This window comes from Caproiciproducens galactitolivorans, from assembly GCF_026672255.1.
GTDB lineage: Bacteria > Bacillota > Clostridia > Oscillospirales > Acutalibacteraceae > Caproiciproducens > Caproiciproducens galactitolivorans_A.
In genome coordinates this window covers 115,343-207,613 of record NZ_JAPOHA010000005.1, presented here as the reverse complement: position 1 = coordinate 207,613, position 92,271 = coordinate 115,343, and the positions used below count along the sequence as shown (strand labels likewise).

The 92,271-nt window shown below is 50.7% G+C and carries 100 protein-coding genes, 1 other RNA gene and 2 pseudogenes (1 of these 103 running past the window's edge); 22 read left to right on the top strand and 81 right to left on the bottom strand.

What is annotated here, in order from left to right; translation table 11 throughout:
- The first annotated feature begins 412 nt into the window (after positions 1-412).
- Positions 413-1,018, top strand: coding sequence for a hypothetical protein (locus OUY18_RS06820; RefSeq protein WP_268058006.1), 606 nt, complete (start codon positions 413-415; stop codon positions 1,016-1,018).
- 23 nt (positions 1,019-1,041) lie between these two features.
- On the top strand, positions 1,042-1,839 hold the full coding sequence (locus OUY18_RS06815) for a hypothetical protein (RefSeq protein ID WP_268058005.1): 798 nt from the start codon (positions 1,042-1,044) through the stop codon (positions 1,837-1,839).
- 190 nt (positions 1,840-2,029) lie between these two features.
- Here the strand turns inward: OUY18_RS06815 and OUY18_RS06810 are convergent, their stop codons facing one another.
- The gene (locus OUY18_RS06810) at positions 2,030-2,215 is read right to left on the bottom strand and encodes a hypothetical protein (RefSeq protein WP_268058004.1); all 186 of its coding nucleotides are present in this window, start codon (positions 2,213-2,215) and stop codon (positions 2,030-2,032) included.
- A gap of 69 nt (positions 2,216-2,284) precedes the next feature.
- On the opposite strand from OUY18_RS06810, the gene OUY18_RS06805 reads away from it, so the two are divergent.
- Positions 2,285-3,865, top strand: a complete 1,581-nt coding sequence (locus OUY18_RS06805) for a recombinase family protein (RefSeq protein ID WP_268058003.1) — start codon at positions 2,285-2,287, stop codon at positions 3,863-3,865.
- A gap of 21 nt (positions 3,866-3,886) precedes the next feature.
- Positions 3,887-4,099: pseudogene (locus tag OUY18_RS06800) on the top strand (manganese catalase family protein); the annotation flags it as partial.
- 181 nt (positions 4,100-4,280) lie between these two features.
- On the opposite strand, the gene OUY18_RS06795 reads toward OUY18_RS06800, so the two are convergent.
- The 10 genes from OUY18_RS06795 to OUY18_RS06750 form a co-directional block, all read right to left on the bottom strand.
- Positions 4,281-5,768 (bottom strand): L-fucose/L-arabinose isomerase family protein, encoded by a 1,488-nt coding sequence (locus tag OUY18_RS06795; protein WP_419196123.1) that lies wholly within the window; start codon positions 5,766-5,768, stop codon positions 4,281-4,283.
- A gap of 24 nt (positions 5,769-5,792) precedes the next feature.
- Positions 5,793-7,310: a xylulokinase gene (gene xylB / locus OUY18_RS06790; protein ID WP_268058002.1), complete on the bottom strand. Its 1,518-nt coding sequence runs from the start codon at positions 7,308-7,310 to the stop codon at positions 5,793-5,795.
- A gap of 18 nt (positions 7,311-7,328) precedes the next feature.
- Positions 7,329-7,961, bottom strand: coding sequence for a DUF4867 family protein (locus OUY18_RS06785; protein ID WP_419196125.1), 633 nt, complete (start codon positions 7,959-7,961; stop codon positions 7,329-7,331).
- A gap of 111 nt (positions 7,962-8,072) precedes the next feature.
- Positions 8,073-9,251 (bottom strand): multiple monosaccharide ABC transporter permease, encoded by a 1,179-nt coding sequence (gene mmsB / locus OUY18_RS06780; protein WP_268058000.1) that lies wholly within the window; start codon positions 9,249-9,251, stop codon positions 8,073-8,075.
- A gap of 4 nt (positions 9,252-9,255) precedes the next feature.
- Positions 9,256-10,794: a multiple monosaccharide ABC transporter ATP-binding protein gene (gene mmsA, locus OUY18_RS06775; RefSeq protein WP_268057999.1), complete on the bottom strand. Its 1,539-nt coding sequence runs from the start codon at positions 10,792-10,794 to the stop codon at positions 9,256-9,258.
- A gap of 122 nt (positions 10,795-10,916) precedes the next feature.
- Positions 10,917-12,029, bottom strand: coding sequence for a multiple monosaccharide ABC transporter substrate-binding protein (gene chvE / locus OUY18_RS06770; RefSeq protein WP_268057998.1), 1,113 nt, complete (start codon positions 12,027-12,029; stop codon positions 10,917-10,919).
- A gap of 62 nt (positions 12,030-12,091) precedes the next feature.
- Positions 12,092-13,117, bottom strand: coding sequence for a LacI family DNA-binding transcriptional regulator (locus tag OUY18_RS06765; RefSeq protein WP_268057997.1), 1,026 nt, complete (start codon positions 13,115-13,117; stop codon positions 12,092-12,094).
- A gap of 213 nt (positions 13,118-13,330) precedes the next feature.
- On the bottom strand, positions 13,331-14,884 hold the full coding sequence (locus tag OUY18_RS06760) for a recombinase family protein (RefSeq protein ID WP_268057996.1): 1,554 nt from the start codon (positions 14,882-14,884) through the stop codon (positions 13,331-13,333).
- A 512-nt stretch (positions 14,885-15,396) separates the two neighbouring features.
- Positions 15,397-18,717: a DUF5107 domain-containing protein gene (locus OUY18_RS06755; protein WP_268057995.1), complete on the bottom strand. Its 3,321-nt coding sequence runs from the start codon at positions 18,715-18,717 to the stop codon at positions 15,397-15,399.
- Positions 18,718-18,923: 206 nt separating this feature from the next.
- On the bottom strand, positions 18,924-19,982 hold the full coding sequence (locus OUY18_RS06750; RefSeq protein WP_268057994.1) for an aldose epimerase family protein: 1,059 nt from the start codon (positions 19,980-19,982) through the stop codon (positions 18,924-18,926).
- Positions 19,983-20,155: 173 nt separating this feature from the next.
- Here OUY18_RS06750 and OUY18_RS06745 point away from each other — a divergent pair, with 173 nt between their 5' ends.
- The 3 genes from OUY18_RS06745 (at position 20,156) to OUY18_RS06735 (ending at position 23,824) form a co-directional block, all read left to right on the top strand.
- Entirely contained in the window at positions 20,156-21,709 is a 1,554-nt protein-coding gene (locus OUY18_RS06745) for a sugar ABC transporter ATP-binding protein (RefSeq protein ID WP_268057993.1), read from the top strand.
- A complete protein-coding gene (locus OUY18_RS06740) occupies positions 21,702-22,718 on the top strand; it encodes an ABC transporter permease (RefSeq protein ID WP_268057992.1) in 1,017 nt (338 codons plus the stop codon). Before OUY18_RS06745 ends, OUY18_RS06740 begins: the two co-directional genes overlap by 8 nt.
- Positions 22,719-22,792: 74 nt before the next feature.
- Positions 22,793-23,824, top strand: a complete 1,032-nt coding sequence (locus tag OUY18_RS06735) for a substrate-binding domain-containing protein (RefSeq protein ID WP_268057991.1) — start codon at positions 22,793-22,795, stop codon at positions 23,822-23,824.
- A gap of 176 nt (positions 23,825-24,000) precedes the next feature.
- On the opposite strand, the gene OUY18_RS06730 is transcribed toward OUY18_RS06735, so the two are convergent.
- Positions 24,001-24,843 carry an AraC family transcriptional regulator gene (locus OUY18_RS06730; RefSeq protein ID WP_268057990.1) on the bottom strand — a complete coding sequence of 281 codons (843 nt, stop codon included), beginning with the start codon at positions 24,841-24,843 and terminating at the stop codon, positions 24,001-24,003.
- Between the two features lie 181 nt (positions 24,844-25,024).
- Here OUY18_RS06730 and OUY18_RS06725 point away from each other — a divergent pair.
- A pseudogene (locus OUY18_RS06725) lies at positions 25,025-25,228 on the top strand (manganese catalase family protein); the annotation flags it as partial.
- A gap of 82 nt (positions 25,229-25,310) precedes the next feature.
- Here the strand turns inward: OUY18_RS06725 and OUY18_RS06720 are convergent.
- The 6 genes from OUY18_RS06720 to OUY18_RS06695 all read right to left on the bottom strand — a co-directional run bounded on the left by OUY18_RS06720 (position 25,311) and on the right by OUY18_RS06695 (position 33,283).
- Positions 25,311-26,342 (bottom strand): LacI family DNA-binding transcriptional regulator, encoded by a 1,032-nt coding sequence (locus OUY18_RS06720; RefSeq protein ID WP_268057989.1) that lies wholly within the window; start codon positions 26,340-26,342, stop codon positions 25,311-25,313.
- 99 nt (positions 26,343-26,441) lie between these two features.
- Positions 26,442-27,923 carry a 4-alpha-glucanotransferase gene (gene malQ, locus OUY18_RS06715; protein WP_268057988.1) on the bottom strand — a complete coding sequence of 494 codons (1,482 nt, stop codon included), beginning with the start codon at positions 27,921-27,923 and terminating at the stop codon, positions 26,442-26,444.
- A gap of 60 nt (positions 27,924-27,983) precedes the next feature.
- Positions 27,984-28,820: a carbohydrate ABC transporter permease gene (locus OUY18_RS06710; RefSeq protein ID WP_268057987.1), complete on the bottom strand. Its 837-nt coding sequence runs from the start codon at positions 28,818-28,820 to the stop codon at positions 27,984-27,986.
- Positions 28,820-29,665 (bottom strand): carbohydrate ABC transporter permease, encoded by an 846-nt coding sequence (locus tag OUY18_RS06705; protein WP_268057986.1) that lies wholly within the window; start codon positions 29,663-29,665, stop codon positions 28,820-28,822. The genes OUY18_RS06710 and OUY18_RS06705 overlap by 1 nt, the downstream gene beginning before the upstream one ends.
- A gap of 117 nt (positions 29,666-29,782) precedes the next feature.
- Positions 29,783-31,165: an ABC transporter substrate-binding protein gene (locus OUY18_RS06700; RefSeq protein WP_268057985.1), complete on the bottom strand. Its 1,383-nt coding sequence runs from the start codon at positions 31,163-31,165 to the stop codon at positions 29,783-29,785.
- A 723-nt stretch (positions 31,166-31,888) separates the two neighbouring features.
- On the bottom strand, positions 31,889-33,283 hold the full coding sequence (locus OUY18_RS06695; protein WP_268057984.1) for an MATE family efflux transporter: 1,395 nt from the start codon (positions 33,281-33,283) through the stop codon (positions 31,889-31,891).
- 948 nt (positions 33,284-34,231) lie between these two features.
- Here OUY18_RS06695 and OUY18_RS06690 point away from each other — a divergent pair.
- The 3 genes from OUY18_RS06690 to OUY18_RS06680 all read left to right on the top strand — a co-directional run bounded on the left by OUY18_RS06690 (position 34,232) and on the right by OUY18_RS06680 (position 35,849).
- Positions 34,232-34,537: a DUF1292 domain-containing protein gene (locus OUY18_RS06690; RefSeq protein ID WP_268057983.1), complete on the top strand. Its 306-nt coding sequence runs from the start codon at positions 34,232-34,234 to the stop codon at positions 34,535-34,537.
- A gap of 12 nt (positions 34,538-34,549) precedes the next feature.
- A non-coding RNA gene (gene ssrS, locus OUY18_RS06685) (6S RNA) lies at positions 34,550-34,740 on the top strand.
- A 233-nt stretch (positions 34,741-34,973) separates the two neighbouring features.
- Positions 34,974-35,849, top strand: a complete 876-nt coding sequence (locus OUY18_RS06680; RefSeq protein WP_268057982.1) for a DegV family protein — start codon at positions 34,974-34,976, stop codon at positions 35,847-35,849.
- Positions 35,850-35,894: 45 nt separating this feature from the next.
- Here OUY18_RS06680 and ruvX read toward each other — a convergent pair whose 3' ends face one another.
- From ruvX to OUY18_RS06595, 17 genes are all read right to left on the bottom strand, one after another.
- Positions 35,895-36,320, bottom strand: a complete 426-nt coding sequence (gene ruvX, locus OUY18_RS06675) for a Holliday junction resolvase RuvX (RefSeq protein ID WP_268057981.1) — start codon at positions 36,318-36,320, stop codon at positions 35,895-35,897.
- Positions 36,317-37,006, bottom strand: coding sequence for a histidine phosphatase family protein (locus OUY18_RS06670; RefSeq protein ID WP_268057980.1), 690 nt, complete (start codon positions 37,004-37,006; stop codon positions 36,317-36,319). The genes ruvX and OUY18_RS06670 overlap by 4 nt, the downstream gene beginning before the upstream one ends.
- A 178-nt stretch (positions 37,007-37,184) precedes the next feature.
- The gene (locus tag OUY18_RS06665; protein ID WP_268057978.1) at positions 37,185-38,096 is read right to left on the bottom strand and encodes a dihydroorotate dehydrogenase; all 912 of its coding nucleotides are present in this window, start codon (positions 38,094-38,096) and stop codon (positions 37,185-37,187) included.
- A 2-nt stretch (positions 38,097-38,098) separates the two neighbouring features.
- Entirely contained in the window at positions 38,099-38,863 is a 765-nt protein-coding gene (locus tag OUY18_RS06660) for a dihydroorotate dehydrogenase electron transfer subunit (RefSeq protein ID WP_268057977.1), read from the bottom strand.
- A gap of 46 nt (positions 38,864-38,909) precedes the next feature.
- The gene (gene pyrF / locus OUY18_RS06655) at positions 38,910-39,845 is read right to left on the bottom strand and encodes an orotidine-5'-phosphate decarboxylase (protein WP_268057976.1); all 936 of its coding nucleotides are present in this window, start codon (positions 39,843-39,845) and stop codon (positions 38,910-38,912) included.
- 40 nt (positions 39,846-39,885) lie between these two features.
- Positions 39,886-41,157, bottom strand: a complete 1,272-nt coding sequence (locus OUY18_RS06650) for a dihydroorotase (protein ID WP_268057974.1) — start codon at positions 41,155-41,157, stop codon at positions 39,886-39,888.
- 282 nt (positions 41,158-41,439) lie between these two features.
- Positions 41,440-42,204, bottom strand: coding sequence for a YdcF family protein (locus OUY18_RS06645; protein WP_268057973.1), 765 nt, complete (start codon positions 42,202-42,204; stop codon positions 41,440-41,442).
- 91 nt (positions 42,205-42,295) lie between these two features.
- Positions 42,296-44,044, bottom strand: a complete 1,749-nt coding sequence (locus tag OUY18_RS06640) for an NADH-dependent [FeFe] hydrogenase, group A6 (RefSeq protein WP_268057972.1) — start codon at positions 44,042-44,044, stop codon at positions 42,296-42,298.
- 15 nt (positions 44,045-44,059) lie between these two features.
- A complete protein-coding gene (nuoF, locus tag OUY18_RS06635; protein WP_268057971.1) occupies positions 44,060-45,850 on the bottom strand; it encodes an NADH-quinone oxidoreductase subunit NuoF in 1,791 nt (596 codons plus the stop codon).
- Positions 45,851-45,866: 16 nt separating this feature from the next.
- Positions 45,867-46,235 carry a (2Fe-2S) ferredoxin domain-containing protein gene (locus OUY18_RS06630; RefSeq protein WP_268057970.1) on the bottom strand — a complete coding sequence of 123 codons (369 nt, stop codon included), beginning with the start codon at positions 46,233-46,235 and terminating at the stop codon, positions 45,867-45,869.
- On the bottom strand, positions 46,198-46,788 hold the full coding sequence (locus OUY18_RS06625; protein ID WP_268057969.1) for an ATP-binding protein: 591 nt from the start codon (positions 46,786-46,788) through the stop codon (positions 46,198-46,200). The genes OUY18_RS06630 and OUY18_RS06625 overlap by 38 nt, the downstream gene beginning before the upstream one ends.
- A gap of 2 nt (positions 46,789-46,790) precedes the next feature.
- On the bottom strand, positions 46,791-47,285 hold the full coding sequence (gene nuoE / locus OUY18_RS06620; protein WP_268057968.1) for a complex I 24 kDa subunit family protein: 495 nt from the start codon (positions 47,283-47,285) through the stop codon (positions 46,791-46,793).
- A gap of 186 nt (positions 47,286-47,471) precedes the next feature.
- Positions 47,472-48,206: a PHP domain-containing protein gene (locus OUY18_RS06615; protein WP_268057967.1), complete on the bottom strand. Its 735-nt coding sequence runs from the start codon at positions 48,204-48,206 to the stop codon at positions 47,472-47,474.
- Complete coding sequence (locus OUY18_RS06610; protein WP_268057966.1) at positions 48,206-48,541, bottom strand: DRTGG domain-containing protein; 336 nt, start codon at positions 48,539-48,541, stop codon at positions 48,206-48,208. The genes OUY18_RS06615 and OUY18_RS06610 overlap by 1 nt, the downstream gene beginning before the upstream one ends.
- Positions 48,538-49,845 (bottom strand): [Fe-Fe] hydrogenase large subunit C-terminal domain-containing protein, encoded by a 1,308-nt coding sequence (locus tag OUY18_RS06605; RefSeq protein WP_268057965.1) that lies wholly within the window; start codon positions 49,843-49,845, stop codon positions 48,538-48,540. Before OUY18_RS06605 ends, OUY18_RS06610 begins: the two co-directional genes overlap by 4 nt.
- Positions 49,846-49,849: 4 nt before the next feature.
- Positions 49,850-50,278 (bottom strand): ATP-binding protein, encoded by a 429-nt coding sequence (locus OUY18_RS06600; protein WP_268057964.1) that lies wholly within the window; start codon positions 50,276-50,278, stop codon positions 49,850-49,852.
- Entirely contained in the window at positions 50,275-50,622 is a 348-nt protein-coding gene (locus tag OUY18_RS06595; RefSeq protein ID WP_268057963.1) for a DRTGG domain-containing protein, read from the bottom strand. The genes OUY18_RS06600 and OUY18_RS06595 overlap by 4 nt, the downstream gene beginning before the upstream one ends.
- Before the next feature lie 241 nt (positions 50,623-50,863).
- On the opposite strand from OUY18_RS06595, the gene serC reads away from it, so the two are divergent.
- Together serC and OUY18_RS06585 are read left to right on the top strand one after the other, a co-directional pair.
- A complete protein-coding gene (serC, locus tag OUY18_RS06590) occupies positions 50,864-51,949 on the top strand; it encodes a 3-phosphoserine/phosphohydroxythreonine transaminase (RefSeq protein WP_268057961.1) in 1,086 nt (361 codons plus the stop codon).
- A gap of 39 nt (positions 51,950-51,988) precedes the next feature.
- Entirely contained in the window at positions 51,989-53,152 is a 1,164-nt protein-coding gene (locus tag OUY18_RS06585) for a phosphoglycerate dehydrogenase (RefSeq protein WP_268057960.1), read from the top strand.
- Positions 53,153-53,227: 75 nt separating this feature from the next.
- Here the strand turns inward: OUY18_RS06585 and nagA are convergent, their stop codons facing one another.
- From nagA to acpP, 42 genes are all read right to left on the bottom strand, one after another.
- Positions 53,228-54,376 (bottom strand): N-acetylglucosamine-6-phosphate deacetylase, encoded by a 1,149-nt coding sequence (gene nagA, locus OUY18_RS06580; protein ID WP_268057959.1) that lies wholly within the window; start codon positions 54,374-54,376, stop codon positions 53,228-53,230.
- A 127-nt stretch (positions 54,377-54,503) separates the two neighbouring features.
- Complete coding sequence (locus tag OUY18_RS06575) at positions 54,504-56,759, bottom strand: hypothetical protein (RefSeq protein WP_268057958.1); 2,256 nt, start codon at positions 56,757-56,759, stop codon at positions 54,504-54,506.
- Between the two features lie 217 nt (positions 56,760-56,976).
- Positions 56,977-57,426 carry a DUF523 domain-containing protein gene (locus OUY18_RS06570; protein WP_268057957.1) on the bottom strand — a complete coding sequence of 150 codons (450 nt, stop codon included), beginning with the start codon at positions 57,424-57,426 and terminating at the stop codon, positions 56,977-56,979.
- A gap of 80 nt (positions 57,427-57,506) precedes the next feature.
- A complete protein-coding gene (rplQ, locus tag OUY18_RS06565) occupies positions 57,507-57,848 on the bottom strand; it encodes a 50S ribosomal protein L17 (RefSeq protein ID WP_268057956.1) in 342 nt (113 codons plus the stop codon).
- Positions 57,849-57,886: 38 nt separating this feature from the next.
- Positions 57,887-58,840: a DNA-directed RNA polymerase subunit alpha gene (locus OUY18_RS06560; protein ID WP_268057955.1), complete on the bottom strand. Its 954-nt coding sequence runs from the start codon at positions 58,838-58,840 to the stop codon at positions 57,887-57,889.
- Positions 58,841-58,913: 73 nt separating this feature from the next.
- The gene (rpsD, locus tag OUY18_RS06555; RefSeq protein WP_268057954.1) at positions 58,914-59,540 is read right to left on the bottom strand and encodes a 30S ribosomal protein S4; all 627 of its coding nucleotides are present in this window, start codon (positions 59,538-59,540) and stop codon (positions 58,914-58,916) included.
- Between the two features lie 33 nt (positions 59,541-59,573).
- Positions 59,574-59,984, bottom strand: a complete 411-nt coding sequence (rpsK, locus tag OUY18_RS06550) for a 30S ribosomal protein S11 (RefSeq protein ID WP_268057953.1) — start codon at positions 59,982-59,984, stop codon at positions 59,574-59,576.
- Between the two features lie 18 nt (positions 59,985-60,002).
- The gene (gene rpsM / locus OUY18_RS06545) at positions 60,003-60,371 is read right to left on the bottom strand and encodes a 30S ribosomal protein S13 (RefSeq protein WP_268057952.1); all 369 of its coding nucleotides are present in this window, start codon (positions 60,369-60,371) and stop codon (positions 60,003-60,005) included.
- Between the two features lie 38 nt (positions 60,372-60,409).
- Positions 60,410-60,523, bottom strand: coding sequence for a 50S ribosomal protein L36 (gene rpmJ / locus OUY18_RS06540; protein ID WP_054324039.1), 114 nt, complete (start codon positions 60,521-60,523; stop codon positions 60,410-60,412).
- A 30-nt stretch (positions 60,524-60,553) separates the two neighbouring features.
- Positions 60,554-60,772, bottom strand: coding sequence for a translation initiation factor IF-1 (infA, locus tag OUY18_RS06535; protein ID WP_219964955.1), 219 nt, complete (start codon positions 60,770-60,772; stop codon positions 60,554-60,556).
- Between the two features lie 3 nt (positions 60,773-60,775).
- Complete coding sequence (locus OUY18_RS06530) at positions 60,776-61,042, bottom strand: KOW domain-containing RNA-binding protein (protein WP_268057950.1); 267 nt, start codon at positions 61,040-61,042, stop codon at positions 60,776-60,778.
- A gap of 11 nt (positions 61,043-61,053) precedes the next feature.
- Complete coding sequence (map, locus tag OUY18_RS06525) at positions 61,054-61,806, bottom strand: type I methionyl aminopeptidase (protein ID WP_268057949.1); 753 nt, start codon at positions 61,804-61,806, stop codon at positions 61,054-61,056.
- Positions 61,807-61,808: 2 nt separating this feature from the next.
- Positions 61,809-62,441 carry an adenylate kinase gene (locus OUY18_RS06520; protein WP_268057948.1) on the bottom strand — a complete coding sequence of 211 codons (633 nt, stop codon included), beginning with the start codon at positions 62,439-62,441 and terminating at the stop codon, positions 61,809-61,811.
- Between the two features lie 16 nt (positions 62,442-62,457).
- Positions 62,458-63,792 carry a preprotein translocase subunit SecY gene (secY, locus tag OUY18_RS06515; protein ID WP_268057947.1) on the bottom strand — a complete coding sequence of 445 codons (1,335 nt, stop codon included), beginning with the start codon at positions 63,790-63,792 and terminating at the stop codon, positions 62,458-62,460.
- 1 nt (position 63,793) lies between these two features.
- Entirely contained in the window at positions 63,794-64,234 is a 441-nt protein-coding gene (gene rplO / locus OUY18_RS06510) for a 50S ribosomal protein L15 (protein ID WP_268057946.1), read from the bottom strand.
- Between the two features lie 14 nt (positions 64,235-64,248).
- The gene (gene rpmD, locus OUY18_RS06505; protein ID WP_268057945.1) at positions 64,249-64,428 is read right to left on the bottom strand and encodes a 50S ribosomal protein L30; all 180 of its coding nucleotides are present in this window, start codon (positions 64,426-64,428) and stop codon (positions 64,249-64,251) included.
- A 15-nt stretch (positions 64,429-64,443) separates the two neighbouring features.
- Positions 64,444-64,941 carry a 30S ribosomal protein S5 gene (rpsE, locus tag OUY18_RS06500; protein ID WP_326492983.1) on the bottom strand — a complete coding sequence of 166 codons (498 nt, stop codon included), beginning with the start codon at positions 64,939-64,941 and terminating at the stop codon, positions 64,444-64,446.
- 15 nt (positions 64,942-64,956) lie between these two features.
- Positions 64,957-65,316, bottom strand: coding sequence for a 50S ribosomal protein L18 (gene rplR / locus OUY18_RS06495; protein ID WP_268057944.1), 360 nt, complete (start codon positions 65,314-65,316; stop codon positions 64,957-64,959).
- A gap of 18 nt (positions 65,317-65,334) precedes the next feature.
- Entirely contained in the window at positions 65,335-65,883 is a 549-nt protein-coding gene (rplF, locus tag OUY18_RS06490; RefSeq protein ID WP_268057943.1) for a 50S ribosomal protein L6, read from the bottom strand.
- A 15-nt stretch (positions 65,884-65,898) separates the two neighbouring features.
- Positions 65,899-66,297, bottom strand: a complete 399-nt coding sequence (rpsH, locus tag OUY18_RS06485) for a 30S ribosomal protein S8 (protein ID WP_268057942.1) — start codon at positions 66,295-66,297, stop codon at positions 65,899-65,901.
- A gap of 23 nt (positions 66,298-66,320) precedes the next feature.
- Complete coding sequence (locus OUY18_RS06480; protein ID WP_268057941.1) at positions 66,321-66,506, bottom strand: type Z 30S ribosomal protein S14; 186 nt, start codon at positions 66,504-66,506, stop codon at positions 66,321-66,323.
- A gap of 12 nt (positions 66,507-66,518) precedes the next feature.
- Entirely contained in the window at positions 66,519-67,058 is a 540-nt protein-coding gene (gene rplE / locus OUY18_RS06475; protein WP_268057940.1) for a 50S ribosomal protein L5, read from the bottom strand.
- 16 nt (positions 67,059-67,074) lie between these two features.
- On the bottom strand, positions 67,075-67,395 hold the full coding sequence (gene rplX / locus OUY18_RS06470) for a 50S ribosomal protein L24 (protein ID WP_268057939.1): 321 nt from the start codon (positions 67,393-67,395) through the stop codon (positions 67,075-67,077).
- Between the two features lie 16 nt (positions 67,396-67,411).
- On the bottom strand, positions 67,412-67,780 hold the full coding sequence (rplN, locus tag OUY18_RS06465; protein WP_038325924.1) for a 50S ribosomal protein L14: 369 nt from the start codon (positions 67,778-67,780) through the stop codon (positions 67,412-67,414).
- 30 nt (positions 67,781-67,810) lie between these two features.
- A complete protein-coding gene (gene rpsQ, locus OUY18_RS06460; protein ID WP_268057938.1) occupies positions 67,811-68,068 on the bottom strand; it encodes a 30S ribosomal protein S17 in 258 nt (85 codons plus the stop codon).
- A gap of 19 nt (positions 68,069-68,087) precedes the next feature.
- Entirely contained in the window at positions 68,088-68,294 is a 207-nt protein-coding gene (rpmC, locus tag OUY18_RS06455; RefSeq protein ID WP_268057937.1) for a 50S ribosomal protein L29, read from the bottom strand.
- Positions 68,294-68,719 carry a 50S ribosomal protein L16 gene (gene rplP, locus OUY18_RS06450; RefSeq protein ID WP_268057936.1) on the bottom strand — a complete coding sequence of 142 codons (426 nt, stop codon included), beginning with the start codon at positions 68,717-68,719 and terminating at the stop codon, positions 68,294-68,296. Before rplP ends, rpmC begins: the two co-directional genes overlap by 1 nt.
- Positions 68,719-69,384, bottom strand: coding sequence for a 30S ribosomal protein S3 (rpsC, locus tag OUY18_RS06445; protein ID WP_268057935.1), 666 nt, complete (start codon positions 69,382-69,384; stop codon positions 68,719-68,721). Before rpsC ends, rplP begins: the two co-directional genes overlap by 1 nt.
- Before the next feature lie 20 nt (positions 69,385-69,404).
- Complete coding sequence (gene rplV, locus OUY18_RS06440; protein WP_268057934.1) at positions 69,405-69,740, bottom strand: 50S ribosomal protein L22; 336 nt, start codon at positions 69,738-69,740, stop codon at positions 69,405-69,407.
- A gap of 21 nt (positions 69,741-69,761) precedes the next feature.
- Entirely contained in the window at positions 69,762-70,043 is a 282-nt protein-coding gene (gene rpsS, locus OUY18_RS06435) for a 30S ribosomal protein S19 (RefSeq protein ID WP_268057933.1), read from the bottom strand.
- Between the two features lie 26 nt (positions 70,044-70,069).
- Positions 70,070-70,903: a 50S ribosomal protein L2 gene (rplB, locus tag OUY18_RS06430; protein WP_268057932.1), complete on the bottom strand. Its 834-nt coding sequence runs from the start codon at positions 70,901-70,903 to the stop codon at positions 70,070-70,072.
- Between the two features lie 80 nt (positions 70,904-70,983).
- Positions 70,984-71,274 carry a 50S ribosomal protein L23 gene (gene rplW, locus OUY18_RS06425; protein ID WP_268057931.1) on the bottom strand — a complete coding sequence of 97 codons (291 nt, stop codon included), beginning with the start codon at positions 71,272-71,274 and terminating at the stop codon, positions 70,984-70,986.
- A complete protein-coding gene (gene rplD / locus OUY18_RS06420; protein ID WP_268057930.1) occupies positions 71,274-71,897 on the bottom strand; it encodes a 50S ribosomal protein L4 in 624 nt (207 codons plus the stop codon). The genes rplW and rplD overlap by 1 nt, the downstream gene beginning before the upstream one ends.
- Positions 71,898-71,914: 17 nt before the next feature.
- Positions 71,915-72,547 carry a 50S ribosomal protein L3 gene (gene rplC / locus OUY18_RS06415; protein WP_268057929.1) on the bottom strand — a complete coding sequence of 211 codons (633 nt, stop codon included), beginning with the start codon at positions 72,545-72,547 and terminating at the stop codon, positions 71,915-71,917.
- 68 nt (positions 72,548-72,615) lie between these two features.
- Positions 72,616-72,927, bottom strand: a complete 312-nt coding sequence (gene rpsJ, locus OUY18_RS06410) for a 30S ribosomal protein S10 (protein WP_268057928.1) — start codon at positions 72,925-72,927, stop codon at positions 72,616-72,618.
- Positions 72,928-73,323: 396 nt separating this feature from the next.
- Positions 73,324-73,605, bottom strand: coding sequence for a hypothetical protein (locus OUY18_RS06405; RefSeq protein ID WP_268057927.1), 282 nt, complete (start codon positions 73,603-73,605; stop codon positions 73,324-73,326).
- Between the two features lie 49 nt (positions 73,606-73,654).
- Positions 73,655-73,903, bottom strand: coding sequence for a hypothetical protein (locus tag OUY18_RS06400; protein ID WP_268057926.1), 249 nt, complete (start codon positions 73,901-73,903; stop codon positions 73,655-73,657).
- A 75-nt stretch (positions 73,904-73,978) separates the two neighbouring features.
- A complete protein-coding gene (locus OUY18_RS06395; RefSeq protein ID WP_268057925.1) occupies positions 73,979-74,863 on the bottom strand; it encodes a hypothetical protein in 885 nt (294 codons plus the stop codon).
- Between the two features lie 473 nt (positions 74,864-75,336).
- Positions 75,337-76,773, bottom strand: a complete 1,437-nt coding sequence (gene proS / locus OUY18_RS06390; protein ID WP_268057924.1) for a proline--tRNA ligase — start codon at positions 76,771-76,773, stop codon at positions 75,337-75,339.
- A 63-nt stretch (positions 76,774-76,836) separates the two neighbouring features.
- A complete protein-coding gene (locus OUY18_RS06385) occupies positions 76,837-77,025 on the bottom strand; it encodes a hypothetical protein (RefSeq protein WP_268057923.1) in 189 nt (62 codons plus the stop codon).
- Entirely contained in the window at positions 77,026-78,108 is a 1,083-nt protein-coding gene (locus OUY18_RS06380; protein WP_326492984.1) for a sodium ion-translocating decarboxylase subunit beta, read from the bottom strand.
- 216 nt (positions 78,109-78,324) lie between these two features.
- Positions 78,325-78,552, bottom strand: coding sequence for an acyl carrier protein (gene acpP / locus OUY18_RS06375; protein WP_268057922.1), 228 nt, complete (start codon positions 78,550-78,552; stop codon positions 78,325-78,327).
- A 220-nt stretch (positions 78,553-78,772) separates the two neighbouring features.
- Here acpP and aroE point away from each other — a divergent pair, with 220 nt between their 5' ends.
- The gene (gene aroE / locus OUY18_RS06370) at positions 78,773-80,131 is read left to right on the top strand and encodes a shikimate dehydrogenase (RefSeq protein WP_268057921.1); all 1,359 of its coding nucleotides are present in this window, start codon (positions 78,773-78,775) and stop codon (positions 80,129-80,131) included.
- Between the two features lie 16 nt (positions 80,132-80,147).
- Here aroE and OUY18_RS06365 read toward each other — a convergent pair whose 3' ends face one another.
- Positions 80,148-81,488 (bottom strand): sensor domain-containing diguanylate cyclase, encoded by a 1,341-nt coding sequence (locus OUY18_RS06365; RefSeq protein ID WP_268057920.1) that lies wholly within the window; start codon positions 81,486-81,488, stop codon positions 80,148-80,150.
- Positions 81,489-81,925: 437 nt separating this feature from the next.
- Here OUY18_RS06365 and aroF point away from each other — a divergent pair, with 437 nt between their 5' ends.
- From aroF to OUY18_RS06335, 6 genes are read left to right on the top strand one after another with little or no spacing between them, the layout of a single operon-like run.
- Positions 81,926-82,978: a 3-deoxy-7-phosphoheptulonate synthase gene (gene aroF / locus OUY18_RS06360; protein ID WP_268057919.1), complete on the top strand. Its 1,053-nt coding sequence runs from the start codon at positions 81,926-81,928 to the stop codon at positions 82,976-82,978.
- Positions 82,979-83,003: 25 nt separating this feature from the next.
- Positions 83,004-83,840, top strand: a complete 837-nt coding sequence (locus OUY18_RS06355) for a prephenate dehydrogenase (protein WP_268057918.1) — start codon at positions 83,004-83,006, stop codon at positions 83,838-83,840.
- The gene (aroB, locus tag OUY18_RS06350; RefSeq protein WP_268057917.1) at positions 83,837-84,895 is read left to right on the top strand and encodes a 3-dehydroquinate synthase; all 1,059 of its coding nucleotides are present in this window, start codon (positions 83,837-83,839) and stop codon (positions 84,893-84,895) included. The genes OUY18_RS06355 and aroB overlap by 4 nt, the downstream gene beginning before the upstream one ends.
- The gene (gene aroA, locus OUY18_RS06345; protein ID WP_268057916.1) at positions 84,892-86,121 is read left to right on the top strand and encodes a 3-phosphoshikimate 1-carboxyvinyltransferase; all 1,230 of its coding nucleotides are present in this window, start codon (positions 84,892-84,894) and stop codon (positions 86,119-86,121) included. The genes aroB and aroA overlap by 4 nt, the downstream gene beginning before the upstream one ends.
- Entirely contained in the window at positions 86,102-87,178 is a 1,077-nt protein-coding gene (gene aroC, locus OUY18_RS06340) for a chorismate synthase (protein ID WP_268057915.1), read from the top strand. The genes aroA and aroC overlap by 20 nt, the downstream gene beginning before the upstream one ends.
- Before the next feature lie 15 nt (positions 87,179-87,193).
- Complete coding sequence (locus tag OUY18_RS06335; RefSeq protein ID WP_268057914.1) at positions 87,194-88,318, top strand: chorismate mutase; 1,125 nt, start codon at positions 87,194-87,196, stop codon at positions 88,316-88,318.
- A gap of 122 nt (positions 88,319-88,440) precedes the next feature.
- On the opposite strand, the gene OUY18_RS06330 is transcribed toward OUY18_RS06335, so the two are convergent.
- The 3 genes from OUY18_RS06330 to prmA are packed head-to-tail and all read right to left on the bottom strand — an operon-like array spanning position 88,441 to position 89,825.
- Positions 88,441-88,617, bottom strand: coding sequence for a hypothetical protein (locus OUY18_RS06330; protein ID WP_268057913.1), 177 nt, complete (start codon positions 88,615-88,617; stop codon positions 88,441-88,443).
- A gap of 19 nt (positions 88,618-88,636) precedes the next feature.
- A complete protein-coding gene (locus tag OUY18_RS06325; protein ID WP_268057912.1) occupies positions 88,637-88,846 on the bottom strand; it encodes a helix-turn-helix domain-containing protein in 210 nt (69 codons plus the stop codon).
- 58 nt (positions 88,847-88,904) lie between these two features.
- A complete protein-coding gene (prmA, locus tag OUY18_RS06320; RefSeq protein ID WP_268057911.1) occupies positions 88,905-89,825 on the bottom strand; it encodes a 50S ribosomal protein L11 methyltransferase in 921 nt (306 codons plus the stop codon).
- A gap of 202 nt (positions 89,826-90,027) precedes the next feature.
- Between prmA and OUY18_RS06315 the strand changes: the two genes are divergently transcribed.
- Both OUY18_RS06315 and OUY18_RS06310 read left to right on the top strand, forming a co-directional pair.
- On the top strand, positions 90,028-91,401 hold the full coding sequence (locus OUY18_RS06315; RefSeq protein WP_268057910.1) for an oligosaccharide flippase family protein: 1,374 nt from the start codon (positions 90,028-90,030) through the stop codon (positions 91,399-91,401).
- Positions 91,402-91,464: 63 nt separating this feature from the next.
- Positions 91,465-92,271 carry the 5' portion of a putative ABC transporter permease gene (locus tag OUY18_RS06310; protein WP_268057909.1) on the top strand. 15 nt of this gene lie beyond the right edge of the window, so only the first 807 of its 822 coding nucleotides appear in the window; it begins with the start codon at positions 91,465-91,467; the stop codon falls past the right edge of the window.

The following is a 92,271-nucleotide window of genomic DNA, read 5'->3' as shown; positions in this document are numbered from 1 at the left end:
GAAATTCTTTTTTAAATAAGTTGAGCGCCTGTGATTCATTCGGCAGACCGGGACCATGGATTTTTCCATGGTCCCTTTTTGTTTTTAGAACAGATATCCGCTGTCTTTCAAAAATAAATTTACATTTTAGGAAAATAATGTGTTGCAAAATCGGTTTGAAGTTGTCTATACAGTATGAGATCGAAAAATGATTTCAATTTATGGAAAGAGGGTGGTTCCGATGGGCATATAAGCATAGTAAGTATTTATTTACAGGTACACAAATGATCTTAAAATAAAGAGGTGAATCAAATAGGCTTTTGCGGCCAAAGCCACTGATTCACAAACCAAGGATTCCGGTTCGTATATCATAAAAGATTCCGGAGTTGAGCAACCTATAATCGAGGCTCAATCATCCTATAATGAGCGTTATATGGCGATAACCCCATTGGGGACTTCGGACACAGCAATATTTAATTATGTGCAGAATATAGTTACCAAAATGGGATATTCGGCACAATCCTTTCCGCTAAAACGCGCGATTGATATTTATAATAATTTGCCTTATAATCATTTTACAATTATTCACGGCCATGGCAGAGCAGGTATGGTGCACTGTGACCATACCCAGAGTGGAGCATGGTCAGGTTTATATGCTTATCCTGCCACTTTATCAAACAGTGATGATGCCAGTCTAGCAAATTATAGAAGTAACACGCTAAGCAGGCATAAACTGATCGTTTTTATTACTTGCAACAGCGCAGAGCCTAAAAATGGCTATAGTATGGCCGAACAATGTGTAGATAAAGGAGCGGCCTGTAGTATCGGTTTTTACAATGAGGTATCTATGGGGGGCGAGTGGTTAAAGGAATTTGTAGGGCAATTACATAATAGATATACTGTAGATAAGTCAATCGATATGGCCAACGATTTCTTTGATAAAAAATACCCATCCATGAAATACGATGAATCTTCTCCAACTCAGGACGGCAATCTACGTTCATTTGGTGATACCGGTACCATTGTACGTGTTAACTGATTTTTTTGAAAGGATGACTGATTATGAACAAAAAATTACTATGTGCTGTAGCTTCAACTATTTGCATTACTATAACAATAGCAAGTTTCTCCGCTTCAGCGGTACAAAATCCTAAAAACCAGTTGTTACAACAAGCAAGAAATCACAATTATATTACTATGCAAAGTAAGGTTCCTGTAACTAAGGTAGATAAAACTACAGTTGCATCGGATTTTGGTATCAGCACCGATGATTTAGGAGAAAAAACAGAAAATTACTACCGAGATTCCAGCAAAAACGTCTATATGATCGACGACCAAAACCGCCTTACAACATTTTGGGAAAATTGGAAAGATGAGGAATCAAATCAGGGCAGAAAAATCTCTACCTTAGAGAAAATCGATTCGTTAACGATCCTAAAAAAAGCCATTAAAGATACGGTTCCTAACAGTAATGATTTTATAGTCGATAAAAATTCTTTTATCCGTGGGTGCTATCATATTCTCATGGGGAGAAAAGTTGATCAGGATGTCTCCGATAGTATTACGGCGCGAATCAATCCCGACGGAAGCATCGCCAGTATCAATGTGAATTATTGTAACGTTGATGCAGACCATCCAATTACTCAAGCACATAAACAACAATTAGACGCTCAGGTACAGAAATATATTGAGCAGAAGAAAAAATTGGATACCAACATTTCCGAAGACAAAATTTTATTCCGCAGTTACAATCGAGATGGAAATCAAATTGTAGCCACCTATACGATTCGTTATACTTATCCAAGCGGGGATCAGGAGGCTTACGATGCAGAAACTAAATTTTTTAAAATATCTGCATAGCATATTAATTTTGCTGAATTTTTCGACAATCTAAATGGCTGACAGTCACCGCAACAAACTTACCAGTATGGCCAAAAGACTTTTGATTCTGCATCTTCCTCCTGATATCAACCATACTGAGTGGCAAATTTAATCGGCGCCTGCTGATTCATTCGGCAGGCGCTTTTTCCATATACATAAAACGGTTTCCTTATTCCCTGTTTTGATTCTTCAAAAAGATGTTTAACGAAGCCTGCGCCGCCTGATTTAAAATCCGGCGGTCATCCTCCGGGGTATTGTCCGCGCAGGCCGCGCTGCTGAAAAGAACCCGCGTTTCGGAAATGGAATATTCTTTTACAATTTCCCCTTCAACCGGAATTTCCGCAAGCATCATCATCACCACGCTGCATATGTATTCGTTCCGGGAATTGTCCTATGACACCATTCTCTTTTGGAGGCGAAAAAAATGCCCTATTGTCTTTATTTACGCAAATCCCGCGCGGATTTGGACGCAGAAGCCCGCGGCGAGGGCGAAACGCTTGCCCGCCACGAAAAAACGCTGCTGGAACTTTCCAGGCGGCAAGCATTCGAGATACGCGAAATTTACCGGGAAATCGTATCCGGTGAAACCATCGCGGCAAGGCCGGTCATGCAGCGGCTCCTTTCCGAAGTGGAACACGGAATCTGGGACGGCGTGCTGGTTATGGAAGTGGAGCGTCTCGCCCGCGGCGACACAATTGATCAGGGGATTGTCGCCCAGACGTTTAAATTCAGCGGTACCAAAATCATTACGCCGATGAAAATCTACGATCCGAACAACGAATACGACGAGGAGTATTTTGAATTCGGCCTGTTTATGAGCCGGCGTGAGTACAAAACCATCAACCGGCGATTGCAGCGGGGCCGCGTCGCGTCGGTGATGGAGGGAAAATACAACGGAAGCAGGCCGCCGTACGGCTACCGGCGCGTCAAAATTGAAAACGACCGGGGATATACCCTTCAGCCCGATGAAGAGCAGGCTCCCATTGTCGAGCTCATTTTCAGCCTGTATGCATTCGGGGAAAAAACAATCGACGGCGGCACGGAGGAAACCGGCATCTCCAAAATAGCCCGAAAACTCAACAACCTGAAAATCCCGTCTGCCAAGGGCGGGGACTGGACGGTTGCCTCCCTCCAGACAATGCTTCGAAATCCGGTTTATATCGGCAAAATCCGGTGGAACGCCCGCCCGGTTCAGAAGAAAATGGAGGACGGCCAAATGGTGAAAACCCGCCCGCGTGCAAAACCGGAGGATTGGATTTTAAAAGACGGACTGCATCCGGCGCTGATTGATGAAAAGACATGGGAAGCGGTGCAGCTGCGGCTCCGGGAAAACCCGTCCCGCCCGTGCCCCCGAAAATATGAAACACAAAATCCCCTTGCAGGACTGGTGGTCTGCGGAATCTGCGGGCGAAAAATGGTGCGGCGCCCCCAGAAAGGAAAGAATTCCGCCACGCTGATGTGCCCCGCGCCCACCTGCCGGAACATCAGCTGCCGCTTGGACTGCGCCGAGGAGAAAATCCTGCTTGCGCTTTGCGGCTGGCTTTCCGATTATCGGCTTACATATGAAACCAAAACCTCCCATGCTCCGCAATCCGGGTTCAAGAAAAAGGCCCTCGCGAAAATGATCTGCAAGCGAAAAGAACTGGAAAAACAGCAGGAGCGGATTTATGAGTTCTTCGAACAAGGGGTCTATACGGCCTCGATCTTTCAGGAACGGCTGAAAAAAATTCAGGAGCAAATGGACTGTACGGAAAAAGGAATTTCACAAATCCAAATCGAAATGGAAGGAGCAAAATCGCAAAGCAGCAAGGCGGAACTGCCCCGGGCGGAACCCGTGCTCGCGCGGTATCAAAGCGGAACACCGGCTGAAAAAAACGTGCTTCTCAAGTCTGTTTTAAAAAAGGTCGTTTATACGAAAACCGTTCGGGCACGGCGAAACGGCACGCCGGACGGTTTCGAATTGATTCTTTTTCCCCGGCTGCCGCAGAACCGCACGGATGACTGATAACCTTACGGAACAGAAGAACTGGGCCATTTGGAAATGGTCGGTACGATTGTACACCAGTTAACCCGGAATTTAACAGAAGAGCAAATCAAAGCCGGCGGATTTGACGCTTACTTTGTCGACCATACGGCCGGAGTTTATCCCTCGGACGCATCCGGCATGCCGTTTACCGCCGCATATTTACAGGTAAAAGGCGACCCGATTACGGACATTCACGAAGACTTAGCAGCCGACGGGGCGACTTTATAAGAACAACATGATTAAAAAATCTGTTAAGCCATTTTTATGATGAACAAGCCTTCTCATCATGCTGCGTTCGGATAAGGACAAGCCGAAAACCGCCCTGTCCGAATAAACGGACAGGGCGGTTTTTTATCAGGGGATATTAATGAAAAAATGACAAATGTAAAATTAATTAATCAAACGGGTTCTCCGTTTTATAAAGCATGGCTTGGGGCTGGTTAAAGGAAATATCCTCCAATCCTAAATAACGGAAAAGGGTGTAAAGGGATTTTCCGACATGGCCGAACGCCACCGCACCGTGATGCGGGAAATGCTTCTCAATCAGTACATAACGGTAAAACCTTCCCATTTCCCGAATTGCAAAGATACCAATGCCGCCGAAAGAACGTGTCGCCACCGGCAGGATTTCACCCTGTGCAATATACGACGTCAGCTTTGCGTCGGAGGTACTTTGCAGACGGAAGAATGTAATTTGTCCCGGGGCAATATCTCCCTCAAGCGTACCGCGGGTAAAATCCGGTTCCTGACCGTTTTCCAACAGCCTGTTCTGTATCAATTGATACTTTACCGCACCGTTGGAAAGCTTGCAGAAAGGAGTATTGCCACAATGGAAGCCCATAAAGGTTTCTTCCTGCCTATAGCTGTATTTCCCCTTGATATCTTCCTCATACAGATCCTTCGGAACACTGTTGTTAATATCCAGCAGCGTTACCGCGTCCCCTGTAACACAGGCGCCGATATATTCGCTTACCGCACCGTAAATATCCACTTCACAGGCAACCGGAATTCCTCTCCCCGCCAGACGGCTGTTTACATAGCATGGTTCAAAACCGAATTCCTTTGGAAAAGCCGGCCAGCATTTGTCGGCAAAAACAACATAGTCGCGGGAACCCCTGTTCTGTTCCGCCCAGTCGAGAAGGGTCAGTTCAAACTGCGCCATGCGGGGAAGCAGATCGGGATACTGGTTGCCTTTTACCCCAAGCTCTTTCGTCATGTCGGCAGCGACTTCCTGTATCCTTTTATCTCCCGCATGCGCTTTATAGGAAACCAACAGATCAAGTTCGGAGTTTTCCTGAACTTCAATGCCAAGATCGTAAAGCGGCTGAATCGGCGCGTTGCAGGCAAAAAAGTCCTGCGGGCGCGGGCCGAAGGTAATGACTTTCAGAGATCGCAGGCCAATCACAGCGCGGGCGACCGGAACAAAATCCTGAATCATCTTAGCGATATCGTCTGCGGTACCCACCGGATATTCCGGTATCACAGCCGGAATATGGCGCATGCCAAGGTTGTAGGAACAGTTCAACATGCCGCAGTATGCGTCGCCCCTTCCGTTAATCAAGTCTTTTCCGGTTTCTTCCGCAGCCGCAGCAAACATCACCGGGCCGCCGAACCGCTGGGCAATCTGAGTTTCCGGCGTCTCCGGCCCAAAGTTTCCCAGAAACACCACAAGGGCGTTGCATCCGGCATTCTTGACTTCTTCCACCGCTTTGAGCATATCCTGCTCGTTTTCCACTGTTGTCTTTGCTTCATAGATTTTACCGCCCTTGGCGGTATAGCTGTCCGCAATCGCTTTTCTGCGTTTCTCTGATAAAGAGATGAGAAAGCAGTCGCGGCTTACGGCAATCATGCCCAGCTTAACTTCCGGTATATTTTTTATCATTAGATAGAGGCCTCCTTAGTCGAATCATGAAAAGCTCCATTTCAAAGCTCCGTAAAACTGTATGTATTTTTGATACTGTTCCTGATAGAGCGGTACATTCTGCGGGATGGGAAGCGTTTTGCTTTCCTGCTTAATCAGCGGAACGGTTTCCTCAAGATTTTTCCAGATACCCGCCGTGACCCCGGCTGCCAGAGCCGCGCCGAACGAACCTCCCTCCGCGCTGCCGTAAACGGTACGCACCGGCAGATTAAACACGTCGGCAAAAATCTGGCGCCAGAGAGGGCTGTTCGCACCGCCGCCCGCCAGAACGATTTCATCCGATATAATATCCATGTTTCCGCTCATCATTAAATCGTAAACCTGCTTTAATGAGAAAGCCACGCCCTCCAGCACGGCACGGGCAAAATGACCTTTGCTGTGTCTTGCGGTTAATCCCAGAAAAGCGCCTTTGGCATTTGGATCGTTTATCGGCGCGCGTTCCCCGGTCAAATACGGCAGAAAAATTAAGCCGTCCGAGCCGGGAGGAACCGCAGCCGCTTCCTCATCCAGCAGACGGAATGCACTTTTTCCGGACTGTTTCGCCTTCTCCATTTCATAATCGCCAAGGGCATTGCGGAACCACTGATACGCTCCCGCGGCGGAAAGGGTAACGCCCATCGCGCTGTAGGAACCCGGCGCGTTCCCGCAGAAAACCTGAAGCATCCCGTTCGGATTCGGAAGAAAAGCCGAAAGCCCCATGGCCGCAACGCCCGAAGTTCCAAGCGTGATACCGATACGGCCGGGCTTAATCAGTCCCAGCCCGGTTGTGGAAATAACGGCGTCCCCGCCGCCCCCCGCGACAACCGTTCCCTCCGGGATTCCGGTTAACGCCGCGGCTTCCCTGGAAACATTACCCGCCGCGTCTGTGGATTCCACAACCTTCGGGAAAATATCCGGGTTTAATCCGATTTTGCGAATCAATTCCGTTGCCCATCGGCGCTCTTTCACATTAAAAAGGCCGGTGCCGGAAGCATCCGAAACATCCGTGGCGATTGCGCCGGAAAGTTTAAAGCGTATATAATCCTTTGGGTTCATAATCACTTTCGTTTTCGAATAGTTCTCCGGCTCATTTTCCTTCATCCAAAGGATTTTTCCGCCGGTATACCCCGTAAGCATCCGGTTATTTGTGACGGAAAGCAGCCCATCTATCCCGCCGGCCATTTCCGTGATTTCATCGCATTGTTTGCCCGTGCGCTGATCATTCCACAAAATCGCCCGCCGAACCACTTGTAAGTGCTCATCCAGCGCGACCATACCATGCATCTGACCGGAAAAGCCCACTGCGGAAATCGTTTTTCCGCCAAGCATCGGTATCATCTTTTTAAGTCCCGCCTGCACACCGTTCCACCAGTCTTCCGGATTCTGCTCGGACCACCCTTCCCGAGGTGTAAAACAGGGATATTCCTCCACGACAGACTGTAATATTTCTCCCGTATCGCTGAACGCGAGAATTTTACAGCCGGACGTGCCGATATCCAAACCCAATACGCATTGATTTCCCATAACGAAACCTCCGTTCAGTTATTCACCTAACGTGATGTTTTGCCCCGTTAATCCAATATACGCGCCGTCTTTATCCAAACCGGATTCCGGATGTGCAATCAGCCATTTATTTTTTGCAAATAAAAGTTTATCTTCAAATTCTTTGATAATAGAATGCTCAAGCGGCCGGTTTGTTCCGCGCGGAAGAACAACAACGTCGCGAAATCCGCTGTTATCCGCATTGCACGGCGCGTAATGCAGCGTTGTCGCATACAGTTCCACAACACAGCCGGCCGGTACCAAAAATGCTTCTATCCGGGAAGTATCGTAAGTAAAGTCCGGAAGCTTCAGATCGTGCTGGGAACCGACCAGCAGGATAAGGTCCGAAACGGCGATATTTATTTCTGAACTGCGGTGGTACTCCACCGCGTCAAGTTTCCCATTGAAGCCGTTGCAGTAACCCAATTGAAGCGGCATACCGCCAAATCCGCGGTTTTGCAGTTCGCTGAAAATTTTCAGTTTTTCCATTTCCGGGTCGGAAGGTATGTAAATCGTATGATCTTTCGGCAGCGGCGTCTCCTCCATTTTCCGCAGAAGATCATTACAGTCATACCCTTTTAAAACCCGGCCATATTGTAAAAAACGATCGCATTGAATAGGATAAATCGTCAACATACATGTCCTTTCCGTATTTTTTAATTTATAAACGAGGCCCAACTCCGGGTTCAGAAAAAGTACCGAAGAGACCTGCACTTTCCCTGAAACCAAAATTTTCCTCTTAACTTAGGCTTGTTCCGCCTTTTTCTTTGAAACAACATCAAATATTACGGCAGCTAAAAGCACAAGGCCCTTGATTGTTTGGGTAATATCACTGCCAACGCCCATAATGGACAATCCGTTATTCAGTACTCCCATTACAAGCGCACCAATCACTGCGCCGACAATCGTACCGCTGCCGCCCATTGCGGAAGCGCCGCCGATGTAGCACGCCGCGATGGCATCCATTTCAAAGCCCTGGCCGGCCGTGGGAGTCGCGGCCTGCAGACGGGAAGTAAATACGATTCCGCCCAGAGCAGCCAGAACACCCATGTTTACAAACGTATAGAACAAAGCTTTTTTGGTGTTGATACCGGACAGAACAGCCGCTTTTTCATTGCCGCCCATTGCATAAAGATGCCTGCCGGGTACCGTCTTGCTTGTATAAAAGGAGTAAACGACCACAAGAATCAGCAGAATAACAAGCAGAATCGGAATGCCTTTATAAAAGGCAAGCCAAATGGTAAACAGGGCGATTGCTGCCGCGACAAGTACAATTTTACCCCAGAACGCGCCGGCGGAAGGAAGGCTGAAACCGCGCTTCTTTTTACTTTGCAGTTTTTTGATTTCCGACAGGATATAAATCACGATACAGGCCGCTCCCAAAAGAAAGGCTGTCAGATTCAGTTCACCGCCGCCAATATTGGGCAGGAAGCCGGAAGTAATTGCCAAAAATTCTTTTGGAAAAGGCGTAAGGGTCATCCCCTGCAGTACATACTGCGTCAGTCCGCGGAAGATCATCATACCGGCCAAGGTCACAATAAATGCCGGTATTCTCACATATGCAATCCAAAATCCCTGCCAAACGCCTATGAGCGCGCCAACAAGCAGGGCGATTACAATGGCAAGCCAAACGTTCATTCCGTGCTGTACGATCATTACGCCGAGAAGGGCTCCGATAAAGGCGACAACCGATCCAACGGAAAGATCGATCGCCCCGCTGCTGACGATGCACAGGAGCATGCCTACGGCCAAAACGATAACATAACTGTTTTGCAGGATAAGATTCGTTACATTCTGCGGCTTCAGCAGGATACCGTTTGTTAAGACCTGAAACAGCGCCATAATTACAACGAGTGCAACCAGCATACTGTATTGCCTGATATTCAAAGAAGACTTTTTGCTTTTTTCTGTTAAATTCGCCATACAACTACGCTCCCATACTCTTATTTGCCATGATGCACTGCATTACTGTTTCGGCTTTTGCTTCCTCACGTGACAGTTCACCGACGACTTTGCCTTCGTTCATTACATACACACGGTCGCTCATACCCAAAACCTCCGGCAATTCCGAAGAGATTAAGATGATACATCTTCCCTCGGATGCAAGCTGGTTAATAATGGTATAGATTTCATATTTTGCACCCACATCAATTCCTCTTGTGGGTTCATCCAGAATCAGAACATCCGGATCCGTCATGATCCATTTGCTGAGGACAACTTTCTGCTGATTCCCGCCGGAGAGATTGCCGACCCGCTGATGGATGCTGTGCGATTTAATGTTCAGTTTCGCGCGGTACTTTTCCGCCGTCTGGCTTTCCACATCCATGTCGATTACATGATTCTTACTGATCTTTTGCAAACTGGAAAGGGTAATGTTCATGCAAATATCATCCATTAAAATCAAACCGGCGTTTTTCCGGTCTTCGGTTACATACGCAACTTTATTCCTGATGGCGTTTTCGACGGTATGCGTATCAATCTCCCGGCCGTCTTTCAGGATTCGGCCATGAATGTTGTTTCCGTACAGCCTGCCGAAAAGGCTCAAAGCCAGTTCGGTGCGCCCGGCGCCCATTAAGCCTGCAATACCGACTACCTCGCCCTTATGTACTTTCATGTTGACGTTATCAAGCAGCTTCTTGCCGGCCGTCAGCGGATCATCCGCGCTCCAGTTTTGAATCTCGAAAGCAACTTCACCGATTTCGCAGTCTCTTTGCGGGAACATTTCCGTCATTTCCCGGCCAACCATTCCCTTTATGATCTGATCTTCCGTAATTTCGTCCTTGCCTTTTACCATCGTTTCAATTGTGGAACCGTCGCGAAGGATCGTGATCGCATCGGAAACCTCTGTGATTTCATTTAATTTATGGGATATCAGGATACAGGTGACCCCGTTTTTTTTCAGTTCCAAGAGTAAATCGAGCAAATGCCGGGAATCCGTTTCCGTCAAAGCCGCGGTCGGTTCATCCAAAATCAACAGCCGGGCGTCTTTTCCCAGCGCTTTTGCGATTTCCACCAGCTGCTGTTTTCCTACGCTGATATCTTTGATTAAGGTGTTCGGGTCTTCCTTTAACCCTACCTTTGCCATTAATTTTTTTGCATTGTCATACGTTAAATCCCAGTCGATTTGATTGTTTTTCGCGCACTCATTGCCAAGGAACAAATTTTCCCCAATCGACAGATACGGTATTAATGCCAATTCCTGATGGATAATCGCAATACCGGTTTTTTCACTGTCTTTGATATTTTTAAATTCACACACCCTGCCGTCGAATACAATATCTCCGGTATAAGTTCCATGCGGATATACACCGCCCAAAACATTCATTAACGTTGATTTCCCTGCCCCGTTTTCTCCTACCAGAGCATGAATGGAACCTTTTTCAACCGAAAAGTTTACATTTTTTAAAACCCGGACTCCTGGAAATTCCTTGACAATATCGCGCATTTCCAGAATACATTCCGCCATAACGAAACCTCCCTCTTTGGTCTATAAAACAAACCAAGGACCGCAGAAATGCTTTTTGATTTTGCCCGGTACGGGAGCCGTTTCCGGACCGCACCGGGCAGGAAGCATTTTACTATAATAATTTATAAACCAAGATCCGTCTTCGTGTAGTAACCGGATTCAACTAAAACTTTATCATAATTCTCCTTGGTTACCGCTACAGGGTCGCAGAGATAGGAAGGAACTACCTTCGCACCGTTGTTGTAGGTTTTCTGATCGTTCACTTCTGCTTCTTTGCCCTGCATCAGAGCGTCTACCATCGAGGCAACCTTATTCGCAAGCGTTCTGGTATCCTTAAATACACTCATGGACTGCTCGCCCTTTGCGATAGAAGCAACATTTGATTTTTCACAATCCTGGCCGGTAATGACCGGATACGGCTTATCTGCCGAACCGTAGCCGATATTTTTTAATGCTGCCATTGCGCCGCGCGCGATTGCGTCATTCGGGGCAAGAACCGCATCGAGCTTTGTACCGCCCGCGTAGTTTGCGGAAAGGAGGTTATCCATTCTGGACTGTGCGGTTTCCGCTTTCCAGCCCTGAATGGCACATTTTGCAAATTCAACCTGATTGCTCTTCACAACCAGTTTCTGGCTTGTGATGTAGGGACGCAGCACGTCCATAGCGCCGTTATAGAAAAACTTAGCGTTGTTATCATCCGGTGAACCGGAGAAGATTTCAATGTTGAACGGGCCTTTGCCTTCCCTAAGGCCAAGCTTGTTTTCTATGTACTGACCCTGCAGCTGGCCGACTTTATAGTTGTCGAAGGTGGCGTAATAATCAACATTTGGGGAATTCATGATCAAGCGGTCATAAGCGATTACTTTGACGCCGCTGTCCGAAGCCTGCTTCAAAGCATCGGTAAGGGCCGAACCGTCTATGGAAGCAATGACGAGCACCTTTACGCCGCTTGTGATCATGTTTTCAATTTGCGAAACCTGCGTATTCACGTCGTTGTTCGCATACTGAATTTCAACCTTATAACCCTTCTCTTCAAGAACCTTCTTCATGTTGTCGCCATCCTGAACCCACCGCTGCAGGTACTTTTCCGGCATGCATACGCCTACAAATTTTTCTGCGCTGCCGCTCCCTTGTTTGGAAGCTTCTTTTGTGTCCTGTTTGGATGCCTGGCCGGAACAACCCACCATGGAGAGCACCAGCACTGCTGAAAGGATTAACGATAAGATTTTTTTCATAACAATACATCCTCCTACTATAAAATTATATCCACTGCAATATGCATTGCAGAAAATAACATTTATATATTCTCCTTGATTTTAATAACCGTATCCGTAAAGTAATGGGTCTTTTTTGGCGCCGCGCCGTTTACGAAATAATCGTACAGAATTTTAATGGATTCATACCCCTGTTTAAAAGGCTCCTGGCAAATGGTCGCCGCAATTACATTTTTAAGAACCAGTTCCCGTGTAGCGGGCACATCGTCAAATGTTAAAATGGTCATTTGATCCTGCAGGTTCTGTTCCTCTACCGCTCTGCAGGCGCCGGCGACACCGGCCGCGGTAATATACAGGCAGTTTACCCGATCATACTTTTTTAAAGCACAAAGCGTACGGGTATAGGCTGTGTGGTCATCATCCATGGACTCGATCACTTCGGCGATGTGATGCTTTATCCCCTTATCCTGCAAGGTTTTAATAAACCCGTTTATGCGCTGGTTATGGCCCTGCATATTCAGCGATCCGGTAATAATCAGAACTTCCAGCGGTTCCTTTCGAATCAGATTTAAAATACCTGCGGCTGTTTTGCCGCTTTCAGCATAATTACAGCCTACATAGCAAAGACGGTTCGTATGGCTTAAATCGGAATTGATGGATATCACCGGAATTCCCTTTTGAATGATCGCGTTCAGCACATTCTGAACAGCAGGTACGTCCACCGTAGATACGCAGAGCGCGGATACGTTTTTCGCTATCAGCTCCTTGATCGCGCGGATATGATCGTTTGGATCAAATCCTTTTACCTGTGCTATCTCAATCGATACCCCAAAATCGCTTAACTCCCGTTCAGACTGCTTTAAACCTAAAATAACATCGTAAAAAAAAGGATTATCGATACTAGGCAGCATACAGCCGATTTTCATCGGTTTTTTAAGTCCTGCCAAAACCTTTCCGGCACGGTTGGGAGTGTAATTCATATCTACAATAAGTTTTTTGATCTTTTGCTCTATCTCCGGACTTACACCGCCGCGTCCATTAATAACACGGTCAACCGTCCCCCTTGAAACACCGGCTGCAGTGGCAATTGCTTTGATGGTAGCTGCCATATTCCGCCCCTCCTTCCGTGCACGAGCACGGAAATCTTAAAAATAAAAGTGCTCGAGCACAACTCATATTATAAGCACGTTCATTAAAATTGTCAATAATTATTTGCTTATTTTTTAATTTTTTTTATTAAAGTATGTTAAGAAACATTGCCGCCCCTAAAAAGGGCGGCTTAAACGAGCCTGAAAAGCAGCCTTTGCACGAATGCATTTGTATTAAAAGTTCCAATGGATTTCAATCGGGACATTCTTTGTACCGGGAATTCGTTTGCCTATGGATATGTAATCAATCAATGTTTCAACAATTTCCCTGTTGAGATGCTCAAGGTTGGTGTACCGCTCAATGAACTGCCGGCGGTTATCACCCGTTTCCATTTTTTGATCCATTTCAGACACCTGCCTTCGACTGTCAGCCACCATGTGCTCCAGTCTCTCTTTTTCGTCGGTGAAACTCTTGGAATACTCCACGAAATCATTTTCCGAAAGAATCCCCCTCACCTTGTCCATGTACAGATCACGAATTCCTTTTGTATACTCTGCAATCTTTTTTTCGTAGACTGCAATAGCGGCAGAGATGCGGGATCTTTGCTCCTGCAAATCATCGCACAGCTCTATGTTTCGCTCCAATTCGTCCTTATCAAGGTATTCCGCCGCCAAACGATTCAGTTCCGCAAGAATTGTTTGTTCCAACTTGTCAACGGAGATAAAGGAACCGATACAGGCGTCTTTTGCCACATGGCGGTTTGGGCATTGCAGGTAGTGCTTCCCGCGGTTTTTAGAGGAACGCATCATATAACCGCAGTTCGCGCAGCGGGCTTTTCGCGCAAACAGTCCGATGGTGCCTACCTCAAACGGCTTCGCTCTTTGTGCGATCATAGACTGCACTTTATTCCAGAGTTCCATGTCGATAACCGGCTCATGTGTCCCCTCAACCTTATACCACTCTTCCTTCGGCCGCGGCCTGTTCTGCTTCGTTTTGTAGGACACGCTGCCGTATTTTCCCTGTATCATATTGCCGATATACATTTCGTTTGTCAGCATATCCGCGATCGCAAAGTATTTCCAAAGAGTACTGTTTTTCCTTTTTGGCTGCTGATAACGCAGCCCATGCAACCGTTTATATTCCGTTGGATTTGGTATGCCCCTGTCGTTGAGCATGCGGGCTATGGCGGTTTTACCATACCCTTGCGAGAAAAGGACAAAGACTTCCCGCACGACGGCAGCGGCTTCCTCGTCAATGAGGAGGTGCCCTTTCTGCTCCGGATCTTTTTTATACCCATAGAGAGAAAACGCACCAATGTGAAATCCGTTTTTTCGTCTGTTGACCAAAACACTGCGGATGTTCTCAGACATATCCTCTAAATACCACTCATTTACAAGCCCGTTGATTTGCCGGGATTTTTTATTTCCCTTATTCGCGGTATCCGCATTATCAACGATACTTACAAACCGAATACCCCAAACAGGGAACAACCCATGAATATATTTTTCAACCAACTCCAACTCCCGGGTAAATCGCGATTGCGTTTTACAGAGGATAATATCAAATTTGCGGCGCTGCGCGTCCTCCAATAAATGATTAAACTCAGGGCGTTTCCGATCCGCACCTGTGTAATCGTCGTCGCTGTAAATATGATAGATATCCCACCCTTGCTCCATCGCATATGCAATCAGCATTGATTTCTGATTTTGGATACTTCCGCTGTCGTCGGTTTCCGTTTGCTTATTTCTGTCTTCTTCGGATAAGCGGCAATAAATAGCTACTGTCATACAGTATGATCTCCATAGAAATCGGACAAGCCATTTCCTATATTAGGATGCCATAAGAAATGACTTGCACATTACCGCTTGCCGGCAGTGATCCTTTTATTTTTTTCAATCTGATTAATAAGTTCAATCCACTTTTGGGTGAACCGACTTTTTAATGCCGTGTTTTCGCCGCTTTTGAAAACACTTGTGCAAGTTGTCTGCACCGCTTTCTTCTCCATTTTATCACCGTACCTTTCCATACAGCTTATGTCCCTTCGCTTGCCAATATGCTACGGTAACAGTCTCCAGTTAAACGGTCTCTGACCCCTTTTCGGCCTTGTTCACGGTTGCCGGGCATTCGGCTGCAATTTCTTAACCCCCGGATTCCGGTTGTGCGGGAATTTAGTAAGGATTATGAAAAAAAGATCGGGCGCAAGGGTAAGCTTGTCGCTTTGCCCTTACACCCGATAAACAGATAGTTAAGAAATAAGTATTGAAAGAAAAAGTCTTTGCGGTGGAGTGCATCCTGCTTTTTATAGTCCCGTATTTTCATTTTCCAGGCCGTTCAGCAAAAGCCTGCAGCGCAGGTGCATCGGGTCGAGTGAAAGCGTCTTTTCAAAGGCTTCCTTCGCCTTCTGCACATTGCCGAGCCCCAGATTGCCAAGGCCAATGACATAATAACAGTGCGCCCTGTTTTTCTTTGAAAAATCTTCATTGAAAATCATGAAATCAGGGAAGGAGACCGCAAAATAATCAATTTTCATTTCGTCCCGAAGGTGCTGCTCGCCGAAATCGATCAGTTTGTAGAGCCTTGCGTTGCCTTCCGCCTTAAAGCCGAGTTTATATTTCGACAGCCCCTGATAGAAGATCATATCCGCAGGCTGATCGTTATAATACATCATGCCCGCCACTTCATCGGAACCGGTGGATGCCATCGTAAAATTCCGGTCGGCTTCTTCCGCGTTTCCCAGCGCTTCGTTTACCAAGCCCAAATAGTAGTGAATGTCATTATCCTTGCTGCCTTCCAGCTTGCCTTCTCCCAGATTCTCCGGGTATACCAGAGCCTTTTCCAGAAGCTTTTTCGCCTCTGTAAACCGTTTGCCGTCCATCTCTTTTTTCGCCAGCCCACTCAGCGCGATCACATACTGAGCCGCCGCCTTGCCTTCCCCGCCTTCCCAGGGATGGAAGTTCCGCGCCGTGAGCAGCCGATATGCTTCCTGATGATCGCCCGTAAAGTTTTTCAGCGTCACATACTCGATGTATGAATCGTCTCTTTCAAGCGCGGTTTCCTTATATTTTTCGTAACAGGCCAGACGCTCCGCCGGCGTGTAGCCGAGTTTTTTGTGAAGCTGGTCCATCTCCAGAAAGACTCTGCTGTCCGCGGGGTCCAGGGAGAATGCCCTTGCAATGGCTTCCTTCGCTTTCTGCGGCTGATCCAGATGATTGTAATAGGCAAGCGAGAGGTTTCTCCACACCGTCGGGAAACCGGGGTGGTTTTTCGCGCTGGATTCCCAGAAAGACGCAGCGGTTTCGTACTGTTTCTTGTCATAAAAAAGATTTCCCAGGTAGTAAGGAGCATAGGACGCGTCCGGAAGCAGGCCGATGCAGTCCTTCAGGACGGCAATATCCTCCAGCTTATTCGGGAAACAGCAATAGGAGTCCGCCTTTTCCGCCTCCCGGTAAAGAGTCTTTACCTCTTCTTCGTTCCGGCCGGCCTGCCCTTCGTAATAGGCCAGATAATATTTGACCATGGCCCCCGGATCAGCGCAGTCGTTCAGCGCGGCGCAGGCTTCCTCATAAAATCCGCCTTCTGCATAATCCCTCGCCAGCTGCAGGTAATTCTCCCCATAATCCCGCATGACTGCTTTCCGCTTCCGGGAAACCTTTTCTTTTTCAGCCCCTTTCAGGAAGGACAGCCTTTCTGTTGCCGAAAGAAAATCAAAGGGATCTGTTTTCAGGTTTTCAGCGGTCCATTCTTCGGCTTCTTCGCTCCTGCCCAGCTTTCGCAACAGAATCGCTTTCAGTCCCCGGGCCTTCACGTTATGTCCGTTTTTCACAAGGCTCTTTTCCACAAAGGAAAGGGCATCGCCGTAATTTTTTTGGATGCACGCGATGGCCGCCAGATAGTAGAAACCGCTCTCCTGCTGTTCGCTGGACCAGGTTGCCTTATAAAAAGCGTCATAGGCCTCCGCATACCGTTTCTGGTAATACAGGCCCAGTCCCAGCTTATAATACGCTTCGCTGTCATAGGGATTCGGGTTTTTCCACGTAAGCCGCCGGATTGCCGTGCGAAAATACTGTTCGCTCTGCCGGAAGAGTCCTCGGGAGAGCAGCAGCGAACCGTAGGCTGTGTTGATCCGGCTGTCGCCGGGGTCGCGCCGAAGCCCTTCCAGATAATAGGGATCCGGAAGATAGGTGGCATGGCGGTACTGCTCAATATGGATTCCCGTCAGATAAAGCTCTTCATTGGTCATGATTTTCTCCGGCTCTTCCGCCGGTTTCGCCGGCTCGGGAAGCTTAGGAATCTCTTCCTTCAGCGGTGTAAACGATACGAGTTCCCTGCCCTTTTCGTCCAGAAGCCGAACCGTATACTCGGTTTTTTCGCCGCTCTCCAGCGGGACGGTCGTTTCGTAAGCCTTTCTGGGGCTGACTGCAACAGCTCTTTCAAAAATTACCCTTCCCTTTTGGAGCACCTGTAAGTTCGCGGCCTTATGCTCCGCTGTGGTGTAAACGATAATTTCTCCTTTGCCATCCGTGATTTCAAAATTAACAGCCGCGTCAATGGTGGCGTTTTTAACAGAACCGACCGATTTGTAGGGCATAAAATACTGCTTGAAGGTTTTTTCTTCGAACGGCTTCAGCCAGGTAAAGTCCGGCTGATTGTCTGTGTAGACACCGGTCATCAGTTCAACATACGGGCCGTCTTCGTCCGTCAGGTTTTTATCCCACGCCTTGCCGAAGTCCCCGCAGCCCCAGGTCCACTGCTTTTTGCCCGGCGAGATATGGTGATCCGCCACGTGGAGCACGCCCGCCCCCACGCTGTAGTCGTAGCCGCCCACAAAATCGAAGTTGGATTTTTCCGCCATATAGGACGTCGGCACCGGGATATTCTTGTAGCGGGAAATGTCCACGCCGGTGCTGTAGTCATGTTTGTAGTAAACCCCCGTGGCAATCGGGAACCGGGACACATCCCGTTTCCCGTGGTCCATAACGGCGTGAACATCGGGCGGGAAGATGGACTGCGTGCTATTGTTGACCGCTACCGCCGGATTCGCCCACCAAAGGAACGTCTGCGGCATATTGGTGCGGTTGTAAAGCTGCCCGGTGATTTCGATGTAAGCCTTGTCGGGATAAAGCGTAAACTTTACAAGCCCCTTTGTCCCGTACATCTGGTCAACGTCGTTGCAGAGCACGGATTTTGACCCATCCTCGTTTTCCTGAAGCAGATGGTCCACCGGCATAAACGTTGTCGGACGGTGGTGCTGCGGCCAGTTGAATTCGATGCCACCGCTGATCCACGGCCCTAACAATCCGACCAGCATCGGCTTGATAACATGGTTGTAGTATACAAAATCATAACCGTTGATTTTGTCGTAAGCCCGCTGGATACGGCCGCCCAGCTCCGGAAGAATCATGACCTTCAGATATTGGTTTTCCAGGAAGACCGCTTTGTATGGGAGGTCTTCCTTTTCATCATAGATTTTTTCAATGATAGGGTAAGGATATACCTTTCCGCTGCTGCCCTGGTACACCCGCTTTTCCAGAAACATCGGGTTTTGGTTGGGTTTACCAATTTTGTATGTAGGAATCTTTACGGTCTCTTCCCATACTGTTACGTCTGTTTTTGTATCCATAATCTACCTCCATATACAAGATTTCAAGTCTGTTTTGACGGCGCCCGTCTTGTACTTATCTTACCATCTTTCATAAAAAAAGCATTACCTTGCCTTGCTCTGTTATTTTGAAAAATTGCTCAAATGCAAACAGAAAACCCCCTGTTTATAAGGGTATCCGCTATTTCGGATTCTGGATTCTTGACATTCCCCCGTTCTGTTCCCGCTTAGCTGAAGCAAAAGGAAACGGTCTTCCGGTATACCTCCCCCGGCCTTAAAAACGGAGCCCTGCTGCCCAGCAGATGGGGAGCGTCCGGCAGAAATTGTGCTTCCAGCGCGTATGCGCCGGAAGCGCTTATTTTTTGTTCGTCCAGCGTGTACCCGGTTCCGCCAAGGTATCCGCCGGAATAAAAAACAAGGCTGGGGTAATCCGTGGAAACCGTCATACGCCGCCCGCTCGCGGGGTCGGACAGCACTGCGGCGGGTTTTCCGTCTTCGCGCAGCAGATAGGCGTTGTTGTAACCCGAAGCGTTGCGCAGCTGGGCATGAAGGGGGCCGCTTTGCAGGGCGTCCGCAACCGGTCGGGGCGAAGTGAAATCAAACGGAGTGCCCTTCGTGCTTTCGCAGGAAACGGGAAGGTGCGCGCCGTCGTTGTAATACACCCGGTCCGCGTTGATCTGTAAAATCTGTTGATACGCAGGCCTTGAAAAATCCCCCGTCAGGTTCCAGTAGGTGTGATTGGTAAGGTTCAGCCAGGTGGTCCGATCGGTTGTGGCCGTATACTGTATGGTCAGCGTATTGTCGCGGGAAAGCGCATAGCGCACGGAAATATCGCGTTCTCCCGGAAAACCGTTCCGGCCGTCACGCAGATGCTGCGCGAAAACGACGCCCGCCTCGCTCGTGTTACAGAAGGTGTCCGCCGTCCTCCAGACGGTGTGCCCTAAATTGTCCGGACCGCCGTGCAGCGTGTTTTCCCCATCGTTTTTCGGCAGCGTGTATACCCTTCCGAGCACGGGAAGAAGCCCGCCGCGAATCCGCCCCGCCGCGGGACCGACCGTTGCCCCGGCGTAGGTTCCGCCTTCCGCATAATCGCGGTAATTTCGCAATGAAAGTGCAATATTTTTAACTTTTCCACAACGGTCGGGGACACGGACAAAGACGACGCAGGCGCCCAGCGCCATCAGTCCCACTTCTACCTTATTCTCATTTTTTATACAATATATAGGTATATTCTTATATTTATTAGAAAATAAATGGAGAATATTTGTTAATTCCAAATAAATCACCTTTTGTTTTACATCTTAGATTTTTGTATTTTCAGTGTATAGTATTTTACAAAATCCAACAATACGCTTTTTCAAAAAGAGCAATTTTTAAAAATAGATACGCAATTTAAAAAAACAAAAGGGAAAAGGATTGTGTTATCATACAAATATAGACAAAAAGAAGTTCCGCATCTATGGAATTTAGCAAAAGTGAACCGGCAAAGGAGGATGAACAATTGGGAAGCACATTGGAATTTAAGAATATTTCAAAATATTTCCCCGGCGTTGTCGCACTGGACGACATCTGCTTTCAGGCGCACAGCGGGGAAGTTCTGGCGTTCCTCGGCGAAAACGGCGCGGGCAAATCGACCCTGCTGAAAGTCCTGAACGGCGACTACCAGCCCGACAAGGGCCAATACCTGCTGGACGGCGTTGAGAAGCATTTCCGCACGCCCCATGAGGCGATTGAAGAGGGAATCAGCGTCATCTACCAGGAACGCCAGATCCTGATGGAGCTGAGCGTTGCGGAAAATATTTATCTGGGGAGGATGCCCGCAAACAAAATGGGGGTTATCAACATACGGCAGGCCAACAAAATGGCGCAGAAAATCATCAGCGACTTTGGCCTTCCCATTTCGCCGCAGACCAAGGTAAAGGATCTGAGCATCGCCTATCAGCAGATGGTGGAAATCATGAAGGCTTACAGCCGGGAAAACCTGAAGGTAATCTGCTTCGATGAGCCAACCGCCAGCCTGAGCGATTCGGAAATTCAGTGCCTGTTCGACATTATCCGGAAATTGAAGCGGGAAGACAAAATCATTATTTACGTTTCGCACCGTATGGATGAGCTGAGGGAAATCACCGACAAGACTGCCGTTTTCAAAGACGGCCGGTATGTTACGACGGTGGCAAACGGAGAGGTTTCGGAAAAAGAGCTGATCAAAATGATGGTCGGCCGCGACCTGGGCGATGTTTATAAAAATCTGGACAGAGACAAGACCATCGGCGACGTTCTTCTGGAAGTCAAAAATGTCTCTTCCGACTATGTGAAAGAAAATTCTTTCCAGCTCCGCCGCGGCGAGGTCCTGGGGTTCAGCGGCCTGGTGGGCGCGGGGCGGACCGAACTGATGCGCGCCATTATCGGTGCGGACCACATGCGCACGGGCGAGGTTTTTCTGGAAGGCAAAAAAATTCTTAACCGCTCCCCGAAGGATGCAATGGACAACGGCATTGTGCTGGTGCCGGAGGACCGGAAGATGCAGGGGATTCTGGCAAACCTGAGCGTAAAGGGCAATATCAATATTTCCATGCTGGATCAAAATTCCAATCAATTCGGCATTATGGACCCCGGGAAGGAAGAGAAAACAGCGGCGCAGGGAATTCAGGAATTTCGCATCAAAACCCCTTCCCCGGATAAAAAAATTCTGGAACTTTCCGGCGGCAACCAGCAGAAATGCATTGTGGCGCGCTGGATTGCGACCAATCCGAAGGTTCTGATTCTGGATGAGCCGACAAAGGGAATCGACGTCGGTGCGAAATCGGAATTTTACAGTATGATCTGCGCCTTCGCAAAGCAGGGCCTCGGCGTGATTCTGATCTCGTCCGAGCTGCCGGAGGTCATCGGCCTTTCCGACCGGATTATCATTATGAAATCGCTTAAGATTGTCGGCGAGGTTTCGCACGCGGAGGCTACGGAAGACCGGATCCTGAGTATGAGTATGATAGGAGGAGACAACATTCATGAATGAAGCAACAAAAGAGAAGGAAGGAAAATCATTTCTACATAGTATGGTTCGTGCCGTCGGCGGAGAAAAACTGGTGCTGATGGGTGCCATTGTTGTGGTTTTCATTCTTTTTTCATCCATCAACAAAAACTTTTTCTCATTGACAAATATTATCAACCTGCTGGTGGCGGCCTCTCTGGTCGGCCTGGTGGCAATCGGCCATACTTACCTGATTATTGCGGCGCAGAACGATTTGTCGCCCGGTTCCCTGGCCGCCTTTTCCGGCACGCTGTGCGCGCTGCTGGTAAGCCTGCACATCCCGTTCCTTCCGTCCATCCTGATCACTCTCGCCGCTGCGGCGATGGTCGGACTGTTCAATGCGGCGATGGTCAACAAGATCAAACTCGATCCCTTTATCGCCACCCTGGTGACGCAGGCGATTCTTCGCGGCTTCGCTTATATTATCTGCGACGGGAAGCCGGTGCCCATCAGCGACCCCGCGTTCCTCTATCTGGGGAAGGCGCGCTTTCTGCAAATCCCGGTTTCCGTCTGGATTATGATTATCGCCTTTGTCGTATTCGGCTTTATTCTGGCAAAAACCAAATTCGGCCGCAGCATTTATGCCATCGGCGGAAACAAGGACGCGGCGCGTCTTGCCGGACTGAATCCACAGAAGATCATCACCATCTGCTTTGTTATGATGGGCCTGTTCTGCGGCATCGGCGGAATTGTGTTCGCGGCCAGAATGAACAGCGGGCAGCCTGCTGCGAACATCAATTTGGAATTTGATGCGATCACCGCCGTCATTCTGGGAGGCGTCTCCTTCACCGGCGGAGTCGGTACTATGGGCGGCACCGTACTCGGCATCATTTTGATTCAGGCCTTCAACACCGGTCTGATCATGGTGAACGTCCCCTCGTTCTGGCAGTATGTTGCCCGCGGCGCATTGCTGCTGTTCGCCCTGACGTCGGATTATCTGCGCAAGGAAAAACGCAGGAAGAACCTGCTGGCCGCCAGCATGAAAAACGCATGATAAAATCAAGCGATCGGTTATGCATGCACTGTGCATGTAAAAATAAGAAATAAAATTTAGGAGGAAAACAAGTTATGAAAAGAGTGTTATCGATTCTTCTGGCGCTTACCATGGCCGTTGCCAGCCTCGCCGGCTGCAGCACCGATGCGCCGTCCGGCGCGGCTGCGGGTTCCGCCGCGCCCGCAGCGGCCTCCAAAAGCGGAAAAATGACGGTTTACGGCATTTATAAGGCCGGCGACCAAAGCTGGTTTATCGACGAAGGCGCCGCGGCGAAGAAGGCTGTGGAAGCGGCGGGCGGTGAATTTATCTACGTCGACGCGAAAATGAGTCCGGAGGAATACCTGAAAGCCATTGACAACGCCATTGCAAACAACGCTTCCGGCGTTGTAACCTGCATCCCCGACCAGACGATGTCGCAATCGGTAGTTGACAAGCTCAGCGCAGCGAATATCCCCGTAATTGCTGCTGACGACGCCTTACAGGACGGCAGCGGCAAAAAGCTGGTACCGTGGGTCGGCATTGACGCCTATGCGATCGGTGACACAAACGGGAAGTGGCTGGCGGACTATGCCAAGAAAAATGATCTTGTCTCCAAGCCGGACACGGGCCTGCTGATCCTGACCATGGACACGGTTTCCAGCTGCGTGCCGCGCGCGAAAGGCGAATATGACGCGTTTACCAAGGCGCTGCCCGCGTTCAACTCCGGCAAAATCTTTAAGGCCGACTACGACGGCACTACCGATAAAGGAAACACCGCTGCCGCAGCCGTGTTTACCGCGCACCCTGAGATCAAGACCTGGCTTGTAACCGGCGCGAACGAAGAGGGCACCATCGGTGCCTGCCGCGCCCTGGAAAGCGCCGGTTTAGACAAGCATGCCTGCGTGGTTGGCCTTGGCGCTTACCTTGCGAAGGATGAATTTAAAAAGCCGGGCGGTTCGCCGATGAAGGCGGCTACTTACTTCTCGTCCGATTCCATCGGCGCGGGTTCCATACAGGTGCTGCTGGACAAAATTGCAGGAAAGACCGTAAAGGAAGAAACCGCTGTCAGCGCGGAGATCGTTACTCCCGAAAACTACAAGAAGGTTATGGGCGCCGCCGCGAACTAAGCGGGACGCCTTCCTCCCGAAACGCCGGTATCCTTTTCATCGGAGAACGGCACACTCGATTAATTTCCAAAAGCAAACTGCCCTGCCGAAATCGGCAGGGCAGTTTGTGATTTTGCATATCTTTTATACGGTTATCCCATGAAAAAGGTGAATCCGGTTTGCGCGGGAGAACCGTATTACTCCCGGCTCTCCCGAAATTCAAGAGGGGTTGTGCCGGTGGCTTTTTTAAAACAAGTGCAGAAGTTGGATTCGTTGTTGAACCCGCTGCGGAAGGCCACCTCTTTAATCCGGGCGTTCGTCGTTTTCAGAAGGAATTTGGCAAGCTCCAGACGGACGTGGATGATGTATTCATGGGGGGTAAACCCGGTTTCCTTCTTAAACACACGCGTAAAATAAAAAGGGCTGAGCGAGGCCCGTTTCGCCAGATGTTCCAATGTCAGAGATTTATCCGCATTCTCTGAAATATAGGAAAGGGTTTCATCGATAATATTCGACTGACCTTCCGGCGTGACGACCTGGTTTGCGCACAAAATCAGTTCGGTCAGCAGATCCGTGATATATTTTGACATCACCGCTTCGCTGACTTTTTTTTCTCCGTGGTAGCGGTCATAAATTTTGCCGATGATATGCTCCATATTATACGAATTCTGCGGATTCAGCACAATTCCGTTCCGCGTGGCAGCCTCGAAATATGGCCGCGCAAGAACTCCGTCAAAATGTACCCAGTAAATTTCCCATCCGCTCTTTGCGTAATACAAATGCGGCCGGTAGCAGTCGACAAACGCAACCGCTCCCTTGTCCAGCGGGAGGCGGCGGCCGTTCTGTTCCACAAATCCGGTTCCCCGGCACACATAAATGAGCAGGAAACTGTCGTAGCTTTGCCGATCGACCACATAGGTTTCGTCACAAAAATAATGGCCGGTACAAAGTGGGTAAAAGTACATATTTTTCGCCTGTGAACTGTGCGTATGAAAATACAGGTTGGAATCGGGCAAAATTCCCCGGTCATGTATTTTCATTCCCTATCGCTCCCTCCCAGCAAAACATTTATTATTTTCTAAAATCATCAATTCATTATAAATACACCGGATAAATTTGTCAAATGGAGATTCCCTTTTCCCAGCCGTATAGGGCAAAATCAACCGGCCTGCGGCAAAGGACTTACCCTATTATTCATTTTTTGTAAGTTGTTCTTTTGCAGTCGCAGCAGAGCAAAAAGCGCGCAGCACCTACGACAACATCCTGCGCTTTGCAGACGACCCGGATGTACGCGACCCGATCAAATTCCTTCGTGAGCGGGAAATCGTGCACTACCAGCGTTTTGGGGAAGGACTGCGGATTATCACCGATCAGCTCGATTCGAAAAACTTCTATGCGTTTAATCCCGCGTTTGATAAAAAATAATCATCGTCGGCAGTACCCCGTAATCCAATGGAAAAAGGCAAGGTATCCGAATCCGGATACCTTGCCTTCCTGTTTTTACTTCTTATTTAAGAGGTTTCGTGGAATCCCTTGCCATGAGCTGCGCCGCGAATATTCGGTGCTCCGACGCGGTCTTTTTATGAATTAAATCGAAGAGGATCCGAATGGTTTCTTTTGCGATCTTTTCAGCCGGCTGCCGAATCGTTGTAATGGAAGGATTGTAATAAAAGGAAATGTCCAGCCCGTCGAATCCGGCTACGGAATAATCCTCCGGCACGCTTTTCCCCGCTTCAAAAATCGCTTTGCACGCGCCGACCGCAAGGCTGTCGGAAATGGCGTAAAGCGCGGTAAACTCCTCGCCGGACTGAAGCAGTTCCCTGGTTACCGCATAGCCGTTTTCCATGGAATAGCTTTCAATATCGTCCTTCATGCAGCGCACCAGATTCGGATTGAATTTGATGCCATGATGCTCCAGCGCCTTCCGGTACCCTTCATACCGCAGTTTTCCGATACTCTCGTCGTCCATACCGGCCGAGATGATCGCTATCTTTTTGTGGCCAAGCCCGCACAGATAGTCCGTCATTTTATAGCTTTCCTGAAAGTCGTCCACGGATACCCAGGAATAAACATCCTGATCAACCTCCTGCGTCAGGCCGATGGTACTGAGCACAAACGGAATCGTGAGCTGATCCAGTTTTTCCTTGGAATGGGAGAAATAGCCGCCCAGAAATACGATTCCCTTTAACCGCTTCTCTTTTTCCAGCTCGATTGCAACGTCGATTTCATCCTGATTTTCGTCCACGCGCTGTAAAATACAGGAATATTTCTTCTTTTGGGTTTCCTGCTCAAAAACCTGCAGCATCCGGTTAAAGAACGGATTCGTAATGCCTTTGATTAAAACCGCAATGGTTTTTGAAGCAGAACGTTTTAAATTCCGCGCGCTGTTGTTGGGGACGTAATGGTTTTCTTTAATAACCTGCAAAATCATCTGCTTCGTGTCTTCGCTGATATCCGGGTGGTTATTAATCGCTCTGGAAACGGTCGTTACACCGACCCCGCATAAATTCGCAATATCTTTGATCGTTATCGTATCCATTCAAATTCTTCCTTATTTCGCATTTCTTCCGCAGATTCGACCTTTACATTAAATATAGCAATGATGGACGCAAGATGCAATGACGAAACATACAAATTCTTATTTTCTTCCGTACAGTTCCGTTAACTGCCTGATTTTCCGGAGCAGGGCATCGGAAAGTTCCCCTTCCTGCAAGCGCCATTTCCAATTCTCTCCGATTGTGGAAGGTTGGTTGATTCTCGCTTCCGACCCAAGGCCGAGATAGTCCTGAATCGGGATGATGGCAAGCCGCGCCACGCTGCCGAGGGCAAGGCGGATAAAATCCCAGTGGATTTCGTCCAGCCCGGTTTTTTCATTTCCCAGATAATCGACTGCCGTCCGCCTGTCCTGCGGGGAGATATTCCGATACCATCCCTTGATGGTATCGTTGTCGTGGGTGCCCGTATACACAACACAGTTCCGCTCGTAGTTAAACGGCAGGTAATCGCTTTTTTCCCGCGAATCAAACGCAAACTCCAGGATTTTCATGCCCGGGTAGCCTGTATTGCTTACCAGCTCGCGCACGCTGTCCGTAACGTATCCCAAATCCTCCGCAATGATGTTGAGGGAACCCAATTTTTCGCTCAGATGGCGGAACAAATCCATTCCGGGGCCTTTTTCCCAATGCCCGCATTCCGCCGTGGTGTTGCCGAACGGAATGGAATAGTACTCGTCAAAGCCGCGGAAGTGATCGACACGCACCACGTCGTAAAGCTGAAAGCAGTAGGCGATACGCTGAATCCACCACGCGTAGGAAGTTTTTTTATGGTATTCCCAGTCGTAAAGCGGATTCCCCCAGAGCTGACCCGTTTTCGAGAATCCGTCCGGGGGGCAGCCCGCAACCGCGGCCGGGTTTCCGTTTTGGTCGAACCGGTACAGCTCGGGGTGGGACCAGCTGTCCGCGCTGTCGAAAGCCACATAAATGGGGATGTCTCCGATAATCTGGATCCCGTTCTGATTGGCATAGCTTTTCAGCCGTTTCCACTGCGCGGCAAATGTATACTGTAAGAATTTATAAAATGTAATTTCGTCTTTGAGTTCTTCTTTATATTTTTCCAGTGCATCCGTTTTCCGCAGGCGGATATCCTCGTCCCATTGGTCCCAGCTTACCTCGCCGAAGGAATGCTTCACCGACATGAAAAGGGCGTAATCCTCCAGCCACATCCGGTTTTGCCCTTCAAAGGCCTGAAAGGACGCATCCTCCTCTATTCTGCTTCTTTCGTATGCTTTTTTTAAAAGTTTAAAACGGTTCCGGTAAATCTTTTCATAATCGATATACCGGTCGTTGTTTCCAAAATCACAGGCTTCGCACTCCTCTGTGCGGAGCAGCCCTTCCTGTACCAGATCTTCCAGTGAAATAAAATACGGGTTTCCCGCAAAGGTGGAAAAGGACTGATAGGGGGAATCCCCATACCCCGTAGGGCCCAGCGGAAGGATCTGCCAGTAGGTTTGACCGCATTGTTTCAGATCGTCAATGAAACGATACGCTTCCTTGGAAAAACATCCGATTCCATATTTCGATGGAAGGCTGAAAATCGGCATTAAAACACCGCTGGCTCTCATTCCTTACCACTTCTTTCACGCAAATTCAAAAAAACACACCATACTATTTTCATACATCGATTATCCCTTGACCGCTCCGGCAACCACGCCCTTGACAATATATTTCTGGCAGGCCATGTAAAAAACAACGACCGGAACAATCGCCAGAATCAGCATAGCCATCATGGCGCCCATGTCGCGGCTTCCGTATCCGCCCTGCAAATATTGTATCGCGATGGGAATGGTTTTGTATTTGTTCCCAATTACAAGCAGGGGCAGCAGATAGTCGTTCCAAATCCACATTGCATTCAGAATGGCAACCGTAATGGCAACCGGTTTCAGAATGGGAAACACCACGAGGAAAAACGTCTGGATCGGGTTGCAGCCGTCGATGGTGGCCGCTTCTTCAATTTCCAGCGGTATCCCTTTGATAAAGCCGCTGAACATAAAGGTCGACAGACCCGCGCCGAATCCAAGATAGATTACCAAAAGCCCGGCCGGCGAATCGAGTTTTAAAACATTCGCCATTTTAGCCATGGTATACATCACCATTTGGAACGGTACGATCATGGAGAAAACCAGAAGGTAATAAATGATAGACGTGTACCGGGATTTTACCCGGGTGATATACCACGCCGTCATGGAGGTAAACAGCACGATTACCGCAACGGAACCGACTGTAATAAACAGGGAATAACCGAAGGCCTGAAGAAATCCGGTCTTAGCAAGCCCGATCGTATAGTTTTTAAGGCCAACAAAGGTCTGGCTGTTCGGCAAAGCGAACGGCGCTTCGGAGATAAAGAACCTGCCTTTAAAGGAGTTCATTAAAACGATAAAAATTGGTGCAAGAAAGGCAACCGATAAAATAAACAATACTACGAAAACGACGTTATTTGCTATTTTGCGTTTCGCTTCCATCAGTTTTCAACCTCCTTGCTTCTGGTAAGGCGCAGATGCAGGTATGCGATCAGCGCTACGATGATAAAGAACACGACCGCTTTCGCCTGGCCGACGCCTTCATACCCCTGCCGGCCATAGAATGTATTGAAAATATCCATTGCGAGCATTGCGGATTCCTTTCCCGGCGCACCGGCGGTAAGTGCAAGGTTCTGGTCGAAAAGTTTAAAGGAATTCGTCAGGGTCAGGAAAGTGCAAATGGTAATGGACGGCATAACCATCGGAACGGTCACGCTTTTCAGTACCTGCCAGGAGTTTGCGCCGTCAATCTCCGCCGCTTCGATTAATTCGGGGGGAATATTCTGAATACCGGCGATATAGATAATCATCATATAGCCGATCAGCTGCCAGTTCATTAAAATCATCAGGCCCCAGTAGCCGTAGGTCGCGCTGAATGTAATATCCACGTTAAAAGCAGCCAGAAAACCGTTGATGATCAGCTGCCAGATATAACCCAGTACAATTCCGCCGATTAAGTCCGGCATGAAAAAGACTGTGCGGAAAACGTTCGTTCCGCGGATTTTCCGGGTGAGCAGAAGAGCCAGCATGAACGCAAACACGTTGATGAGAACCACCGAAACGATGGCAAACTTTACGGTAAAAAACAAAGCGTTCAGAAAGTCCCGGTCTTCGGTAAAAGCGCGGATATAATTGCTGAACCCCACCCACTGCGCGTCGTTTACCGTGTTGAACTTGGTAAATGACAGATAAACACCGAACACAAACGGAATCAGGAACACGGTAATGAACGCCAAAACCGTCGGAAGGGTAAAGAATGCGAAATATTTTTTTAATGTTTTTTGCATAGCCGCTCCTCGTTTCGAATGAAAAAAATGAGTGAGTCCTTATTAACACACTCACGATTTTTTAATCCCCCCGCGCCGTACCGCACAGCGCGGGGGATTTCTTCTAACAGGGTAAAATTATTTACCGCTCTCCGATTTCCACTGTTCAACAAACTGCTTCGTAACGTCGTTCCACTGCTTGGTGCCCTGCGCATACTGGAGCAGTGCCGCGCCGAAATTATCCTTAAAGGTCTGGCTCGGGAACACGGTAAAGTTCCACGGCACATTCGTCAGCTTGGTATCGCTCATATAGCGGATAACTTCCTTGGCAAGCGGATCGGTCGGTTTTTCATTATCCTTAAAGGTATCGAAAGGTGCAATGAATTTCAGGTCGTTCGTTACAAAGGCCTTGCCTTTATCGCTCGTATACAGCCAGTTGATGAAGTCGGCTGCGAGCTTCTGCTGGTCTGCGGGCGCCTTTTTGTTAATCGCGAAGAAGTTTTCGGTGCCGATGCAGATGGACTGCTTTTCTTCGTCCTTCATACCGGTGTAAATCGGCAGGAATTTGATATCGCTTTCTTTTACAACGTTTCCGTCAACGCCAGAAATCTGGCTCCACGCCCAGTTGCCGTTTTGAACCATTGCGGACTGCCCCAATGCAAATTCCGCCATGGAATCGTCGACGCTCTTGCTTCCCAACATTTTGGGAACGGTAACGGAGTTTTTCAGATAAAGATCAAAGATATTCTTGAAATTGTCCGCATACTGGAACTTAACTTCCTTGGTTGCGTCGCTCTTCAGATCGATTTTATTGTCCTTGAATTCATAGTAAACCGGAAGATTGGCAAGGTGCGTCTGCCAGCGCCAGTCTTCGCCGTGCTTCAGAGAAGTGGAGGAGAACACGCCCTTGATGCCGAGCTGGCCCTTCTTTGCGGTCATATCCTCAGCAACTTCCTTTAATTTAGCGAAATTGTTGATTTCGTCCATGGACTTTGCTTTTGCGCCGCTGAGGGCAAAGTATTTCTGCATAATGGCATTGTTATAAATAATGCCGTAGCCCTCTACAACATACGGAATACCGTAAACGCCGTCGCCGTCGGTAACAGCCATGGTTTTGTCGGTGAGATGCTTATACAATTCCGTATCCTTCAGATCCGCGCAGTAATCTTTCCAGTTTATATAGCCTTTCGGCCCGTTAATCTGGAAAAGAACCGGGGCGTCGGCTTTCGCCATTGCCGATTTCAAGGTTTGCTCGTATGTGCCGGCTGCTGCGGTTTCCACCTTTAAAGTTACGCCGGTCTCCTGCTTGTAGGCGTCGCTTATTTTCTGGTAGACATCCGCAATTTCGGGCTTGAAATTCAAATAATAAATTTCGCCGGAAGAAGCCTTTCCCGTAGATGCCGCCGGTGCCTTCGATGCAGACGCCGTCGAAGATGTTCCTGACTGGCTGCATCCAACTGCAACGCTGGATAAAGAAGCCAGTGCGAGTGTCAGCGCGATTAATTTTTTAAACCCTTTCATGCCGTCTCCTTCTTTCAATTGATTCTGAAATACGTTCCTGTACTACAAATACTAACCGGCACCGTTTTCGGTAACCTTATCGGTAACGTTTCCATATCTGTATATTAGCATAAGTCATTCGAAATATCAATAGATTACTTTATAATATTTAAATATTTTTGTCATAATCTTATAAACCAATTATGACTGTATATCCTATAAAATATACCCCTATTTCGGAACCCGTCCTGCCAAGGCTTGCCGGGACAGAATTCTTGGATTCGGGAATTTCCCCTTGTAACCGGCAGCACCCTTGAGGCAGAATTGCGCCCCTAACCGAACCCGAACTCCTTATCACTCCCCCGGTGCGAAACGAATCGGATAGAGGAATTTCATGATTCGTTTCGGGATGCATCGGCCGCAGAAGGGTTTAAATCAAAAAAGCCGCGGTAAACACCGCGGCCTCAGAGTGTTAATAAAGTATATGCGATTTGGCAAACAGCGCAGGATCTTCTTCGGGGAATCCCCTGCGAGGGTTTCCCCGTACGGGAACAGCCCGCCGGATTGTTCTCGTTCTCCCCTTCCTGTGCTTTTTGAAAGCAAAGGCAACGCTTGGGGCACCCCAAATCCTGCAAACTTTTGAAAAAGTTTAATCAAAACTTTCAATTCACATGGTTTTCGTAAAGTCACATTTTCGAGAGACTGAGGGGGCGGTAAAACACCGCGCCCTTTCTATAGAGAAGATTAATTATCGATCAGATGATGCTGGTACCATTTATCGCCCCGGAACCGTACAATAAAAATCGCACCGCGCACGCCCCATTCGCAGATCATGGCGACCCAAACGCCGACAATCCCGAACGGAAGCATAATGCCTAAAACATACCCCAGCACCACGCGGAACAGCCACATGGAAAGCATGGAGGAAATGGAAGTAAATTTCGAATCACCCGCGGCACGGAGGGCGGCAGGGGTTAAAAAGCTGATGGACCATACTGGTATATTCGCCAGCGTAGTAATCCACATGATCTGAACGATCGTGGGAACAACGGCCTCCGGCGGATGGAACAGGCCCAGAAGGGGCCGTATAAACGGCATAATCAGCAGCATGGTAACCGCAAAGGAAATCGACGACAGCCAAAGGAACGACCGGATAAACTTTCGCGCGTCCTGAACATCCCGCCGGCCCATACACTGGCCGACCACCGTAACCATCGTCAGAAGCAGGGCGTTGGCCGGAATCTGGAAAAGACCGGCAAGGGAGTTGCAGATCGCGTTGATGTCCATGGCATAAACGCCGAGCTGAACGATAAAGGTCTGCGTCAGGATTTTTCCACCGTTAAAAAACATCTGCTCGGCGGCAAACGGGATACCGATGAAGAAAATGCGTTTCAGCATGGATACGCTGACATGCAGGGCATCTTTCACTTTAAAATGCAGGGTGGTGTCGCCCCTCAGCAGGTAATAAATCGAGTAGCCGGCGCCTACGTAACGGGCGATATTCAGGGAAATGACCATCCCCAAAACACCCATATGCAAAACGGTAATAAATACGAAGTTCAGAATCACATAGCAAAGATTCATGGTAAGGGAAAGCCGAAGCGAGGATTTTGTTTCGCCCACCCCGCGAAGAGCGCCGCAGACCGCTTCCTCCGTCGCGATGCCGCAGTACGACAGGCAGCTTCCGAGCAGATAAATTTTGGCATTATCGAAAACTTCGGCGTCCGCTTTCCCGAACAGAAGGTTTAACGTCGGGATATGTAAAACCGCAACCAGCGCACTGATGAAAAACGCCAGAAGAAAAACGGAAGACAGCGAATTGGCCGCCGCCTTCGACACCATGGCGTCGTTGCCGTTTCCCCGGTACTGCGCAACCACAACGGTTCCACCTGTCGCAACGGCAATAAAAACATTGATCAGGAATATATTTAAAGAATCCACCATGTTTACCGCGCTGACCGCCGCCACGCCGGAGGAACTGATCATTGCGGTATTGAGCAGGCTCAGGCAAATAATAAATGCCTGATCGACTAATATGGGAAGGATAATTGAAATTACTTTATGATAACTGATCGATTCTCCCGAAAAATATTTGTCGAGAAATCGGTCTGTTTTTGTTAGAAACTCGGTTTTTGTCACATTATCACATCTTTTATCGCATTTCCTTTATCTTAACATAGTTATCCGGCCTTTAACAGACTTATCCCGTAAAATTAGTCAACAAATTCCCAGCCGCTTTTTTAGGGGAAATTAGCGATCCGGAATAAAACGAAAAAATTTCATTCGATATGAACAAATTCATGCGGGAAAACATATACTGGGGGTATAAAAACTGCTTTTTAACACCACATTAGTTGTATGCCGATTCAAATATAAAAAAGGCTCCGGCAAACCTGCCGGAGCCCGAATCAATTATTCTTTAAAGAAACATCGGAACCACCAATTTCATTTTTTGTTAGAGCTGCGTTCTTAATTGTATTTTGGACTCACCCCTTAAATGTTCGAATCGAACTGCTTTTAAGAAAGCAAAACATGGGTTGCAAAATCGTGTCGCCAAGACCCTAACGTATGTATTGCATTTTGAACGCCGAATGATTTTCCCTTTTTCATGATGAAACAGTTCCCAAAAATAACCTGTTCTTTGGACTCATTCCTTTTCACGTTTTTTGTTACTCTATTTCGATATTTCTCAATGATCCCAGGACATTATGCTTTACATTTGCGCTGTGCAGGAAATTATCGTTGCGCCCAACGAACTGGAAGCTGCGTTTCCGATGACGGTTCATCGCCCATTGGACCCACCCCTTTCAATCTGATTGATTTTTCCGGCGCTCCTTCCTCTGCTTTTCCATGGCATCATTTTTGTGATGCCACCTTAATTTGCAGTTTCTTTTGCGCCGTCTATGAAAATCATCCCTGTCTTGATCCTGATTACATTATAGCCTATTTGTAGTAAAAGTCAATAGTTTTTTAAAATAAATCTATAATTTTTTATTTATTCTTTTGTATCTTAATTTTCCTGTTGACTTCGACAAGCCGGCAAGGTAGAATAGCTATAGACAAATTAATCATGAGGAGATGACCCCTGTGAACGACGAATACGGTGCGGATTTAATTACCCTGGTTGACGACGAGGGCGAAGAGCACGAGTTTGAAGTCTTGGACGTAATCGATAACGACGACGGCTGTTTCTATGCGTTATTGCCGACATTTGAGGATCCGCAGGATAAAGTTGACGCGGAGGGCACCTACTATATCTTTGAAGCGATCGACGAGAACGGCGAGCAGCAGCTTGCCGAAGTCGAAGACGAAGAACTGCTTGATAAGCTGGCTGAACTTTTTGAAAGCCGCTTCGAGGAGCTCTACGATTCCGAAGAAACCGACGACGAATAAATAGTGGACGCTTTCACCCTGCCTGGTGCGCGGACCGTTGCAAAATAACCCTACAATATTTAAATCGGGAGCATACGCTCCGGTGGCGGACTTCAGACCTCCCGGCTTTTGCCGGATGAAGGGAGTATGAAACCATTGGGCTGGCACCCACCTGCTTAACGGTAGCAGGTTATTTCAGCACATTACGGCCAGGCGGGATTAATAAAAAACAGTAAAGCTTCTGATTTTCAGAAGCTTTTTCTTTGCCTAAGGAATTGCGGATGGAATGACGATGCGGAAGGCCGACATGATTTTTCGTTCGGTACTGGCAAAAAGCAAGCCGTCCGATCCCTGTTTCGAAGAAAATCAGCGGTTTCCTAAGACAGTCCCGGAATTTTGTCGCTATACACTTGTGAGCGATTACGATATAATTTTCCATTAGAAGGGAGAAGATAAAATGAATGAATATGAAATTATAACGGATTCTACAGCGGATCTTTCCCCAAAACTCATAGAAGAACTGGATGTTCAGGTAATTCCGATGACTTTTACCATTGGGGACGTATCCTACATCAATTACCCGGACGAACGTGAACTGTCCTCCCACGACTTTTACGAGCGCCTGCGCGGCGGGGAAACTTCCACCACAAACCAAATCACCCCCGCAACCTTCACCGAATATTTCGAACCGGTTTTACAGTCGGGGCGGGATGTAATATACATCGGATTTTCCTCCGGGCTGAGCGGTACTTTCAACAACGCACGTCTGACTGCGGAGGAGCTTTCGGAAAAATATCCCGACCGGAAGGTCTTCGCCGTCGACTCGCTGGCCGCTTCCATGGGCGAGGGACTTTTGGTGTATCACGCGGCACAAATGCGCAAAAAAGGCGCTTCCATTGTGGAAGTACGCGACTGGCTGACGGAAAACAGAGGCCGCTTGGCGCACTGGTTCACGGTTGACGACCTGAACCATTTAAAACGCGGCGGGCGGGTTTCCGGCGCGGCGGCATTGGTCGGCACAATGCTCGGGATTAAGCCCGTGCTGCACGTTGACAGCGAAGGACACCTGATTCCGGTTGAAAAGATTCGAGGCCGCCGGCAGTCGCTGGACGCGCTGATTCATCATATGGAGCTTGCGGCGGAAGAACCCGAAAAGCAGATGATCTTCGTCAGCCACGGCGATTCTCCGGAGGACGCGGAATACATAGCGAAACAGGTTCGGAAAATCTTCCATGTGAAATCGATTGAAATCAACCCGATCGGCCCCGTCATCGGAACGCATTCCGGCCCGGGTACCATTGCCCTGTTCTATCTTGGGAAGAACCGCGATTAAATTTTATAACCCGATCAAAAAGGCGCCGGAGGAATCCGGCGCCTTTTAATCGTTTTTTCGATTTTTACGGAAATTCAGGTAATCCTGCAAAATAATGGTCGCGGCAACCGCGTCCACGACCGCTTTGCGCTTTTTCCCACGCGTATCGGTGTCGTTCAGAAGACCATGTGCCGTAATCGTGGTACCGCGCTCGTCGCGCATTTCCACCGGAACGGAAACCTGCGTTTTCAGCAGTTCCGCAAAGGCGCGCGCATTTTGGGCGCTCTCCCCCTCGCTGCCGTCCATATTGCGGGGCAGACCGACCACAATGCACTTCACCGCCTCTTCTTTTGCGCGCGCGGCGATCGCCTGTGCAAGGCGCTCCCGGTTCCGCTCGCTGATCACGCCCGCGGGAGAAGCCAGGATTTCGCTTTCATCACAGACGGCAAGGCCCGTACGGGCAAGGCCCAAATCAACGGCCAGTATTTTCATGAATCCCTCCGCACCGCACATTTCTGCGGATTGCTCCTCTTCCACCATGTGCCCTTTCCGTTTTGAACCATTTCCGGCGGCAAATGGGACACGTCGTTCATCAGTATTACATTGCTGTGCAGTTCCTCATCAAAATCGATAATGCTGACCGCCGTATTATACGAACCGGGAACTTCCCCCATTTCTTCAATGGGTTTGTTCAGGGCGCGGCACAGAAAATTGCGGATTGCACAGCCGTGCGAAACGACACAAACCGTTTTGCCCCTGTTCTTCTTTACGATGCCGGTAACAGCCTTCCACATCCGGTCGTACACCATACGGGCGGATTCGCCGTTCAGCGGACAGAAATCACCCGGATTTCGATACCACCGATCGGTTTCCTCGGGGTAAAGCTCCATAAGCTCGCGCCAGGGCTTGCCTTCGAAATCACCGCCGTTTATTTCACGGAGCATCGGCTCGATCTGGAGCGGCAGGTTGTGGTAACGGTTAATGGCTTCCGCCGTGATGCGGGCGCGTTTCAGATTGCTTGCGTAGATTGCGTCAATCGGCGTATTGCGGAAACGAAGGCCCAAAAGTTCAAGCTGCTCTTTGCCGTGTCCGCTGATGTCGCTGTCCGTGCTTCCCTGAAATAGCCCAAGGGTATTTCCCTGCGCCTCACAATGGCGAACCATAATAATTCGTGTCATTTTGTTAACCTCCGTTCGTTCTGTATTTATTAATTATTTTATTATAACATATTTAAGAGTATTGAAAAACTTGTCAAGCATCGAGAATCGTGCCAAAGCCTTCATGAAGCCGTTTGGAAGAGCAGAAAGCGCTCTATAACCATTTCGCGGGGGAAACGGCGAAAGACGCTGCCCGAATTTACCATAATTGAACCTGTCCGGTCAAATCCGAAACCTTGGCAATCCGATTCCGGTCAAGGTACTCGTTCAGCCCGCTGGCAATTTTTACCGGCGCGTACGGGTCCGAGAAAAGCACCGTTCCGATTTGCAGCGCCGAAGCGCCCGCCAGAAGCATTTCCACGGCGTCCTGCCATTTGGAAATGCCGCCCATGCCGACAATCGGAATTTTCACCCGGCGGTACACTTGATTCACCATGCGAACCGCGACCGGCAAAAGCGCCGAGCCGGAAAGGCCGCCGGTATTGTTCCGGATAATCGGGCGGCGCGTTTGAATATCGATTCGCATCCCTGTCAGGGTGTTAATCATGGAAATCGCATCCGCGCCCGCGCTCTCGGCAGCCGCCGCGATTTCCGAAATATCGCTGACATTCGGCGACAGCTTCACCATCAGCGGCTTTTGGCAGTGCTTGCGCACCGCGGCGGTAATGCTTTCCACTCCGGTACAGCTCGTGCCGAACTGCACGCCGCCCTGCTTTACATTCGGGCAGGAGATGTTCATCTCGATCATATCTATAGAGGTATCGGACAGCTTTTCCGCCATCTCGCAATATTCTTCGGGCGTATTTCCCGCAATATTCGCAATGACCGCTGTGCCCTGCTCTCTCAGCCAGGGCAGGTCTTTTTTAATAAAATGATCGACCCCGGGGTTTTGCAGCCCCACGGCGTTCAGCATCCCGCCGGGTGTTTCCGCAATGCGCGGCGGCGGATTCCCGGGGCGTTCCTTTAACGTGATGCCTTTGCAGGAGATTCCGCCAAGGGTACGGAGAGGATAAAATTCAGCAAATTCCCGCCCGAAGCCAAAAGTTCCGGACGCGGCGATCAGCGGGTTCTGCAACTCCACGCCGGCAACGGTCACTTTTAAATCCGCCATGTTTATCCCTCCCACACTACATTTTCAGAAGCAAAGACCGGGCCGTCCTTACAGACATGGCCATAGTATTCCCGCCCGTCTTTCCGAAGCCTGCACGCGCACCCAAGGCATGCGCCGATTCCGCAGGCCATGCGTTCTTCCAAAGAAATCTGGCAGGGCACTTTCCGTTCGGCGGCCAATTTGCAAACCGCTTTCAGCATCGGCGTGGGGCCGCACGCAAAGATAATATCGAAGTCCAAATCCTTCAGCAGGTCGGTCACAAGGCCGTGATGCCCACAGGAACCGTCGTCGGTGGCAATCTGCACGCGGTTCCCGTTCTTTTCGAAGTCCTCTTTCAGAATAACGTTCCCCTTATCGCGGAATCCCAGCACCGCTGTGGCATTTTCGCCAAAAGGCTTCGCGGCTTCGAGCAGAGGAGGTACGCCGATTCCGCCGCCGACAAAAACCGCTTTGCGGCGGGTATCGCCAAGGTCGTAACCGGTTCCGAGCGGAGCGAGAATGTCCAAAGAATCGCCGGTTTTCGTTTCCGCCAGCCAGGCGGTGCCCTCCCCGCGAATCTGAAAGACAAAGCGCAGGGTTTTGGTGGTGCGGTCAATGCCGCAGATGGAAATCGGACGGCGCAGGGTCTTCCCCGGCACATAAATCTGCGCAAACTGCCCCGGCCGCGCCGCCTCGGCGAGCGGGCCCGCTTCAACCGTCAGATCGAATACGTCCCCCGTAAGCTGCTTTTTCTCTGTGATTTTACAAAGCATCACGTCATATTTCATCTGTTAACTCCTGTTCCTTCCTGCTATCCGTAATTTACGGCTTCGGTTAAGGACGGGTAATCCCGCCGATTTCTCCAACGATTTCATCGCGCATGCGAATGGCTTCCTTCGCGGCTTCTTTCGCGTAATCCTGTTCCGGCGCACCGTTTTTCTTCCACGCGGTCATAATGGAACGGGAAGCGTTGATCACTCCGCCAAGGCCGTTTTTATCGAACGCCGGGGCGACGTCCCTCGCGCCGCCGCCCTGCGCGCCGTAGCCCGGAACCAGGAAAAAGGTATGGGGCAGGTCGCGGCGAAGTTCGCGCAGCTGCTCGGGGTAAGTCGCGCCGACCACCGCTCCGACGCCGCTGTAGCCGTATTTTCCCGGAAGGGCTTCGCCCCATTTTTCACAGAGGTCGCCAACAGCTCCGTAAAGCGTTTCGCCGCCCTCAAAAATCTGGTTCTGAAGCTCGCCGGAAGAAGGGTTCGAGGTTTTCACCAATATGAAAATTCCCTTATCCTGCGTTTTGCAACCGTCCAGAAGGGGGATTACGCCGTCGGAACCGAGGTACGGGTTAACGGTGAGCGCGTCGCCGCCAAAGGGTTCCAGCGTTTGGGAGCCAACCGCAACGGAGCCGAGATGCGCCTGGGCGTACGCCTGCATGGTCGTGCCGATATCATTGCGCTTGCCGTCGGTAATGACGAACATGCCCTTTTCCTTCGCATAAGCGATGGTATCGTGCAGGGCTTTTACTCCCTGCCATCCGTATAATTCGTAATACGCGCACTGCGGTTTCACAGCCGGAACAATCCCGCAAAGCGCGTCGATCAGACCCTTGTTAAAGTCCAGAATCGCGGCGGCCGCGCCCTCCAGCGTTTCGCCGTACTGGGCAAACGCCTTCTCCTTTATAAAAGCGGGAACATAGTCGAGCTTGGGGTCAAGCCCTGCGACGGTCGGATTTTTCAGCTTCAGAATACTTTCGATTAATCTGTCCAGTGCCATTGCGGTTCCTCCAATTTCTTTCTGTCTGGTGCCATTGCGGTTATTCCTTATAAACGATCTTTCCGCGGCAGACGGTCATTTTTACTTTCCCGATTAATTCCCTGCCTTTAAAAACCGCGTTCTGGCTTTTGCCGTGCAGGCGATTTTCATCCACCGTCCAGCGTTCCTCCGGGGCAAACAGAACCAGATCGGCAGGCGCACCCACCTGTAAGGTTCCGGCGTTCAGCCCCAGCAGCTCCGCCGGAGCGGTACTCATTAATCGGAAAAGCTCCGTCATTGTGATCATGCCGGTATGGACAAGATACGTAATGCCCGCGGCAAGGCTGGTTTCCATCCCGATACTCCCGTTCGGCGCGGCGAGAAAATCCGCCTTTTCCTGCGGGGTATGGGGCGCATGATCGGTGGCAATCGCGTCAATCGTACCGTCCCGGATTCCCTCGATCACCGCGAGCCGGTCCTCCTCCGTGCGCAGCGGGGGGCTCATCCGGTAATCCGCGTCCCGCCGGAGCAGTTCTTCTTCCGTAAGCGCAAAATAATGCGGCGCGGTTTCCGCCGTTACTTGTACGCCGCGCCGCTTCGCGTCCCGGATAAGCGCGACGGACGTTTTGGTGCTGACGTGGCAGATATGAACCGGAACGCCGTAAGCCGCCGCCAGCGCAATTTCCCGCGCGGTGCCGCAGTCCTCCGCCGCGGCGGGAATGCCCGGCACACCGAGCTTTTGGGATACCGCGCCCTCGTTCAGCTTTCCGCCCGCGGAAAGGAACAAATCTTCACAGTGGGAAACGACTTTCAAATGCAGGGATGGCGCAAGGCGCATGGCCTGTCCCATCAGGCGGGAATTCACCACCGGACACCCGTCATCGCTCAGCGCAATGGCTCCCGCATCCCGCAGCGCCCGAAGATCATTGATCTCCTCGCTTTTCAGCCCCTTGGTAATCGCCGCGGCAACATAAACGCGCGCATCGGCGTTTTCCGCTTTTTCCCGGATATACCGTACCGTTTCCGGGGTATCCACCGCCGGATTGGTATTCGGCATACACAAAAGGCTGGTTACCCCGCCCGCCGCCGCCGCGCGGCAGCCGGATAAGATATCCTCCTTATTCGTAAACCCCGGGTCGCGCAGATGGACATGCATGTCCACCAGCCCCGGCGCGGCAATCAGCCCGGAAGCGTCCACCACTTCCGCGTCCGCACAGCGGATTTCACCGCCCACGGCCGAAAGCACCCCGTCGGCGATCAGGATATCCCCCGTCCCATCCCTTCCGTTCGACGGGTCCAGAATTTCCGCATTTTTTATTAGAATCCGGTTCATTTTCCACCAACTTTTTTCAGGCTTTGTTTGTAAAATTCAATTTATGAAATTTTCGGGGTAAAATCATATTCCGGCGCAGACAAACGCAATTTCAACCGAAACGTGCTTTTACAAACACGGCCTAACCATTTCTTGTTATTATACTATACTTTCCCCGGTTCGTAAATCAGACCCGGTTTCATAAAAAATCCTGTTGTTCAGGAAAAAATTGTGCCATTTTGGCAAACCGGGCATTTTTAACAGGGACAACGCAAAATTGGCAGGCAACTACGAACTTCAAACTCAGGGGAGCAGAAGGAAATTCGTCAGCGCCAGAAGCTCGCGCATATAGCAGGCGGATAAAATATACCAAGGCGTAACGGCGTTTACCGGGCCGTGGGAAACGCCAAGACTTTCCGCAATCCGGCCCGCGCGGTACTGGTGATAATCGTCGGTCACAATCGCCAGATTCCGGCTCATGCCGTTTTTCTCGATGATGGCAAGGGAATTCCGGAGGTTCTCCTTCGTTGTTTTGGAGGTATCCTCGAGAAAAATCCGCGAAGGCTCAATCCCGTCCTTTAAAAGCGCGGCCTGCATAACGGAGGCCTCCGTTACCAGTTCCCCCGCGCCTTTTCCTCCGCTGACAATGCATTTTGCCTGCGGATTCGCTTTCAGATACGCCGAAGCCGCTTCAATCCGCACCCGCAAATCCGCGCTGGGCTGCTTGCCGTTCACCTTGCTGCCCAGAACCACAACCGTTGCGCCGGGCTGCGGCTTTATTCCCGCCGAACCGTACACCATCAGGCCTGTCAGAAAAATGGCCCAGCAGACGCAGATAAGAAATACGGCAAGGATGACGCGGCAGACAATGCGGAACGGCTTGCTTTTCTTGCAGGCCGCGCCGATTTTGCCGGAAAACAGCGCCGTAAGGAATACGAGCACACAAAGAAGAATTCCTGTTTCGTTTCCGATATTGAGCACAGTCCAGTGAACGGGAATCAAAAACCAGATCAGACCGCATGCCGATAAAATAAGAATGAAAATTTTCAGTATCCGTTTCAGGATCATCACCTGCTTCCGTTATTTTCAATAGTTCCAATTCTGATTATACCATTTTTTGCAGAAAAAAGCCCCCGAACATTTCGTCCGGAGGCAATTGTTAATATTTTTCTCTTGCCACGTAGGTCGTGTGCAGGATTTCGTGGGCCTTATGGCTGCCCGGTTTTTCAAGATATTCCTCGTAAAGGGTCTTGATAATCGGACTTTCATGGCTCTTGCGAAGGGGCAGGTTTTTATCCTCTTCATAAAGTGCTTTCGCTCTGTCGGCTTTCAGGTCGGTAAAGCTGCGAACACTCGCAGGCTGAATCGGCTGACCGCCGCCGTTGACGCAGCCGCCCGGGCAGCACATGATTTCAATAAAGTGATAGCCGCCCTCGCCGTTTTTCACCTTGTTGAGAATTTCGTTGGCATTGTTCAGACCGCTGACTGCGGCAACTTTTACATCCATGCCGCCGACATGATAAACGGCTTCCTTGATTCCTTCGGTTCCGCGGACTTCTTTATATTCGATGGAATCCAGGCTCCTGCCTTCCAGCGCATCCGCCGCCGTCCGGAGCGCGGCCTCCATTACGCCGCCCGTTGTGCCGAAAATTACGGCGGCGCCGGTGGTAATTCCCAGAGCGGGGTCAAATTCTTCATTCGGGAGACGGTCGAAATTGATGTTTGCCATCTTAATCAGACGTGCAAGTTCACGGGTGGTAATCGCGATATCGGTGTCGGGGATGCCCGCGCCGGCCGCGTCCTGATCGTCGCGCTTCGCTTCGAATTTCTTCGCTGTGCAGGGCATGACGCTCACGACAACAATCTTCTTCGGGTCGATGTTGTTCTTCTCCGCATAGTACGTTTTAATAATCGCACCGGTCATCTGCTGCGGCGATTTGCAGGAAGACACGTTCGGCAGCAGTTCCGGATAATAATATTCGCAGAATTTCACCCATCCCGGCGAGCAGGAGGTAATCAGCGGCAGCGGGCCGCCGTTCTTTACACGGTCGAGCAGCTCGTTGGCTTCTTCCATAATCGTAAGGTCGGCGCCGAAATCGGTGTCGAACACCTTGTCGAAGCCAAGACGGCGCAGCGCGGCAACCATCTTGCCCTTTACGTTCGTTCCAACCGGCAGGCCGAAGCATTCGCCGAGGGTCGCGCGGATGGCCGGGGCGGTCTGAACCACTACGAACTTCTCCGGATCGTTGATGGCAGCCATTACTTCGCCGCACTGGTCGCGCTCGGTTAAAGCGCCGGTCGGGCAGCTTACGATGCACTGGCCGCAGGATACGCAGGGAACCTCACTGAGCGGCTTTTCAAATGCACAGGCAATGTGCGTATCGAAACCGCGGCAGTTCGGGCCGAGAACGCCGACGTGCTGATCGGCGCAGGCTCCGACACAGCGGCGGCAGAGAATGCACTTGGAGTTATCGCGGATCAGATGCATCGAGGATTCATCCCTCGACACGTCGGGCTTTACGCCGTCGAAGCGGTTTGTCTGCTCCACGCCCAGCTCGTTGCACAGGGTTTGAAGCTCGCAGCTTCCGTTGCGTTTGCAGGCAAGGCAGTCGCGGTTATGCACCGACAGGAGCATTTCCAGCGTCATTTTTCTGGATTTCTGAATCGCAGGGGTATTGGTCAGAACCTCCATGCCCTCATTCACCGGATAAACGCAGGAGGCAACGAAGGAACGCGCTCCCTTTACCTCGACCACGCACATGCGGCAAGCGCCGATTTCATTGATTCCCTTCAGGTAGCAAAGGGTGGGAATATCAATTCCGGCCTCCCTTGCGGCCTCTAAAATGGTGTAGTTGCTCGGCACTGAGAGGGGCATGCCGTTTATTTTTATATTTACCATATTTTCCATAATGGCACACTCCTTTTATTTCTTAATAATAGCGTTGAACTTGCATTTTTCCATGCAGGCGCCGCACTTAATGCATTTCTTTGTGTCTATCACATGCGGTACCTTTACGCTGCCGGTAATCGCACCGACCGGACAGTTGCGCGCGCAGAGCGTACAGCCGCGGCACTTGTCCTCAAGGATATGATAGTTCGTCAAAGCCTTGCAGACGCCGGCCGGGCAGCGATGCTCGGTAACGTGCGCGATATATTCGTCGCGGAAATATTTCAGGGTGGAAAGCACCGGGTTCGGAGCCGTCTGGCCAAGAGCGCACAGGGAGTTTTCTTTCAGGTAATAGCAAAGCTCCTCGAGGCGGTCAATGTCGTCCAGCGTGCCGTTGCCGCTTGTAATCTTTTCAAGCACTTCCAGCAGGCGCCTTGTGCCGATACGGCAGGGCGTACATTTTCCGCAGGATTCGTCAACGGTGAATTCCAGGAAGAATTTCGCAATGTCGACCATGCAGTTCGTGTCGTCCATGACAATCAGGCCGCCGGAGCCCATCATGGCGCCGATGGAAAGCAGATTGTCGTAGTCGATCGGAATGTCAAGCTGGGAAGCCGGGATGCATCCGCCGGAAGGACCGCCGGTCTGCGCCGCCTTGAACTTGTGGCCGCCCGGAACGCCGCCGCCGATTTCCTCGACGATTTCGCGCAGGGTGGTGCCCATCGGCACTTCTACAAGGCCGGTGTGCTCGATTTTGCCGCCGAGAGCGAATACTTTCGTACCCTTGGATTTTTCGGTGCCCATGGAAGCAAACCATTCCGGCCCGTTCAAAATGATCTGGGTGATATTCGCGTAGGTTTCCACGTTATTTAAAATGGTCGGCTTCTGGAACAGACCCTTCAAAGCCGGGAACGGCGGACGCGGACGCGGCTCGCCGCGCTTGCCTTCGATGGAGGTCATCAGAGCGGTTTCCTCGCCGCAGACAAACGCGCCGGCGCCCAGGCGCAGGTCGATGTCGAAGTCAAAACCGGTATTGAAGATATTTTTCCCTAAAAGTCCGTATTCTCTCGCCTGATTGATCGCAATCTGCAAACGTTTTACCGCGATGGGATATTCGGCGCGGACATAGATATAACCCTGCGTCGAACCGATTGCGTAACCGGCGATCGCCATGGCTTCCAGCACGCAGTGCGGGTCGCCTTCCAGCACGGAACGGTCCATAAACGCGCCCGGGTCGCCTTCGTCGGCGTTGCAGCAGACATATTTCTGGTCCGCCTGGTTCTTTGCCGCGAAGCTCCATTTCAGGCCGGTCGGGAAGCCCGCGCCGCCTCTGCCGCGCAGCCCGGAGGCCTTTACGATATCGATAACCTGCTCCGGGGTCATTTCGGTAAGAACCTTGCCGAGAGCGGAATAACCGTCCACCGCTATGTATTCATCAATGCTTTCCGGATTGATAACGCCGCAGTTGCGAAGCGCAACACGGTGCTGTTTCGCGTAGAACGGTGTTTGATTCAGGGACTTAATGGTATTGTCGTCTACGATGGTTTCCTTATAAAGCAGGCGCTTTACGATTCTGCCCTTTAAGAGATGTTCCTCCACGATTTCGGGAACATCCTCCGGGGTAACCCTGCTATAGAAAGAGCCTTCCGGATAGACGATCATAATCGGGCCCAGCGCGCAAAGGCCGAAGCAGCCGGTGCGGATAACATTAACCTCTTTGTCGAGGCCTCTAAGCGTAATTTCCTCTTTGAGCTTTGAAATGATCAGCTCGCTGTTTGAGGAGGTACAACCGGTACCGCCGCAAACCAGTACATTGGAACGATACATGAATTCTGCCTCCTTTTTATGAATTGGCTCCAATGGTAAACTCCGTTACCACGTTGCCGTTTACCAGGTGGTCGTTCACCACACGAACCGCCTTTTCAGGCGTCATTTTTACATAAGTAACCTTTTCCTGCCCGGGGGCTACAATTTCCACGACGGGCTCGAACTGGCAGATTCCGATGCAGCCGGTCTGCGTTACGGTAACATTCTGAAGGCCGCGTTTCGCAACCTCTTCCACCAATGCGTTCAGAACGGGACGCGCTCCGGCGGCAATCCCGCAAGTAGCCATGCCGACCAGAACGCGGACTGCATTGTCACTATTTTCACGAAGGATAACCTGACTGCGTGCTTTATCCCTTATCGCCCGAAGTTCCTCTAAAGACTTCATCTGATGATTCCTCCTTAATTCTTTGGGTTTGTTCCGTAAGGTAGCCTTTGATCCACTCGGTCACTTCCGGGGAACTCAGCTTTACCTCATCGCCCAGCACAGCGCGCAACTCGCGTGTGTCCAGGGTAAATTCGTGCAAATCCATACGTCGATGGAAAACAAAATCCCTGTCCTCGTTGCAGGTGATCAGAAGCAGCACCGTGGAATTGATATCCCCGAGCGGAATCATATCCACATGCGAGGGAACAAATTTCGCCTTTACCGTGGTTCCTACGCCTTTTTCAGATGTTATTTCAAGACCGCCGCCCGTCATTTCGGCTTCCATCTTGAAAAGCGGTACGCCCAGGCCCACCCGGCGCGTTTTCCGCGTTGTAAAAAAAGGGTCTGCCGCTAAGGCGGTCTGCTCGGCCGTCATGCCGGCGCCGTTGTCCGCAACGGTAATCGTCAGGCTGTCGGCATCTGAATTCTCACATAGATCGATCACGATAAGCTTCGCACCCGCAGAAATCGAATTTTGCGCAATGTCCATCACGTTTAATGAAAGTTCACGCATGGTTATTCATATTTCGCCAATACCTGATCAACCTCTTCCGGCGTCATCCGTCCGTAAACGTCGCCGTTCACCGTAAGTACAGGTGCCAAACCGCAGGCTCCCACGCAGCGGCAGGCGGTAAGCGAAAACTTGCCGTCGGGCGTGCATTCTTCCGGCTGGATTCCCAAAACAGCCGAAACCCTGTCCAGCACCGCAGCGGCCCCTTTTACGTAGCAGGCCGTGCCCAAACAAATTGACACGTTGTATTTCCCCTTCGGTGTCAAAGAAAACTGAGAATAGAATGTAGAAACACCGTAAACCTCTTCCAGCGGCACGCCGAGGCCTTCCGCGATGATGCTCTGAACTTCGGCCGGAAGATAGCCGTAAATATCCTGCGCCTCCTGCAGAACAGGTAAAATAGCGCCTTTTTCCTGTTTATGTTTTTTTATGACTTCATCCAGTTTTTGCTTTTGCTCGGGGGTTCCCTTAAAGGGCAGATTGCTGATTCGTTTTTGCATTCTTGTTCCTCCTTCGGTAATCCATGAAGAAAAAAATCGCCCGACGGTGACAACTCTTTTCCGCTGGGTCCATTGTTATAATTATATCATAGCGAATAGGATTAAATCTATGATTTTATTTGAAAATAATACAAAATTTCAGCTTGAAATTTATGGTTTTTATCTAGTTTTGAACGCGGAATTCCTTCAGTGAAACCATATTGCGTCAGTTTTTTCCTCCAATGCCGCAATCAGGCACTGCGGCGACTTCTCCGGCAGAACGACCAACGCGTTCCGGTCGGGCATACCCTCCAAAGTATGCGCGTCGGAGTTAAAAAGCAGGGTCATCTCCGCAAGCTCCCTGTGCTGTTTCAGCAGCGCCGGAACGTTTCCCTTCGCGCTGATTTCCGCGGCGGTAAAGCCTGCCTCAGGAGGTATACCTCCCAAATTAGCAAGCACACTGTAAGCGCTCCGGTCAACATGGGCCGGAAAAGCAGTTCCGCCGAAGCGGCGAACCGTTTCCCGAACGCTGTTCACTCCGATGGCGGCCGCGTTGAGCAGCAGGATATCTTCCCTGCCGGTCACATTGTCGTTTTCATCCATAACCGTTTGCTTTCCGAAAATTTCCGGCCGGTTTTTCACCGGGGGCATCCGCTCCGAAACGAACCGGTCGAACCCGAGCGCCGCCTCCACCGTGGGAAACAGGCAGATCACATGCGCTTCTTCCGCGGTGCACAGCTCCATTCCCGGCACAACGGTCAGCCCGTTCGCTTCGCCCGCCCGCACGGCGGCGGGGATATTGCGGCACGAATTATGATCCGTCACGGCAATCATGTCGTACCCCAGCAGAAGCGCCATATTGACAATATTGTTGGGCGTCATGCCGTCGTCGGCGCAGGGAGACAGGCAGGAATGCAGGTGCAGATCGTAATAAACGCGCATTACCGCAAAAGCCCGTCCATTCGGGCGCCGAGAGTAAAGCTGTCCTGCTCCGACAGAAGAACCGGAAAGGACAGCTCCTGTGCTTTTTCGAGCGCGGCGTCGTCAAGCGGGGCCGAATCGGTCAGGACGATACAGGCGGCATCCTTTAAGGACGCCACGGCAATCGCGTTGATGTTTCCCATTACAGTCAGCCACGCGGCGTCGGCGGGAAGCCGCGCCATCACCCAGCTGAGCAGGTCGCCGGTATATCCTCCCGAAACCGGGCGGTCAAGGCTGGCTTCCCCGGCCAGAATTTTCAGTTCCAAACGTTCGGCAAGCTCTTTCACAGTCATCATTTTTTCTCCTCCTCATCGGTCTGCGCAGGGAACGTCCCCATCGACGAAAGGGCGTCCGCGACATGCTTGATTTCCTCCCGCAGAATAAAGATGCACTGGTTCTTCTTTGCAAAGCCGCGCACAATATCTTCCGCGAGCGCCCGGCAGGTCGGCGCGCCGCAGGAGCCGCAGTCGAGCCCGGGAAGCTCCTCCCGTATCCGGTCGATATCGGCCATCATGCGCAGCGCCTCGTTCATATCGTCGGAAAGCTTTAAAACGGGAGCAAACAAAAGGTTCTTCTGCCACTGCATGCCGGCGGGGATTTTCCCGTCGATATGATTCTGGGAAACCGGCAGATAGCGGCGCAGCCGCTGGAGCCTTGCTTTTGCCACATAAGCGTTTTCCACACAGAGCACGCCGCCCACACAGCCGCCGGAACACGCGTTCAATTCGATGAAATCCAGCTCGCGGATTTTTTCATCTTCCAGTCCCTCCAGGACGCGGATCACGTTTTCAATTCCGTCCGCCGCAAGGTACTTGTCATTTAAAAGCGCTGAGGATTCCCCGCCGCTCGAAGCCCAGCCGACGCCGATAATGCCGGAATGCGAAAGGGGTTCAACGGTCTCTGCGTTTTCCATTGCGGCCGTGAGTTTGGGGTAGATTTCGCTGATGGCGACCGCGCCGTCCACTTCGGATTTCTTGCAGCTGATGGGCATTTTAATCGCCGTAACCTTCGCGGGACAGGGCGTTATAAAAAAAGCGCCGATCCGTCCGCGGGGCAGTCCCGTTTTTTTCGCGGCTTCGCGCTTCGCAATCCGTGCGGCGGTTTCCATTGGGGAATTCAATTGCAGGACATGGGAGCAAAGGTCGGGGAAACGCACCCGGATGAGCCGGACTACGGCGGGGCAGGCCGAACTGATGACCGGCTTTTTCAGTTTTCCCTGCTGCATCAGCTTGCGGGTGGCTTCGGAAACCAGTTCCGCACTGCGGGAAACCTCGAATACCTCGTCGAAGCCGATCCCTTTCAGGCCGGTCAGCACGATATCGATATCGTCCAGATTATTAAACTGGCCGTAAAGGGCGGGCGCGGGCAGCGCAATTTTATAATCAAAGTTCCGAATCATGTCGAGGCTGTCGGACTTTGCTTTTTTCGCATGGTGCGGGCAGACGCGGATGCATTCGCCGCAGTCGATACACCGTTCCGAAATAATTTTCGCCTTGCCCGCGCGTACGCGGATTGCCTCCGTCGGACAGTGTTTAATGCAGTTCGTACATCCCATGCATTTGTCCTTGTCCAGCGTAACGGAGTGAAAAAACTGGTTCACGTTATCACCTCTTTGCGTACACCGTCATATGAAGGGTTGTGCCCGTTCCTATTGCGGTGTCGATTTCCATGGCGTCGGTGGATTTTTTCATATTCGGCAGGCCCATCCCCGCGCCAAAGCCCAGCGCGCGCACGTTGTCGGGCGCGGTGGAATATCCCTCCCGCATGGCGAGGGCGACGTCCTTAATCCCCGGGCCGTTGTCGGCAAGGGTCATCTCGATTTTTTCCGGGCTGATTTCCACATGCGCTTTCCCGCCCCCCGCGTGGATAACCATGTTGATTTCCCCTTCGTACATGGCAATCGCAACCCGGCGGATGGCGTCCGAGTCGTATCCGATCTGCTTCAGCTTATGCTTTACGTCGCTGGACGCTTCCCCCGCCCGGGTAAAGTCGTCGCCCGGCACTATGTAGTCGAAGGATAAGGTATTGCTCAAATCTTGTCGCCCCCGCTCAATCCATTACTGTACAGAAGCCCGCAAGCGGTGAACAGCCGGTGCTCCGTCTTCAGAATTGTAATGCCTTTTTGCCTGGCAAGCGCGAGCACATCTTCGGTCGGCTCTTTGCCGCGCACGAAAATAATACAGCGCATATCCATCATTTCCGCCGTGCGAACAACCTGCGGGTTGTTCAGGCCGGTAAGAAGGACGGACTGGTCCTTTACAAAAGCAAGTACATCGCTCATCATGTCGCTGCCGCAGGCGGTTTTTACCTCGGCATTTAAATCTCCCGCCGAAAGAATCTGCGCGTTCAATATGGATGCCACATCATTGACCGTCATGAAAATCACCCCAAAATTCAAATATATACAATATTTTTTGATCTCTTCCGCAAAATTCTATCTACATTATAGCATAAAATATCCTCTTAGCAATAAGGGAATATTTAGACCGAAAATTCCGCGGCAGCGCTGATTATTTTATGAAAATTGCCGCATTGACTTTAATTAGTTAAAGCAATATAATATTTAATTATATTCATGATTATGGGAAACCATAAAATAAATTGGAGGTTGCGCTTTAATGAAACGTGTTTACAACTTTTCCGCAGGCCCCTCAATGATGCCTGAACCAGTGCTGCAGCGGGCGGCGGCCGAAATGCTCGATTACCAGGGCAGCGGCCAGTCCGTAATGGAAATGTCCCATCGATCGAAAATTTACGAGGGAATTATCCATTCAGCCGAGAGTTTGCTTCGCGAAGTGATGAACATACCGGAAAATTACAAAGTATTATTTTTACAGGGCGGCGCTTCCTCCCAATTCGCGATGGTGCCGATGAACCTGATGACCAAAAACAACAAAGCGGATTTTGTCCTGACCGGCCAGTGGGCTACAAAGGCTTATAAGGAAGCCGCCCGCTACGGTACGGCAAACGTGGTTGCCTCTTCCAAGGACAAAACGTTCAGCTACATTCCGGATCTGAACCCGGAAACTTTTTCCAAAGACGCGGATTATTTTCATATCTGCATGAACAATACGATTTACGGTACAAAATATCATACCCTGCCCGAAACGGGGAACGTTCCGCTGGTTGCGGATATTTCCTCCTGCGTTCTGAGCGAGCCGATTGACGTCAGCAAATTCGCGCTGCTTTATGCCGGCGCGCAGAAAAACATGGCTCCGGCCGGTTTAACCGTCGTCATCATCCGCGAAGATATGATCGGCCATGCAATGGAAATCACCCCAACCATGTTTAATTACAAAACCCACGCGGACAATGATTCCATGTTCAACACCCCGCCCTGCTATTCCATTTACATGTGCATGCTTGTACTGGACTGGCTGAAAAATACGATCGGCGGGCTTGAGGAAATGAAGAAAATCAACGAGAAAAAAGCCGGTATCCTTTACAATTTCCTCGACAATTCCAAGCTCTTCAGGGGTACGGTGGTACCGAAGGACCGTTCGCTGATGAATATTCCGTTTGTTACCGGCAACGAGGAACTTGACGCGAAATTTGTCAAGGAAGCGGGAGAGCGCGACTTTGTGAATATTAAAGGCCACCGTTCGGTCGGCGGCATGCGTGCTTCCATTTACAATGCAATGCCCGTCGAGGGTGTTGAAAAGCTCGTTGACTTCATGGCCGAGTTTGAAAAGAAGAACGGCTGAACGCCGAACCCATAGATTATAGTATGAAGGTGAATTGATTTGTTTCATATCAAATATTTGAATAAGATTTCGGCGGTTGGAACCGACCGTTTCGATGAGAACTATGAATGCGGCGAAACGGTGGAAAACCCGGACGCGATTCTGGTTCGTTCGGCTTCCATGCACGAAATGGAAATGCCGGAAACGCTGCTCGCCATTGCCAGAGCGGGCGCGGGCGTCAATAATATTCCGCTCGACAAATGCAGCGAGCGGGGCATTGTTGTGTTCAACACCCCCGGCGCAAACGCAAACGCTGTAAAGGAACTGGTACTGGCCGGATTACTGCTTACTTCCCGCAAAATCGTCCCGGCGATTGAGTGGACTAAAACCTTAAAGGGCAAGGGCGACGAAGTCGGCAAGCTGGTGGAAAAGGGCAAATCCGCGTTCGTAGGGCCGGAAATCAGCGGCAAAAAGTTCGGCGTGATCGGCCTCGGCGCAATCGGCATTCTGGTCGCCAACGCGGCAAAGAGCCTCGGCATGGACGTTTACGGCTACGACCCGTACCTTTCCGTCGACGCGGCGTGGGGGCTTTCCCGCTCCATTCGGCACGCGCGTACCCTCGACGAAATTTTCACTGCCTGTGATTATATTACGGTTCATGTTCCGCTTACCCCCGACACAAAGGGCATGATCAACGAACAGTCCCTTGCAAAAATGAAGGACGGCGTGCGCATCCTGAACTTTGCGCGCGGCGATCTGGTCAATTCCGCGGATATCATTGCTGCTTTGCAGTCCGGCAAGGTATCGGCCTACGCGACGGACTTCCCGAGCGACGACCTGATCGGGCTGGACGGCGTTATTGCGATTCCCCACCTCGGCGCATCCACGCCGGAGTCGGAGGATAACTGCGCGCGTATGGCGGCAAATGAGCTGATCGAGTATCTGCAAAACGGCAATATCCGCAACTCGGTCAATATGCCCGCGGTTTCCATGCCGCGTGACAGCTCCATCCGCATCTGCATCCTGCACCGCAACGTTCCGAACACCATCAGCCGGCTTTCCGGCGCGCTTGCCGAAAGCGGCATCAACATCGAAAACATGCAGAGCAAGTCCAAAAAGGATTACGCCTACACGATTCTTGATGTTACCGGCGACGTAAAAGACACGACGGCGGAGCATATTGCAGCACTTCCGGAAATTATCCGGGTACGCATTATCCGGTAAGATATTTTCAATAGCAGAGGGCCGCCGGGATACAATCCCGGCGGCCCTCTGCTTTATAAGCCTGCACTGGTGCTTTTATTCTTTATTATCCACTGCAATTTTTCCGCGCGCAACCACCATACGGATATTCAGATCGGAATCAAGCGCGACCAGATCGGCAAACTTTCCGACCTTAATGCTGCCGATTCTTTCGTCTTCCTGAATTTCCCGCGCCGGATTGAGTGTGGCGGCCTGCACGGCGGTAAGGAACGGAACCCCCCAGCCGACCAGATTCTTAACCTCCTGGTGCAGGTTTGTGGTGGAACCCGCAATCGTACCGTCTTTCAGCCTTGCCTGCCCGTTTTTCACATACACGGTCTGTCCGCCGAGTTCGGAAATGCCGTCCGGTTCCCCTGCGGAACGCATGGAATCGCTCACGATCACCGCGCGGTCCTTTCCTAAAGCGTCGAAGGAAACGCGGAGCACAGCGGGATGAATATGAAATCCGTCGCAAATCAGTTCCGCACGCACACGCGGGTCGTCAAATACCGCGCCGACCACGCCGGGTTCGCGGTGCTTCAAACCCGGCATCGCGTTGTATAAATGGGTCGCATGCGCAACGCCCAATTCAAACGCATGCTTGGCGCAATCGTAATCGGCCAGTGTATGCGCAATGGAAACTTTGCAGAGCTTGGAAGCCTGCCGGATAAACTCCGGTGCACCGGGGCATTCGGGCGCAATATCCACCAATTTGATAATTCCGCCGCAGGCATCGTAAAGCTCCTTAAATTCCTTGAAATCCGGGTCTTTTACAAACTCGCCCTTCTGCGCGCCTTTATTTTTCAGGGATATGTACGGCCCCTCCATATTAACTCCGGCAATCGCCGCGCCCTTCGGAGGATGATCCATACAGTATTTTACCGTTTTCAATGCGTTCAATATTTCCTCATGGGACACCGTCATGGTCGTGGGGCAAAACGTGGTAACCCCTTTGGTAACGAGGTGGGCGCACATTTTGGCAAGACCGTCCGGGTCCGCGTCACAGGTATCGGTTCCAACGCAGGCATGGATATGGACATCCACAAAACCCGGAACAAGAACGCATCCGGTTAAATCGATTTCTTCCCCGCCCGTCAGGCCCGGGGCGATTTCCGAAATTTTATCACCTTCCACCGCAATGTCGGCGTCGGCAAAGCGGAAACTGTCGTCTACTATTTTTGCATTTTTCAGTATCAACGAATACACCCCTATCCAAATAATCAGAAAAATATTTTATTCTTTTTTTCATTATAAACCGAAAATTTATTTTATTCAAGATCAAAAAGAAAAAGGGCCGCCGAAATTGGCGGTCCTTTCGTTTTGGGGTTCAATTTTATTTAACGGTAACAACGCAGAGTTTTTTGGCCGCCTGGCCGGGAACGGAAGCGTAGATACCCGATTGCTGACCGGTTTTGCCGATCGCCGTAATTTTGTAGAAGAAATTGTCGCCCGTATGGCGAAGGAAGGTAATCTGGAATACGCCGCCGGTGCCGCTTGTGAAAGAAACGGAAGAAGCGCCGGGCGCTGTAATTTGGAACTGGTAGGAAGCACCTTTCGCCAGACTAAAATCCGAATTGGTATCGGACCGAATGGTTACGGGGTCCGGCGCGCCCACGGTAACCGCGCAGACCTTCTGCGTCGGATAGCCCGGCGCGCTCATGTAAAAGCCCGCCGACTGTCCCGGAGCGCCGATTGCCGTGATCTTATAGTTCGTATCGCTTTTGGTGGTACTGATTTTCTCGATTTTGAAAACGCCGGAAGAACCCGCGTGGAAATCGGCTGCATTGCTGATTCTGAATGTATAGCTTGCGCCCTGCTTTAAGGTGAAATCAGAGGTTGTATCGGATTTCGGGGCAGGGGCGGAAGCGGGAGCGCCCACGGTAACCGCGCAGACCTTCTGCGTCGGATAGCCCGGTGCGGCCATATAAAAGCCCGCCGATTGCCCCGGAGCGCCGATCGCCGTGATTTTATAGTTCGTATCGCTGTCGGAGGTACCGACCTTCTCTATTTTGAAAACGCCGGAAGAACCCGCGTGGAAATCGGTTGCATTGCTGATTTTGAAGGTATAGCTTGCGCCCTGCTTTAAGGTGAAATCCGAATTTGTATCGGATTTCGGGGCGGGAGCGCCCACGGTGACCACACAAACCTTCTGTGCGGGATAGCCCGGCGCGCTCATATAAAAGCCCGCGGATTGCCCCGGAGTTCCGACCGCCGTGATTTTATATTTTGTTTCGCTTCCGGAGGTACTGACTTTCTCGATTTTGAAGACACCGGAAGAACCCGCGTGGAAGTCGGTCGCGTTGCTGACTGTAAAGGTATAGCTTTCGCCCTTCTTCAGCGTAAAGTTATCATTGGTATCCGACTTCGGCGCCGGCGTACCGCCATCCTTAACCGTTATGCTGCCAAGATCGACACGGTAATCATCATACGTGCTCTGGGGGAACATGACGCTCAGATTGGTTTGGCTGGACGGCTGTCCGACCGCGGTAACATGGAAGTAATAATCGGTTCCGTCTTTTTTCTCAAGTTCTACGGTTACCACGCCATCCGTATCCGGCACAATGGTCGGAACGCCGCCGCCCATCGCGGTTACCTTGTAGGTGTAGGAATCTCCCTGTGAAAGGCTGACCGCGCTTGGCGTAATCGGATTAACAATCGGAAAATCGTCTTCCTGGTTAACGGTAACCGGGAAGGAAGCCGTTTCCCCGTTCAAAGTCGCGGTAATCAGGGATGTACCCGGGTGCATAGCTTCCACTTCATATTCATAACCGCCGTATACCGTTGTTACAAAAGTAACGGAAACATTTTTGTTGTCTACATTGATTTCCGGATTGATGCCTGAATCGGTATAGGCAATAAAATGATATTTGTCACCGGTATTGCAGATATATTCGGATGTGGTATCCAAATGAAGGTCTTTATTCTGAATGATGGATACCGTACACAGTTTATTCGGAATAAACCCGAATGCCCCGATGTACAAATCGTCATTCTGGCCCACATTGCCAACCGCGTCTAAACGGTAATAATAGTCGTTGTTGTCCATATCAATATCAATCAATGTGGATTTTATCGTATCTTGCGTTTGGGCGCTTATAATCGGAAAAGAATATGTATCCACATCCTTATTTTCAAAATGGATTTTAACGATTTTACTGCTGCCCTTGTTAAGCGAGAAATCGCCTGTTACATCTGAGGTCATTGTGTAAGTCGGCTCGCCCGTACCTTCTACCGTAATCGTTTTCGTTGCGGATACGCCGTCGGAAGTGGTAAAGGTTAGCGTAGCCTCGCCGTTTTTGCGTGCCGCAAGGTCAAAATAAAAGTTACCGGAACCGCTTGTCTCCTTCTCCTCCTGAATATCTACGATAGACGGATCACTCGAAACAGCCGTAAGGGTTACGTCCGGATTACTGACATCCACCTCCAGACCATAATACATTGCGTTTAACTGCATGGACTGAAACGCGTTCGTTTCTTCCGGAAAAGTAATTTTCGTCGCGGCCGCGGCGAAGGCCGCCGTATTTCCGAACACAGAAACGATAAGCGACAGTACCAGAACCATGCTTAATGCCTGAATTCTCCTCTTCATTGCTCATTTCCTTTCATTTGTAAATGAATTTTCCCATTGCTGGAACAGACTTCATTTTATAGGAAAATAAGCTGGAAATAATCGAATTCAAGAATAATTCTTTATTGTAATTATTGGCAATCTTTTTGCCGGATATAGTCTTATTTATGCCCCAAGGTATGTCTGATAAATTTTCTGTATTTTACAATTATGGAATAAAATACATGAAGATCGCCGCTTAAGGGAAGGCCTTTTGCTTATCTGCCTCATTTTCCGTCAGCACTTCTATTCCATTTTCTAGGAAAAGCTCCGCAGTTATTCCGTTCCCTGCGATTGTTTTGCCCGAAAACGTTCCGTCATAGATGCACCCGCACCCGCACGATGGACTTTTGGACTTTAGGATCGCTTTTGTGATTCCTTTCTCTTTCGCGATTCGAAGGGCCTTTTGCGCACCGTCCACAAATTCTTTTGTAAGGTCTTTTCCGTCTGCGTTCATCACTCTTTTCTTCCCGCTTTGCTCGGCGAGAATCTCGCAGCATGGCCGCGGGGCAGGCAAACCGGCCAATTGCTCCGGACAAACCGGAACGGCCTTCCCCTGCTTCACCAATTCAACGACAACCTTGTTCGCGCAGCTTTTTCCGTCATATCTGCAAGGAATTCCCGCTAAACAGGAACTGACTACATACATACTACCTCATCCTTATCTTGTTTAATAAATGACAGCAAAAAAGGCCGCCGTAACCCGGCAGCCTTTCAAAAATGCTTATCTTAAATGAGTTCGATAATTCCCATCTCGGCGGCGTCACCGCGGCGGGGGCCAAGCTTGCTGATGCGCGTATAACCGCCGTTGCGATCGGCATACTTCGGAGCAATCTCATTAAACAGCTTATTCGCTACGTCTTCCTTTGTAACGAAAGCCATTACAAGGCGCTTGTTGTGAAGGTTGTTTTCCTTCGCAATCGTTATCATTTTCTCGGTCATGGAGCGGACCTCCTTGGCGCGAGTCACTGTGGTTTCGATTTTGCCGTTCTCTAAAAGAAAGGTAACCATCGCCCTCAGCATGGCGGTTCTGTGGTCAGTGTCTCTTCCGAGCTTTCTGGTTCCGGGCATCGAAATATCACTCCTTTACCTTAGGTTTGCACAAGGGATTATTCATCGTCCTTGCGTAGATTGAAACCGAGGGAGGCCATCTTCCAGACAACCTCCTCAAGGGATTTACGTCCGAGGTTGCGAACCTTCATCATATCCTCTTCGGATTTATTGATCAGGTCTTCAACCGTATTGATACCGGCACGCTTCAGGCAGTTGAAGGAACGGACGGAAAGATCGAGTTCCTCAATTGTCATTTCGAGCACTTTTTCCTTGCCCTTATCGTCCTTTTCCACCATGATCTCGGTGCTGCTGCCCTTGTCGGACAAATCAACAAAGAGGTTCAGATGTTCGGTAAGGACTTTCGCGGCCAAAGAAACCGCTTCCTGCGCTCCGATAATTCCGTTGGTCCAAACTTCGAGTGTAAGCTTGTCAAAGTCGATGCTTTGGCCTACACGGGTTGGCTCAACATTATAATTCACCTTATAAACAGGAGTGTAAATGGAATCCACCGGAAGTTCGCCGATTACATTTGCGTTCAGGTTCTGCTTGTTCCTTTCGGCGGGAACATATCCGCGGCCCTTGTCCAGGGTCAATTCCATATACAGCTTTGCTCCCTCTCCCAGAGTTGCAATATGCATCTCGGGATTAAGGATTTCAACCTCGCTGTCGCACTTGATAGAGTCGGCCGTTACATCGCACGGACCCTCCGCACAGATTTCAACTGTTTTTGGGCCGTCGCAATGGAGCTTGGCGGTCAATCCCTTGATATTGAGCACTATCTCGGTGACGTCCTCTTTCACTCCGGGAATGGTGGAAAACTCATGAAGAACGCCGTCTATTTTGATTGATGTGACTGCTACACCCGGCAGCGACGATAAAAGGACACGCCTTAGACAGTTGCCCAAGGTAGTTCCAAAGCCCCGCTCAAGCGGTTCTACGACAAATTTGCCGTAGGTTCCGTCATTACTTAACTCTTCTGTTTCAATTTTTGGCTTCTCAATCTCGATCATTAGCGACCCTCCTTGACATATAGCGGATTCATTATCAGCCATGATGTTTGATCTATGCTGTTAAGAAACGGCATTATTTGGAGTACAACTCAACGATGAGAGTCTCATCGACTGCCAGGTCAATATCCTCGCGGGTCGGCAATGCAAGTACCTTGCCTTCCAGTGTTTCACGATTCACGTCAAGCCACTTCGCAACCGGACGGGACGCATTTTCCTCAACAACCGCTTTAATCTTGACACTCTGGCGGCTCTTATCGCGGATGGAAATGACTTCACCCGGCTTTGTAAGGTAGGAAGGAATGTCGACCCTTCTGCCGTTCACGTTAAAGTGACCGTGAACAACGAGCTGACGGGCTTCCGCTCTGGAGCTTCCCCAGCCAAGACGATAAACGACGTTATCGAGGCGGGATTCCAGAATTGCCAGCAGTTCGTCACCGGTTTTACCTTCTTTTTTCGTCGCAAGGTCGTAGTAACTTCTGAACTGGGACTCCAAAACACCGTAGTAACGTTTTGTCATCTGCTTTGCACGAAGCTGCAGGCCGTACTCGGATGTCTTCTTGCGGCCCTGGCCATGCTGGCCCGGGGCGTATGCTCTGCGGGTAACCCCGCATTTATCTGTATAGCATCTTGCGCCCTTCAGAAACAGCTTCTGTCCTTCACGGCGGCAAAGTTTGCACACAGCGTCTGTATATCTTGCCATATTATGGTTGCACCTCCTATTATCGGTTTTATACTATACGCGTCTTCTCTTCGGAGGACGGCATCCGTTATGCGGAATCGGGGTAACGTCTTTAATCATGCTGACTTCAAGACCTGCGCCCTGAAGTGCGCGGATTGCCGCTTCACGGCCGGCTCCCGGTCCCTTTACAAAAACCTCAACCGTTTTCATACCATGTTCCATCGCTGCTTTCGCGGCGGTTTCAGCTGCGGTCTGAGCGGCAAAAGGAGTGGACTTTCTGGAACCTCTGAATCCTAATTCACCTGAACTTGCCCACGACACCGCATTGCCCTGCACATCGGTAATGGTAACAATCGTGTTGTTAAAGGTGGACTGGATATGAGCGGCTCCGCGATCTATATTTTTACGCTCACGGCGTCTGCGAACTGCGGTGCCTTTTTTAGCTGCGCCCTTTTGTGCTGCCATTTTTAGAATCCCTCCCTATTACTTCTTCTTGTTGGCCATTGTCTTTCTCGGGCCTTTGCGCGTGCGCGCGTTGGTTTTGGAACGCTGGCCTCTAACCGGCAGACCCTTGCGGTGACGAATCCCGCGGTAGCAGCCGATTTCAATGAGTCTCTTAATGTCAAATGCTACGTCGCGGCGAAGATCGCCTTCCACGCGGCAGTTATGGTCAATATATTCTCTGAGTTTCGCCGCATCGTCTTCTGTTAAATCCCTTACACGGGTGTCCGGGTTGACGCCTGTTGCCGAACAGATTTCTGTAGCGGTTCTGCGTCCGATTCCGAAGATATAGGTAAGAGCAATTTCGATGCGCTTATCTCTCGGCAGATCAACACCTGATATACGCGCCATATTGGTTGCACCTCCATTGTTAATAGGTCTGCGCCAAATTATCCCTGGCGCTGCTTATGCTTCGGGTTGTCACAGATTACCATGACCTTACCCTTGCGTTTGATGATTTTGCATTTTTCACAAATTTTTTTGACAGAAGGTCTTACTTTCATTTGTGCGCCCTCCCTTAGCGAGTCTTTGTTTTACTTTGAACGCCATGTGATGCGCCCGCGCGTCAAGTCGTAAGGCGACAGCTCAATTGTGACCTTGTCGCCCGGCAGAATGCGGATGAAGTTCATTCGCAGCTTGCCGGAAATATGCGCGAGTATCGTATGGTGATTAGGAAGCTCTACCATGAACATTGCGTTTGGCAGCGCTTCGGTTACTACGCCTTCAGTTTCTATTACGTCCTGTTTCGACATATGTTAACCCTCCTCATGTGGAAAACGGCTCCCGGCGTTAAAGCCCCTGAGAGCACATCGTATTTCACGGTTGGTCTGCATTGAACCTTCGGCCAGTACGGTTTTGGTCGCAGATAAATGTTTCAGCTTTTTCCTTTTGGGGTTATCAAGGCTGCGGCGTTTCCCGTCACAAATAACGGCATAAACGTCGTCCGCCTCCAGCACGGCGAAAAAGCCTCCCTTGTCGCGCCCCGCGGCCGACCGAACAACCAGTCCTCTGACAAAGTCCATCGTCACCCTCCTCAATCCGGTAATGTTAAAATTACAGGACCGTCCGGGGTAATGGCGACGGAATGCTCAAAGTGCGCGGAAAGCTTTCCGTCGGCAGTTACGGTCGTCCAACCGTCCGCCAGCGTTTTTACTTCCTTTACACCCTGGTTGATCATTGGTTCAATCGCGATAGTCATGCCTGGCAACAGGCGCACACCCCTGCCGGGTGTGCCGTAATTAGGAACGCTAGGGTCTTCATGCATCTTCGCACCTACTCCGTGGCCGACATAATCCCGTACCACCGAGTAACCGCGAGCTTCGGCATACCTTTGAACCGCGCTGCCGATATCGCCGATGCGCCCACCGGCCTTTGCGGCTTTGATTCCTTCGTAAAGGCTTTCGCGTGTTGTATCCATAAGGGCCTGCGCTTCGGAACTGACATCGCCGCACGGAAATGTGTACGCGTTGTCTCCGTTAAAGCCTTCGAAAACAGCGCCTACGTCAACACTGACGATATCGCCCTGTTTTAAAATGGTTCCCTTATGGGGTATGCCATGGATAACCACATCGTTTACGGAAATACATGCGCTCGCCGGAAAGCCGCCGTACCCGAGGAAGGAAGGCGTTGCGCCCTGTTCCTCGATGTAGCGGCGGACAAGGCGGTCGATTTCCCAGGTGGATACCCCGGGCTCAACCGCTTTGCCGGCCAGCTTTAGTGCGTTGGCAGATATCCTGCACGCTTCCCTCATAATTTTGAGTTCACGGCTGGTTTTTAGCACTATCATGATTACGCCTCGATTGCGGCAAGAATCCGTTTCGTTGTACTCGCAACGTCTTCCTGCCCTTCTACGACACAAAGCTTACCCTGCTTGGAATAATAGCCCTTCAGGGGTTCGGTTTGCTCGTGATATACCTTTAAGCGCTCTTTCACCGTATCCGGGTGATCGTCCTTGCGCTGAACAAGGGTGCCGCCGCATTTGCTGCAAACGCCCTCGACATCCGGCTTATTGTAAAGCAGATGGTAGCTGGCTCCGCAGCTCTCGCAGACACGGCGTCCGGACATACGCTGCACGATGACTTCATCGGGAACCTCAATATCGATTACCTTGTCGATCGGAATGCCCATTTTGTCCAGAGCCTCGGCCTGGGGAATCGTGCGCGGAAAACCGTCCAGCACAAAACCGTTATTGCAGTCATCCTTGGCTAAACGCTCCTGAATGATCCCGATAACGACCTCGTCCGGAACAAGTTTGCCCGCATCCACGAAGGATTTTGCGCGAACTCCCATTTCAGTGCCGCTTTTCAGCGCTTCACGGATAATGTTGCCCGTAGAAATTGTTGGAATATTGAAACGCCCGCAGATCACTTCTGCTTGCGTACCCTTACCGGCGCCTGGGGCGCCGAGAAGTATCAGCTTCATATTCTCTCACTCCTTATCAATCAAGGAAGCCTTTGTAATGGCGCATCATCATCTGAGACTCCATCTGCTTCACGGTTTCAAGTGCAACTCCAACCAGAATCAGGATGGACGTACCGCCGATCATCATGTTGTGCATGCCGGTAAAGGCGCCGAAGATGATTGGCAGAAGAGCGATCACCGCGAGGAACAGAGCGCCGATCAGAGTGATCTTGGAAAGAATCCTCGCAATATAATCAGAAGTAGGCTTGCCGGGACGGATACCCGGGATTGTGCCATTATTCTGACGAAGATTATTGGCCATCTCAATCGGATTATACTGAATTGTTACATAGAAATATGCAAACATGATAATCAGCAGGAAATAAACCAACGAATACAGTACACCGGTGGTGGAAAAAGCGTCGAAAAAGCTCTTCCAGAAGCCGGTCATGACCCTTTGGCCAAGGAACAACTGAATCGTACTTGGGATTGAGAGAATGGAGCTTGCGAAAATAATCGGCATAACGCCGGACATACCGACCTTGATCGGAATATGACTGCTCTGGCCGCCGTACATTTTTCTGCCCACCATGCGTTTCGCATACTGAACAGGGATGCGGCGTTCCGCGTCGTTCATGAAAACGATGACCCAGATAACGATCAGGAATACGATTACAAACAGCGGTACAAAGAAGTAGTACTTGCCGTAAGAGGACGGATCCTGATTGGCAGCCTGTATATACTGTCCCAGCAGATTAATCGTATGCGGCATTCTTGCCACGATGCCGGCGAACAGCAGTATGGAAATACCATTGCCAATACCATGCTGGTTGATTTGCTCGCCCAGCCACATCATCAATGCGGTACCGGCGGTAAACACCATGATAATGACGAAGGCTGCGAAAACTTCCTGCCAGCCCTTTGTGTACTTCGCAATCGGCGTACCCTGATAGGAGCTGTTGCGCAGATAGAAGTAATACGCGGTACCCTGAATCAGACCAAGTGCAACCGTTACATAGCGGGTGTAGGTGGCGATTCTTTTACGGCCCTCTTCGCCTTCCTTCGCCAGTCTTTCCAAAGCGGGAATCGCGACTGTCAGGAGCTGCATAATAATGGAGCTGTTGATGTATGGCGTAACACTCATTGCAAACAGCGTACCGTTTGCAAAAGCGCCGCCGGACAGCATATCAAGATAACTCAGTGCCGAACCGGTCTTGTCGACCGTGTTCATCAGTCCCTTCAACGCGGTTACATTGAGGAACGGAACCGGAATAACAGCACCGAAGCGGAAAACCATAATGATAAAAAGTGTAAACAGAATCTTCTTCCGAAGATCGGGGATACCCCAGGCATTCTTAAGTGTTTTAAACAACTTAGATCACCTCTGCCTTTCCACCCGCGGTTTCTATCTTTTGTTTTGCGGTTTCGGAGTAAGCAGTAACCTTCACAGTAAGTTTTTTCTTTAAATTGCCGTTTCCAAGAATTTTAATCCCGTCGCAGCATGTTTTCACAATACCGGAATCGATCAGCGCCTGTGTGTCAACCACAGCACCGTCGTCGAATTGATTCAGCACACCGACATTAACGGCTACAATATTCTTTGCGAAAATATTATTGAAACCTCTCTTCGGGATACGTCTCTGCAAAGGCATCTGGCCGCCTTCGAATCCGGGACGCATACCTCTGCCTGCCCTGGCCTTTTGACCTTTATGACCCTTGCCGGCAGTTTTTCCCTGACCTGAACCGTGTCCTCTGCCGATACGCTTCGTCTCCTTTGTGGAACCGGGTACCGCAGATAGTTCGTGCAACTTCATTTATTCGCACCTCCTTACGCTTTGCTTACCTCGATGAGGTGGATTATCTTGGCCACCTTGCCTTTGGTCTGCTCATTTTCGGGCTGTACCGAAGTATCGCCTATCTTAAAAAGACCAAGAGCCTGGGCGGTTGCAATCTGGTCCTTTTTGCTGCCGATAAGACTCTTTATCAGCTTTACTTGAAGCTGTGCCATATTGCTACCCCCTATTTATAAAATTTCTTTAACCGATTTGCCGCGTGTCGCAGCGACTTGCTCGGCTGTGCGCAGCTTGGACATGCCGTCCAAAGTTGCTCTGACTACATTGCATGGATTGTTGGAACGAAGGGCTTTTGTTCTGATATCCCTGATGCCGACCGCTTCAACAACCGCACGGACCGGGCCGCCGGCAATAACGCCGGTACCGGGGGCGGCAGGTTTCATTAAAACTCTGCCTGCGCCGTAGCCGCCGATGATTTCGTGCGGGATTGTGGAGCCGCGCATTGCAACCTTGATCAGGTTCTTTTTCGCGTCTTCAATGCCCTTGCGGATCGCGTCGGGAACTTCGCCCGCTTTGCCGATTCCGAAGCCGACTGTACCGTTTCCGTCGCCGACGACTACGAGTGCGGCAAACTTGAAGATACGGCCGCCTTTTACGGTCTTGGATACACGATTAATAGCAACTACATGTTCTTTCAGTTCCATAGTTGCTGCGTCAATTCTAGCCAAAAGTATTCCTCCTTCTTAGAACTTGAGGCCGCCCTCACGGGCGCCTTCGGCCAGCTCTTTGACGCGGCCGTGGAAAATATAGCCGCCGCGGTCAAAAACGACCTCGGTGATGCCCTTTTCAGCGGCACGCTTGGCAATAAGCTCGCCAACTTTGCGTGCGGCTTCCTTGTTTCCGCCATTACCATTGAAATCCTTGTCCAGTGTGGAAGCTGCTGCTAAAGTAACTCCCTTGACATCGTCGATAATCTGGGCGTAGATATTGGTGGTAGAGCGAAATACATTCAGGCGCGGGCACTCTGCTGTGCCCGAAATCCTTCCGCGCACCCTGCGGTGGCGGTTAAGCCTGGCTTTGTTTGTGTCAGCCTTATTCACCATTTGTTATTCACTCCTTACTTACTTCTTGGCGCCCTTACCGGCCTTGCCTTCCTTATGACGTACAAACTCGCCGGTATAGCGGATACCCTTGCCCTTATACGGCTCCGGCGGACGTTTCTCACGTATTTCGGCGGCAAATTGACCGACCTGCTGTTTGTCGGAACCGCTGATTACGATTTTGTTCGCAGACGGGCACTCAATGGTAATACCATCGGTTTCCGGAACAATTACCTGATGTGAATAGCCAAGATTCATCACGAGGTTCTTGCCCTGCTTCTGCACACGGTAGCCGACGCCCAAAACGTCAAGCTCCTTCTTAAAGCCTTCCGTTACGCCGATAACCATATTGTGAATCAGCGTGCGGGTCAGGCCGTGCAGAGATCTGTTTTCTTTTTCGTCGTTGGGGCGGGTAACAATGACCTCGCTGCCCTCGACGGAAACACTCATGTGCGGATGGACTTTCTGGGTAAGCGTACCCTTCGGTCCTTTTACCGTGATTACGTTGCCGTCAGCCTGAACGGTGACGCCAGCGGGAATATTTATGGGTTTTCTTCCAATTCGCGACATTACTGCACCCCCTTGTTACCAGATAAATGCGAGGACTTCGCCCCCGATATTCTCTTTGCGGGCCTGACGGTCGGTCATAACGCCCTTTGAAGTAGAAATGATGGCAATGCCGAGGCCTTTCATAACCTTCGGCAGCTCCTCTGCATTGGAATAAATGCGAAGGCCTGGCTTACTGACTCTGCGCAGACCGTTAATGGCGGAGGTTTTGTTCTCGCCATATTTGAGATTTACCTTGATAATGCCCTGTTTGCCGTCCTCTGTAACCGTATAATTCTTCACATAGCCCTCGTCAACAAGAATCTGCACAATGGCCTTTTTCATGTTGGAAGCGGGAATGTCAACCGAATCGTGCTTTGCAGAATTTGCATTGCGAATACGGGTGAGCAAATCAGCAATTGTATCTGTAATCTGCATACCGTTACCTCCTTTGCTAAGCTTTACCAGCTGGCCTTTTTCACGCCAGGAATCTCGCCCTTGTAGGCAAGTTCCCTGAAGCATATACGGCATATTCCGAACTTGCGAAGGTAGGCATGCGGCCTGCCGCAGATTTTACATCTGTTGTATTCGCGGGAAGAATATTTTGCTCCCCTGCTCTGTCTGATCTTCATAGAAGTTTTGGCCACAATTTTCCCTCCTTATTTCGCAAACGGGGCGCCCATGAGCGATAAGAGCTCTCTGGATTCCTCGTCGGTTTTCGCGGTTGTTACAAAACAAATATCCATTCCGCGGACCTTGTCGATTTTATCGTACTCGATCTCAGGGAAAATCAGCTGCTCTTTAACGCCCATGTTGTAATTTCCGCGGCCATCGAAAGAGTTCGCGTTGATTCCCCTGAAGTCCCTGACGCGTGGAAGCGCCACATTAAAGAGACGGTCGATAAATTCGTACATTCTGTCGCCTCTGAGTGTTACCTTAACGCCGATATTCATGCCCTCGCGGAGCTTGAAGTTCGCAACCGATTTCTTTGCTTTGCAGATCATCGGCTTTTGGCCGGTAATTGTTGCGAGGTCGGTTGAAATGGCGTCAATTACCTTTGCGTTTTCTTTCGCTTCGCCGGCGCCTACGTTAATGACGATTTTCTCGAGTTTCGGAATCTGCATAACGCTTTTATATGAGAATTTCTTCATCATTGCGGGTGCGACTTCTTTTTGGTAATATTCCTTAAGTCTTGCCATGTCGTTTTATCCTCCCTTACAGCGCTTCGCCGCATTTTTTGCAAATGCGTTCCTTGGTGCCGTCCTCATAAATCTTATGTGCGACACGCGTGGGTTTGCCGCAGCGAGGGCAAACGACCTGAACCTTGCAGGCGTACATGGCGCCTTCGGCTTTGATAATACCGCCCTGTTCACCCATCTTGCGAGCTTTTACATGCTTGGAAACCATGTTGCGGCCCTCAACGATGACCTTGCCCTCTTTCGGGCTGACGGCCATAATCTTGCCCTGCTTGCCGCGTTCCTTGCCGTTTAATATGACGACGGTGTCACCCGTTTTTACATGAATCTTGTTATTCATCAGTGAGCACCTCCCATCACAGAACTTCCGGGGCAAGACTTAAAATTTTAAGATAGTCTTTATCACGCAGTTCTCTGGCCACAGGCCCGAAAATACGTGTTCCCCTCGGATTCTTATCATCTTTGATGAGGACAGCCGCATTTTCGTCAAAGCGGATATATGTTCCATCATCACGGCGTACGCCAAAAGCAGTGCGGACAATGACTGCCTTAACAACTTCGCCTTTTTTAACTGTGCCGCCCGGAGCCGCTTTTTTAACAGAAGCGACAACCACGTCACCTATATTGGCATACCTTCTGCCGGTGCCGCCGAGAACGCGGATGCACATAAGCTGCTTCGCGCCGGTGTTGTCGGCAACGTTGAGGTAAGTCTGCTGTTGTATCACAGTGCGTTCCTCCTTTGCATGAAGCCAAAATTATTTGGCTTTCTCTATAATCTCGACGAGACGCCATCTTTTCTCTCTGCTTAACGGACGGGTCTCCATCACACGCACGCGGTCACCGATATTGCATTCATTGTTTTCATCATGTGCCTTCAGCTTCACGGTACGCTTGATAATCTTTTTGTAAAGCGGATGCTTAACGCTGTCTTCGATTGCAACAACGATCGTTTTATCCATTTTGTTGCTGGAGACTTTGCCAACCGCTGTCTTTCTAATATTCCTATCGCTCACAGATTAATCCTCCCTTCCGTTACGCATTCGCGCTGTCCTTGATCTCGATCTCGCGCAAAACGGTTTTGACGCGGGCGATATCTTTTTTCACAGCGGCGATACGCATCGGGTTATCGAGCTGATTAATGGCAAGTTGGAAACGCAGGTTGAAAAGCTCGGCCTTGAGGTCCTTCAGTTTGCTTTCAAGCTCTGCGGTTGTTAATTCTCTGACTTCTGAGGCCTTCATTACTGCTCACCACCCGTTTCTTCCTTCTTAACAAACTTGCACTTAATCGGCAGTTTGTTGGACGCCAGACGTAAAGCTTCTTTTGCGGTTTCTTCCGGGATTCCGCCAATTTCAAACATGACTCTGCCCGGCTTAACAACCGCCACCCAGTATTCCGGAGATCCTTTACCGGAACCCATGCGGGTTTCAGCCGGCTTCTGGGTAACTGGCTTGTCTGGGAATATCTTAATCCAAACCTGACCAAATCTCTTGCAGTAACGCGTCATGGCGACACGGGCTGCTTCTATCTGATTCGAGGTAATCCATGCCGGCTCCAGGGCCTGAAGGCCGAAATCGCCGTAAGTTACCTTATTCCCGCGGTAGCATTTGCCGGTCATACGGCCACGATGCACCTTGCGGTATTTTACACGCTTAGGCAACAGCATTATTTACTGCCTCCTTCCTTACGAGGCTTACGGTTGTCCTGAAGGACTTCGCCCCTGTAAATCCAGACCTTAACGCCGATGCGGCCGTAGGTTGTTGCAGCCTCTGCAAAGCCGTAATCAATGTCTGCGCGGATGGTCTGAAGTGGAATTGTACCGTCATGGTACTGCTCGCGTCTTGCAATTTCCGCACCGCCCAAACGACCGGACACCTGGGTTTTAATACCCTTGGCGCCAAGCTTCATGGAGCGGCCGATGCACTGTTTCATCGCGCGGCGGAAAGAAATTCTCTTTTCGAGCTGCTGTGCGATATTCTCGGCAACAAGCTGAGCGTTCAGATCAGGGGACTTAACCTCTACGATATTGATCGTAACAGGCTTCTTGAGGATGCTCTCGCACTGAACGCGGAGCTTCTCGATCTCTGAACCGCCTCTGCCGATAACCATTCCTGGTTTTGCGCAATGGATATGAACGCGAACCTTGGAAGCGTCACGTTCAATTTCAATCTTTGGAACGCCTGCGGAATACAGCTGTTTTTTCAGCACTTTGCGAAGATTATAGTCTTCAACGAGGGTATCGCCGAACGCTTTATCCTTCGCGAACCAGCGGGAATCCCAATCTTTAATTACGCCCACGCGAAACCCGTGGGGATTTATTTTCTGGCCCATAGTTTACCTCCTCTTCCGCCTTATTCTTTTTCCTTGAGCACGAGGGTAACGTGCGAAGATCTTTTTTCAATTCTAAACGCGCGACCCTGCGCCCTCGGACGAATGCGCTTGAGGATCGGGCCCGGACTTACGAAGCATTCCGCAACGTAAAGTCTGGAAACATCCATATTGTGGTTATTCTCAGCATTTGCCATGGCCGACTTCAATAACTTTACAAGATATTCGCTGGCGGCCTTCGGTGTATTCCTGAGGATAGCCATCGCAACGTCCGCCGGCTTGTTACGAATTAAATCAAGCACGATCTGAACCTTGCGGGGCGATATACGGGCGTACTTTAAATAAGCCCTTGCTTCCATGCTATACACTCCTTTCGGCCGTTATTTGCTCGGCGATGTCGTTTTTGAACCGGAATGACCCTTAAAGGTTCTGGTGGGAGCAAACTCACCGAGTTTGTGTCCTACCATATCCTCTGTGACATAGACCGGAACATGCTTACGGCCGTCGTGGACCGCAATGGTATGGCCAACGAAATCCGGGAAAATAATGGAGGCTCTGCTCCATGTTTTAATGATTTTCTTTTCGCCGGCCGCGTTCATTTCTTGAATCCTTTTAAGCAGCACAGGCTGAACATAAGGACCCTTTTTTATGCTTCTGCCCATAGTTCATAAGCTCCTTTCTGTACGCCTTATTTGCCGTTTCTACGCTTGACGATAAATTTATCGGAGCGATGGTGGTGAGCGCGCGTCTTATAACCGAGTGCCGGTTTGCCCCACGGGGTAACAGGTCCCGGACGGCCGACCGGTGCTTTGCCTTCGCCGCCGCCGTGCGGATGGTCGTTCGGGTTCATAACGGAACCGCGGACGGTTGGTCTCCAGCCCATGTGGCGTTTGCGTCCGGCTTTACCGATTTTCACATTCTCGTGGTCAATGTTGCTGACCTGGCCGATGGTTGCCATGCAGTTTACCGGTACGTTGCGAAGTTCGCCGGAAGGAAGTCTTAACAGAGCCATTCCGTTTTCCTTCGCCATCAGCTGAGCCATGTTGCCGGCTGCGCGGGCCAATTGAGCGCCCTTGCCCGGGTAAAGCTCTACGTTGTGGATAAAGGTACCGACCGGGATATTTTCAAGCGGAAGCGCGTTGCCCGGCTTGATATCCGCTCCGGTGCCGGATACGACAACATCGCCGACCTTCAGGCCGTTCGGAGCGATGATGTATCTTTTTTCGCCGTCCTCATACTGTACAAGAGCAATGAAGGCGGAACGGTTCGGGTCGTACTCAATGGTCTGAACGGTGCCCGGTGCGTCGAACTTCTGACGCTTAAAGTCAATAATACGGTATTTCTTGCGGTTTGCACCGCCGCGGTGCCGTACGGTGATCCTGCCGTAGCTGTTTCGTCCGGATTTATTGTTCATCGGAGCCAGGAGGCTCTTTTCCGGTCCAACTTTGGAAAGTTTGGAATAATCCGTTACGGACATACCACGCCTTGAAGCCGTGGTAGGTTTAAAGTTAATAATAGGCATTTAGGTTTCACACTCCTCATGATGGCTTTGCGGGGAAATGCCGATTCCCCATCCATGCCTCTGCATTCATCCGGCAGAGTTTACATCATGCCTTCAAAAAACTCGATTGTCTTGCTGTCTTCGGTAAGGGTAACGATTGCTTTCTTCCATGCGGGAGTATAGCCTTCGTTTCTGCCTTGGCGGCGCAGATGGCCGCGAACATGCAGGGTGTTTACTTTTCTTACCTTTACACCGAAAAGCGTTTCAACCGCTCTTGCGATATCGATTTTTGTGGCATCCTTGGCTACTTCAAAGGTGTACTTCTTCATGCCAATACCGGCCATGCTGTTTTCCGTGATAATGGGGCGAATGACGATGTCCTGTGCTGCCATTATGCATACACCTCCTCAATCTGGGCTACGGCATCCTTAAGCACAATGAACTTGTCTGCATTTAAGATGTCGTAGACATTCAAGGTGTTCGCCATAGCCGTCTTTACTCCAGGGATATTGGCTGCCGAAGCGATAACCTTCTCGTTAACCTCGGGGAGAACGATAAGCGCTTTTTTCTCGGAGCCGATCGCCTTGAGCAATGCCGCGATGGCCTTTGTCTTATATTCGTCAAGCGCAATCTTATCAAGCACGATCATATCGTTGTCGATTACCTTGCTTGAAAGAGCCGACTTCATTGCAAGACGCTTTACTTTTTTATTTAAAGAATAGCTGTAGTCGCGCGGTTTCGGAGCAAAAGCGATACCGCCGTGTGTCCACTGCGGTGAACGAGTGGAGCCCTGTCTTGCGTGGCCGGTGCCCTTTTGTCTCCACGGCTTTCTGCCGCCGCCGGAAACCTCGGCGCGGGTCAGTGCCGACTGTGTGCCCTGACGCTGGTTTGCAAGATAGTTTACAACCATGTCGTGCAAAACCTTTGTGTTGGGTTCAATTCCGAATATGGCGTCGGAAAGATCCATTTTTTCAACTTCCTTACCGGCCATATCAAGTACTGCTACTTTAGGCATTCCAATTCCTCCTTCCCTTACGCCTTAACGCTGTCATGGATTACTACGATTCCGCCGTTCGGGCCGGGAACTGCGCCCTTGATAGCAATCAGGTTGTTTTCCGTATCCACTTTGGCAACGGTCAGATTCTGAACCGTAACTCTTTCCGCGCCCAGATGGCCGGCCATCTTCAGGCCCGGGAATACTCTTGAAGGATCCGAGCAGCAGCCGTTGGAACCGCCGTGGCGGGCAACAGGGCCGGAACCGTGAGTTTCCTTCAGTCTCTGGAAGTTCCAGCGTTTAATAACGCCGGCGTATCCCTTACCTTTGCTGGTAGCGGTAACGTCAACCTTATCCCCTACTGCAAAAGTGTCCGCTTTAATGAGGTCACCCACGTTGAAAGCGTCCGTGTTTTCCATTCTGAATTCTCTGAGTGTTTTCTTGGGAGCGACATCCGCTTTTGCAAAATGTCCTTTCATGGGCTTATTGACTTTTTGCGGCTTTAAATCGCCGTAGCCCATCTGGACGGACGCGTAGCCGTCGTTTTCAACCGTTTTCTTCTGTGCGATAACACAGGGACCGGCTTCAACAACTGTTACGGGGATGACATTTCCCTTTTCATCGAAAATCTGCGTCATGCCGATTTTCTTGCCGATAATACCTTTTTGCATTATTTTACCTCCTATGCAGGTTATTGGTTGGCTTTTGCCAACATGACCCCGGCCGCAGGTTGGTTAAATCAGAGTTTAATCTCTATTTCAACACCGGCGGGGAGCTCCAGACCCATCAAAGCCTCTACGGTTTTGTTGGATGGTCTGAGAATGTCGATAAGTCTTTTGTGTGTTCTCATCTCGAATTGCTCACGGCTGTCCTTGTACTTGTGAACAGCACGCAGAATCGTAATGGTCTGCTTTTCGGTCGGGAGCGGGACCGGCCCGGAAACCCGTGCGCCCGTGCGCTTTGCTGTCTGTACAATCTTGTCAGCCGACTGATCAACCAACTGATGATCGTAACCCTTGATTCTTATCCTGATTTTCTCCTTGACTGCCACTGTGAATCGCCTCCTTATTGTAGTTGGCGGGCGGCGTTTTTCAAATCCTAACACCGTGCCGGGTGTTCCCTCTTAGCACATTAAAAACCGGATTGACTTTTTCAAGTTAATCCGGGTGTTGGCATAAAAAACGTCTGAGCATAACAGGAGACAGGCATAAAACACCTACTCCCATCGCACGCTCAAAGTATCTGTCGCCCGGTTTAAAATCGGACATACTCCACGGAAAAACCGGCGTGTTTCAGCCGCAACCTCCCGCTTCATCGCATATCTGTCGCAGTCGTGCTTCATTATAATACCATATGAGAGCCTTATATGCAAGCATTTTTTCTTTATTTTTAAGATTTTTTTCTTTGTTTTTCTAAGCTTCCGAGACTGCTTTCCCATTGCCTTTTATCATTTCGAGCGCGGCTTTTTCTGTTTATGGGAATGCCCAAGGAAAATGGCGCTGAGCATCGCGGCCGTGCTGAAAAAACGAATCCGGCAATCGCGCGCAATCAACGGGAACGCCCTTTTTGCCGCAAAGGAAGCGGTTGGGCGGTCAGGGTCTCCGATGACGCCGACAAAACCGGCCCCGAAAGGCCGTATGGAAGAAAGCCGCCCCATTTTCCGCATCACCCTGCCCGCGGCCGCCAGTCCCCCGGCAAGAAGCAGGATTCCCGCGAGGATTCTTTTCATGATTTTCCTCCGTCTTCAACCATTATTTCCAGTATTTACCGAAATATTCCTATATTTTATGCCTTGAATCGAAAAAAATCACTGCGGCGCAAAGGAGTACCAGAACAGCGCCCGCTGCATAAAAAAGCGGATTGCTGAATCCGCCGCTCACAAAAATGGCAGTAGGACCGTCGGCGCCTCCAATTACGCGGTAAGGAACTGTATCCGCGTGGTTCCGCAGGGCTTTGATCCACAGCCCCAGCAGAACGGTCAGGGCGGATGCGCCAAGAGTCAGAGCAAAAGCCTTTTTCTTTCCCATTTCCTCGCTCCCCATGCATCTATTTTCTTTTAAATGATAACACGGGGAGCGATAGAAGGAAAGGGCATTTCTTTTTTATTTGAAGTTTTTCCAGATTGCATTGCTTGTCATAAACGGCTTCATCTGGTCGTAGGTCAGAACCAGTTTGATGGTCCTTTTGTCCGGTTTGCTAACCGGCAGGCCGAATCCAACGCCGTACTTTGAAAAATACACGGAACCGGAATCCAGCGCAGACTTAATTACATCGGCGGTAATGTATGGCGCAACGTCTCCGCTGAGCTGGCCTTTTACACTCTCCAGCGTCTTGCAGAGCGCGTCATTTTTCACAACCAGGTCATCCATGCTGAGAATGGCGCCCGTACTTAAATTGATATTGATTACGCGCAGGGTGCGGGTCGGAGTTGCTTTCGGGGTGGAAACTTTAACATATTCGTTAAAGCCGATGCTGATGAAATTCTTTCCTTCGTAAGCGACTTCGCCGCTTACCTTAACGGTCGTCTTGTCTTTCTTTTTGCTGGTTCCCATGGAATTGATCGTCTTCATCGCACTGCTCTTGATGGCCGCATTGATTTTATCCGCGTTGGAAATTTTGCCGGACAGCACCGGATAGGACGCGTTATAGATATTATTGTCATTCTTATAGCTGTAGCTGTCCAGCTTAACGGTATATACGCCGTTGTTCAGGTTGGAAGCCGCCTTGGGGTTTACTATTTTGGGCTGATCCAGTTTCGCAGCTTCTCCGGACGATGCCTTTTTCTGATCCGGATTGGATGACTCCTGCGGAATGGAAGCCGGGGCCGACGCCGTTTCGGAAGACGCTTCTTCGCCGGACACCTCAGTGCCGGATACCTCCGTGCCGGAAACATTATTATTCTGCGCAGGCGACGTCTGCCCGCCCTTACATGCGGACATAGACACAACCATTGCAAGCGCTAAAATAAGCGCACATATTTTTTTCATTTCGTTCACTCCTTAAATAAGAATTGTCAGTATTTTGATAAGATATCTGCCAACGTTTTTTTATGGTAACACATCCCTTTTGAAAAAGCAATTTACAAAACCGTTATGGTTATGACAAAGAAAAGGGAGAAATGTTACCATTCAACAGGATTTATTTACATTATTTTCCAGATTGTATAAAGATATTCAACAATCGCGCTCTAATCCGTTGAAATCACGAAGGTTTGCCTGCATTATAAATAAATTGTAAAATTTCAGAGCGGCGGCGGATTTGCCTGCCCGAGCGATTGAGAAAGGGAAGCAGTCCCCTCGCGAAACCATTTAGACGAGCAGTAAGCGTTCCATAACCATTCCGTGGAGAAGCGCCGCTTATGCAGCGCGGGGGAAACAGCGAAAGACGCTGTGCGTCCGCGGATTTGCCATCAGTCTGAAAAAGGCCGGACGAAATCGTCCGGCCTTTGCTATATCATATCTTAATAGGCTTTGCCCCAGTAAACCATTGACTTTGCAGGTTTGCCGCAGCAGACACAGGTGTCGCCGACATGTTCCTGCTCAAAGGGCATACAGCGGGAAGAAACGCCCGCGACTTCCTTCAGCTTTTCTTCGCAGGCTGAATCGCCGCACCACATCGCTTTGATAAAACCCGGCTTGCTGTCCGCGATTTCTTGAAGCTCGTCCAATGTTTTCGCGGAATAGGTCATGCTCTCGCGGCGGGCAAGCGCCTTTTCGTACATGCCCCTGCGTACTTCTTCAAGCTGTTCGGCCACAGCCTGCTCCAGCTGATCGAGCGGCACAAAAACCTTCTGCCGGTCATGGCGGCGAACCAGAACGCACTGGTTCTTCTCGATATCCTTCGGCCCGATTTCCAGACGGAGCGGAACGCCCTTCATTTCGTACTGGGCAAATTTCCAGCCCGGCGACTGATCGGAATCGTCTACGCGCACCCGGAACGTCTTTTTCAGCCTCTCACGCAGTTCCTGCGCTTTGTCGAGCACGCCCGGCTTATGCTGGGCGACCGGTACGATGATAACCTGTATCGGCGCGACAGCGGGCGGAAGCACCAGTCCGTCGTTGTCGCCGTGCGTCATGATCACCCCGCCGATGATGCGGGTGCTCATTCCCCAGGAGGTCTGGAACGGATGGCAGACGGAGTTGTCTCTGCCCTGGAAGGTGACGTTGAACGCCTTTGCAAAGCCGTCGCCGAAATAATGGCTGGTTCCGGACTGCAAAGCCTTGCCGTCGTGCATCATTGCCTCAATGGTATACGTTGCGACGGCGCCGGAAAATTTCTCTTTATCGGTCTTGCGGCCTTTAATAACCGGGATGGCCAGTTCATTTTCACAGAAATCGGCGTACACCCCGAGCATCCGCTCGGTTTCCGCCTCCGCTTCTTCGGCGGTTTCGTGCATGGTGTGGCCTTCCTGCCAGTGGAATTCCACGGAACGGAGGAACGGGCGCGTTGTTTTTTCCCAGCGGACGACCGAACACCACTGATTATAGAGCTTCGGCAGATCGCGCCAGGACTGGATGACCTTTGCATAATGGTCGCAGAACAGCGTTTCGGACGTGGGGCGAACGCACAATCTTTCCTGCAATTTTTCGTTGCCGCCCATTGTAACCCAGGCAACCTCCGGCGCAAAGCCCTGCACATGCTCTTTTTCCTTGTTCAAAAGGCTTTCCGGAATAAACATCGGCATGGAGACATTTTCATGACCCAGCTCCTTGAATTTCGCATCCAGAATATGCTGGATGTTTTCCCAGATCGCCCAACCGTACGGCTCAATGACCATGCAGCCGCGCACGCTGGTGTAATCCATCAGCTCGGCTTTTTTTACAATATCCGTGTACCATTTGGCGAAGTCCTCCTCCATGGGAGTAATCGCCTCTACCATTTTTTTCTGTTCGGCCATAGTAACTACCTTTCTGACTATCTCACGCGCCGTTAAGGAAGCGCCGATTCCTGACGCGGTTCCTTAATCTTCGTCGTTCTTTTCTTTTGTCGTATGATTTAAAATTACCGTTACCAAATAGATGAGAAGCATAACGATAAAGATGCCAAGCATCCCCAGCCCCATCAGGCGGAGGGATTTTCCGATATCTTCATTTGTAACATTTCCCAGCAGACTGGTAAACGCAACGGTAAGCAGATTGAAGTTCAGCATTTACATCATCCCCCACTTTCTTGCAAGAGAAAGGATAATTCCTCCCGCAACAACGGAACCGATCTGACCGGCAACATTCGCGCCGACCGCGTGCATCAGAAGATGATTCTGGTTGTCCTCTTTCAGCGCCATTTTCTGGATCACCCGGGCGGACATCGGAAACGCCGAGATACCGGCGCCGCCGACCATCGGATTGATCTTTTTGCCCTCCGGAAGGAACAGGTTCAGTATTTTCGCAAAGACGACGCCGCCGATGGTGTCGAATACGAAAGCGAACAGGCCCAGCGCCATGACAATCAATGTTCCAAAAGTAAGGAACTTGTCCGCCTGCATCTGAAACGCGATGGTGATTCCCAAAAAGATGGTGATCAGGTTCGCAAGCGGGCCCTGCGCCGTCTGGGAAAGACTTTCGAGCCTGCCGCATTCGCGGATCAGATTTCCGAACATCAAGAAGCCGACAAGGGAAACCGAATCCGGTGCGATCAGTCCCGCAATCAGCGTAACAATAATCGGGAACAGGATTTTCGTTGTTTTGGATACCGACTTCGGATTGTACGGCATACGGATCATGCGTTCCCGTTTGGTTGTAACAAGCCGGATCGCGGTCGGCTGGATAATCGGAACCAGCGCCATATAAGAATAGGCGGCAACGGCGATCGCGCCCATATATCCGCTTTTCAGCACCTGCGAAACAAGGATGGAGGTCGGGCCGTCCGCCGCGCCGATCACGCCGATGCTCATTGCATCCTTTAACGGGAAGCCCAGCAGTACGGCGAACACAACCGTTAAAAAGATGCCGAACTGCGCCGCGCCGCCGAACAGGAGCATTCGCGGGTTGGAAAGCAGCGGGCCGAAATCGATCATCGCGCCGATTCCGACAAACAGAAGCAGCGGAAACGCTTCGGAAGAGGCAATTCCCTTTTGGAAAAGCCACTGTACAATCCCGTTCTCGCCGATTACGCCGGGAAGCGGAAGATTCACAAGAATCGCGCCGAATCCCATCGGCAGAAGCAGAGCAGGCTCAAAATCCTTTTTAATCGCAAGCCAGATCAGAAGCCCGCCGATCAGCCACATGGCCAGCATTTTGGGATTTGCCAGCATGTACAGTAAGCCGTCGGTTAAAAAGCTGAATTCACTCAACGAATTTACGCCCCTTTATCACAATTCATTCTTAACAAACTATTCATATATTATATCGGAAATAAACCCTTTTTTCAAGTAAAAATGCCAGAAAGCGCAAAAACGGAGCAGAATAAAAAATCCGCCATGCTAAGCACGGCGGATTTGAAGAAAACGCAGTTAAACATTGTCTTCAATGTACTTTACGAGTTCACCGACGGTTTTGATGTTATCGATCTCTTCATCCGGCACTTCAATTTCGAATTCATCTTCAATTGACATCAAAAGGTCAACGACGTCCAAGGAATCGGCGCCTAAATCATCAGCAATGCTCGTATCGGCGGTAATTGAATCCTCCTCTACATCAAACTGTTCGCTGAGAATCGCCTTCACCTTTTCGAATACCATGTTTTATCCTCCTTAAAAAATTCTCTGCATTTTGAATCATCGGCTCGCGGATAACGTTATCATTTATTATGGACAATCTTATTTCAGGTGTGATACAATTGCCACAGAAAAAACCATGAAATCGCTCCGGACACGAATTCTCTAACCACATATTATTAGCAAACTATGACTTTGTCAATATGTTTCCGGATTTTTTATTTGAAAATAAGGGGAACCTAAAATGATCGAAAAAACCTATGCTGTAATCGGGCATCCGATTGCGCATACAATGTCGCCTTTTATCCATGCCCGCCTTTTTTCTTTAAATGGAAAACAGGCCGGATACGGCGTTCGGGATATCCCGCCGCAGGAACTGGAAAAGCGGATGGACGAGCTGCGCTCCCTTCGCGGTTTCAACATAACCATTCCCCACAAGCAGTCGATTATTCCCCTGCTGGACGGACTGGACCAAAAATCCGTTTTTTATAATTCCGTGAATACCGTGCAAAACCGAAACGGCCGCCTGACCGGTTTTACAACCGACGGTACGGGGTTCTGCAAAGCGCTGGAAGCCGGAGGTGCGAAGCTGAACGGGCGCACCGTGGTATTGGGCGCGGGCGGCGCGGGACGCGTCATGGCCTTTGAAGCGGCATTGCGCGGCGGCACCGTAACGGTGGCCGTGCGGCGGCACGGACTGGAAGCCGCGCAGAAGCTCTGTTCCGATATTCAAAGCAGGGTGAAGGGCGCCAAGGCTGATTTCTGCCTGCTGGAAGAAATTCACGGAAAAATCGACCTGCTCGCGAACGCTACGCCGGTCGGGATGTACCCGCACACCGAAGCATGTCCCGTTTCGGAAGAAATTATCCGAAACGCCTCATGCGTTTTTGACGCGGTTTACAACCCGAACGAAACCCTGCTTTTAAAAACCGCACGCAAAAACGGCGTGCGTGCAATCGGCGGAATCAGCATGCTGGTCTGGCAGGCGGCCGCCGCGCAGGAAATCTGGTATGGCGCAAAGTTCCGGAAAGAGGATATCGAAGCCTTGTGCGCGGACGCCGTTTTCGAAATGAAAAAAGAATTCGGCAACCTTGTCCTCTGCGGTTTTATGGGCAGCGGAAAGACGACCGTCGGAAAGCTTATCGCGCAAAAGGCGGGAAGGACTTTCGTGGATATGGATCAATACATTGAGCAGAAACAGGGCGTTCGGATTTCCGAGTTATTTGCTTCGCAAGGCGAAGCGGCGTTCCGGAAGCTTGAGCGGGAAGCGGCAAGGGAACTCGCGCAAAAAAGCGGGCTGATTATCGCCACCGGCGGCGGAACGCTGATGGACCCGGAAAATACAGCCGAATTAAAGAGCAGCGGCATCATCGTTTTGCTGGACGCGTCCCTGGAGAAAATCCAGAAGCGGCTTCGGGGGGATCAGACCCGCCCGCTGCTCTCCGGGCCGGAACACGACGAAAACCTGCGCCGGCTCTACCTGGAACGTTCGGACCGGTACCGCTTGTCCGCGGACAGAACCGTCCCCGCGGACGCACCGGCCGTTGAAGTTGCGGAGCAAATCCTTCAGGCATTAAAAAACCCGCCCATTCCGTCTGAATAAGCGGGAAAATGAAATATCACTGTACGATATCGGAGTAGATGCAGCAGGAATTTTTCCCATTGTGCTTTACTGCGTACATAGCGGCGTCCGCTTTTTCAAACAGCTCGTGGTAATCCCTGCCGTGCTTTGGGTAAACCGAAACGCCGATACTGCCGGAAACCTGAAAATCCCGGTTCTGTTCCGGGCGGATGCTTCGGAAAACATTCTGCAAAAGTTCGGCTTTCCGTTGAATATCCCTCATTGAAATATTTTTTAGAAATACAACAAATTCATCGCCGCCGATCCGGCCGACGATATCGTTCTCGCGGAACTGGCTCCGCAGTTTGGCGGACACTTCCCCGATTACTTCGTCGCCGAGCAGGTGCCCGAGATGGTCGTTGATATCTTTAAAATTGTCAATATCAATTAAAAATAAAGCGTGCTGGCTGCCGGGTACGCTTTCATCGATCGCTTTGTCGATCAGCCGGGACGTGGTTACATGATTGTACAGCCCGCTCAGCAAATCACGCTCCGCTCTTTCCCTCAGACGCAGCGTTTCCTTTTTCTGGTTGTCGATATCAATAAAAAAGACAATCATCCTGGAAAGATCGCCCTTTTCGTCGCGAATGATCGTACTGCGGACCCGGTACCAGCGATAGGTTCCGTTCACATCCATAAACCGGTAATCCGGATTTTTCTGTCTTCTTCCGTGCATAAAACCATACAGATCATCCACAAGCCGCTGCTTATCCTCCGCAAAAACAATATCGGAATGGCAAAGGCCGTCCAGCAGCCCGTCCGTACTGAATCCGGTTCCGAACCTGTCCTGAAAAGGATGGGAATAATAAATCTCCTGTGTCTTGAAATTATAGTCCAGAATCGGGTCGGCCGCCTGCTCCATAATGATGCGGTAGCGTTCCTCGCTCGCGGCAAGTTCCCGCTTTGCCTTACGGATAATCTCAAACTGCTCGCGTTCTTTATTGAGCGATCTTCGTTTTTCCGTAATATCTTCGATCACACCGCAGAGCAATTCCGAGCCGTCCTCTTCGATTAAAAGGCGCAGGCTGCAGCTTACCCAGATGTGATGGCCGTCTTTCTTAATGAGCTTCAATTCGATTTCCACATGATTGCTGTAATCGCCCGGAAAAAAACTCTGCATAAAATTCGGACGGTTATAACGTTGATCCGCACTTAATACGGGGTGCTCCGAACTGTTTAATGCGGTTATCTCGCCTTCACGAAATCCCAGCATTTCATAAAAGGGGCTGCTGGCGTAAACGATTGTCAGCGCATCGTCATTCTTACAGCATAGAATTCCCGCTCCAAGGTAATTAATAATTCTTCGTAAGTCAAATTCTTCTGCTGCTTTTTGTGACATTGGCACCCCCTCTTTCTTTTTTCTGCAAAAAATTTCGATATTTCTTCCTTCATGTCTGATATTGTATCAAGTTTGCACCATAAAAGCAATGATATAAATGTATTTTTCGTACAACTTTGAGTGATTCCCCGTTTTTTGACGAAATAAATATTTTTCTTTTTTCACTTGACACCCTTTCCAATCTGTATTATGATACAAGGCAAGAATACCAAAGGAGCTTCACGATGCGTTCTGCGACAGGCACAAATCGATTTACAGCTTACGGTTATCCCCGCTATTTTATGGCGCGGGATTTTTGTGCTACTCAAAAAAGAACTGTGAGCTTTTGTATGAAGGTATAGCCTGACCCTTTATAGGCTGATATTTTAACGGAGCTGACAGCAGCTCCGTTATTTTTTACCCTTTTTATCCCGTATACTTTCTAGGAGGAAGAAAATATGATTATTGTACTGAAATCCGAATGCACCCCGGAGCAGGTAAGCGAATTTACGAAGGCTCTTACGAACGAGTATAGCATAAAGGTCAATACCTGGGTAGGTACGCAAAGCACTGTGCTCGGCCTGATCGGCGATACTTCAGATATTGATATCGACTATATCGCCGCGCAGGATTTTGTGGAAAGCGTAAAGCGGGTGCAGGAGCCTTACAAAAAATCCAACCGGAAATTCCATCCCGACGACACCATCATCACCCTGCCCGGCGGGCAGACGATCGGCGGCGGCGGGCTGACGCTGATTGCCGGGCCGTGTTCCGTGGAAAGCGAAGAACAGATCTGCGGCATTGCCCGGCGGGTCAAGGCGGCTGGGGCGCAGTTCCTGCGCGGCGGCGCGTTCAAGCCGAGAACCTCTCCCTACGCCTTTCAGGGACTGAAAGCCGAGGGGCTGGAGCTTTTAAAAGAAGCCAAAAAGGAAAGCGGCCTCCCGATTGTCACCGAAATCATGAGCGCCAATCACATCGATCTGTTTTTAGAAAACGGCGTCGATATCATCCAGGTCGGCGCGCGGAATATGCAGAATTTCGAATTGCTCAAGGAACTGGGGAAAATCAAAAAGCCGATTCTTCTGAAGCGCGGGCTGTCCAGCACGATTGAGGAGCTTCTGATGAGCGCGGAATACATTATGGCCGGCGGCAACGATCAGGTCATCCTCTGTGAGCGCGGCATCCGCACGTATGAAACCTATACGCGCAACACGCTGGATATTTCCGCTGTGCCGATTCTGAAAAAGCTTTCCCATCTTCCCGTTCTGGTTGACCCGAGCCACGCGGGCGGCATCGCCTGGCTGGTGGAACCGCTTGCGCTCGCGGCCGTCGCCGCCGGTGCGGACGGCCTGATTATCGAGGTGCACAACAACCCGGCAAAGGCGCTTTCCGACGGCGCCCAGTCGCTGACCCCGGATCAGTTCGACAAAGTTGCGGAGCATCTCCGCTCCGCGGCAAAAGCCTTTGGAAGAAATGTGGAATCCCCTGTAAATTTTTGCTATAATAAATAAAACATTGACGCGGGGGTATTCCATTATGAATAAGAAAATCGTAATCGTCGGATTGGGCCTGATCGGCGGATCGCTCGCGAAAGCCTTTCAAAAATACAGCGAATGCCAGATTGCCGGAATTGACCGCGATCCCGACGTTTTAAAAGCGGCGCTCGCATGCGGCGCGATTGACAAAATCGGCGGCGATGCGGATATCCGGGAGGCGGACGTTCTTTACCTCTGCCTGTACCCGCAGGCGGACATCGATTTCGTTGCCTCGCACGCCCATCTGATTCCCCCGGACTGCGTCGTAACCGACACCTGCGGAATCAAATCGGAAATCTGCGCCCACCTGCCCCGCATTGCACAGGAACACGGTTTCCTTTTCGCGGGCGGGCACCCGATGGCCGGCAAGGAGAAAAGCGGTTTCGCGGCAAGCGACGCGGATCTGTTTCTGGACGCGAGTTACATCCTCGTTCCCTGCGGCGCGCCGCAACGGGCGGTCGATCTGCTGAAAGCAATCGCCGTGGAGCTCCGCTTCGGCGGTACGGTGGAAACCACCCCCGAAAAGCACGACCGGATGATTGCGTTTACCAGCCAGCTTCCCCACGTACTTGCCTGCGCCTACGTAATGAGCCCCTGCTGCCCGGAGCACAACGGATTTTCGGCGGGAAGCTACCGGGACGTCTCGCGCGTGGCAAATATTAACGAACAACTGTGGGCGGAACTGTTCATCGACAACCGGGAAGCGCTTGTAGGTGAATTGGATACCCTGATTACCAATATAACGAAGATTAAGAATGCCGTTTCAAAAAATGACGCTGAAGCGCTTCGCATCCTTCTGCGCAGAGGCAGACAGATAAAGGAGATGCTTGGGGAATGAAGGAACTGACTGTTAACACTTCCAGAAGCTACAAAATCCGAATCGAACGCGGCTGCATCGGCGAAACCGGCGACTTCGCAAAACAGCTTTTCAAGCCGGGTTCCAAAGCCGTTCTGGTAAGCGACAGCAACGTATTTCCGCTTTACGGCGAACGCGTGAAAAGGTCGCTGGAAACCGCCGGGTTCTCCGTGCGCGCGTTTTCCTTTCCCGCGGGCGAAGAAAGCAAGCAGCTTTCCAGCGTGGCGCAGATCTACGCCGAATGCGCCGAACACCGGCTGACCCGCAGCGATTTCCTTGTCGCGCTGGGCGGCGGCGTGACCGGCGACATGGCGGGCTTCGCCGCCGCAACCTATCTGCGCGGCATCCCGTTTATTCAGATACCGACTTCCCTTCTGGCGCAGATCGATTCCTCGGTCGGCGGCAAAACGGCAGTCGACCTTCCGCAGGGAAAAAATCTGGTCGGCGCGTTTCATCAGCCCCGTCTTGTCCTGATTGACCCGGACACGCTCGAAACCCTTCCGCCGCATTTTCTTTCCGACGGAATGGCGGAGGCGATTAAATACGGCTGTATTAAAAGCCGCGAATTGTTCGATATGATCTGCAAAGAAGATATTCATCAGAATATGGAAGAACTGATTTACCGCTGTGTGGATATCAAGCGCGAAGTCGTTGAACGGGACGAATTCGACACCGGCGAACGCATGCTGCTGAACTTCGGCCATACCTTCGGCCACGCGCTGGAAAAGCTGTACGGCTTCGGTAAGCTGTCCCACGGGGAAGCGGTCGGCATCGGCATGGTCATGATGGCGAAATGCGGCGAAGGCATGGGAATTACAAAGCCCGGCACGACGAATGAAATCATCGCGGCGTTACGAAAATTCCAGCTTCCCACAAGCGATCCCATGCCGATCGACCAAATTCTTTCCGCCACGGCGTTCGACAAGAAAAACAGCGGCGGCATGATCGGCCTGATTCTTCTGAAACAAATCGGAGAGGGGTTTATCGACCGGATTTACCGCGACCGGCTGACGGAACTGACCGAGGTGCTGGAATGAGCGACGTGAAAATATACCCCTCGGTTTTAAACGGAAGCATCCTTGTGCCGCCTTCGAAAAGCGCGGCGCACCGGGCGGTTATCTGCTCGGCGCTCGCGGGCGGCGGGGAACTTTTTCCGGACGAAACCCGGCTCAGTGACGATATAAAAGCCACCATCCATACAATGAAAGCCCTTCTCGGCGGGACGGACGGAGAAATCGTACAAATCCACTGCGGAGAATCCGGTTCCACCTTACGTTTTCTGATTCCGATTGCGGCGGCGTTCGGTATTTCCGCCCGGTTTACGGGCGAAGGACGTCTTCCCCAGCGCCCGATCGGCGTTTATCTTGACTGCCTGCCGCAGCACGGCGTAAACTGCGAAACCGAGGGCGGCCTGCCGCTGACGATTCGCGGGAAGCTTACGCCGGGGAAATTCGTCCTCCCGGGCAACATAAGTTCCCAGTTTATTACGGGACTGCTGTTTGCGCTTCCGCTTTTGAACGGGGACAGCGAAATTCGCCTTTCCACTCCGCTGGAAAGCGCCGGATACGCCGACATGACCGTCGATATTCTGAACGATTTCGGAATTCAAACGGAAACCACGGAAACCGGATGGCGCGTTCCGGGCGGCCAATCCTATAAACCCCGGGAATATGCGGTGGAACGGGACTGGTCGCAGGCGGCTTTCTTTCTGGCGGCGGGGGCGCTCGGCGGAAACATCCGGCTGGAAGGGCTGAATCCCAACTCCCGCCAGGGCGACCGGGCGGCGGAATCGCTTTTCCGCTCGTTCGGCGCGGATGTGGTATGGGCGGATAATCAACTGTCGATAACACAAAATAAACGGAACGGTATGGAAATCGACGCTTCGCAGATTCCCGACCTTGTCCCCATTCTGGCGGCGACCGCCGCGCTTTGCCGGGGACGGACAAGAATCTTCAACGCGCAGCGCCTGCGCATTAAGGAAAGCGACCGTCTGTCGGCCATGGCCGACGGGCTGAGCCGTCTTGGCGGGAAGGTTCGGCAGACGGAGGACGGCCTGCTCATCGACGGCGTTGAAACCCTGCACAGCGGCGAAATCGACGGCTGCAACGACCACCGCATTGTGATGGCGTTCGCTATCGCCGCTTTGAAAGCGGACGGCTGCGTAACCATTCACGACGCGCAGAGCGTGCGCAAGAGTTATCCGGATTTCTTTGAAGATTACAACCGGCTGGGAGGGAAAGCGCATGTCGTCAACATGGGGTGAAAAAATAAAGATATCCATTTTCGGCGAAAGCCACGGCGCCGCGATCGGCGTAGTGCTCGACGGCCTTCCGGCGGGCGAGGAACTGGACTTTGACGCGATCGCGCTCCAGATGAGCCGCCGCGCGCCGGGAAAGGACGCGACGGCCACACCACGGAAGGAAAGCGACCTGCCCAACATCGTAAGCGGCGTTTTAAACGGCAGAACCACCGGCGCGCCGCTGTGCGCGCTGATGGAAAACACCAATACAAAATCCGGTGACTACGAGAATTTAAAACGGATTCCGCGCCCGGGGCATGCGGATTATCCCGCGTATCTGCGCTACGGCGGTTTTAACGACGTGCGCGGCGGCGGGCATTTTTCCGGCCGGCTGACGGCTCCGCTCGTTTTCGCGGGCGCCGTGTGCCGCCAAATTCTACAGCGCCGGGGCATTCGGATCGGCTCGCACGTCTACTCCGTTTCGGACTGCAAAGATACTCCTTTTTCCCCTTCGGATATTCCGGAAGATTTGCTCCAAAAGCTGTCTTCCGTCCCGTTCCCCGTCATTAACAGGGATGCGGAACAAGCGATGCGGGATACGATTGAAAAGGCCCGCATGGCGCAGGACAGCGTGGGCGGCGTAATCGAATGCGCGCTGACCGGCGTTCCCGCGGGAATCGGCGGCCCGCTGTTCGGCGGGATCGAGCCGGTATTCTCTTCTATCTTATTCGGTATCCCCGCTGTGAAAGGTGTGGAATTCGGCGCGGGCTTCGGCGCGGCTGAACTGTACGGCAGTGAAAATAACGACGCGTATTATTACGAGGACGGCACGGTAAAAACCAGAACCAACAACGCGGGCGGCATTCTCGGCGGGATTACGACCGGTATGCCGATTGTGTTCCGCGCGGCATTCAAGCCCACGCCGTCCATTGCCAGGGAACAGGACAGCATCGACCTGACGGCGAAAACAGACGCAAAGCTTCACGTCCACGGGCGGCACGATCCCTGCATCGTTTCGCGGGCCGCGCCCGTCGTGGAGGCCGCAGCGGCAATCGCACTCATAAACCTGATGAATCTTTAAATCGAGGTAATAAGGATGACACTGGAAGAAATTCGTAAAGAAATCGATCAAATAGACGAAGCCCTTCTGCCTCTTTTTCTGAAGAGGATGGAATGCGCAAAAAAAGTGGCGGCGATTAAAAAGGAAAGCGGCCAGCCGGTGCTGAACACCGAACGCGAACAGGCCATTTTGGACCGCATCGGGAGCAGGGCCGGCGAGTACGGCGGCGAGGCCCGCCTTCTTTATTCGAATATGATGGACATGAGCCGCTCGCTGCAGCACAGCCTGCTCGGCAGCGGACGGGAACTGCGCGCCACAATTCGGGCCGCGGGCGAAAAGCCGGAAAAAGCGGAAAAGATCGCCTGTCTCGGCGAAATCGGTTCCTATTCCCACGAAGCGCTGGAACAGCTTTACCCGCACGCGTTCCCGCAGTTTCATTCGGATTTCGGAGGAATTTTCGCCGCGGTGGAAAGCGGAGACGCGGATTTGGGGCTGCTTCCGGTTGAAAATTCCTCCGCAGGCTCCGTCGGCGAGGTCTATGACCTGATTTTACAGTACCGGTACAGCATTGTGGCCGCAACGACCCTGCTTGTGCGCCACTGCATGGCGTCCGCGAAGAAAGTGGATGCCCACAGTATTGCTACCGTCTATTCCCATCCGCAGGCGCTTTCGCAGTGTTCCGAATATATTGAAAAGAACGATCTGCACGCCATGCCCTGCTCCAGCACCGCCGCCGCGGCGCAGATGATCGCCCAGCGGCAGGAAGCCGGAATCGCCGCGATCTGTTCGGAACACGCGGCAAGGCAGTATAAGCTTCACATTCTGGAAAACGATATCCAGAACAGCTCGAACAACCGCACGCGGTTCATCGTGATCAGCCGCCGCCTGTTCATTCCCGGCGGCGCGCAGAAAATCAGCCTTTGCTTCTCCCTGCTGCATAAAACCGGCTCGCTTTACAGCGTGCTTGCGCGTTTCGCGGCGGCCGGGCTGAATCTGACAAAGATTGAAAGCCGCCCAATCGCGGGAAAAAATTTCGAGTATGATTTTTATCTGGATTTTACGGGAAATGTGCACGAAGAACGCACTTTGAACCTTCTTTGCGCGCTGAACGACGAACTTCCGCGCTTCTCCTTCTTGGGAAACTATATTGAAAATGAATAAAAGAAGGAACCCAACCGGCCAAATCAGCCTGTTAGGTTCCTTCTTTTGTATACTGCTCTTTCTCCGGTGAAAAATTTTTGTTTCATCCGGAAAAAGCCCTCCGCAAAGAGCGCCGAATAAATTTATTTTTCAGATTCAGCGGAACGGCTTCTTTCCCGCCGAACACGGGATTCCCGCTTGCAGTAGGGCGGGTACCGTTTGTGCTTTTCGTGGTGCGCCATGCACTCGGCGCATTTTCCGTGGCGCTCGCAGTGTATTTTTACGCAGTTACAGGTTTCCTTTCCGTTTTCCAGAACCATATTATCCTTTCCGACCCCTTCATTTTTGCGCATCCGCACGATACTGAAGGATGTCCTCCACTCTACAATTTAATATGCTGCACAGGTCGTTAATGGTAACCGTTGAAATCGGCATGTTCCGTTTAAGACGCGACAGCGTACTGCTGCTCACTTTATAATTTTTAATGAGGGCATAAGTAGTAATCCCCTTTTTATGAATCGTATCCCAAAACGGCGTATAAAGTATCATACCAACAGCCTCCTTATATTTCTATCATAAAATATAGTCAGCTTATTGCATATCAAGCTTATTTTTTCAGTTTTGCCGCAAGGGCAACCCAGCCCTTTTCCGTTTTGCGGCTGATGATCTCGAATTTCTGCTCAACGGCGGCAAGAACGTCTTTCTCGCGGGTGTCGATAATCCCGCTCATCAGATACACCGTATCCGGATAAAGATACTGTTCGATGTCCTTTGTTAAAAGGATGATCACATCGGCAACAATATTGGCGACGACAATGTTGTACTGCCCGCTGACCTTTTCGGTGAGATCGCCGCAGATGCCGGTAAAGCGTTCGCGTACATGGTTGATTTCCGCATTCTGCACGGCGGTCTTCACGGCAAGCGGGTCAATATCCACGCCGACGGCGCTTTTCGCCCCCAACAGCAGCGCGGCGACCGAAAGGATTCCGCTTCCGCAGCCGACGTCCAGCACGTCGTCCCCCGGTTTCACATATTCCTCCAAAAGCTCCATGCACAGGCGGGTCGTCTCGTGGGTTCCGGTGCCGAACGCAAGCCCCGGTTCCAGATGCAGCACCGTGCGGCCTTGCGCCTCGTATTCTTCCTCCCATGTCGGGCGGATCAGCAGGTTTTTGCCGACCTTGATCGGCTTGAAATATTTCTTCCAGTTGTTGATCCAGTCTTCTTCCACACAGGCGGCCGTATCAATCGTGTGCCGGATGCCTTCGGCGCCGTAGCGCTCGCTCAAAAACGCGACTGCCTCCGACGGATTTTCCTCCGGGCTGATATAGACATGCACTAGCGCTTTGGAGCGGTCCTTTTTCAGCAGTTCTTCGTCGATCAGGTCAATGTGGGCGATTTCCTCCACCTCTTCGTACAGGTGGGAGTAATCCTCAATATAAATGCCGTAGGGCACAACCATCTGCGCAATGTCCCCGGCTTTGTCAATATTCTCCGCGTCCACGGTAATCCGAATTTCCGTCCAGTCCATATGTTTCCTCCAAAAATCACTCTTACAGCAATTCCGAAAATATTGTAGAATTCATTTCGTTCTCTCCCCTTACCTTCGGCGGGGGAGAGAACATCTTTTTGCTGTATTTTTATTATACACTGTATCCGATAAAAGTTATAGACTTATTTTACCCTTCGCGCGAATACATTTGATTAACAAAGAAAATAAAGGTGTTAATCGAATGAGAAAGCGCAAATTTTACATAAACGCCGCCATCCTGACCTCCAGCTCCGTACTGCTCCGCCTGAGCAATATCTGGTTCCGCATGTTTATTTGTTCAAACATCGGGGCAGCGGGCATGGGGCTTTATCAGCTTGTCCTGTCCGTTTTCTTTCTCGGCATCACCCTCTGCACCTCGGGAATCGGTCTGGCCGTTACCCGTATTGTCTCCGAGGGGCGGGGAACAAGGGCCTCCATCCGCCAATGCGCATTCTGTGCTCTGGCTCTGAGCTTGCTGGGGGCGTTGGCGCTGTTTTTCGGCGCGGATTTTATCGCGAGCAGGTTTATCGGGAATGCCTCAGCGGCAATGCCGCTGAAGCTGCTGGCGCCGGGTCTGCCGTTTATCGCCGTGTGCGCCTGCCTGAAAGGGTATTTTCTTGCGATACGCAACACCGTCGTGCCCGTATGCAGCGAATTTCTAGAGCAATTTGTAACGATCGGCGCTTCGCTGCTGCTGTTCTTTCAGATGAGCAGCTCGCTGAACGCGATCATGCTGGGCTCCACCATCGGGGAGGTCGCGGACTTCGCTTTCATTTTGGGGCTCTATTTCCTGTTTACCGAGAAACGCGGACTTTCCAAAGCGAAAAGCAGCGGCATTTTTAAAAACATTTTTCATATCGCCGGGCCGATCCTCTGCGGTTCGTTTTTCCGCAGCCTTTTGAGCAGCACCGAAAATATTCTGATTCCGAAAGGCCTGAAAGCATACGGTGCCGGCGACAGCGGCGCGCTGGCGCAATACGGCGTGATGCAGGGAATGGTTATGCCGATTCTTTTCTTCCCCTATTCCTTTTTAACCTCCCTGTCCATGCTGCTCATTCCGGAAATGGCGGAAGCCAGCGCCGACGGAAAACAGAACTCCATTCAAAAAGTCGTGGAAAAAGCGTTTCGCTGTACGCTGATGTTTTCCTTTTTTATCTGTTCCTTATTGATCTTTTTTGCGGATGACCTTGGCATGCTGTTTTACAAAAGCCACGAGGTTGGAAACATCCTGCGGATTATGGCCCCGATCGTCCCGCTGATGTACCTCGACAGCGTTGTGGACGGAATGCTGAAGGGTCTTGACCAGCAGATGTATTCCCTGAAATACAATTTCAGCGATTCCATCATGCGCGTGCTGCTGATCGCGGTCTTTGTCCCGATGTTCGGCCTGCGCGCGTATATTACGGTGCTTTTCCTGAGCGAAATCTACAACGCTTCGCTCAGCATTAACCGGCTTCTGAAAGTCACCACGCTGGAAGTCGATATTTTAGACTGGATCGTCACCCCGGCGGTCGGTGCGGCGCTCCTTTATTATCTCCTTCTTCTCCTTCAAAAAGCGTCCTGTATTTGTATTTGACAAACTTCTACAGAAAAGATACACTATTAACAATCCTGCAAATTATCAGGACGGGGATGAGAAATGGAAAACTTCTGGATTTTATTTTTATGTTTTACCGTATACAGCTTTTTAGGCTGGTTTGTCGAAAGTATCTTTTGTTCCATACCGGCCGGAAAACTGATCAACCGGGGCTTCCTCAACGGCCCGTTCTGCCCGATTTACGGTGTGGGCGGCGTTGCGTTGATCTTTGTTCTGACCCCATTCAAGGACAACCTTGCTATCCTTTATATTGCGGGGGTCGTAATGACATCCGCGCTGGAATACCTGACCGGGCTTGCGCTGGAAAGCATTTTTCATACGAAATACTGGGATTATTCCCATCACAGATATAATATTCAGGGAAGAGTGTGCCTCCAGAATTCCCTTCTGTTCGGCGTGATGGGTGTGGTGGGAATCCTGTTCGTCCATCCTTTGCTCATACAAACGCTTCATAAAATCCCGTCGGCGGCTCTGCCCTACATTGCTTCCGGTTTTATCCTGTATTTTCTCTGCGATGCCACACTGACCGTATTTACCGTCCTGCATCTCAACGGCACGCTCGGCGAAATCCAGCAGATCATCGACGAGTTCCGAGAAAAAGCTTCGGATTTGAAAGCGGAAAAGTTCGAGAATATCCAAGCGGCAATCGGCGAGCTGATCGACGAGGACCGGAAAGCGGTCTATCTGAAAACCCTGTCCGAACTGTACGAGAAGATGGATAAAATGGAAAAAGAAATCAAATTCTTCCAGCGCCGCGTCATTCAGGCGTTCCCGACAATGAAATCGGTTCGAAACAACGAGTCCCTTCAGCGCGTGAAGGGAGCCATCCAAGAGAAAACAAAGTACATA

What these genes read in the sequence shown, in the direction of transcription:
- OUY18_RS06820 (WP_268058006.1), top strand. Translation starts at nt 413, where the DNA reads ATGGCGATAACCCCATTGGGGACTTCGGACACAGCAATATTTAATTAT.
- OUY18_RS06815 (WP_268058005.1), top strand. Translation starts at nt 1,042, where the DNA reads ATGAACAAAAAATTACTATGTGCTGTAGCTTCAACTATTTGCATTACT.
- OUY18_RS06810 (WP_268058004.1), bottom strand. Translation starts at nt 2,215, where the DNA reads ATGATGATGCTTGCGGAAATTCCGGTTGAAGGGGAAATTGTAAAAGAA.
- OUY18_RS06805 (WP_268058003.1), top strand. Translation starts at nt 2,285, where the DNA reads ATGCCCTATTGTCTTTATTTACGCAAATCCCGCGCGGATTTGGACGCA.
- OUY18_RS06795 (WP_419196123.1), bottom strand. Translation starts at nt 5,768, where the DNA reads ATGATAAAAAATATACCGGAAGTTAAGCTGGGCATGATTGCCGTAAGC.
- xylB (WP_268058002.1), bottom strand. Translation starts at nt 7,310, where the DNA reads ATGGGAAATCAATGCGTATTGGGTTTGGATATCGGCACGTCCGGCTGT.
- mmsB (WP_268058000.1), bottom strand. Translation starts at nt 9,251, where the DNA reads ATGGCGAATTTAACAGAAAAAAGCAAAAAGTCTTCTTTGAATATCAGG.
- mmsA (WP_268057999.1), bottom strand. Translation starts at nt 10,794, where the DNA reads ATGGCGGAATGTATTCTGGAAATGCGCGATATTGTCAAGGAATTTCCA.
- chvE (WP_268057998.1), bottom strand. Translation starts at nt 12,029, where the DNA reads ATGAAAAAAATCTTATCGTTAATCCTTTCAGCAGTGCTGGTGCTCTCC.
- OUY18_RS06765 (WP_268057997.1), bottom strand. Translation starts at nt 13,117, where the DNA reads ATGGCAGCTACCATCAAAGCAATTGCCACTGCAGCCGGTGTTTCAAGG.
- OUY18_RS06760 (WP_268057996.1), bottom strand. Translation starts at nt 14,884, where the DNA reads ATGACAGTAGCTATTTATTGCCGCTTATCCGAAGAAGACAGAAATAAG.
- OUY18_RS06755 (WP_268057995.1), bottom strand. Translation starts at nt 18,717, where the DNA reads ATGGATACAAAAACAGACGTAACAGTATGGGAAGAGACCGTAAAGATT.
- OUY18_RS06745 (WP_268057993.1), top strand. Translation starts at nt 20,156, where the DNA reads ATGGAATTTAGCAAAAGTGAACCGGCAAAGGAGGATGAACAATTGGGA.
- OUY18_RS06740 (WP_268057992.1), top strand. Translation starts at nt 21,702, where the DNA reads ATGAATGAAGCAACAAAAGAGAAGGAAGGAAAATCATTTCTACATAGT.
- OUY18_RS06735 (WP_268057991.1), top strand. Translation starts at nt 22,793, where the DNA reads ATGAAAAGAGTGTTATCGATTCTTCTGGCGCTTACCATGGCCGTTGCC.
- OUY18_RS06730 (WP_268057990.1), bottom strand. Translation starts at nt 24,843, where the DNA reads ATGAAAATACATGACCGGGGAATTTTGCCCGATTCCAACCTGTATTTT.
- OUY18_RS06720 (WP_268057989.1), bottom strand. Translation starts at nt 26,342, where the DNA reads ATGGATACGATAACGATCAAAGATATTGCGAATTTATGCGGGGTCGGT.
- malQ (WP_268057988.1), bottom strand. Translation starts at nt 27,923, where the DNA reads ATGAGAGCCAGCGGTGTTTTAATGCCGATTTTCAGCCTTCCATCGAAA.
- OUY18_RS06710 (WP_268057987.1), bottom strand. Translation starts at nt 28,820, where the DNA reads ATGGAAGCGAAACGCAAAATAGCAAATAACGTCGTTTTCGTAGTATTG.
- OUY18_RS06705 (WP_268057986.1), bottom strand. Translation starts at nt 29,665, where the DNA reads ATGCAAAAAACATTAAAAAAATATTTCGCATTCTTTACCCTTCCGACG.
- OUY18_RS06700 (WP_268057985.1), bottom strand. Translation starts at nt 31,165, where the DNA reads ATGAAAGGGTTTAAAAAATTAATCGCGCTGACACTCGCACTGGCTTCT.
- OUY18_RS06680 (WP_268057982.1), top strand. Translation starts at nt 34,974, where the DNA reads ATGAATGAATATGAAATTATAACGGATTCTACAGCGGATCTTTCCCCA.
- ruvX (WP_268057981.1), bottom strand. Translation starts at nt 36,320, where the DNA reads ATGAAAATACTGGCCGTTGATTTGGGCCTTGCCCGTACGGGCCTTGCC.
- OUY18_RS06670 (WP_268057980.1), bottom strand. Translation starts at nt 37,006, where the DNA reads ATGACACGAATTATTATGGTTCGCCATTGTGAGGCGCAGGGAAATACC.
- OUY18_RS06665 (WP_268057978.1), bottom strand. Translation starts at nt 38,096, where the DNA reads ATGGCGGATTTAAAAGTGACCGTTGCCGGCGTGGAGTTGCAGAACCCG.
- OUY18_RS06660 (WP_268057977.1), bottom strand. Translation starts at nt 38,863, where the DNA reads ATGAAATATGACGTGATGCTTTGTAAAATCACAGAGAAAAAGCAGCTT.
- pyrF (WP_268057976.1), bottom strand. Translation starts at nt 39,845, where the DNA reads ATGGCACTGGACAGATTAATCGAAAGTATTCTGAAGCTGAAAAATCCG.
- OUY18_RS06650 (WP_268057974.1), bottom strand. Translation starts at nt 41,157, where the DNA reads ATGAACCGGATTCTAATAAAAAATGCGGAAATTCTGGACCCGTCGAAC.
- OUY18_RS06645 (WP_268057973.1), bottom strand. Translation starts at nt 42,204, where the DNA reads ATGATCCTGAAACGGATACTGAAAATTTTCATTCTTATTTTATCGGCA.
- OUY18_RS06640 (WP_268057972.1), bottom strand. Translation starts at nt 44,044, where the DNA reads ATGGAAAATATGGTAAATATAAAAATAAACGGCATGCCCCTCTCAGTG.
- nuoF (WP_268057971.1), bottom strand. Translation starts at nt 45,850, where the DNA reads ATGTATCGTTCCAATGTACTGGTTTGCGGCGGTACCGGTTGTACCTCC.
- OUY18_RS06630 (WP_268057970.1), bottom strand. Translation starts at nt 46,235, where the DNA reads ATGAAGTCTTTAGAGGAACTTCGGGCGATAAGGGATAAAGCACGCAGT.
- OUY18_RS06625 (WP_268057969.1), bottom strand. Translation starts at nt 46,788, where the DNA reads ATGCGTGAACTTTCATTAAACGTGATGGACATTGCGCAAAATTCGATT.
- nuoE (WP_268057968.1), bottom strand. Translation starts at nt 47,285, where the DNA reads ATGCAAAAACGAATCAGCAATCTGCCCTTTAAGGGAACCCCCGAGCAA.
- OUY18_RS06615 (WP_268057967.1), bottom strand. Translation starts at nt 48,206, where the DNA reads ATGCGCGTTTATTACGATCTGCACCTGCATTCCTGCCTGTCTCCCTGC.
- OUY18_RS06610 (WP_268057966.1), bottom strand. Translation starts at nt 48,541, where the DNA reads ATGATGACTGTGAAAGAGCTTGCCGAACGTTTGGAACTGAAAATTCTG.
- OUY18_RS06595 (WP_268057963.1), bottom strand. Translation starts at nt 50,622, where the DNA reads ATGACGGTCAATGATGTGGCATCCATATTGAACGCGCAGATTCTTTCG.
- serC (WP_268057961.1), top strand. Translation starts at nt 50,864, where the DNA reads ATGAAACGTGTTTACAACTTTTCCGCAGGCCCCTCAATGATGCCTGAA.
- OUY18_RS06575 (WP_268057958.1), bottom strand. Translation starts at nt 56,759, where the DNA reads ATGAAGAGGAGAATTCAGGCATTAAGCATGGTTCTGGTACTGTCGCTT.
- OUY18_RS06570 (WP_268057957.1), bottom strand. Translation starts at nt 57,426, where the DNA reads ATGTATGTAGTCAGTTCCTGTTTAGCGGGAATTCCTTGCAGATATGAC.
- rplQ (WP_268057956.1), bottom strand. Translation starts at nt 57,848, where the DNA reads ATGCCCGGAACCAGAAAGCTCGGAAGAGACACTGACCACAGAACCGCC.
- OUY18_RS06560 (WP_268057955.1), bottom strand. Translation starts at nt 58,840, where the DNA reads ATGATCGAGATTGAGAAGCCAAAAATTGAAACAGAAGAGTTAAGTAAT.
- rpsD (WP_268057954.1), bottom strand. Translation starts at nt 59,540, where the DNA reads ATGGCAAGATATACAGACGCTGTGTGCAAACTTTGCCGCCGTGAAGGA.
- rpsK (WP_268057953.1), bottom strand. Translation starts at nt 59,984, where the DNA reads ATGGCAGCACAAAAGGGCGCAGCTAAAAAAGGCACCGCAGTTCGCAGA.
- rpsM (WP_268057952.1), bottom strand. Translation starts at nt 60,371, where the DNA reads ATGGCGCGTATATCAGGTGTTGATCTGCCGAGAGATAAGCGCATCGAA.
- rpmJ (WP_054324039.1), bottom strand. Translation starts at nt 60,523, where the DNA reads ATGAAAGTAAGACCTTCTGTCAAAAAAATTTGTGAAAAATGCAAAATC.
- infA (WP_219964955.1), bottom strand. Translation starts at nt 60,772, where the DNA reads ATGTCGAAACAGGACGTAATAGAAACTGAAGGCGTAGTAACCGAAGCG.
- OUY18_RS06530 (WP_268057950.1), bottom strand. Translation starts at nt 61,042, where the DNA reads ATGGACTTTGTCAGAGGACTGGTTGTTCGGTCGGCCGCGGGGCGCGAC.
- map (WP_268057949.1), bottom strand. Translation starts at nt 61,806, where the DNA reads ATGATAGTGCTAAAAACCAGCCGTGAACTCAAAATTATGAGGGAAGCG.
- OUY18_RS06520 (WP_268057948.1), bottom strand. Translation starts at nt 62,441, where the DNA reads ATGAAGCTGATACTTCTCGGCGCCCCAGGCGCCGGTAAGGGTACGCAA.
- rplO (WP_268057946.1), bottom strand. Translation starts at nt 64,234, where the DNA reads ATGAAGTTGCACGAACTATCTGCGGTACCCGGTTCCACAAAGGAGACG.
- rpmD (WP_268057945.1), bottom strand. Translation starts at nt 64,428, where the DNA reads ATGGCACAGCTTCAAGTAAAGCTGATAAAGAGTCTTATCGGCAGCAAA.
- rplR (WP_268057944.1), bottom strand. Translation starts at nt 65,316, where the DNA reads ATGGTGAATAAGGCTGACACAAACAAAGCCAGGCTTAACCGCCACCGC.
- rplF (WP_268057943.1), bottom strand. Translation starts at nt 65,883, where the DNA reads ATGTCGCGAATTGGAAGAAAACCCATAAATATTCCCGCTGGCGTCACC.
- rpsH (WP_268057942.1), bottom strand. Translation starts at nt 66,297, where the DNA reads ATGCAGATTACAGATACAATTGCTGATTTGCTCACCCGTATTCGCAAT.
- rplE (WP_268057940.1), bottom strand. Translation starts at nt 67,058, where the DNA reads ATGGCAAGACTTAAGGAATATTACCAAAAAGAAGTCGCACCCGCAATG.
- rplX (WP_268057939.1), bottom strand. Translation starts at nt 67,395, where the DNA reads ATGAATAACAAGATTCATGTAAAAACGGGTGACACCGTCGTCATATTA.
- rpmC (WP_268057937.1), bottom strand. Translation starts at nt 68,294, where the DNA reads ATGAAGGCCTCAGAAGTCAGAGAATTAACAACCGCAGAGCTTGAAAGC.
- rplP (WP_268057936.1), bottom strand. Translation starts at nt 68,719, where the DNA reads ATGCTGTTGCCTAAGCGTGTAAAATACCGCAAGGTGCATCGTGGCCGT.
- rpsC (WP_268057935.1), bottom strand. Translation starts at nt 69,384, where the DNA reads ATGGGCCAGAAAATAAATCCCCACGGGTTTCGCGTGGGCGTAATTAAA.
- rplV (WP_268057934.1), bottom strand. Translation starts at nt 69,740, where the DNA reads ATGGAAGCAAGGGCTTATTTAAAGTACGCCCGTATATCGCCCCGCAAG.
- rpsS (WP_268057933.1), bottom strand. Translation starts at nt 70,043, where the DNA reads ATGGGCAGAAGCATAAAAAAGGGTCCTTATGTTCAGCCTGTGCTGCTT.
- rplB (WP_268057932.1), bottom strand. Translation starts at nt 70,903, where the DNA reads ATGCCTATTATTAACTTTAAACCTACCACGGCTTCAAGGCGTGGTATG.
- rplW (WP_268057931.1), bottom strand. Translation starts at nt 71,274, where the DNA reads ATGGCAGCACAGGACATCGTCATTCGCCCCATTATCACGGAAAACAGC.
- rplD (WP_268057930.1), bottom strand. Translation starts at nt 71,897, where the DNA reads ATGCCTAAAGTAGCAGTACTTGATATGGCCGGTAAGGAAGTTGAAAAA.
- rplC (WP_268057929.1), bottom strand. Translation starts at nt 72,547, where the DNA reads ATGCAAAAAGGTATTATCGGCAAGAAAATCGGCATGACGCAGATTTTC.
- OUY18_RS06405 (WP_268057927.1), bottom strand. Translation starts at nt 73,605, where the DNA reads ATGAAAAGAATCCTCGCGGGAATCCTGCTTCTTGCCGGGGGACTGGCG.
- OUY18_RS06400 (WP_268057926.1), bottom strand. Translation starts at nt 73,903, where the DNA reads ATGGGAAAGAAAAAGGCTTTTGCTCTGACTCTTGGCGCATCCGCCCTG.
- OUY18_RS06395 (WP_268057925.1), bottom strand. Translation starts at nt 74,863, where the DNA reads ATGAAAAAAATATGTGCGCTTATTTTAGCGCTTGCAATGGTTGTGTCT.
- proS (WP_268057924.1), bottom strand. Translation starts at nt 76,773, where the DNA reads ATGGCCGAACAGAAAAAAATGGTAGAGGCGATTACTCCCATGGAGGAG.
- OUY18_RS06385 (WP_268057923.1), bottom strand. Translation starts at nt 77,025, where the DNA reads ATGCTGAACTTCAATCTGCTTACCGTTGCGTTTACCAGTCTGCTGGGA.
- OUY18_RS06380 (WP_326492984.1), bottom strand. Translation starts at nt 78,108, where the DNA reads ATGCTGGCCATGTGGCTGATCGGCGGGCTTCTGATCTGGCTTGCGATT.
- acpP (WP_268057922.1), bottom strand. Translation starts at nt 78,552, where the DNA reads ATGGTATTCGAAAAGGTGAAGGCGATTCTCAGCGAACAGTTTGATGTA.
- aroE (WP_268057921.1), top strand. Translation starts at nt 78,773, where the DNA reads ATGATCGAAAAAACCTATGCTGTAATCGGGCATCCGATTGCGCATACA.
- OUY18_RS06365 (WP_268057920.1), bottom strand. Translation starts at nt 81,488, where the DNA reads ATGTCACAAAAAGCAGCAGAAGAATTTGACTTACGAAGAATTATTAAT.
- aroF (WP_268057919.1), top strand. Translation starts at nt 81,926, where the DNA reads ATGATTATTGTACTGAAATCCGAATGCACCCCGGAGCAGGTAAGCGAA.
- OUY18_RS06355 (WP_268057918.1), top strand. Translation starts at nt 83,004, where the DNA reads ATGAATAAGAAAATCGTAATCGTCGGATTGGGCCTGATCGGCGGATCG.
- aroB (WP_268057917.1), top strand. Translation starts at nt 83,837, where the DNA reads ATGAAGGAACTGACTGTTAACACTTCCAGAAGCTACAAAATCCGAATC.
- aroA (WP_268057916.1), top strand. Translation starts at nt 84,892, where the DNA reads ATGAGCGACGTGAAAATATACCCCTCGGTTTTAAACGGAAGCATCCTT.
- aroC (WP_268057915.1), top strand. Translation starts at nt 86,102, where the DNA reads ATGTCGTCAACATGGGGTGAAAAAATAAAGATATCCATTTTCGGCGAA.
- OUY18_RS06335 (WP_268057914.1), top strand. Translation starts at nt 87,194, where the DNA reads ATGACACTGGAAGAAATTCGTAAAGAAATCGATCAAATAGACGAAGCC.
- OUY18_RS06330 (WP_268057913.1), bottom strand. Translation starts at nt 88,617, where the DNA reads ATGGTTCTGGAAAACGGAAAGGAAACCTGTAACTGCGTAAAAATACAC.
- OUY18_RS06325 (WP_268057912.1), bottom strand. Translation starts at nt 88,846, where the DNA reads ATGATACTTTATACGCCGTTTTGGGATACGATTCATAAAAAGGGGATT.
- prmA (WP_268057911.1), bottom strand. Translation starts at nt 89,825, where the DNA reads ATGGACTGGACGGAAATTCGGATTACCGTGGACGCGGAGAATATTGAC.
- OUY18_RS06315 (WP_268057910.1), top strand. Translation starts at nt 90,028, where the DNA reads ATGAGAAAGCGCAAATTTTACATAAACGCCGCCATCCTGACCTCCAGC.